Here is a 101,412-nt window from a genome sequence, read left to right as displayed (position 1 = left end):
TCTAAACCTCAACTTAGATCTCGTTTTTACCAGTTCCAGGAATATTCTTGGTCTAAACCTCAACTTAGATCTCGTTTTTACCAGTTCCAGGAATATTCTTGGTCTAAACCTCAACTTAGACCTCATTTTTACCATTTCCAGGAATATTATTGATCTAAACCTCAACTTAGACCTCATTTTTACCATTTCCAGGAATATTATTGATCTAAACCTCAACTTAGACCTCATTTTTACCAGTTCCAGGAATACTATTGATCTAAACCTCAACTCAGATCCTTTTTACCACTATCAGGAATAGTAATATTGCAATCCATAAATACAGATCTTCTTCGTCGTTTAATTAACCTGGCTATCTCTTTTGGGGTAATCTCACTTAATAATCCTCTCAAAACTTATCTAGCTCACCGACCGGAACAGCAAACTGCCTCTTTTTTCAGGTGATCGTTTCAAGAAGACAAGAAATGGAACTAATGTTAAAACAACTGACAATACGCCAACCGGCCAATAAATCGAGATAAGAAAGATCGAACCCAATAAACTGTTGTAAAAGTAGTGACAGAAGATCGCTGTAACGAATCCATACCTTTTGTACACAAAATAAAAGAATGGTCCGACAACAATCATAAACTCAAATATACGAATATGCCATGGGACCATATGATATCCCATATGTCCAATCCCCCATTAGAAAGAAGTCGCTATCACTGAGAAAATCACACCCCAGTGGTCAAACGCTGGTATTAAATACCGCCTGAAAATGGTCTCTTCACTAATTGATGCACAAATTCCTAAAGATAAAGCAAACACAGGTAAAGCCCATAGCGATGTATTTAAAAATATGGAGTAGTCCATAACGGGTGACGTCCATGCCCCAAACTGTGCCCTGATTCCATAAAAAATGGTTACTAAAACCGTTGAGACGAGCATCAGCAAAAATCCATTCCACACGGCAGGTTGAAGCTTGATCGCTATTTGGCTGAATGGCTGCACGTAGTCTGCTTTCTTCGCCGTTATCAGAAGGATGATAAACGTCGTATATGTTAATACACCTGTAAAGAGTAGACTAAACACGTCAACGGTACCCATTGCTAAGTAAAGTCCAAAAAACCATCCGACCCCAGCTAATAGAGAAATCAAAAAAGGACCTAAAAAGGTTTCTATTTCGTTTTTGTTCAGCCTTTTAATCAGTTGAACAGTTGCAACGATTGCAATAATGACTATCGTAACCATAAAGATAAGGATTAAGATCAGTTCCCAAACGTTAAATAATGATGTTGAGAGTTGAAAATCATCAACTTCACCATACTTATGAAATCCAATAATTGCATGATCGGTAAGAGTAATACTTAGCTTTTCCTCAATATCTCCGATCACTTCACCACGACTGTAAATCTGTTCTACCTCTCCAAAAAAGGTGTGCTCCTCATCTACTTTTTCAAAGCCAACTCCAAAAACCTTCTCAATAAATTCACTCACTTCTTGTTCACTATCAATCTCGTAGAAGATATTACTGGCACGAACCACTTCCGCTGTGAAAGGGTCGACTTCAAAATGATCCATTTCAACGAGCACAGAAATCGTATAGATCGGTATTTCACTCACCAAATTTTCAATTTCTTTAGGCGTCCATTTATGTTTTGCAATATATTGACCTATACTTTCATTGGCCCTTGTTTCATAGGTTGGTGTCTTGGATCTTATTTCCGTATTCAGGTCAAACTGTTTATTAAATTGCTCAATCGACTCGGTTATGTCTTCTTTAGTAACAGTTTGGAGCGGGTAAACGGGTTCTGTATTTACAGAATAATAGATGATCAGAAACATGACAGAAACGAACGATAACAGTACTAACGGTCTAAGCCTGTTCAATGACGTCACCTCTTCATATGTAGTTATTCATTTATATACGAACAGCAACTAACTTAGTTTCACTCTTCCATCTTTTCGAGAACACAGTCATTAAAAACCAATTTCTCCTCATTCGTTAAAATCGCTGATTAAACAAAAGCATTAATCATTGAAAAACAAAAAACACCCCTGCTTCTAACTAACTATTTAGAGAGAAGCAAGAGTGCACGTTCATCTTTTAATTTATTTTTCGTCTCGCAAAATCGACGAACCGAAATTTATCCGGTCTGTGACGGGACTCTGTATATTGAAATAAACTAGCATCATCTAAATACACAAAGTTTTTAACAACGACGATATTAACAAAACCGTCCAGATCAAGATAACGTCGATCTTCTTCGGTCGGCTCTTCAACCGTAATTTCTTTTTTTGCAAAGCTAATCGTTAGCCCTAGATCGTTTTCAATGTATTCATAAATCGAATTTTCACAAATTGACCTTGTAAGGTTAGGGACATATTTTTCTAATAAATAATCTTTGTCTAGTATGATCTTCTCTTTTGCGATTTCTCGGACACGAAGGACCTTCCAAACTTTATCTTCATCGGTCACCTTCAATTGTTCCTTTAGAAAAGAACCTGGCTTTAGTTCGGAAAACTCTTCTACGGTCGTACTTGCACGACCACCCATTTTTTTTGCCAGTTCCTTGAAACTAACAAGCCCTGAAATCGGAAAGTTGAACTTCTGGACATCCAGTACAATGGAACCTTTTCCTTGCACCTTTTGAATATACCCATGCTCAGAAAGTAACTTTAGTGCTTTACGAATCGTTTCCCGTGACGTCGCATATAGTTCAACTAGTTCGTTTTCTGAAGGAAGAAGACTATTGACTGGATAGTCTCCTTCTTCGATTTTTATTGATAGTTCTTCGTATATTTTCACGTACTTATTTTTCACAAATATCACCAATTACAATTGTATCACTTTTTAGTAAGGTGATAAACGACCGATTCGTAAGGGCGAATGTTTACGGCATTTGCTATGGAGGCAGAGTCATTATAATTTGAAATAAGTAATTCAGAATTAAATGAATCAACTTCAATGGATGACGGCAGTTCATACATCACTTCGTTTGCAGAGAAGTTATTGATTACAAGAAGCTTCTCATCATTAGAAGATCGAACATAAGCAAAGAGATTGTCATGGTCGCGATCTAACAACTCATAATCTCCATACGTAATAATGTTGTATTCTTTTCGTAATTGGATTAATTTTTGATAGTGATAAAAGATTGAATTTTCATCTTGAACCGCTTTTTCTGCATTGATTTCCTTATAGTTTCTTGCGACATCGATCCAAGGAGTCGCCGTCGTAAACCCTGCATTTTTTTCATCATTCCATTGAACTGGAGTTCTTGAGTTATCACGGGATTTCCGCTTAATGATTTCCATGATTTCATCTTCTGGCATACCTTTTTGCTTCATGATTTCATAATAGTTCAAAGTTTCAACATCACGATATTCCTTGATGTTTTCAAACTTAGGATCCGTCATTCCAAACTCTTCACCTTGGTAAATGTACGGTGTGCCTTGCATCATATGAATAGTAGTCGCCAGCATTTTCGCTGATTCATTATGATATTTTTCATCATTTCCATAACGAGTAACTACGCGGGGTTGATCATGATTACACCAAAACAGCGCATTCCAGCCGCCACCTTTATGCATTTCCACTTGCCATTTCGAGAGAATGTCCTTTAGCGCATGGAAATCCATATCACCAATTGCCCATTTTTCGCCGTTCGGATAATCGACTTTTAAATGATGAAAGTTGAATGTCATACTTAACTCATTACTGTCCGGGTTCGTATATTGAATACAGTGCTCAATTGTCGTCGAAGACATTTCACCAACGGTCATACTGTCATATTTCGAAAACACTTCGTTGTTCATTTCTTTCATAAATTCATGAACACGCGGTCCATCTGTGTAAAACTTACGACCGTCTCCTGGTGGTACAGATCCATCATCATTCGGAAAACGTTGATCTTTTGAAATTAAATTAATTACATCTAAGCGAAAACCGTCTACACCTTTTTCAAACCAGAAGTGCATCATGTCATAAACTTGTTTACGTACTTCTTCGTTTTCCCAGTTAAGATCAGCTTGGGTTACATCAAAAAGGTGTAAATAATATTGACCTGTCTGTTCATCTAACTTCCACGCGGAACCGCCAAATTTAGAAACCCAATTCGTTGGTTCTTTTCCTCCCACCGGATCTTTCCAAATATAAAAATCACGGTATAGATTATCCTTCGATTGCTGTGATTTTTTAAACCACTCATGTTCAGTCGACGTATGATTAACCACAATATCCATAATAATTTTAATGTCGCGGTTATGAGCTTCCGTTAACAATCGGTCAAAGTCTTCCATTGTTCCGTACTCTTCATGAATTGAGAAATAGTCACTAATATCATAGCCATTATCAATCTGTGGTGATTTGTAGATTGGCGTTAGCCAGACCACATCAATACCAAGTTTTTTTAAATAATCTAGTTTATCAATAATGCCTTGGATATCACCTACACCATTTCCAGTCGTATCATTAAAGCTTTTTGGGTAAATTTGATATACTGTTGATTTTCTCCACCATTCGTTCATTGCTGCACCATCCTCAACGTTGATTTTCTACTAAATAGACTCTAGCTTCATATGGTCTTAATTCGTTTTTATCTGTATCTTTATAATTACTGATTAGCAACTGGCCACCACTCACTTTATCAAGATCGACTGTCGCAGGTTCACCATAAAAGTTACAAATGACATATAACTCTTGATGACCTAGCGTTCGTTTGTAAGCAAAAACTGCAGGATGATCTTCAAGTAGCAAGTGATATGAGCCGTAAACAACAAGCTCATATTGCTTTCTTAGCTGAATTAATTTTCTATAAAAATGAAAGATTGAATTTGGATCTTCCATCGCTTGCTTGGCATTCACTTTTTTATAATTAGGATTTACTTGTATCCATGGTTCTCCTGAAGTAAAACCCGCGTTATCACTATCGTCCCACTGAACCGGGGTTCTCGCGTTGTCGCGACTTTTCGCATAAATACTAGCCATGATTTGCTCTTCCGTCTGACCTTGCGCTTTCGCTTCATCGTGAAAATTTAACGTTTCAATATCTCGGTAATCATTAATGGAGGAAAAGACAACATTCGTCATTCCAAATTCTTCTCCTTGATAGATATAAGGTGTCCCTTTCATCATATGTAGTAAGGTTGCCAGCATCGTTGCAGATTCACGGTGATATTGTTGATCATCCCCAAACCGAGAAACGGACCTAGGCTGATCGTGATTGTTAAAATATAAGCTGTTCCATCCACTGTGTTCGAGTTCCGTTTGCCATTTGGACAAGTTGGCCTTTAAATCTTTTAAGTTAAGTTCTTTTAAATCCCACTTGCCGTTTGCACCATTGTCGAGTCCCATATGCTCAAATTGGAAGACCATATTCAATTCATGTCGATCATCATCTGTATAAAGCTTAGCTAACTCGGGTGTTACTCCTGGCATTTCCCCGACCGTCATGATGTCATACTGCGAGAGCACTTCCTTATTCATTTCTTGTAAGTAGTCGTGAATTTTCGGACCGTTCCGATAGTATTTACTACCTGAAGCATATTTTTTACCTGGTTTTACTTCGTCATCCGGCAAACCTTCCACTTTACTAATAAAATTAATAACGTCCATTCGGAAGCCGTCAATTCCCTTTTCTAGCCACCACGTCATCATTTCATAAATCTCTTTTCGCACTACAGGATTTTCCCAGTTTAGATCAGGCTGCTTTTTAGAGAAAAGATGTAAAAAGTATTCATCCGTCTGTTCATCATATTCCCAAGCCGAACCACCAAAGTTGGAACCCCAGTTATTTGGTTCCTTCCCATCTTTTCCAGATCTCCATATATAATAATCTCGATACTTATTTGCTTTTGAAGACCTTGCTTCAACAAACCAACGATGCTCATCTGAGTTATGATTAACAACAAGGTCCATAATTAATTTCATGCCACGATTATGTACTTCTTCTAAAAGATGTTCCCAATCTTCCATCGTTCCAAATTCATCCATAATGTCTTGATAATCACTAATATCATACCCATTATCATCATTTGGTGACCGATATACAGGTGAGAGCCAAATCACATCAATGCCAAGTTCTTTTAAATAATCAAGCTTCGAAATCATTCCTTGAAGATCGCCTACTCCATCACCATTCGAATCCATAAAGCTTCGAGGATACACTTGATAAACAACACTTTCCTTCCACCACGCTTTTTTCATTGCTAACCTCCACCACCTTAACTTCTGCGCAAGCGCTAATCTTCATCTTTTCTGTCTAAAAAAATTGCTCATATGTTGAAAAATACCATTGGCTGCAGGTGTGGCAAACCAATGGTATTTTTTTGTATTTAGAGCATGTGAAACGAGGTTTTCCTCATTTTCTACCTACCCTATTACTGTAATTTTTTATATTTTGCAAACAGATACGTTAATGTAAATGGGATGATGATCGCAATTCCCATACCGATGAAGAAAGGTACCCATTTATCAGCAACTATGGAGAAAAATGCAGGCAGACCACCAACACCGATAGATGGAGCAATAACGTTACTTATCGTAATAAACATACCCGCTGTTGCGGCACCGATAATTGCGCAGATGAATGGATATCTAAATCGTAAGTTAACCCCAAACATCGCCGGTTCGGTAATACCTAAGTATGCTGATATGGACGATGATAATGATAACCCTTTTAATTTATCTTCTTTTGTTGCAAAGTACATCGCTAATGCTGCTGAACCTTGTGCGATATTAGAAAGAGCAACAATCGGCCATAAGAATGTTCCGCCAATGCTGCCGATTAACTGTAAATCAACAGCTAAGAACGTATGGTGCATACCTGTAATAACAAGTGGTGCGTAGATTGCCCCGTAGAGTAAACCACCAATGGCTGCAAAGTTACCAAAAGTCCAAACAAAAACATCTGTAATCCAGTTACCAATTGTAAAAGTAACAGGTCCAATCGCAACAAATGCAATAAAACCAGTAACAAGTAAGGCAACAGGTGCCACGACTAAAAGCTTGATTGTATCAGGTACCCGTTTGTTTAGCGCTAATTCCATTTTGGCCAACACATAGGATGCAACAAGTATCGGCAGTACCTGCCCTTGATAACCTAACTTCGCAATTTCTAATCCAAATAAGTTCCAGTACGGAATTTCACCAGCTTCTAAAGCTGCCCCGTATGCCCATGCATTCAATAAATCAGGGTGAACGAGCATTAACCCTAGAACAATACCGAGTAATGGATTACCACCGAATCGTTTTACAGCTGACCAACCAATCAAACCTGGGAGGAACACGAAGGCGGTATTTGCAATTAAGTTAATAATTCCAGCAAAATCAGCCCACTGTTCGTGAACATCTACAATTCCTTGGCCCGGATAAAAAATATCTGGAGCCGTTAAAACGTTATTTACCCCCATCAATAAACCAGCCGTAACGATAGCGGGTAGAATAGGAATAAAAATGTCGGCTAACGTTTTAATTGCACGTTGAAGCGGATTTAAGTTTTTCTCCGCTGCACTTTTCGTTTCATCCTTTGAAGCTTCTCCAATTCCCGTTATATTGACGAGCTCTTTATAGACTTTGTCTACAAGTCCTTGTCCAATAATAACTTGGAATTGGCCGTTTGTTGCAAACGAACCTTTTACCATATCAATATTACTTAACTTTTCTTGATCGACCTTACTTTCATCGTTTAACGCAAAACGTAACCGGGTTACACAATGACTGGCAGAAGCAATGTTTTCTTTTCCACCAATGGCTTCAATTATTTCTTCGACGGCTTGTCTGTTAACATCGGCCATAACCAACTCTCCTTTGAAATTGATATCGTTTTCATTTCATACTTAAAATGAGGATAGATCCTATTATTCCTACCATTTAATGTTTCACCGCAACAGTTTCTTATACTGTTTTGAGGTACTTTATGTAGTATGGATAAATCACCCAAAAATACGCTTTCATAAAACTTGTATATACAAGATAGCTACACTGAAATATTAACTTGTATATACAAATGTGTCAATTGTTTTTTAAGCTCTATATTAAATCCAGAAAAGTGCAGCAATTCCCCTTCCGACGCACCTTAAACGGACGTTGGTTGAACAATAAAAAAACTGCACCTCAACTGTCAGTGAATGACTAACAATTGAGGTGCAGTTTAAGAACAGCTGCGTTTTTATTTACTACTAGGAAGAGTAATCCTTTGTCTTTCGTCCTATCCTTCCAACACTATTTTTATTTCGCTGTAGATATCTTTTTATATTCTCCATCTTCGTCTGCGTTTTAACACTACCAAATTTGATCCCTTTACTTTTACATAAGGACGAACAAAATTTCGATACGTGACAGCTGCTAGAACATAAGTAATCGCAATAAAAGGAATTGGGAACACGAGCGCCTCTAATAAAACACGAGAAAATCCACCGTGGTCACTGTACGTTGAAACCGATCCATACAACGCCAATTGTGACGTGCTGTAAAACATAAGCATGACGAGGGCATTAATACAATGAAAGAAAAGTGAAAGCTTCCGTTCTTTCGTTTCCTTTTCAATATTCCATTGAAGTAGCAATACAAGAATCATGGATATTAAAGCAGCCGATACTGAAATTGTGTTAATTACACCGTTTGATAGTAACATTACTAATCCCTCTTTATTAAAGATTTTCCTGTTATTATGTGCAATTTTCAATTTCTATGAGTCATTTTACAAATAATTTTAGAAATTTTTTTCAAAGTCTTTTAAATAAACGTTTAATTAACTAGAATTATAAACGCCATTAACGCCGTTAAACCCGTGGCTACCCCCGCAATTTGAAGCCATACTCTAGTTGAAAAGGACCTGTCCCCTAAGTCTAAGCGTAACTCTTCAACAATATCTTCTCTTAAAACTTCAGCGTCTGGGTATTTCCAAGCTTTTTTTAAATGAACCTTCACCGTTGTAAAAACACTTTCTGATTCCGTCCATTCTACACTAATCATTAATTGGTTGTCTGGTAATGTAAATGTAATTTCACAGTAATCAATGGTATGCTCTTTTTCAGTGAAGCTGAATTGTTTAGCTTGTAAAACTTTCCGAATGACATCTGCTGTTCGATACCCAGTTGACTTATAAATCGTAATATAGCCAATGTTAGCCATTTTCATTAATAAAAACAAAAGTGAAACACCAATAACCACAATATACATGGTTAAAAGAAACTGATCATCCAGCCCTTCTTGTAGAGGAAAAACAAGTAACGTAGGCAAGATCGAGAGCCAAATTGAGAACTTTGATTGAACAAATACCCCGTTATTTTTATTCAAACTGATCGACTTTATAAATTCTCCAATTAATAGTAAGACTAATACTCCTAAATAGATATATATCGCTACCAATTAAACTCACTCCATGACCCAAAGTTATGAATTGGATAATTTTACTACCCTACTTTTATTTTATCAATTGCACAGAAATGGTAAAGAAATAAATTAATTATATTTCACAAATCACTAAGAGCCAAGCATTTGCTTGGCTCCGTGAACGGTATAAGGACCGATGGTTTCTATTTGGATATATTTTACAGTCTACTGAATTTGATAATGTTCTTTCAGCTGATCACGCAATGCTCTTTTGAGGAATTTACCAACTGAAGTCTTCGGAATTTCATCTAAGAAGACCACATCGTCTGGTAACCACCACTTGGCAAATTGTGGACGTAAGAAGTCCATAATATCATCTTTGGAAACTTTATCTTTGAATTGGTCATGAAGTACAACGCATGCTAACGGTCGCTCTTGCCATTCTTGGTGTGGGATCGCAATAACTGCTGCTTCAAATACGGCTTCATGCGCCATAATACCGTTTTCTAAATCTACAGAAGATATCCATTCTCCACCACTTTTAATTAAGTCCTTCGTGCGGTCAACGAGCTTGATGACCCCTTCTTCATCCATTGTTGCTACATCACCTGTATGCAGCCATCCGTCATAAAAGGCATCTTTAGTCCTTTCATCGTTGTAATACTCGCTGGCAATCCAAGGTCCACGAATGAGAAGTTCACCCATCTCTTCTCCATCCATTTTCACTTCACCGTCTTTACCGACGATTTTCACCTCAAGTCCTGGCACGACAAGACCTTGTTTTGCACGAATAGATAACTTTTCTTCTTCCGGTAAATCCGTTTCATAGCTTTTTAATCTTGAAACGGTTACGAGCGGGCTCGTTTCCGTCATTCCATAGGCATGTAAGAACGGAATTCCATACTTCACTTCAAACGCCTTAATCATAGAAGGAGGTGCTGCTGAACCACCGCATAGAACTGCTCTTAAGCTGCTCGTATCGTAATCACCTGTCTCAAGCTCCTTAAGGAGACCGAGCCAAATTGTTGGAACACCCGCGGTTACTGTTATCTTTTCACTCTCTATAAGCTCTGCTAGAACTTTCGGAGTAAACTGTGCACCTGGCATCACTTGAGTCGAACCTAGCCAAGTAGCGATAAAAGGCATTCCCCAAGCATTAGCGTGGAACATAGGAACGACAGCCATACAACGATCTGACTCTGACAGACCTCCTGTATCGACCATTCCTAGTGCCATACTGTGGAGAAAAATGCCACGATGACTATATACGACCCCTTTTGGATTTCCTGTTGTTGCTGATGTATAACAAATACCTGCTGGAGAATTTTCATCAATATCTTTCACAAACTCAAACTCTGGATCTCCCTCAGCTAATAATTCCTCATACGAATACACTGGAGATAAACTCGTTTCCGGTAATTCTCCATCAGTCATTACGACATATGCTTGAACGGTTTTAAAACTATCTTTCACACGTTCTACCAGTGGCAGGAGGTCACTATCGATGAGAAGTACTTTATCTTCAGCATGATTTACAATGTAAGAAATATGCTCTGGAGCTAAACGAATATTGATCGTATGTAATACTGCCCCTATTCCTGGAATGCCAAAGTACGCTTCTAAATGACGATTAGAGTTCCATGCAAATGTCCCCACTCGGTCACCTTGCTCTACACCTAGCTTTTGTAATGCACTTGACAATCGTCGTGTTCTTTGAGCAATTTCACGGTACGTATGTCGTTTGTTTCCAGCTGGTGTTCTCGTAACCACTTCTTTTTTCGGAAAATACTTTTCTGCTCTTTCCATCATAGAAGAAATGTTTAATGGTACATTCATCATAAAAAAACGCCTCCTAAATAACCTAAAATATTTATAATTCGGCTAAAGCCGTATTACACATATGAAAGAATAGTTTCTAAGATTAGGCTGCTTCTAGTAGCTTGTTTTCAAAACTAGTAATCACTAATAAACTAATGAAGTTGTAATCAGCAGGCTCATTTGTAAGCGCTTACTATTTATATAATAACTAGAGTAAAACTAAATGGTTTTACTTCTAGTTTTCACACTTTACATTTTTATGTTCGAGGGTTTAGTATGATTACATTTTTTGGTAAATTCCCTCTACCAATTGTGGACGCTCAGTACTCAGCCATAAATAAAGACTCGCATAGCTTGAGTACGGCTCCCATCCTGCAGCTAATTGTAATACTTGATCTTGCTTCGGTTTTGTTTCTAATTCATACAGTCGTTTTAATGCATTTTGAATTCCAATATCAGCAGCAGGTAATAGATTAGGACGTCCTAACCCAAATAATAAAAAGTTTTCGGCTGTCCACTTACCTATTCCACGAATTTTTACTAACTTCTCAATAATCTCTTCATCTTTTTCGAAACGAAGGGCGTCTAAATCTAAGTCACCGTTTGCTATTTTCTTAGATGTATCAATAACATACTCAGCTTTTCGTTGACTAAACTGTAACTGGCGCAGCTGTTCTACCTCTAGCTTGCTTACAACTGAGGGTTCAGGATAAAAAGGAACGCCACCCACTTCAAACCCAAACATTTTGACAAACCGAGAAGTAAGTTCATGGGCAAATGTCATATTTAACTGTTGATGAATAATCGTTTTCATTAAACAACTATATAAATCAAAATCACAGACGATAGGTGTACCATAAAATATATCAAATAAAGGTGCTAGTTTCGTATGTTTAAAATGATCGGTTATGTGTTGTAAATCGATATCCCATAAAAAAATCTGCTTTAATTTTTCAAGAACCTTCTCCTCATCTTTAACATCGCCGGTTATCGTAATTCTCGTTACTCCATTGTTCCTTTCAAAAGAAACAGACACGACTTTGTTTTCAGTATAAATCGGAACTTTAACTTCTTGATTTACAAGATCGACAACATGCAACGGGTCAGCAGATAACCTTTCTAACAAATGAGAGAAAGCATAAGGTGTATTTATTTCAATGATTGTTTTCAATTTATATGAGATGCTCCTTACTAGATTTTATACAGTGGTTTAATTATCTAAATTTTCACAAATATAAATATACGATATTTTTAGCTTATTTCCTGCCATTTACATAAAAATTTATAAATTTTTATACCTCATAATCTAACAAACTTCATCATGCAGCGACATAGGTAATACGCTATATGACTACTGAAGAAATATACTATTGGGTTTTAGCCCTTGAACTAGAAGATTTAGTCAAACCAGGCACTTCAGATTTGTAAATGCTGCCACCTTAATAAATATTTAAAATAGCGAACCTTCTTATAAAGAGGGTTCGTTTTTTCCGATGGATCGGTAACGCTTGAGTTGGTTTCTAACAGACTTCATAACTTCTGCTATATATGGTCTCTCTTATTTAATCACTGAAACGAAGATTAAAAACAATGCAATAATATGCTATCGATGTGGAAGATAGAATTCTCCGAATGAAGAACCGATGCAAACTTGTTATTGTTGTTAGCGAGGACGACTATTTATTTTAACGGACTGAGAGGCCCTTATATTCATGAAAACTACTCTTTTTACATAGAAAGCGGACTGAGAGGCCCTTATTTGCTTATTATCACTAAGAATTAACGTTAATATTAGTAATTAGAGGCTTCTGAGTCCTCTAAATAAAGAAAAAGGTCCTTTTGCATAGAAATAAGGTCCAGTGTGTCCGCTAATTTCTTCCCAGCATATAAGGTGTGGCACTATCGTTGGTGCTTGCTAGAAAAATAGAAAGAAAAAGCCCTTGCCATTGGGATTGCTGCTCTACATAAAAACTATAATTAGCACCTTATAAACAAACATATCAATAGATTGTAGCTGCCTATAGATATTCAAATAGAATGAACAAGAGCCAGAAGGCCAGTGAACGCCAAAGGAATAGCTCTCTTAAATCGGATGCACCTAACAAAAGCACGACGAAACCGCAATAAACCAAACCGAAGCTAGCTCCGCCTCTGCTCGAATAAAAAAGCTGACGTGAAGTCAGCTTCTATTGTGTGTTTCTTATTTCATAATTCGTTTAATTAGTTTTAATCCACCTTTAGCTTTATGATACCTCAATGGGATATCCATCTTAGTAGATTGATGTAATACCCCTTTATCATGTGAAAAAGCATCAAAGCTATATTTTCCATGGTAAGCGCCCATACCACTTGAACCTACTCCGCCAAATGGTAACTGCGACGTTCCGACATGGTAGATGACATCATTAATACAACCGCCGCCAAATGATAAATGAGTGACTATATTTTGCTCGGTCTTTTTGTTTTCTGTAAAAAGGTAAAGAGCCAATGGATTCGGACGTTTCCGTACCATCTCAATGACCTCTTGCTCCGTTTCATATTCAAACAAAGGTAAGATCGGTCCAAAGATTTCCTCCTCCATTACTTTGGAATCCCATGAGACATGATCCAGTATCGTCGGCTCGATAAAGCGCCGTTCTCTAATCGAATTTCCTCCAAAGAGAATCGTCCCATCTTGCATATACCCAGTTAGACGGTCGAAATGCCTTTCATTAACGACCATAGGAAAATCTGAATTCCGTGAAACATCTTCACCGAATTGGTCCTTAATTTGTTCGACCAGCTTCTTTAAAAAGGGTTCTTTTACACTTTTATGCACGAGTAAGTAATCTGGAGCTACACATGTCTGCCCGGCATTTGTAAATTTCCCCCACGCGATCCGTTTCGCTGCTATATCTAGTTTTGCATCTTCATGTATAATCGTAGGACTTTTCCCGCCTAATTCAAGCGTAATTGGTGTTAAATGCTTTGCTGCGGCTTCCATAACTACTCTTCCAACTGCAACACTACCTGTAAAGAAGATATGGTCAAAGTTAAGAGCCAGTAACGCTGTGCTCGTTTCTACGTCCCCTTCAACAACTGCTATATATTGTTCCTCAAACGTTTGCTGTAATAAGTGTGCCAGAACAGCAGATGTGTGCGGCGTTAATTCCGATGGTTTAATAACAGCACAACATCCTGCAGCGATTGCCCCGATTAACGGTGCTATTGTTAATTGTACAGGATAATTCCACGGTGAAATAATGAGCGAAACCCCATAGGGCTGAGGATAAATATAACTATCTGAACCGATATGGGTCATTGGCGTTTTTACCTTACGCGGCTTTGCCCAGCCTTTTACATGTTTAATCGTTTCCGATATTTCACTGTATAGGACGCCCATTTCAGTAAGGTACGCTTCAAAGTCTGATTTATTGAGATCCTTGCGAAGTGCTTCACTAAGCTTCTTTTCATTAAGTTTTAAAGCTTTTTTTAGCTTCTTAAGTTGTTTAATCCGAAAATTGACATCATGGGTTACACCACTATAAAAGTAATCTTTTTGCATTTGAAGAAGGTTTTTGTACGATTGGCTCATTTGCTAAACCCCCAATCCAATTTTTATCGATGACTTTATGTTATCATTTCTCAACCAAAGCTGCTTCTTTAACAGCTTGGGATACGCGATTATTTACGTCCGTAATCGGCTTTAATTTCGCCCCATAATTCTGTACGCCATTTGAGGATTGGGTTTTTGTACGTATTTGTTTTCAGCCATTTTTCAGCACGTTCAACTAGAGACCAGATGTACTCGGTGTCTTTATCACGCTTTAAGCTCGAGTTTACCTTTTTATCTCGTACCCACTTCATCGCTGTTTTCGAGTCAGAGTAAATCGGCGTTGTATCTTTTCCTTGTTGTTGTAACCACGCAAGTCCATGTACGATTGCTAAAAACTCACCCATATTGTTCGTACCTATATGTATTTCTGGATGTGAAAACAGAATTTCTCCTGTTTTGGTATGCACACCTTTATACTCAACAATACCAGGATTGCCTCTACAGCCCACATCGACAGATACGCTATCCCATACGACATCACCAACTGCTTCTTCTTTACCTTTGGCAGTGGACTTTTTAGCTGTTGACGTTTTCTTTGCCGGAGCCTTTCCATTTGAAAGCGCATCTTCCGCCTCTGCTTTGCTTTCAAACGACTTAAATCTAGCTCCTTGAAAACCTTTTACTTGCGCTTCGCATTCCGCCCAAGTATTGAATATTCCTGTTTTTCTCCCGCTCCATACTACATAATATTTCTTTTTTGCCAAGACATTCACTCCAGACTGAATTTATAATATTTCTATTGTTCTTATGATTTATGAACTTACTTTTACAGAAAACTTTCTTTGTACAACTACTAATCGATACAACAAGGCTATCGCACAACAACCAAGTCCTGTAATTAACCCGACCCAATATCCATATGGACCGAGTGGTGTAAAGTTAGCAGTGATATACCCCGTAGGAAGACCAATGATCCAAAAAGAGACTAAAGCCATGACAAACGGAATATTTACATCTTTGTACCCTCTCAAAGCACCTTGAATCGGGGTCGCTAGTGCATCTGAAATTTGGAAGAAAATTGCATACAATAGAAACTGCTTAATTAACAGTAACACCGTTGGATCATTCGAGTATAAACCAGCGACCGGTCCCCTTGTCACATATAAAATTAAAGAGGCCACAAGGGAGAATATGACGGCAAACCCTATTCCTAAATAGCTGTATTGCTTGGCATCTTGTAATCGCTTGGCCCCTACTTCATAACCGACGGCGATGGTTAAAGCAAATGCGACACTCATGGGGATCATATACAGCAGTGACGCGAAATTAATCGCGGCTTGGTGAGCAGCAATCGTTTCAGTATTAAACTGACTCATTAGTAATGTGACTGCAGCAAAGATACTCGTTTCAAAAAAGATCGTAAATCCAATCGGTAACCCTAGTAAAAGTAACTCTTTCCACGCAGAAAAGGAAACGCGGAAGAACGTTTTGAATATATTATATTCTGAAAAGGGACGAACTTTTATAACGAAAAAGAATGCGATCCCTAATATAAACCAATACGTGATTGAAGAGGCATATCCTGCTCCTACTCCACCTAATCTCGGAAAACCAAAATGACCAAAAATGAGAATATAGTTAAAGAACACATTAATCGGTAGAGCTAAAAGGGTAATAATCATCGTAACACGCGTTTGCCCGAGTGAGTCAAAAAAGCACCTCAGCACTGTATATAAAAATAACGGTAGAATACCAAATGATAAACCGATTAAATAATGCTTAGCAATTCTTCTTACCTCATCTGTCAAACTCATGGCGTTAAGAATTGGATTAAGAGCAATGACCCCTGCAACAATAATGACAATGACAATTGCAATTGATAAATAGGTCGCTTGGATAACAGAAAACGGGACCTTATCGTACTTCTCTGCTCCAATATCTTGCGCTAGGATGGGTGTTAAAGCCATTAATATCCCGACAAGCCCGGTAAATACCGGTAACCATATACTTGAACCGATCGCAACACCTGCCAGATCATCTGCTCCTGCTTGCCCTGACATCACGGTATCAAAAAAGTTCATCCCATAAAGACCTAACTGCGTAATTAGGATTGGGATAAGTATATACATTAACAGCCTTAGTTTTTCTTGCCATGTTTTTGTTTGTTTCATGATGTGACCAACTTTCTCTACTCGAACATTATGTACCTATACTATTACAACGAACTTATTCCTTAATGTCTAGCAATTACTACTTAATTATTTATATATTTCTTAATAAAAAAGGGTAGCAGGTACCATTAGCGCTTTAAAGCGCTGATGGTACCTGCTACCCTTTTCTCTATTTAGCCTTTTAATTGTTGCTCTTGAATTACATCCCTAACATGGTTAGCGATTTCTTTGACGTCCATATCTTTATACTGCTCAGCACAGATAGGCTCTGCAATTTTTAAATCAACAGTTCCGGGGCGGATCAGCTTTTTTTCTTCGAATAATTGATAGGAGCCGTTAATTGAAATTGGAACAATTGGAACACCAGATTGTAAAGCAAGCCTGAAACTCCCTGCTTTAAAGCGCCCCATTTCCTTTCCTTTACTTCTCGTACCTTCTGGAAAGATGACTAAAGAATGACCGTTTTGTAACAGCTTTGCTCCTTCCTCTATTGCTTGAAGTGACTGTTTGCGGTCTTTCCGTTGCATAAATACGCAATTGATGACTGTCATCCACTGTCCCACAATCGGAACTTTTTTTACTTCTTCCTTCGATATAAATCCTTTTGGCTTATCGATATAACCTAACAACAATGGAATATCAAAATCGCCTTGATGGTTTGAAACAAATAAGACAGCTCCTTGTTTCGGAACATTTTCTAATCCTTCTACGTTTACTTTCGCTCCTGCTAGCTTAACGAGCGAACGAGACCAACGCATAGGCATCGCACCTGACATTTGATCTCTTGCTTCGACTGGCATTGATTGATCCAGTCGCTTCATTTTCCACAACGTTGGTAAGCTATAAATTAAATAAAGGGCTAAGTAAATCACCCAGATGATCGTTCGTATCATGATGTACCCTCCACTCTATTCTTCCGAAAGTAATTATAGCAGAAAAATAGAGTAAGAGAGTGGTTTTCAAAAATTTGTAAAATTCTTTCTTAATCACTGGGAAGTAATTCTAGTTTTTTGCCTGTTTTTTGATAAGTTTCGGATTTATATTAGTTGAATGATACTTGCCATTAAATTCGGGCTATCTGCATAGGCAAAACTTTGGAGAAATGTAATGTATACGCTTTCAATAAATCCAAAAAGCTTGTACCACCAGCAGGATAGGTTGGGAATAACTCAAGTGCCTCATCTTCTGAAAAGTTTTGTATTAAATAATGTATAAACATCTGACTTTCCCAGTTCCCGCCTAAATCATAGGCCATATACTTTCCTAGAGTAATAGAATCTACTACTGTCCAAGGTTCCGGTTCATAACCCATGAAACGAAACTCTAGTGGTAATGTCCCTGCTTCTTTGGCTTCACCAATGAAGGCATTTACACCGTCTGCATAAGCTTTTAATGCCACAATGGCATCCTTTGTTAAATATTTGTAGCTTTGTACGATTTCTCTGGCTTTGAACGATTGTTTCCAACTAAGTCCCCCGTTTCTTTTTTAATTGTTAGCACAAATAACTATTTATTATTATATCGATATACATCAATAAATATCAGAAAATTCTATATTTAAACAAAAATAAAGGTGTTCTTTATTCTCTAGGTTACTAATTTACATTTTATGTCATTTTATTGCTCTAAAATGCCTTTTAGATCTAGCATTTACCATTATAAGTAAAGTTTTTATTCTAAATTGTCCTTTAGGTCACTATTATACTATTATATGGAAATTAACTAACGTAAATTGATTTTTACAACTTAATTCTCCCACTATAAGGAAATTATTTGTTCTAAACCATCGCTAAAGGTAGCAATCCACAACATTACAGAAAAATCCCTCCTCCAACAATAGGCTGAAAGTGCCCTTGTTGAAGGAGGGATCATTTATTTTGCATCCATTTAGATCTTCACGCAATCCTGCGTTTGAACAAAGTAGATATTCATTTCTCCTACTTGTTCCATTGTGATTTCTTCCCAAGCCTGTTTGTAAACATTAAGTTGCTTTGCGTAATAATCTTTTAACTTTTCAATATCTTCTTTTCTTGTAAATCGGTCCGTCTTATAGTCGACGATAATCCACTGATCATTTTCTTTAAAGATAAGATCGATGATCCCTGTTAATATCGTTTCTCCTGTTTCTTCTCGGTACAATGGATGTCCTTCTTGGACCATTACTGTAAATGGCATTTCTGCAAACCACTCATCGGATTTCTTGCACCGCTCCCAAATAGGTGACTGTAAAAATGCTTCAATCGCATCGTTTACATCTGAAGCACGTTCTACTGGAAAATCATATTTGCCTAGAAGCTCCTCAATGACTTCACTTCTAGTTTCACTTCCTTTTAAAATCGCTTCAAACGCTTCATGAATAACACTTCCCCAATCTTTACCACCGCCAGTTTCCCTAACAATGCCTAGTAAGGAATGATCGTCTTCTGTACGGTCCGTCGGTCGCTCCATCTCGTACGTCTTCTGTTTTAGCGGTTCGGCCCAGTTCAAGACTTGCTCACGGATGTGCTTCCACTCGTCTACGTTAACTACGTTTTTATCAGCTACTTCAGGTTTAACGATGTCTACAGGTACTAGAAACTCATCCAATTCAAGTCCCTCAAGCAGATCATTCCACGGATTATTTTTTTCATTGCCTTTATCCATACAACTGATGACAAGCATCTTCTCAGCTCGGGTCGCGGCCACATAAACGAGTCGCATTTCCTCAGCTTTTAAATACTCATATTCTTCTGCTTGTAGCCGTTGCCAGTTTGGCGGTTGTGCCATCATCTCATCTTTTTCATTGGTAAAACAAAAGTAGCCAATGGAACTTTCTTGCTCACGCTGGATATGACGGCCAATTTTATCTTTTTGATCCACAAACTTCTTCGGATGAACTAAGAATACGATTGGTGCCTCAAGCCCTTTTGATTTATGAACATTCATGACACGTACGGCATTTTCTTCATCCGGTAAGGTCATTTCTTCCATCGATTCGTCAATGATTAATTGCTCTAATCGTTCTACGATAGCGTAAAACTCAGCATGTCCGCTTGCTTCATAAGCTCTTAGTTTCTCTAGTACTTGGTAGGTACGTGTATAATCGCGTTTATTTTTTTCTAAGCTCATATATTTGGGCAGTAAACCTACATCCAACAAGATTTTCTCGATGGCCGCAGTCGGAATGTCTTGTCTGCGCCACATATAATATTGATTCAGCTTGTCGTATATTGATTTTAATAATGCTTGTTCTTCTTCAGCTAGTTGTTCAGGAATCGCTGTAAATAATGCGAGCCTCCCGCCATGAGTCGTGAAGTTATATAAAAGCTTGTCGCTTATACCAAACAGCGGGCCTCGTAATACAGCTGCAGCATAAAGAGAATTCGTCGGTTCCGCTAAAAGCTTGAACAGATAAAGTGTCGCACGAAGTTCTTCGTCTTCAGCTAAGCTGACCTCTCCGGTTGTCATCACAGGAATCCTATATTCTTCTAATTTTTTGGCATAATCATCAATCCCGCCGTTGTACCGGGTCAGGATCATAAAATCTCGTGGTTGTGCTTCACCATTCGTTAGCTTTTCACGAATATACTTTGCGATTCCGTCAGCATCAGCTTCAATCACTTCCGCTGTTTTTCTTGCATTAGGAACCGTCCATTTATAAATGCCCAATTTCTGTTCTTCTTCCTGATCATCTCTTTTTACGGAATTTAACGGTCTGTAAGCGGCTTGATAACTCGTTTCTTGTTCAGGTAAATGCTGAACAAACACTTCATTTAATGGTTCCGTAACAAGACTTGTCGTTCGGAAGTTCATGGTTAGGTTCAGTGCTTCCCCGCCCGTACTCGCAATCATCTCCTTTACGCGTTGATAAATATCAATATCCGCGCGCCGGAACCGATAAATTGACTGCTTTGGATCTCCAACTACAAAGAGAGAGCCTTGACGAGGAGTTAACTTCGTCCAATTCTTTTCTTCAATTTCTTCACCTGTTAGATATAACATGAGTTCGGCTTGGATTGGATCCGTATCTTGGAATTCATCAACGAGTAAGCACTTATATTTCTTTTGGAAATACCGACGAACCTCACTGTTTTCCTTTAATAGTTTCGCCGATTCAGAAAGCAAGTCTTGAAAGTTTAATGAAGATCGCTTCTTTTTTAAGTTTTGGTAGTACGCTAGTGCTGGCTTTAAAAATGGAATTAGCCGACTATGGCAAAATTCAAACCATCTTTCTAATACAGGCGCAACAGCCTCTGCAAGAATGATTTGTCGTTCATCTCTTATTTCTTTTGCTACATCATTATCCTTCCAACGATTTAAGGTGACCGTTGTTTTCTTTTGATAAGGCCTTAACATCGCCACTTTCGTCTTATCTTTCGTAATATCAAAATACTTTAATTCCCGCATCGTACGAAGAACTTTCTTTTGAAGCGAGTCATAACCTTTATCAGGCTCTCCATCTGGTAGATTCGTTTTTACATACTCTATGAATGCTTTTAGCTCAGAGAACACCTCACCTAAATCAGGTCTTTCTGTTTCTTCATAAAACCAGACCACATCAGCATACTCGCGTAGCTCATGTAAATTAGCTCGCAAAGAAGCGACATCAATGCCTAACTCGGACAGCTCATCCAATTGTTCTGGAGATTTTAAGCGAATGTCATTGATGTAACGTTCCCACGCTTCATCAGCGATCAACTTGTCTTCTTGTTCATCTAGCTCTTTAAAATCAAAATCAAGCCCTGCCTCTACTGGTCTTTCCCGTAACAGCCTAGCACAGAATGAGTGAACCGTTCCAAGGTAACATTGATCAAAGTCCGCTAATGCTCGTTCAATTCTTTCTTTCACAACAACATCCGTTATTTCTTTTCTTCTTTTCTCTAATTCGGTTTGAAATCGTTCCTTTAACTCGTCCGCCGCTTTTCGCGTAAACGTAATTGCAACAATTTCCCGAATTTCATAAGTTCCTGTTGTAACGAGATTGGCCATTCTTTGAACAAGGCTGAAGGTTTTTCCAGATCCTGCACCTGCTTCCACGAGAAAATTCGTGTTCAAGTGTTCCATAACCTTATCACGTTCAGCCTTATCCATTAATACAACATCAGTCATACGAGCGCACCTCCTTTAACCGTAAAGCTCCTGAAGCTGTTTCTTCTTCGTGTTTCTTCGCAAGCACCTCTTCTTCGTACGTGTGTCTTTGACAAACTATTTTATAATCACAAAATTTACAATCATCAGCTGCATCGGTGTAAGGAAAATGCCCTTTAGCAAGGAGGTCACATAAGTGCTCGACGATCGTTAAAAATTGCTGCCGTTCCTCATCGTTATGCTTTCGTACAATTCTCTCACCTTGCCCTTTCAGAGTCGGGAAAAGGTAGGTGCTTGAGCTGACTTGTGCATTTTGATGCGCAAAAAGCTTTTCAAACGCAAGTGCATACAGACTATGTTGAAGTTTACGCCCCCCGTTAAAATAGGCTTTTTCAGTATAGCCATAGGAACTTCCTGTTTTATAATCAATAATTGCATATAGTCCATTCTTTAAACGATCGACTCGGTCAATCTTCCCGCTTAATCGGATCGACTCCCCATTGGTGAGATCAATCGTTGCTGGGTCTTGCCCACTAATTCCAAAATTAAATTCAAAGAATAACGGATCGCCTTCACCACTTGCCTCTTCCTCCGCCTTCAAAAAGACCGCACATGACTCTAGAATTTCCTGGCGTTCTAATAAATAAATGATTTCACTTGGCGGCGGGTTGCTTTCTCGTTCGAAAGAGAGCACTTGATCAGCAATATCGATAATCAGATCTAGATGCTGTTCTACTTGCGGCTTTTCTTTTGCTTCTTTTAAACGTCCATAAAAACGCTCAAACACTTCATGCATTAAACTTCCTCTCGTCTGCGGGGTGAGCCAGCTATACATATCGAATTCTTCAATTTGGTCTTCTTCTACATATAAAATATGCTTTAAAAAGTATTTATACGGACAAGTCCCTAACATCTCTAACTTACTCGTTGTAATCGTAAGCTGGTCATTTTTTCTAGGATCAAGTTTGTCGTGATCATACTCTACTCGGCCATCGAATTCAGTAAACACTTCATTACGACGCGCCTCTCTAGCCAGTTCAGCTTGTTTCAAGTGTATAAATGATACTTCGTTAAAGACTTCTTTATCTAATTGGCTCTGATCCCATACTTGCTTGGCCCACCATTCACTTTCATGAATTACATTTGCTGTTTCTTTTTGGATAAAATGAACATCATCTTGAAGAGCAAGGGCAAGCTCTTCCCCAGTTACGCTAGGTTGTCTCGTTAATAACCGATAAGCTTGTAAAAAGATATGCGCTGGGGCAGATCGCCGATTTTCAACCGTATCCATAAACGGATAGCTCATTCGCACATGTCCTTTTGTCGTTAACAATAGCTGAACAAATAAATAAAAGTTTCGTTTGACAAATTCACGACCTAACGTCATCTCAGGATGAATCGCTTTTCTTTCTAGATCAAGAAGAATAGGGTCTTCTTTTTGTCGACCAGGAAACCTACCGTTATCTAAACCGACGATATACACATGAGGACGATCTAAATACAAACCAATCCGATGAGGCGAGATATGGAGATGGCCTGGCTTAGGCATAGATGCTCCCACAGTAAGCTTCATTAACCACTGTTCTGTATCATTTAGTGCCTCACCTAACGTCATGTCTCCATCCGCCAGATGTTCAACTTCTGTTATCGCTTCAATCAATTGATTTTTGGCAGATGTGTTTAGCGCATTGTTAGAGTTATCTTCAACTGAGATTAAATCTTTCAAGGCGATTAACCACTGTTTATATGAGATGGGACTCCACGTGCTGTCTCCCTCAAATCGTTCCATCCATGGGGTTAACCATCTTTCTAATTGTTTGTATCTCTCTAGCTTTTGAACAGCACGTGTATTGGAGGGATCTTCTTTTATTTTCAGTGCTAAATCGGTCATTTTTTCTTGAAGCTTCTGCAAATACCTTTCTTTTCCCCAATGAATGTCTGCCTCATGAAGAAGCTCAATGACTTTTTCTCCTGACAGTTCTATTTGGTTTAATGATATACAGCCTTCTCTAATTAATTTAGCCAGCATCTTAACGCTGTAGTTTTCACGCATCCACTGAAAAACACCTTTAAGAAGCTTTCCTGGTTTGGTCAAATTAACAGGAACGCCCTCAGCAAACGTGACACAATCCTCCAACTTTTGTTTTTGCACAAAGCGAAGAACACTTTCTACGTAAGGTCGTCCACTTGTATAGAAAATGACGGATTGATCGAAAGGTAGTTTCTTATTTTTCAACTCCCTAAATACACCATGTATTTCTTCATCTTCACTGATGGCTGCTTTTAAAACAAGATCCGGTTCACTAGATGCATTTTCAATTTGATATAAAAAACTAAATGGATGGTGCGATTCGATATTTCTGGTCGGCGGCAGCATCGTCGGCAGCGGCTCTACCCCAAAAACCGATGGGAAGTCTAGTGCGACAACCTCTTCGCCTTTCGTGTAATGCAGGAAAAACTCTTTCTCGATTCGATAATAAGCTTCATGAGGAAAAAAGATATATAGTGACTGTTTTTGGGGCACGACAGGTTGTTGCATGGCAAGCTCGAAGATATCAGCCGTATCCAGCAATCGTTTTTCTTGGCGTTTTTTTTCATACGCTTGAAAGAGCTTGTATAAATCTTCTCCCTTCTCTTGCTTTAGAAACGCTTGTTTTGGAAAATTTTGTACAGATACTCTCGCTTGTTTTAAATCTAATATCGCTTGGTACACAGCTTGACTAAATGCAGGAGTCAATTGGACAGAGTTAAAATAACTTAACTGTTTATTGTCTTTCAATTTTTGCAGTTCTGAAAAAATATACTGTTTGCCAATTTGGTATGGCATTTGTTTATAATCGGCTTTTTTCATAATAGGTTTAATCCACTCAAGGGCTAAGTCCATAAACGTTTTAACCTTCACATTAAGAACAGGTTGACCTGCTCTCGCTAAAGCGTGTATCACGAGTTGTCCATCACGGTGTGAAGGAACAACAAATATCTTCTCTGTTAACTTATTTTTTTTAACAATATCAATTAGTTGCCCAATAATAGGATGAGGATTCATAATAACCTCCTAGCTTTAGTAAATCACCCTTTAATTATACAGAAATCGCCAAAAAAAAGCGAATGTTAGTTCTCTTTTTGAGGTGGCTTTTGACACAAAATTTATTAATTTTTGTTACTACCGCCTCTATCCTGTTACGCTACAATAAAATTGACACCTTCTGTCCATTCGTCCAGAAACTCAATTTGCTACAGACGTCTCAATATGTCCACTCACAAACCGCGGCTACCTAGGAGATCACAACTGCTGTTCAATAGTTACGTTCTGTTGTTGATGACTTAATAAGGCTTTCCCACATAAAATAAAGCAATAAGATGAAAAGGGCTCCTGCGTAAGGGCCCTTTTTTTAGTTTCTCCTAGCTTTTTGCTCTACTGCTCTACCGCACACCATTCACGGCTTTTGGTTCACGCTTCCTCCTAATTTTTTCCTATTCTGCTCACGTTTCATCTCTTTTTGTTCACGCTTCCTCCTAATTTTTCCCTCTACCGCTCACGTTTCATCTCTTTTTGTTCACGCTTTCTCCTAATTTTTCCCTCTACCGCTCACGTTTCATCTCTTTTTGTTCACGCTTTCTCCTAATTTTTTCCTATCTCGCTCACGTTTCATCCCTTTTCGTTCACGCCTCCTCCTAATTTTTCCCTCTACCGCACAAAATTCATCCCTTTTCGTTTAAGCACCCTCCAAATTTCTCCACCAGCGCACGCCATTCCACTCTTTTAGTTATAAAAGCAAACAACATTTCACTTTTCGCTTAAAAACATTTACAATAGTTGGTAAGGAGTACGATGGCGAACAAAAAATCACTCCAGCGAAAGGAAGGTTATTTTATGACTCTACCTGCTTGCTTGCTCGGGAAAACCGTAAGTTTAAATAACAATTCCCACTATCTTATCAAGTATCAAGAACCTACAGACAAGGATAACCATGTCATTTTATTTGAAGAGGACCGCCCGAAAATTTATGCCCGTATATCCCATACAGGTGAATTTTTACAATCTTTTTTCCTAAATAAGACACATGATCCACATGCTGCACGCTGCCTTGAACAATGTAAACAAATTGAAGCTGCTAGAACGAATAGTCCACTTACTCAAGCTGATATTAAAGATGCTTTAAATGACGAAGAACATGCTAAATTCCATAATAAAAACTTAGAAAAACTTCTTTCGGATGAACATTTACAAGATATTAAAAATTGTTGGCCTTCTCGTTTATTATCTTCTCAATCGATGAACTACAAGACTTCTAACTCATTAATCCATTCCACACTAACAACAGCACTCTCTACTGCAAATCCAAAAAAATCCATTGATTTCTTACTTCTTCATCGTTATGACCGTTTTTTAATTCATCTTATAAAACAATTTGAAAAAACCCCCTCTTTAGTCACTGATATTTTAGCTTACTACTACAAGCATCAAGCGTATGATGAAGCAAGTACTTTTCTTACTCGATTAGCTAAAAAAGTGTCCCTAGAAAACGTCTCTTTTTTGAACTTTGTTTTAGATGAAAGTCGCAAATTAAATAAAATAAACAACCAATCACCTGTTTTCAAACAAGTGTTTTTAAACATCTATCAACGCGGAAAAAGAAAATACGGAAAAGATGTTACTTCCTGGCTCAGTTCCATAACCAATGAAAAGAGAAATCACTTAAAACAAGACATTCTTCAATTAATCAGAGATAAGAAGAACAAGGAAACTAGTTGATGTATAGCAAATACTATTTCACTTCACACATTATTCGAATAAAATGAGAAAATAAAAAAACACTATTAACGCTAGGAAATCAATTTAGTCCGTCCTAGCGTTTTTTACTCTCTACCTTATTTTTTTCTAGTCCAGTCATTTGTAAGGTTTCGTCTAGAACGGAACTTTAGCCACCCCTCTAAATGCTCATTGACCTGTCAGGAAAATCCTTCCTATAATATAAAACGTAATGATTACTATTTACAATAAAAGGGGGATCACATTACAGATGAACAGTTATTACGTAACTCAAAGGTGTTTGTTACTCTATTACTTATGGTCACTATCTTGATTATTGTTGGGTGTAGTTCAAACTCAACTTCAACTACAAACGAAGAAACGACTTCTAGCGAAGATATGTCCGAGGAGCTTCTATCTGAAAATGATGACGCTGATGAGGAAGAACATAACGAAGAAGAGGCAGAACAAAGTGATAAAGAAGAGAAAAACGGAACACGTATTGCCGTTAGCTATGATGCAGGTGTCATCATCTTGGACGGAAACTTTCAAATCATTGAAACTCTAGAAACAGACACAAGTGCTATGGGTCTTACAGCAGACAATCGCCACGTGTTTCTGAACAACCGTGAAGAAGGGGTATTAAAGCTTCTAGATTTAGGCGTATGGGCGGAGAGCCATGGCGATCATGGACATACATATGTAGAGACACCTGTTGTGTCAGACTATGAAATACATGGGGAAAAGCCAACACACATCGTTACTCATAGTGGAAAAACAGCCATCTTCTATGATGGTGATGGGCAAGTGGAGGTTTATCCTAACAAAAGTTTAAAAACAAATAAAAAGCCAGAGCCTATCTTTACCGCTCCTGGTATAGGACACCACGGTGTTGCAGTCCCATTATCAAATGGAAATTATGCTGTATCCTACACAGATGAAGAAGATCCACAGCCACTTCCAGAAGGAATCGTTATTTATGATGAAACAGGAGAAGAAGTGTCCCGCTATGCCTCTTGCCCTCGCCTTCACGGTGAAGCTTCCCAAGGATCTAAAGAAAAAGAAATCGTCGCCTTTGGTTGTGAAGGGCAAGTTCTCTTATACCTTCCTCATACAGATGAAGCAATAGAGATTTCACTACCTGATGAAGAGGCACGAGTGGGAACGATTAAGAGTCATAATGACAGCCGTTATTTCCTAGCAAATTACAGCAGTAAAGAAAAACCAGAGCTTGCAACAAATATTAGTGTCATTGATACAAGTGAAAAAACACTAAAAACCATTGATATCTCCACACCTTATATAAGCTCAATGGCAGTTAATGCGAATGGAACAGGATTTGTTTTAGGCATAAACGGAACCCTATATCAACTCGACTTAACGAGTGGAACGATTAAATCTGAACTTCAGGTTATTGATGCATTTGAATTAGCTGAGGGACATGGGCATGATCATGTGTACCCAAGTCTAACATTAGTCAATGATCAAGTCGTCATTACAGATCCTACTAATAACACACTTCTACATGTCCATGATGACCACGTGGATACAGTATTAACTCTAGACGTGCAACCAACAGGTATATTATCAGTCACTGCTTTTTAATATTAACGGTGATACTTATCAAAATTAAGTACAATAAGTATGAATAGATTTTATCTCTTTTCCAATAAAGCTAGTAGATATAGGTTGTAAATCTAGTTCTCTTGACCAAACTGAAAGTTGACCGATATGATGAATTTCGTGTGCAATTATATGGTGAAGTATTTCATCCACAGTGTATTTTTCTTCATCCCAAGAAACATTTATAACTTTTTCCTTTAAACCATCTAAATTTGTTTGTAAAAACTCAGCTATTTCCTTGCGTAATTCATCTGATAGAGATTTAACCTTGCTAAGCGAGTTATAGTCTTCAAACTGAAATATTACATCTTCCTTGCTCTGAATACCACGAACCCAGCTATATTCGACATCAATAATATGAAAAAAGGTATATAAGATACTTCCCACTCCACCTCTGCGTTCCTTTATCAACTCTTCAGTCGCTACTTGGTCGCACCAGTCAAACCACTCATCTCTTACTTTCCAGTTATATTCAAAGAATTTTAGCATATCAATAAGAACACCCCAATATGTATATTACTAGTAAGAACTAGCGCTGTTCCTTTCCTACCTATACTGTTAACTAAATCAGGGAAAGATTTAGAAAAAAGGATTAAAAATAAAGCCAATTAATTGAGGCTTTTATTAGAGAGCACAATGGTGGTGTCACATTAATCATTCGACCCTATCATTCTTTATCTTCTTTAAAGAATACCCATTTATCTTGTATTAACACTACAAGACCTTCATTATATAAAGCATATTGTGCACCTTCATTACCAAAGTTACTTTCTCCATGCTGTGCGGGTATTTCTGTGCTTTTTACCGATGATGTTATTACTCCCTTTTTCTCCTGATTATCAACTTCTAGTGGTATTTCTCTCCCTGTATCCATGTAGATCCTTTCATTTACCATAACCATCGGTCGTCTATCGGATAAACCTTCCTCTTTTTCGTTGTGGGAACAACCAAAAATACCTAACAAATAAAAGGTGCATAGAGTAAGAGCAAAAAACTTCTTCAAATTAACACTTCCCCCATTTCTATTTCACGTACGATATCCATTTTCTATCTACTCTTACTTACCTTTTATTGAAAAAAAGTTTTATGGAGCTAATTCAAGAAAGTAATTCGCAAAAGATAATAATTGATATAAACCTAATGAATTTACAGGTTAAATAGTTGAGTATAGTAACTGAAAGAAATAAAAATAACAAATACAACGAGTCCAGCTATTACCCTTTCTTTTAATGGTACTTTCTTAAAGTTTGCCACTGACTAATTCTCCCTTCATAACCCATTACACCTTATGATACATGTTTGCTTTTCACCAATAATTTTCGATTGGCTATAAATGAAATAAAGAAAGAAGCAATTATAGAACATGTGATGATAAAAGCTAAATTAAGAAATGCAAGTTCTGAGTAGTTACCAAATAGCAAAAGAAAAATAAATGGTATACCAAACCACTTTGATTTAAAGTGTCCAGCCCAGCCAATAGATTCAGTTCTATCTTTCTGCTTTTTTGAAAATAGTATGGGTGAAAATATAAGTATAAAGAGTCCTAACGTTAAGATAATGCCAAGAATATCGAATTTCAAAAACTCCACTCCCTTTCAGTAAGTTCTATAGCTAACCGTTAACGCTGTTCTACTTAGAAATTGTAAGTTCATCAACAATCTTTCCTGTGTTAAGGTCACGTAAATAAATCGTGCCACCTCTAATCGAGTCGACACTCTCGTAATACCAAAGGTAGAAACCTTCGAGGCCTAATTCTTCCACTTCGTCTTGCGGCAGCATCGCTAATGGCAATAGTCCTGCTGGTTCGTCCTCGACAATTACTTCATAACGGCCTCCATCTGGAATTAACCCGTAGATTATGTGACCAACATATCCTTGATACCCAGATAACTTATCGTAGGCATCGACATCACCTAAAGGACTGTACGTAATCATCGGCGGTTTCCAGCCAAGTAATCCTTTTTTTAAATGAGCTGCACCTAAATGCCTCCCTTCCTTAAATAAAAAGAATAAAGCTTCATTACCGATCTTGTAGGCAGGAATTAGGATTAGATTAGGATCGGTCGCAAATAACGCTTGTTGAGGTTCTGGATACGATTGCTGGTATTCATCATACATAAAACCACCAATGACAATCGCTATGACAAATAACCCTGTAATGAACATCATTTGTTTCTTATTCACGCTTACACCTCTCCTCGAGATTTTTTAATTACTAAGTTCTTTCATAACTAAACCATATATACGATTGCATTATTAATAAGTTTCGATTTTTTCTGAATTCTTTTCATACTCCTCTACCCGTTACACAATAACAGCGAACAAACTAAAAAGCCTGACCCATTTATTGTACTCTGGATCAGGCAGCTTTTGTTATTAATAGTATAGTTTTAGACGAATCAATTCCAAATATTGCCTAACGTTGTTTGAAAAAATTGGTCTAATGCTTCTGTAAAGTTTTGTTTATCTTCCTCTAGCGCTTTTATATAATCGCTCAGTTGAACTAATCGTTCAGCCACATATTCTTCTGTTGCAACCAATTCTTCTGTTTTTACTTCTTCAACTTTTTTTAATTTGTTCGCCAATAACCCATCTATTTCAGATCGCAGTGGACTTGGAGTTATTACTTTATCAATTAAATGTTGAAGCTCATTCGGCGGAATCGAATGATATTTCTCTATCCAACTGCAGGCTAGTATGGGTTTAACAACATTTAAGACGAGCTTAACGTTAGCGTTTGGGCTGTTAAACGCTCCTTTCGCATTACGTTTCGCCATATTAAGATAATGATACAAGCAGGTTTTAGCGGAAAACGTACTACGTGAAAGTAACCGCAGTTCATCTACAATTGCGTCCTTTTCATAATAGACAATGCTCGATTGTAACCACTCCAACAACGTTGGGTTGGACTTGTTCAATAAAACTAATGCTTTTCTTAGATCCCAACCGACCATATCTAGTTCCTTCGTTACGGGGATTTCCAATACCTCTCGCTTTTGCTCAATCGATAGATACCAGTTTATCGGATGAATATAGATAAAGCGAACATCGTAATCACTGTCTTCAGAAGCCGTTCCCCAAGCTCTACTGCCTGCTTCACACGCATAGATAATTTTTACATGATGTACAGCTTCCATTTCTAAAAGAATGTTTTTGATTTTTTCTTTCATTTAACCACCCGTTATTTTTGGTCTTCGATTTCCTCAACTAATAAGGAAAGCTCCTCCCACCGTTCCATCGCTTGTTCCAACTCTTCTTCAGTTTGTTTTTGTTCTTTCATTAATTCTTGAATTTTTCCAAAGTCACTGCCTGCAGCCACAATGTCCGTTTCAATTTGTTCGATTTTTAATTCCAGCTTTGAAATACGCTCCTCGATGGTATTCCACTCTTGTTGATCTTTATACGATAGCTTTTTTCGCTGTTCCTTCTTTTTCGGTTGTTCATTCGTTTCTTGCACTTTCGCTTTTCTTTCTTGAAGTTCTAGTTCTTTTTCCAGTCGCTTGTCTTCCATAAATTCCGAATACGATCCTTGATAACGGCTAATTGAACCATTCCCTTCAAAGACGAGCAAGTGATCAACTACACGATCTAAGAAGTAACGATCATGGGATACCGTTAAAACAACTCCTGGAAATTGATCTAAGTAATCCTCTAATACACTCAATGTCTGGGTATCAAGGTCATTCGTCGGCTCATCGAGAAATAAAACATTCGGCTCCTCCATCAGGACACGGAGTAAATAAAGGCGGCGGCGTTCGCCTCCAGATAATCTGCGTATATACGTCCATTGCATCGCACGAGGAAACAGAAACCGTTCTAACATTTGCTCAGCCGTAATAATTTGATTATCCGCCGTTCGAACGATTTCGGCACCTTCTTTAATGTAATCAATCACTCGCATATTCCCATCCAGTTCTTCATCATCTTGCGTATAATATGCGATTTTTACCGTTTCACCGACTTCAATTTCGCCTTCACTAGGTTTAATTCTACCCGCTAAAATATTTAATAATGTAGATTTCCCTGTTCCATTGGGCCCAATAATTCCTAACCTTTCACCTGGAACGATTAAATAATTTAGGTCCTGAAACAGCTTGTGGTCGTCGTAAGACTTTGAAATATCTTTTACTTCAATTACTTTTTTTCCAAGTCGGGTGGAGCCGATCGCAAAATCAACATCACCTCTTTGTGCAGGGCCTTTTTGATCTCTTAACTCCTCGGCTCGCTGGATCCTGGCTTTTTGTTTCGTCGTTCGTGCTTTAGCCCCTCGTTGTAACCAAGCTAACTCCCGTCGTAATAAGTTTTGACGTTTCGCTTCACTTTGTTCTGCGAGCGCTTCTCGTTCCGCTTTTTTCTCTAGGAACGTCTCGTAATTTCCTTCATACGTATAAAGCTGTCCTTGATCTAATTCATAAATACGATTAGTCACTCGATTAAGAAAATAACGATCGTGCGTTACCATGATGAGCGAGCCTTTATACTGAGCTAAATAGCCTTCTAACCATTCAATCGTTTCATTGTCTAAATGGTTTGTCGGCTCATCTAATATTAGTAAATCAGCAGGTTGAATTAACGCTTTCGCAATTGCTACACGTTTCTTTTGACCACCAGATAGATATTTTACTTTTTTCGTAAAATCAGTAATCCCCAGACGAGTCAGTACCGTTTTGGCAACAGTATTAGCCTCCCACGCCTCACACTCATCCATCTTCGCTTGAATTTTTAAAAGACGTTCTTGAAGTTGATTATTTTCTGGCTGATTTTGAAGTTCATGGAGGGCTTGCTCATATTCCCGCATCACTTTCATGATCAGCGAGTCACCGTAATAAATTTGTTCTAATGTTGTAAGATTGTCGTCTAAATCCGGTTGTTGCGGAAGATATTCAATCTGCAACTGGTTCGAATGGGTGAGCTTCCCCTCTTCCATCCCTTCTTCTTTGGAGAGTACCTTTAATAATGTCGATTTTCCCGTTCCGTTAACTCCAATTAGACCAATTCGTTCCCGTTCACCAATGGCAAAGGAAATATGGTCGAATAATACTTTTTCACCGAATGATTTATATAAATTTTCTACTGTAAAAATACTCATCTTCTCAATCCTTACGTTTCATATTGTTTCTTCTATTTTAAATGAAAAAAAGAAGATGTGCGAAAAAAGTGAAAGACACCTAATTATCGGTGATTTGTACTGGCCGCTGGCGGTAAAAACAAGGGACTGCTCTGGCTGCGTTTCACCGAACAAAACGAACTCGAGCAAATCAAAGCTGCAACTAATATGAAGAATGAAAGCGCCCGTAGTACGGCATATGGTGGACTAGAGCACCCCGATTGGATTTACAACTCTAGCTTGAAGAGGAGCTATTCGATTACTTGTATTATTTCGGGGACTGAGAGGACCTTATTTTAATAAAAACCACCGTATTAGGTGTTTGGCGGACTGAGAGGACCCTATTTGCTTAAATTTATTCGAAAATAACACGAAAAGCAGTAAATAAGAGCCTCTGAGTCCTTTAAATTAAAAAAAGAGCAGTTTTTACGGAAATAAGGGCCTGTGAGTCCGCTCATTTCGTGTGCCATCGTTAACAGGCGACAACCACTAGTCACCCGCACTGCTGCTAGATAGCGAAAATCGAAATACCTAGCTTAACAACGACAAGCACTAAGAGACCTGTTCTTTGGAACACATTTGGTTAAGGTACTTCATGGCCAAGGGATGACTCCCACACTTCAAACCATTGTTGTCTCGTTAGCTTGATGTCTAATGCCTCTATCGAACGGTCAATTCTCTCTAAATTCCCTGTTCCGATTATAGGTACGATGTTCGCTGGGTGTTGTAGCAGCCACGCTAACATGACTTGATCAATGGACACCGCATTTAGCTCATCTTTCAATTTGGTTATTGTTTCTCGAACTCGTACTGATTGGTCATCTTCTCCTGTGAAGACTCGGCCTCCCGCTAACGGTGACCACGCCATCGGTGACATTCTTCTTTCTAAGCATTGGTCAATTGCCCCATCAAGAAACGGCGTTGTATGTAAAACAGACAGTTCAATTTGATTGGTCACTAACGAAAACGGTAAATAGGAATCGAGCATCGTAACTTGAGACGGGGTAAAATTTGATACGCCAAATGCTCGCACTTTTCCCTCAGCCTTTAATTGGATGAAAGCTTCAGCTACTTCACTCGGATCCATATACGGATCTGGACGATGAATTAACAGCACGTCGATATAATCTGTAGCAAGATTGTTTAACGATCGATTGACCGACTTTATAATATGATCTTTACTCGTATCATAATGCTTAATGTAATGGTCTGGATGCTTATTTGATAAAAGCTTAATGCCACACTTTGTAACAATCTCTATTTTAGAGCGCAAACCAGGCTCAAGTTTTAAGACTTCGCCAAAACGCTCTTCACAAGTATAATCCCCATATATATCGGCATGATCGAACGTAGTTAATCCTTTTTCTATACAAGCATGAGTTAGATGAAGAAGCTCTTTTGTCGTTAAGTTCCAATCATTTAATCTCCAATGCCCATGAACGATTCTCGAGAAAGATAAATCCTCTCCCATTTTAATTCTATCCATTCTGTTCACTCCTCGTTAGTACAAATACCAATAATTTAATTTCCTGCCTTAGTATCTCACATCTACTCAACTTTTACATAAGATAATATTGAAATGTCTAACTGACTTCTGCTCCTTCTAGCCTATTCTAATAAAAGCTAGTAATCTCATTTTCCTATTTTTCCAGTTTACTAGTTTAATCATTAGAAAATTGGAAACAATATTACTGAAACAAAATTCTTGTTATTTATTAAAGGGAGGAATACCAAGATGAGTTTGTATGAGTATATTGAAACGATTAATGAAATGTTAGAAGAAGCCAAAAAGGAAACGAATGAAGAATCAACATAAATATTAGGAAATAAATAAAACAAAGAGTTCGAATTACACTTCGCGCTCTTTGTTTTTCTTCTGTTAATACACGGTTTGTATATATTTTTGACCTAATCTAGTTAAGCGGGTACCAAGTCTGCCTTTTCTTTTTTCAATATACCCTCGTTGCTCTAATTTATTTAACCTTAATCGGACTTGTTGTTCCGATAATGGTTGTACTTGCAGTTGAGTTTCCCTAGCTATTTTCTTACGGCTTACACTTTCTCCTTGTTGTTGCAGTTGATCAATTATTTTTAGTAGCGTTGTTAATTCTTGCTCATCCTCGTAGTGGAAATAAGGATCTACTGTTGGTTCATTTATAGGGGCAGAATATCTCTCTTCCTTGTTTATTTGGGGCGCCTTTTTTTGTTGGAAAAATCCCTCATCAGGAATGTCATGTAAACGAATAATATCGTCCTCACACACTGCTAGCATATAATCAATCGTATTTTTCAATTCTCTTACATTACCGTACCATTGATATTCTTTTAACTTATACAAAACTTGCGGCTCTACTTTCACATGAAATCTTCCACTTTGATTTATAAATTCTTGAACAAGCAAATCAATATCTTCTTTTCGTTTTCGCAACTCAGGTAAATGTAAGAAAAGTACTTTTAAGCGGTGATACAAGTCCTCTCTAAATTTGCCTTCTTCAATGAGTGCTAACAGATCTTTATTTGTAGCCGCAATAACACGGACGTCAATCGGAATAATTTTATTTCCGCCAATACGCAGCAATTCCTTTTCTTGAAGAACTCGTAATAATCTTGCTTGAACTTTCAGGCTGATATCTCCTATTTCATCTAAAAAAATGGTTCCACCATTTGCTTGTTCAAAAAGACCTTTTCTGCCTCCCTTTTTTGCTCCAGTAAAAGCCCCTTCTTCGTAACCAAACAATTCACTTTCTACTAAGTCTTCAGGAAGGGCACTAAAATTCACTGCTAAGAAGGGGCCTTTATTTCTGAGGGAAGCATTATGAATTGAGCTTGAAAACAACTCTTTGCCCGTTCCACTTTCTCCTTCAATTAAAATCGTCAAATCCGTCCGTGCAAGCTTATTTGCAACTTTTTTGACCTCTTGTAATTTAGGATGAAGTCCGATAATATCGTTAAATGAATATTTTGCATAATACCCCTTTTTTAACAATTCTTTTCGTAACTTCTTTTCAATTTCAACAGTTTCTTCAGCATCTTTAAAAGTAACAACAACAGTTTCCTCTGCTTCAATCGTAAACCGATGAACAATTACACTCCGATCTTCAATTGTAAAATAACGATCTTCTTCTTCCTGCTCATTTAATATGAACTGAACTAATTCTTTATGTGAAATAACATCTTGTATATCGCGATTGACGGCCTTTTTTACAGGCATACGTAAGAAACGTTCTAAAATTTCATTAAAAACAGTTATTTTACCATTACAATCGACGGCTAAAATACCATCATTTACTCCGTTTACCACTTTTTTAAGGTGTTCGGTCCTAATAGTCGCTTCCTGACTTAAACTGCCTAACTTTTTACTTAATTGAGTAATCGTTTTTATGTACTTTCCAGAGACTTGTTCTTGTCTCGCTTCAAGAAGTCCTAGACGATTTAAAATCGTAATTAACGTCGTAATATCAATTAGACGCGGTCCAATATTAATAACCTCTTCAACAAAAGAAGGGACCAGGTCTAATTCACCAGGTGTAATCGCAAACTTTACCGGTTCTTTCTGTTTTTTCCCTGGATAAAATGGAATGAAATCCAAGTGGTCAATTCCTAATTTTTCAAATGAAGAGATAGCTTCATTCACAGTCTCTAGATAATCATTTACATATAGCACCTTTTCACCTTTTGGTATTGAGTAAATCTTCTCTATATTTTGAAAATTTACAATGCGATGGGCGACAAGAACTGAGCAGTTTGCTCCAATATAAGGCTTTGCTTCTTCTTCTATAAGGTATGAAGATAAAATTACGAGCTGATTATGAACCGTGATTACTTCGTTCGTATCGACTGCATAGCTTCTCACTCGGATAAAATCTCCAAGAATCTCGTTCAATTGATCCGCTAATGTCTTTCTTGTTTCTTCTGAACCAGCTAACAGCGTGATTTCTTTTGTTTCAATGGCCATTCTCTCACCTCTCTCTTTTTATGAAAGGCTTACATGTTACTTAAACTACTAGTTCAAGTTTGCATTATACAAAGAAACACTGAACCATTTAAGGGGCAGCGTTTCTTTGTTTCTACTATTACTTTATTATAATAATATTTTGAATAATAATGAACGTTTATCTCGTAGTCTAAAAGAATGATATTTTTCAATCTATTTCGTGCAACACATATAAACTCCCTTAAATACTATTACTTTAGTATCTTTTTTACTCAAAAGTTCCTTTTACAAGTAAGTCTCGATCCCACAACATCTTCTGCCCTAATGCCATAACCGAATTTATTTCATAACTTTCCTCATCCAACAATACTAGATCTGCATCTCGGCCAACCTCAATGTATCCTTTTTGCGTTAGCTTTAGAATATCAGCTGGATTAGAAGTAATTACTTTTATCGCATCTTCCACTTTCACTCTTTCATTTATAATCGCATCCCTAACTTCTTGATAAAGAGAGGTTACCTTCCCAATTTGCAGGCCAATCAGCAGGCCGTCGTCATCGAACTCTGGGAGGCTCGCTTGACCATCTGAAGTAAAGGTAATCCTTTCAACTGGTACACCTGCACTTAACATCTCTTTTAAACCTGTACTGCACTTTACTTCTCCTTGTTCAAAAAACTGTGGAACACTAGAAGTCGTTAAATCGACATAGCCCCCATGAATAGCATATGCAATCCCTGCTTCAAACAGTTGCCGGTTTCGATTAATATGAGTAGGTAAAAACTGACGAATTGGAATATCTTTATTTTCAACAATTTCCTGCAGTAAAGATAGTTTAGAAGAACTATCGCCTATATGCACATTTACAATACCGGCTTTACCAGATAACATGCCACCTACACGAGCAGCTGCTGCAATTTTAGCTAACTCTTCACACGTTGGCTGTGAAGAACGGTGGTCTGAAATTGCAATTTCTCCTACTCCTATGACTTCTTCTATTAAAATAAGGTCATCCTCAATTTTCCCTGTTAATGTTTTGACAGGGACCTGATAGGATCCAGTGTGCACATAACAAGTAATCCCTTCTTCTTTTAACGCTTTTGCCTTTGCTATCAGACTTGTCATCGTTCTAGTTGTTCCATCTGTTCCGATAACACCAACAACTGTCGTAATCCCACCTAACAGTGCATCGGACAACTGTAATTCTGGTGTTCTCGTCCGGTAACTTCCTTCGCCGCCTCCACCGATAATATGAACATGATGATCTATAAAGCCAGGGACCATTACTTTTCCATTACCGTCTAAAACCTCAACAGAAGGAAAACACTCAACTGCGATCTCATCTTCAATTGCTCCAATTTTACGATCTACAATTAAGACATCCTTTTTTCCAAGATACTCTGGGTTGTAAACCTCAGCGTTCTTAATCAATTTAATCATTATTTTATCCACCTTTTATCCAATACTCTTCTAATAGACTTTACTCTGAGACTTTTTCCCAATCTGTATTTTCACCACCTACTTTTTTCCACGTTTCGGGAGGTAGAGTATTTCCGTTCATATCCTTCAAGTTTTGGATGGTAATCTTGTAACCAATTGGTATATCTTCTGTTGCTCTAACTTCAATTTCCAAGCTTTCGGGTAAGTAATCAGGTGACCAAGATACGTGAGTAAGCCCCTCTAGATCAATCGTTTCTTTCTTAACTGATACCGGGTCAATCGGTCCTGTAAATTGAATAAAGAACGTATCGTTATACGAATAAGTTTTCACACTTTCAATAGAAACAGGCTGTGGTTCTACTAGAGTATCTTGAGGGGTTAAATCAAGGATCATATTCATAATTGTTGGTTTCTTGTAGGCTTTTAAATCCCTTGTTGTAAAACTTTCATCACTTGTGTAGTTCTTAGTAAGCTCATCTCTTGACCACGTTAGATTATAGTTTGGCTGGTGATTGATTTCTGTAACAAACTCTTCTTGTAAACTATTCGCAAAAGCAATAAGTGACTTTGTCGTCTCATAATTTCCACCGAACAAATTTTGACTATTATACGAGTCACTCTCAGCTGAATCTACAACACTTTTATCTAAAGCTGGAATAACTTCCTTTGTACTAAAGTTATACTGGTCACCGGAAGTTAAATAGTGTAAGCGAACTCCTGTCGTTTCAAATCCCGGCTTAACACCTGGACCATTTACAGCAGCTTCTGAGCGGTCTAATATAAATACACCATTTAACCCAACAACTTCACCAACAGTTCCTCTCATTTGTAGACCTGTTCCTTCATCTAACCCGATCCCCAATGTATGACCAGTATCTCTCATACCTACTAAAAGGCGTCCTAATCGTCCGCGCGCATCAAAATGAGTATCAAACAGAATATCTTCTGCTAGGCCAATGCCAGGCATAAATAAGTTGTTTCCAGAGGTTGTCGGGTTTAAAAAACCTGTTAACGGAACATCATTTAACGTTTTTTCTTCTGTTTGATTAATTGTAAGAGAAGTCAAGCTGTCTCCTACACCAAACATCGGTTGACTCATTACATGAGCACCTGCACTTGTCCCTGCTACGACACCGCCATTTTCATACACATATTTAATTGCTTCTAATAAAGGTGATGGGGAATCATTGTCATTTAGCAAAGATCTCGCATGTTTTACTTGATCTCCACCTTGCAACATAACAGCATGACTGCTTTTTACTAAGTTAACAAAATAAGGGTCATGGGCAATAAACTCGTACGTATCAATCGCCAGTGGAATATAAACAGGCTCAAACCCCCAATTCTCAAAATCTTTCTTTAATGAATTATAAGGCGGGTCATCTAAATGAAAGTGATCATATGCCACATCGACAGAGTCTCTTGAACTATTAAAAATAGCAATTCTAGGCCTATCTACTGAAGCCGCTGATCTAATCGCTTCAAAGTAAGCGCTCACACTACTTGTTGAGCCACCAGCTGGAATTAATGTTCCTTTTCCATCACCAATGGTACTTAATGGCTTGGGCATTGGGTTAGTATTTATCATTTGAAATGACTTGGCTATACCAAAGTTTTGCGCTTCGCCAACGGCCAATACATAAGCGTAATATAGTCCAGTACCTAGTGATTTTCCATCAATTGTGAGTTGGTTCTCCCTAAAGTTAACCGCACTGCTACCAACCTCGTCTCTTGATTCAAGCTTGCCTCTTCCCTGATCAACCAACTCTTTTAAATGAGCTTTAGTTTTCCCTTCAAGTTTCGGTTCGACTAAGCGTGTTAATCCATCTTCTGAATAAAAAATAAAGTAATGTGTTACTCGATTGTCTTGTGGATGATCGAATGTTACCGCATAGTTCTCAATCTCTGTACCTTCCCCGCTAACTTGGACATTCACAGGAAATGGCATGATTTCAATTTTTCGATCTGCTTCTGACATTCCTAAAACCCCATTTGCTCCTAAAGTTGCTGCATACGCGACATACTCACCTACTTCTAGCGGCTTTCCCGTCATAATATCGAGTTGGCCTTCTCGAAACGTATTTCCGACTCCGTCTGCATAACTTAAATTACTAATTTTATAGATTTTATTTTTATGTTCACTACTTGTGTTCGAAGTTAAATAAGCTTCAATCTCAGCAGCCGATAAATGACGAACATAATTCCAAACATCCATATAGGCTTCTTTCGAATAGAACAGTAAGTAAGCTTCTACACCGTCCATGTTTCGTGCCGGGAAAAAACCTAATTGATAATGATGAATGGATGAACCTTCACCTGTTTGTATCAGTTTAACGTCCTGTAATTCATATTCGTTCTCTTTTTGAACAACAACCGTATACGTTTGTTCTATTCCATGTGTAGTTGCTACATCAATAGTAATGATGTTCTGATGGTTAGGTACTTCTAGTTGAACAATTTTATTCGCATTAGCTTTTCTGCCATTTATAGAAACTTTGGCATTTTTAGCTGTCGCTTCTATAATTAAGTCGACCTTGTTTCCATCACTGACAGTGGTTTTGTAGTTTAATATATCCTTTGAAAAAGGGGGATCGAGTTCCGCTCCTTGTATGGATAGGGATTGAAGTGAAGATTGATGTACATGATCAGGCATAGAACTCTTTTTCTCTTTTTCGTTCGCTAGAAAACTAGAAGGTGCAAACAGACTTAACACCGCTAGTAGTACCAACAATTTAGCCGATATATTGGTAAACGCTTTTCTCATCTTTACTTTCCTCCAATTGTAAGCCTTCATTTTCATACAAATGACAAGCAACACGATGTCCACCTTCTATTTCCTTTAATTCGGGCCGTTGTTCATGACAAAGATCCATCACTTTTGGACACCTGCCAACAAAGGCACATCCTAACGGTGGATCTACAGGAGACGGGACATCGCCTTGTAAAATAATTCGCTCTTTCTTTTCACGCGGGTTAGAAATAGGAATGGCTGATAATAAAGTCTCTGTATATGGATGCAGCGGGTTGTCGTAAATTTTATCAGTTTCCCCGATTTCTACAATTCTTCCTAAATACATAACAGCCACTCGGTTACATAGATGCCGAACCACACTTAGGTCATGGGAAATGAAAAGATAGGTTAATTTAAACTCTTCTTGTAAATCTTTTAATAAATTCAAAATTTGTGCCTGGATTGAAACATCCAATGCTGCAACAGGTTCATCTGCGATAATCATCTTCGGCTTTAATATTAAGGCCCGGGCTATTCCAATTCTTTGGCGTTGACCACCCGAAAACTCATGTGCATAGCGGTTGATAAAAGCCTTGTTCAACCCGCATACTTCCATGATCTCTTCTATCATTTTTTTTCTTTTATTTCGATCTTTTATCCCATGGGCTTTTAACGGTTCAGCTAAAATATTTTCTACTGTTAATCTAGGGTTTAAAGAAGCATAAGGATCCTGAAAGACCATCTGAAGCTCTTTTCGCTTTCTTCGCATCTCTTTAACGGATAAATCATTCAAATCACAGTTATCAAACATTATGCTTCCAGCTGTCGGCTTTACCAACTGAGTAATTCCTCTTCCAGTGGTCGATTTACCACAGCCCGATTCTCCTACTAGGCCAAGCGTTTCACCTTCACGAACGGAAAACGATACCTGATCCACAGCTTTGACATAGGTTGTTGTTTTCTTTATTAACCCTTTTTTTATAGGGAAATAAATTTTGAGATCTTTAACGTCAAGTAATGTGGATGTCATACTTCAACACTCCTATCTTGGTAAAGAAAACATCGACATGAATGTCCTTCTTTTAGCTGTAGTAATTGGGGGTCGTGTTCCCTGCAATAATCCATTACTTTGTCACAACGGTCTGCAAAGCGACAGCCTGTTATAATTGTTCCTGCTGGCGGTACTTGACCAGCAATCGAATAGAGTCGGTCTCGTTTCTCATGAATGTTTGGTATGGAACCAAGCAAACCTATAGTATAAGGATGCTTAGGATCATTGAATATCGTATCTACATCTGCTTGCTCTACAATTTCACCTGCATACATAACAATTACTCGCTCACACATTTCCGCGACAACACCTAAATCATGTGTAATGAACATAATAGACGTGTTTGTTTTTTCTTTTAACCCTCGCATTAAATCAAGGATTTGTGCTTGAATCGTCACATCCAATGCAGTTGTCGGTTCATCAGCAATTAGTAGCTGCGGCTCACATGCAAGTCCCATTGCAATCATGACCCTTTGTCTCATACCACCAGACAGTTGATAAGGATAGCTGTCATATATTTGTTCAGCTCTTGGGATCCCGACTAACTTCAGCATACTAATCGAATGCTCTTTCGCTTCTCTTTTTGAGATTTCCCGATGCAACAGGAGCACTTCATCTAATTGTTTCCCAATCGTAAAAACGGGGTTAAGCGATGTCATCGGTTCTTGAAAAATCATTGAAATGTCATTTCCACGAATCCGCCTCATGTCTCGTTCTTTTAATTTCAATAAGTCTTTTCCGTTATACTTTATTTCCCCACCTGCAATTTTTCCTGGTGGGGAAGGAATTAACCTCATGATCGATAGAGAAGTTACACTTTTCCCACAACCAGACTCTCCTACTACACCAAGCGTTTCACCTTCGTTAATATGAAAGGAAATACCGTTGACTACCGTTAATTCCTTACCGTCACTTTTAAAAATTACTTTTAATTCATTAACTTCTAACACTTTCTTAGTCATGTTGTCGTCATCCTCCTATTCTTTTAACTTCGGGTCAAGGGCATCTCGCAATCCATCTCCTAAAATATTAAAACTTAACACTGTAATCACAATAGCCAGCCCTGGAAAAAAGGTAGGATGAAACAGGTTTCCACTATTGTCTTTGGCTGCACTTAACATGGATCCCCATTCAGGTGCTGTAATGTCTCCTCCTAAACCGAGAAAGCTCAATGCCGCTCCTATTAATATCGCTACACCCACCCTCATCGTTAAAAAAACCATAACGACAGATAATGTACCCGGGAAGATATGTCTTAAGATAATAATTCGATCTTTTACACCAATTGATTTAGCTGCTTCAACATACGTCATTTCTTTAAGTGCTAAAGTACTTCCGCGAACTATTCGTATAAATATTGGAATGGTAAAAATAGCTACAGCAAATATGATATTTACTAACCCAGCTCCAAGGAACGCGATAACTGCAATAGCAAGAAGGATCCCTGGAAAAGCAAGTAATATATCCGTAAACCTAGTAATAAAACTATCAAACCTTCCGCCATAATAGCCTGCAATCAGTCCTAATGCTGTCCCAACAAAAGCACCAATAGCCACTGAAACAAACCCAATTAATAACGTTTCTTTTGTTCCGATAATAACACGGCTGAAAATATCACGGTTTTGATGGTCAGTACCAAAGTAATGTAGTTGCGATGGCGGTTGATGCTTATAGATATCGACTAAGTTTACTGCAGAAACAGTTGGAACAATGGATACGAGGACCGGGTTTACTTCTGCCACATTTGTTGGCAAGTGGACGACTGTAGAGGCATTTTCAGCTGATACTTTAACAAGTCCATCTCCTTCTCCCCTGACCGTTACAATACCTTCATTCGTTACTGATGCGATATCGCTTGTTAAAGAGACAATAGATAATCCTCCAGCTTCCATCGTTTCTTGTCCTCCTGAAACGAACCCGCTGCTTACAGATGCTTGTTCCTCCTCAACAAAGCTTTCTGCTAAAAAGGAACGAATTGATTTAATTCCCTTAATTTCCTCTCCATTTGATAAAATAGCAGTTAATTCTATTTCGTAGCGATCACCAGACTCTAAAATTCGGGTTGGTTGCTCCGCCTCTAACCTGATAATTTTAACTTCTTCATCATTAACGTCCTCTCCCGAAACATTCACTTGGATGATGGCTGATACATTTTCACTTTCAAGAATGGCATTAGTCGCGCCGCCTGTATTTGCACTGACGATGACTCCGTCACCAACTCTTCTAACAGAAGCAACTCTACGATTCTCACTTTCTACCTGTAACGTTTCAAACTTATCACTGTCTACTACAGTCCCGTCACTTAAAATGCCTTGAAGGCTGACTCGCTCACTCGTCAATTGATCGCTGTCTATTCCTCTTTCTTCGTATTGCATCGTAACTGGTCGATACGGATCGTAAGGAGCCAGCCAGTTTCCAAAGAGGCCAATGAAAACAATAATGGTTACTATGATAGAGGCAATGACTGCGAGGCGTTGTTTTAAAAACTTAGTTACAAAATTTTTGAAAGGAGAGTACGTCGAATATATTCTTTTGCTCATAGATCAATCTCCTTTTTCTTTTATTCGTATCGAATTTGTGGATTTAAAAATCCATAGCTGATATCTACTAACAAATTAACGACTAAAAACTGCATGGAAAACAATAAAATTAGAGCTTGAATAACTGGATAATCTCTCGAAAGTATGGCATCAATTAAATAGGAACCCAAACCAGGCCAAGCAAAAACTTGTTCCACAACAACCGCCCCACCGATTAAGAAACCGAATTGTAATCCTGTCATCGTAACAACGGGGATAAGGGCATTTCTAAGTACGTGACTCAAAATAACAACAGACTCTTTTTGTCCTTTTGCCCGTGCCGTTCTGACATAGTCTTCTCTCATTACCTCTAATACGCTTGAACGAGTAAAACGAACAATAGTCGCCGCAACCCCAAATCCGAGAGTAATCGACGGGAGAATAATATGCTGAAACGTGCCGCTACCACTTGTCGGAAACCAGCCAAGCTGAACAGCAAAGATTTGCATCACCATTAGGCCAAACCAAAATTCAGGTACACTTAACGCACTTATGGTTGAAACCATCCCTAATCGATCCCACACTGAATTTCTTTTTGTTGCCGAAATAATCCCAACAAATACCCCGATCATAATGGCCCAGAACATCGCCAATATCGTTAAGACAAATGTATATCCAAATCGTCTTATGATTTCTGAAGAGACATCTGTTTTCGTACGATACGAGGTGCCAAAATCAGCATGTACTACCATGTTATACATATACTTCCCATACTGAACGTATAAAGGATCATTGAAGCCTTCTCTCTCACGCAAGGACTCATAAGCCTGTTGATCAATCTCTGCTCCGTACATAATACGGATTGGATCACCCGGAGTAAGGTGAACAAATAGGAACGCGATTATCGTTATGATAAATAAAATAGGTATCATGCCAACTATTCTTCTAATAATATAATTTGCCAATACTTTTCACCTCTTCAATCTAAAGGCGAACCTTTGAGTTTTGAGAGTGACTCATAAAATTCTTGGCCCTTCTCCTTCACAATTAAACTACAGTTGCGGTTGAGGCAGCCGATATTACCTTATGAGTCACGCTCTTAGTAAAAAAAGTCTAAGTAACTGTTACTATTACTCCTTATCTGCTTGGTTTAAATGAACAGCTCCTGACGGTAATACGTAAATGCCTGTAACATTTTTACCCTTTGCAATAATCGTATCTGGGATGTGCAAGAATACCCACGGTGCATCTTCATAAATCTTCTTTTGTAAATCAGCATAAACACTTAACGCTTTTTCTTGATCCGGTGTACGTAAAGCCTCATCAAATAATTGATCTAATTCCTCATTAATATAAAAACCAGAGTTATTAAAGTTCGGCGGGACTCGATCGGATGCAAAGTTAGGGCGTAACCCATAGTCAGCTTCACCAGTTCCAGGCGACCAGCGTCCAATCCAAAGATCTGTATTCTCACCAGCATCCAGCATGTCAAACAATGTTCCGCTTTCATATGCTTGAACTTCAACATCTATTCCAATCTCACTCAGTTGAATGGCTACATACTCTGCAACAGAAACGAACTCAGTTGTATTTCTTGTCCAAAGAGTTGCCTTAAAGCCATCCTCTATACCTGCTTCAGCCATTAACTCTCTTGCCAAATCTTTGTCGTGCTCATAAATGCTTTGACCCGAATATCCGTAAACTGCTGGTGCAATAGCGGAAGCAGCGATTTGACCATAACCATCAAGGATTTGTGCAATCAAAGCATCTTTATCCACTGCATGGTTCATCGCTTGACGCACTTTTAAATCTTGATATTTATCTTCCTTAAAGTTCATACCAATATAAAACACATCTGTAGAAGAGCCTACATATAAATCAATATCAGCATCGTTTTCAAGCTCTGCTGCATTAAGAGTCGGTATTGGATAAATTAAGTCGACTTCACCTGTTTTTAACATATTGACTCGTGTACTTGCCTCTACGACAGGTCTGAAAGTGATGCTTTCCACTCTAGCCGCTTCACTGCTATTCCAATACTCTTCAAATTTACGAACAACAACGTGTTCACTATCTCTCCATTCATCAAAAATAAACGGTCCGGTTCCCACAGGATTACGGTCTAAGTTGTAATTTTCGTCTTCTTTCTTCTTAGCGATTTCTTCGATTGATTTAAACGAAGCTGAAGCATGCGCCATGTATGATGCCATGGCTGAGTTCGGTTCATCTGATTTAATCGTCACACTGAACTCATCATTTACCACTACTTCACTAATAAATGAGAAAAATGATGCACGTGCTAAACCATTATCACGATCGCGGACAAAGTCTAGATTTTCTTTTACTACTTCCGCATTAAAAGCAGTACCATCGTGGAACGCTACACCTTCTTGGAGGGTGAATGTAATCTCTGTTGCGTCATCGTTATAGGTGTAATCTCTAGCTAACACAGGAACTAACTCCATATATTCATTAAACCTTAGTAAGCCTTCGAACATCGTACTTTGGACTGTTGCTGAGTTACCATCTGTCGTATTAAAAGGATCTAACGATGTCGGTTCTGCCTCTATACCAATTGTCAGCTCTTTTCCTTCAGCTGCCTCCTCTGTTATACTCTCTTCAGTTTGGTCATCCGTTTCAACACTTTCCTCCGTCGTTGGGTTGGAGCTGCATGCTACTGCACTGGCTAACAGCATAAATAATAATAAGCAAAACAATAGCCATTTACTTTTTTCAACCACTTACTATCTCCCCTTTTTCACTTAAATTTTCTTTCACTATTTTTAATGCAATGATCGTGCCAAATTAATTGCGCATTTAAAATATTCTGAAAAATAGTGTGGGTTTTATGCTTAATCGTACTCGTATCGGTTGCTGCTAGCTTTATAGATATGTATATAAAATTATAATCACTTCTCTAATGGTTCTTTTAGGTTCAATATGGTTTGTTGAATAGTAACCATAAGAACCCGAGTATCCTTTAGGTTTAATTGGAAGTTCTATATTAAAGAAAAAAGGCTGCCACCTATGTGACAGCCTTCTTAAAGTTATTCTCCTTCTATTCGCTCCGCTACTCGAACTTCTCCAAATATCTCCTGGGCTAATTCGCTTTGATAATGAATTTGGATAAGTCCTTTGCCTTTTGCAAATACATACTTTTCATCACCGTCTTTTATTTCGACTTCAATCGCTTCCCACTCTTGATCATTCCAAGTTACCGTTGTCGTGTTGGGCGGAATGTCGGATGTAAAAAACAGTTCATTGAAATTCGAGTCTTGTGCTTTCATCCATTCAAAAGCAGCCTGCTCTCCCTCTTCTTGAACCTTTGTTTGCAATTCTTCATAAATTTCATACTGTTCCTCAGAAAATTGGTGAGTAACGATGACCTTTTGTTGCTCGTGATCGACTTTTAATAACCTAAAATGCCCTAGCGCATGTGCTTGGTGTCCCGAAACAAAAGCGAGATCCTCATCTTTATAAAGAACATTCATTCCTAGTCCTAAACCTGTCCCCGGACCATCCGTTTCAAAACTCGAAAGAACGTCATACTCTTCAATAATATCTTTAAACGTTAGCTCATCTGCTTCAGCAGCCGGCTCTTCTTTTTCAGCCGGTTCTTCCTCAACGACCTCACCATTTGGTTCTTCAATCGGCTCTTCTTCAGCCGGCAATTCTTCCCGAGGTTCCTCTGCATTACCGCACGCTGCAAAGAAAAAGATCATACTTACACTAAGCAGTATTTTTATCCAGTTCATGTTACCTCTCCTTCCTTTCATACTACCGGTATTGCCTAAATCTATAAAAGAAAAACATCTTTAATACTTAAAATGAGATGGTGCTCGCAGCAGTAATGTTGATCCTATTTTATTACAAATGGTAACGTAGTGCATCAAAGTCAATAATACAACTCCTGTGTTCATTCCAATGATGATACCTTGCATTTGCAGCTGCTCCATTGAACCGAGGAAATACATTAAAGCAAATGAAATAATCGTTGCCCAAACCGCATGAAGAAACGCATCCTTTACCAGTCCAAGACCAATTAAATACGCTTGCATCGGCATAACGAAATAGTGAAATAAAAAGTAAAGACATAATAGCTGCAGGTATCCCGCTGCTCGAGACGACTCAAAGAACAAGGTCGTTAGCGGCTCAGCGTACACATAGAAAATAGTGACTGCTACGAGTCCATAAAAGAAAGTAAATAGCATTACTTTCTGTAATAGTGTTTGTAGTTTGATAAAGTCTCGTTTGGCATAGGCTTCAGAAACCGTCGGAATGAGAACGATTAGCAAGGAATGCGCAATAAATGCAGGAAAGAAACCGATTGTAAAGGCCACACCTGCTAATTTACCATATTGGGCCATTGCTACTGCCTCAGTTAACCCTGAATTAAGTAAAGCTGCTTTGATTAAAAAAGGTTTTATAGCAAATGTTACCGCATGAAAAATTCGAACACCTGTCGTTGGAATAGAAACGGCTAGCAATTGCTGCCGTACGGTCTTTCCACTTATCTTTTCACTAGGTTCCTTTTTCAAAGAATTTAACTGTAGAAAATAGGCGGTTATTAAATATAAAAATACAATTAACTCACTGCCAATTAACGTACATATCGCAATGAGGATCGCTAATTCATGTTCAAAATTAAACCACTGGAAAAGGATCACTAGTAATATCAGTTGAGCTGCGCGTCGTAAAAAGTTAGATAATGCGATCTTCCCCATTCGATGTGAGCCCATAAAGTATCCTCTAGCTACTGAGGATAGTGAGATGATTGGGATTAATAAAATAATCAGCCAGCGAATCATCGGATGATAACGATCGAACACAGGAATAAACGGTAGAACAACTGTAACGAGCAGGACAAAAATAATTGTGAATAACAACGTAAACCTTAGTGTATGTTGCAACATGTTGAGATGATATTTTTTATCTTGCTCCGCAATAAACTTAGAAATGGATATTGGCAGTTCTATACTGGCGAGAACAACAATTAAAATAATCGTTGGGAGAATGGACATATAACGCCCTAGCGCTTCATCCCCTAATTCTCGAGCCAATACCATGTTAATAACAAACTCAAGGCACTCACTCAAAAATGCCGCAATAACTAATAGAAGTGCACCTTTAAAAAATGTTTTCATGAGACTCTCCTTATCTATACATGCTTCTATATAGATATGAGACAAGTCTAAATAATATCTTATTCTATTTATAATTTTATCTTTTATATAAAAACTCTTATAAATACATAGACAAAACTTATACATATATTGTATATTTATAGCACAAGAACTAGTACGAAAAACCTAGAAAGGTTGGGATGGTATGTTATTTCAATTAAAAAAGAAAGAAGAATATCAACCAAAACTTGAGCTTCCAACGGGGGATTCTTTTAAACTATCCGATAAACAAAAAGAATTACGCCTTCAGTACATGACATTTTATAAAGACCATGCTCTCTTATTAAAGGAATTACAGCCAGTCGTCTTACAACTCTCGGATCAACTTTTGAATAAAACATTGGACCACGTTCTTCAATTTCCAATGCTTGAAAAAATAGCAACGACCCATTCTTCACGTGAACGATTGTTTGAGGTGTTTCATTTTTACTTAAGATCCATTTTTTCTGGAGAAATAAACGACCAATACATATTACAACGTGAAAGAATCGGCGGTGCTCATAATAAAGGAGAGCTTCCTATTGGGTGGTTTTTAGCTACTTACCAACTTTTTCAAACCTTGCTGATCCCCCAACTCGTCAAGCATCTCGAACATGAACCGGAAAAACTAGGCAGGGCTATTATAGCTGTCACACATGCCATTAATTTTGACTCTCAAATGATTGTTGACACATATATTCAAAGCCGTATCAATGAAATCGAATCTCTCAATCGCGCAAACTACCAGCTTCAAGAGGAATTAACAGCTATTAGCCAAGAATTAGCCGCGACTATTGAGCAAACTGAAGCAACAACGACGGAAACGGCTGAAAAAGCTGTGAGGATTGGGAACGACACTGAAAGTACCGTTAAAAGCAGTCAAAACCTTAAAAACTTAATGACAAAAAGTGAACATGATATGGTTGAGATGGAGAATTCCTTTTCTACTTTAATGACAGAAGTGAATATCTCGTTAGAAAAAATTGAGGATATGAAATCGATCTCAAATCAAATTAACACGATGACCGCTGAAATTGAAAAGATTGCCGATCAAACCAATTTACTCGCTTTAAATGCCTCTATTGAAGCAGCACGTGCAGGGGAACATGGGAAAGGCTTTTCTGTTGTAGCAACCGAAGTGCGCAAACTAGCCGAATCTTCCAAACAACTTAGCAATGACATTATTTCACTTGTAAAAGATAGTAATGAAAACATCACTAGTTTAACGAATACAATGAACCTCATGACGCAATCTACTAAAACATCAAATATCAGTTTAAAAACCGTAAAAAACGGCTTAACTACAGTTGGGATGGAAATGGACCAATACTCGACAATGTTTCAAAACAACAAAAAAGATATTGATGAAATCATTGCCGCGATTCAGGAAATTAATACAGCAACGAGAAGCCTCACCTACTTATCAACGTCGTTAACCGAAAAGGCTGAAAACCTAAATACACATTAATAGATTTGTAAAGAAAAAACAGGCTTACCGCCTGTTTTTTCTACTCTCTCTTTATAACTGGTCAATCGCCTTTTTAACGGTTGAAATCAGGAAATCAAGATCCTTTTCTTCAATAGTGAGTGGAGGCGAAATGGATATCACATTATTATACCCCGCTACCGTTGCCCCGTTTTTCGCTAAAATTAATCCTTCATTTTTACAAGCACTTAAAATTTGGTTTACTAGTTTTACATTAAGAGGCTCTTTCGTCTCTTTGCAGGTTACTAGCTCGATACCCATTAATAGACCTTTTCCTCGAACATCACCAACATTCGGGTGGTCAGCTATTGCATTCCTAAGCTTTGTCAGCGTTTGCTCTCCCACTTGCTTGGAGCGCTCAAACAGGTTTTCTTTTTCCATTATTTCTAGGTTTTTAAGAGCAACTGCGCAAGAAGCAGGACTCCCGCCAAACGTATTCACATGACGAAAATAATCATATTCCTCTGAACCTTTAAACGCTTCATAGATTTCCCGCTTCACCGCTGTTGCTGCTAATGGTAAATATCCACTTGTAATCCCTTTGGCCATCGTTATGATGTCAGGTTTGACTCCATAATTCATAAAACCGAATGGCTTACCCGTTCTTCCAAAGCCACAAATTACTTCATCGACCATTAACAGAGCGCCATGTTCTTCACAAACTTCTTTAACCCCTGTCATATATCCATCGGGTGGAATTAAAATACCGCCGCCTGTAATAATCGGCTCCATAATCACAGCAGCAATCGTTTCACTTAGCTCCCAAGTCATGACTTGTTCTATAGCTTGAACCGACTTTAATTCTCTTGGTGTGGCAGAAGAATCTTCCGGCGAGCGGTACGAGTCTGGCGGCGGGACATGGATAAAGCCCGAAGCTAACGGTTCATACTTATATTTACGTTGAGCCTGCCCTGTTGCAGCTAAAGTCGCAATCGTATTTCCATGGTACGAACGATATCGAGAAATGATCTTATGTCGATGATGGTCTCCTTTTTGTGCATGATACTGTCTCGCAATTTTAAAAGCCGTTTCATTCGCTTCAGATCCGCTGTTCGAAAAGAAGAAAACATAATCATCTTCTAACATATTATTAAGCTTTTCAGCTAATTCAATCGCAGGCAAATGACTTTGTGTTAACGGATAATACGCTAACTTTTTCAACTGGTCATGGGCTGCATCGGCAAACTCCGTTCTCCCGTACCCCGCATTAACACACCATAATCCGGCCATCGCATCTAAGTACCTTTTTCCATCTGTATCTGTTATCCAAGCCCCACTTGCTTCCTGAACAACCATTGTAGCCTCAGGGTTATACGGCTTCATTGCATGCCAGACATACTTCTCATCCTTAGCTAACACTCTGTCCATCTCAGTCATGTAAACGTCGCCTCCTCAATTTTTCATGTCGTTTGAGGGTGTTGCCGTTTGGTTTACAAACATGCTTTTTCTAACGTTTATTTGAAACTACCCTTATTAGAAGCTATGTAACATAAACTAATTGATGACTGGATAAAGGAAAATGTTCCGTAATAGCGATTTAAGATAAGCTCTTATCTGCAACGTTCCATTCGGCCTTGATTCTGATACGCTAATTATTGAATCGTGCAGGCTAGCAATTTAGCGGACTGAGAGGACCTTATTCTAGGGTAAATCACCTAATTTTAATATCTTGCGGACTGAGTGGCCTTTATTTGCTTAAAACCATTCAAAAACATCACAAACAGTAATAAATAAGGGCTTCTGAGTCCTGTAACTAAATAGAATAGATGGTTTCTTCTTAAATAAAGGCCTGTGTGTCCGCTAAACCAAGTTCAAAACGAAAATAAATCCATACGATGCTACAAAATTACAGATGGACACCAAAATAATTAAGAACGAAACGAATCGCCTAGTACCACAATTTCTGTCAGCTTTTCATACGTAATTTCACTCGTGTCATTCACATGCCAATCGGCTGCTTTTACCGCTGCATGAGTACCTACCCCAATTGAAAACATCGGTGTTTGTTTAATCGCCTTAATTCCAGCTTCACTATCTTCAATCGCAATACAATTCTCGTATGAAACATGCAAGGCATCGGCTGCTTTTAAGAAAATTTCCGGATCAGGTTTCATCTTTTGGACATCGCGAATATCCACGATGTGCTCAAAAAAATGGCTGATTTCTAAATGGTTTAACACGGTTTTTGCGTTAGAGCTAGCAGAAGCGATGGCTAGCTTTATGTCATTTTGTTTTAATTGTTCCAGAAAGTTGGCCATCCCCGGTAAGATGTCTTTACGTGTAATGCGTCCAATCAGTTGTTGATAGTATTCATTCTTCCGGTTCCCTAGTTCTTCTTTCTGCTCTGAAGTAAATGAAGAGTCGCTATTTTTAACAAGTGCTTCAATCAACGAAGCTCGACTCATTCCTTGCATTTTTTGATTAAGCACTCTATCAAAAGGAATATCCAACTCGTCGGCTACTCGTTTTGTTGCTAAGTAGTGGTATTCAACTGTATCAGCCAATACTCCGTCTAAGTCAAAAATTACTGCATAATAAGTTTGCTTCATAAAAACTCCCTCTCTAACAAAAATAAAATAAATCGATTATACTAAACAATACATTAAATCGAGTCAAACTTAAATTGGAGGAGTGGAACAAGTGGAAAAAGTAATTGACCATATTGGTATAGCTGTAAGAGATTTAGATAAAAGTCTTTCATTTTACAAGAACATATTAGGCGGGACACTAATAGACAGGTATAGAAGTGATGCCAAAGGTGTTGAGAGTGAAATTGCCATTTTGGATATTAATGGTGATAAAGTCGAGTTATTAGCTCCAACGAATAATACGACTTCACCTATTACCCGGTTTATTAAACAAAAAGGCAAAGGTGTTCATCATATCGCATACCGAGTAAATAACCTTGATGAAGCTTTAATAGAATTGAAACAACAAGGAATTCGAACGCTAGAAGATACATTAAGGATCAATAAACATGGACGAAGATTAATTTACTTAAACCCTGCTGATACAGAAGGAACCATCGTAGAATATTGTGATTATCCAGGTAATCTTGAACAACCTTTATAAAATAAACGAAGTACCGTGCCCAAATACATGCACGGTACTTCGTTTATTTTATCCTTTTATCTTTTCAATAAATACTACCTTCAAGTAGTTCCCTTCTGGAAACTCTTTTAATGTCTTAAAATCACTTGGCAGCGAATACTCTTCCAAGTACTTAAACTTTCCATTCATTTCCTTAAATGCTTTCTCGATCATACTTTTAAACTTACCCATTCCAAACGAACTGCAATTAGTAGAAGCTACAATGACGCCATTATCTTCTGTAATTGCAATCGTTTCTTTCAATAAATTCGTATAATCTTTTGCCGCACTAAACGTATGTTTCTTGGACCTTGCAAAACTAGGCGGATCTAAAACGACCATATCAAACTTTAAATTTTTCTTTCCCGCATATTTAAAATAATGGAAAACATCTTCCACAATAATATCCTGTGCTTCATAATCAATATCGTTAATACTAAACTGTTCAATCGTCTTACTCAAACTACGATTAGCTAGATCGACACTCGTCGTTTTCTTAGCCCCACCAAGAGCGGCGAAAACGGAAAAGGCACCGGTATAGGAAAAGGTATTTAAGACCGTTTTTCCTTTCGCATACTTGTCCCGAATGGCTTTTCTCACTTCACGCTGGTCTAAAAACACTCCCACCATTGCTCCTTCATTTAAGTAGATCGCAAAGCGTACGCCATTTTCTTTCACAAAAATAGGGAATTGACCTTGTTCACCTGTAACAAAATCATCTTCCTCAATGTATTTTCCAGCTGTTGCAAATCGCTTTTTTTGATAAATCGCCTTAAACTCTACAACCGTTTGAAGGGCTCGAATAATTTCATCCTTAAATTCATAAATCCCTTGATTGTACCAATGAATTAAGTAATAACCGTCAAAGTACTCAATCGTTAAACCACCGATGCCATCACCTTCGCCATTGAACACTCGGAATGCTGTCGTTTCTGGGTCATTGAATAAGTGATTTCGATGTTTAAATGCTCCAGAGAGTTTAGCTTCAAAAAATGTTTGATCGAAGGTTTCATTCTGTTCTTTTGAAAGGACCCAGCCAAACCCTTTGTTCTGTTTTCCGTAATAGCCTTTAGCAATAAAATGACTTTTTTCATCGACTAGTTGGACAATTGTTCCTTCAACTGTAACGTCTCTCAAGTTACTAACGGCTTCTTTCGATAGCAACGGATACCCGTTTCTATACTCATTAACAAACTTTTGTTTTATTTTTAACTTCGCTTCTTTGCTCATCGTTTCATCCTTTGATTTAATGGTCTTATTTCAATTCTAACACCGCAACACTTTCAACATGCATCGTATGAGGGAACATGTCGACAGGTTGAACTTCTTTCGTTTGATAACCGCCGTCTTCAAGTACTCGTAAATCGCGGGCTAATGTTGCTGGATTACAGCTAACATACACTACTCGCTTCGGTTTCATCTGAATAATGGTATTCAGTAACGCTTCGTCACAGCCTTTTCGCGGTGGATCTACGACGATGACATCTGCACGAATACCTTGGGCGTGCCACCACGGGATAACTTTTTCTGCTTCACCGACGGCAAAGTCGACATTATCTATGTTGTTTAATTCTGCATTTCGCTTCGCATCATCAATGGCTTGAGGTACAATCTCTACACCGTAGACGTGCTTCGCTTTTTGTGCTAAAAATAACGAAATCGTCCCAATTCCACAATACGCATCAATTACCGTATCCTCACTTGACAAGTGTGCATATTCTAACGCTTTATCATATAACACTTTTGTTTGCTCAGGATTGACTTGATAAAACGATCTTGCAGAAATCGCAAATTTCACTTCACCAATATAATCATAAATATACTCTTCACCCCAAAGAATATCGGTTTGATCACCAAAAATCACATTGGTCCTCTTACTATTTATGTTATGTACGATCGATTTCACTTCTGGAAGTCGCTCTCGTATATCTGAAATGAGCTGCTCTTTATGAGGTAAATCAATGGTTCTTGTAACAAGGACAACCATGACTTCTTTCGTGACTAACCCGTATCTGGCTACAACATGACGTAATACACCTTTATGCTTTTCTTCATCATATCCTTTAATATGAAGCTTATTTGCAATGTCTTTCACGGTTTGAACGACTTTATCATTTGCTTCTTGTTGAATTAAACACTCGTCCATGTCTATGATATGGTGGGTCCTTTCTTGATAAAATCCAGCAACCAGCCCACCCTCTCTTGTCGCCACGGGAACTTGAGCCTTGTTGCGATACCTCCATGGGTCTTCCATACCTAATGTGGGGTGCACTGGAATATCTGAAATCTTACCTATTCTCTCAAGTACATCTTGTACCATCTTTTGCTTTTGTCTCAGTTGGGCGTCATAGCTTAAATGCTGCAATTGACAGCCACCACACTGATGATAGACAGGACAAGGTGGTTCCGCTCGGTGCTCACTCGTTTCTAGTCGTTCCATTAATCGGCCAAATCCGTATCCTTTGTTAACTTTTGTTACTTTTACAACTCCACGTTCACCGGGAAGAGCTTTAGGTACAAAAAGGGTATAGCCATCAATTTTGGCAACGGCTGCTCCTTCATGGGTTAAATCTTCAAATACTACTTCATATTGTTGGTTTTTTTGAACTGGTATATTATTTTTACTCATTATCTCTCTTCCTTTACGTCCGAAATATGCTCCCATGATTGTAGCATAACTAAATGTATATAAAAAACTTTGACTTACTTATAAACTTTTAGCGCTCCCAACAGTATTCCCTTAACGCTGTTATTGGAGACAAACAAAAAAGAGCATCGTAATGCTCTTTTTGTTGGTTTATTTTTTTGGAGGACACAGGATTTGAAAATGTTGATACAGATTGACAAATTCGCCTGGTAACATCCCGCCATATTCACCGTCAAGGTTTAACTGCATGTCTCCTTCAACATAAACCTTAATCCGGTTAGCTTGTGTATAGATAACTTTTGGGTGGTTCATGTGCTCACCGCGCATCGCGAGACCACCGATTCGAATAAATTCAGGGAATGATGTTTTTTTAACGATAATTAAATCAAATAACCCGTCTTGGATTGAGGCATCAGGCGCTAGTTTTTCAAACCCGCCGACTGAATTGGTATTAGACACTAAAAACATCATGATTTCGCCTTCAAATAGCTTTCCGTCATATTCAATTCTTACAGAAGTCGGTGAAATGGACGGTAACTTTTCTAATCCTTTTATATAATAAGCGAGTTGTCCCATTAACGTTTTTAATTTACTAGGCACTTCATACGTTAATTCTGTTAGTGTTCCGCCTGCTGCTATGTTAATAAAGTATTGACTGCCTACTTTGCCAACATCGATCGGTTGCTGGTGCTCCCCGCACAACACATCACAAGCTTCTACGATATCTCTTGGGATATGAAGGGCTCTTGCAAAATCATTCGTCGTACCACCAGGTATTAACCCAAGCAATGGACGTTGTTCTAATTCTGCTAACCCATTGACCACTTCAAAGATTGTCCCATCTCCTCCAGCAGCAATAACTAAATCAAAGCCTCTTTCACCTGCTGACCTAGCCGCCTTAATTGCACAACCTTCCCCTGTCGTTGCATGGGCAGAAGCTTCATAGCCAGCCTTTTCAAGTCGCTCTAATACATACGGCAAACTTTTACGCATTTGCTCTCTTCCGGACGTCGGATTATATATAATTCGGGCTCGTTTCATACTATCTCCCACTTTTATGAAGTAATATCCATCTTATTACAATCTACTAACTTGTATGATAAGGGATACATGCTTCTTACACAAGTGATATCACACAACTTTTTCTGACATCCCTTTTAATGCATCTTTTTACTTTTCGTCTTGCTCGTACACAAGCTCCCCATCTACAAACGTCTTCCATGCGTAGCTATTTTCTCTTAGCGGATGCGCATCCCAAATCACGATGTCAGCATCTTTTCCCACTTCGAGTGTACCTGTACGATCTTCAATACCTAATACGGAAGCTGCATGTTCTGTTACTGATTTTAATGCCGTCAGTTCTGACAAACCTTCTTTTACAGCAATGCTTACAGAGGTTTGCAAGTACTGGATCGGAATAACAGGGTGATCTGTCGTCATGGCAAATGGAATATTCGCCTCTTCTAAAGCTTTATATGTCTGCCAGCCTTTATCTCTTAACTCTACTTTACTACGGCTTGAAATCGTAGGGCCGACTGTAAACTTCGCACCACTTTCCGCTAACAAGTGGGTAATTTGATGTCCTTCTGTTGTATGTTCGACACTTAAATCCAAATCAAACTCTTTGGCAATTCGAATTACTGTCATAATATCATCGGCACGGTGCGCATGAGCACGAACAGGAATTTTCTTTTCAAGAGCTAGTTGTAAAGCCTCTAATTCAAAATCAAACACATTCTCCCCGTTTTTCTTCTTTTCCATATAGTGCTTCGCTTTAGAAAATTGTTCACGAAGGATAGCCGCAACAGCCATTCTAGTTTTAGGTGCTCTTCCATGATTACCGTGAGCTCCTTTAGGGTTTTCACCAAGGGCAATTTTTAATCCTGACGGCTGACGGACAACCATCTCATCAACTGATTTTCCAAGTCTAATTTTAATACAGACTGTTAAACCGCCAATGACATTTGCACTCCCCGGTAATACTTGAGCTGTTGTAACTCCTGATGCTACCGCATCATGGAACCCTTGGTCATACGGATAAATTCCATCCATCGCACGTAAATGCGGCGTTACAGCTGAAGTTGTTTCGTTATAATCTTGCCCTTCCCAACGTACACCTTCTTCATCAATTCCTAAGTGGGTATGTGCATCAATAAATCCAGGCGTCACGTATCTTCCTTTTGCATCAATGACTTCTGCTTCTGCTGGAATCTCTACATCTTCTTCTTTCCCAACACTAATTAGTTTTCCGTCTTTAAATAAAAGTGTCCCTTTTGTGATTTCATTTTCACCTAAAATATGTGCATTAATAATTGCCTTCATGTGCAACAACTCCTTAATAAAATGCATGCTTGGTTACGCCTATTGTTTATAAATGTTAAATCTAATATGTAGCAGCTCCTCTGGTAGGCGGCTTCGACTTCTGCAAAAAAATAAAAAATCGATACCTATATCTTATTACGGGTACCGAAATATTTCAAAGACAAACTATTTTATTTTTTAAAATTAATTTCAAAATTTACTAACTTGTATAGGTTGTTGCTTCATCCTCTCTCTTACTTCGAAAGAGATTTCTTAAGAAAAAGCCGACGACAGCAATCGCAAAAACAACAACCGAAACCAGGTATAGATTGTGCTGTTGTAGGTTTTCAATCCCAGTAACAAGGATAAATCGTCCAAACGCAAAGTAAAGAGAACACCATATGAAACAACTAGTATATGAAACTACCGCAAATGTTACGAATGATAATTTCCGAGTTCCGCATAAAAACGGAATCGCATGTCGTAATCCAGCAAAAAAGCCACAGAAAACCAGTGCATAGGTGCCATGATCATCAATCATTTTCTTGCCTTTTCTTATAACACTTCTGTTTTTCAATTTGTTTAGAAGAGGGGCGCCAGCAAACCGACCCAATAAAAATGTCGTTGTCGTGGCAGCAATAATACCAAAGTAAGCTGCGGCAAAAGCTGGAATAGCTTCTAAATAACCGTGAGATAACCACCCGATACTTATTACAATGACTTCATTAGGAACAGGAAAAATAAACATTCCTAGCCAAAGCCACAGAAATAAGCCCCCATAACCAAATTCATATAAAATTGAAACCACCATTTCCCATTCCATCTTTGCACCCTCTCCCTATTTGTTCGGAAAAAGATATGCTGAATTTCTTTCGCGTTAGTACCAATTTTCATCATTATAGAAAATAAACCAATTAATGTGCACTTTAAATTATCCTGCAAAATTTTAGCGCTTTAACAAAATTTCGATTTGCTTATAACTATGCAACTCTACTACATATTACCAAACGTTTTAAAAACACATAAAGAAATAAAAACCAAGAAAAACTATGGTAAACGGAAGGAGCGTGTACATATGGAGAAAGCGACTAAGGTATTCTGGATATCTGTTGTAATTGCAATTGTATTCGTACTTTGGGGTGTCCTATTACCAAATCAGTTAACTAGTGTTATGGATGTTACATTAGGCTTCTTTTTACAAAACTTTGGTTGGTTCTACCAACTAGCGGCTACTTTCTTTCTTATCTTTGCTTTGTTTCTCATTTTCAGTCGCTACGGTAAAATAAAACTCGGGAAAGATGAGGATAAACCAGAGTTCAGTCGACCGACTTGGTTTGCGATGTTGTTTAGCGCTGGGATGGGTATTGGTCTCCTTTTTTTCGGTGTCTCTGAGCCAATTTCGCACTTTGCTAACCCTCCTTTAGGCGAGGCTGGGACGAGTGCGGCAGCTACTCAGGCTTTAAGGTATACATATCTCCACTGGGGATTTCATGCGTGGGCAATTTACGCTACGATTGCGTTAGGACTGGCTTATTTTAAATTCAGAAAAGGTTATCCTGGATTAATTAGTGCTACGTTATATCCGATATTAGGAGAGAAAACAAAAGGACCGATTGGCGGAGTGATTGATGTCGTTGCGGTCTTTGCTACCATCTTTGGGGTTGCTGCTTCCCTCGGTCTAGGTGCAGCTCAAATTAATGGAGGACTGAGCTACGTTACCGGTATTCCTAATACATTTAGTATTCAACTGGTAATTATAGCAATCATCACAGTGCTGTTCCTCATTTCAGCCGGCACTGGAATTAAAAGAGGGATTAAATATTTGAGCAATACAAATATGATATTAGCCGTACTTTTATTTTTCGGTGTACTTTTCCTTGGTCCTACTGTGTTCTTGTTAGAGCTTTTTACTACAACTTTAGGTTCTTATATTCAAAATTTACCTGCGATGGGATTACGATTGGCCCCTTTTAATGCGGATAATGCGGCTTGGATACAAGGATGGACGATTTTTTATTGGGCGTGGTGGATTGCATGGGCTCCGTTTGTCGGGACATTTATTGCACGTGTTTCGAGAGGGCGTACCGTTAGAGAGTTCGTAGTGGCTGTTTTATTTATTCCAACGATTGTCTGTGCTTTATGGTTTGCCGTTTTTGGCGGTACCGGTATTCATCTTGAATACAATTTAGGTATTCCAATCTCCGAGCAAACTCTTGAAACAGCTTTATTTCTAGTTTTTCAACAGCTGCCGCTAAGTGCCTTGTTGATTATTATTACCCTGTTTTTAATTACCGTTTTCTTTATTACATCCGCTGATTCAGCTACATTTGTACTTGGTATGCAAACGACAAATGGAAGTTTAGAGCCGCCCAATATTATTAAATATGTGTGGGGGATCCTATTAGCAGCCTCAGCTTCCATCTTAATGTATACTGGTGGATTAGCAGGCTTACAAACGGCGATTATCGTTAGTGCGTTTCCTTTAACGTTTGTTCTAATTGCGATGGCCTTCTCAATGGTTAAATCTTTAAATGCTGAAATGGGTCCTAAAAAACTAAAAGAACGGAAGAAAGAAACTGTAATGAAAGAACGACCCAATCCAACATAAAACTAATTTAGAAAAGTGCTACCGCCCGTTTAGTAAAGTCTCGATGGACGATGCGCTAGACACCTTCGAATATTAATATATAAAAAACGGTCTCTAATAGTGTTGGAAGTATTACTCCTAAACACTATCGAGACCGTTTTTGTATGAAAAAACTGCAATTTTGTAAATTACTCTGACTTATTTGTTCGTTGCTTTTTTTTACGGGCTCATAAGGTCCTTATTTTAACGGAAATCACCTTTTTAGGTCACTTGTGGACTCCAGAGGCCTTATTTGCTTAAAACCGTTAAAAAAACGTAACAATTAGTACTAAATAACGACCTCTTAATGCCCTATTACTAAGAAATTCACCGTTGTGGACAAAATAAGGGCCTGTGTGTTCCCTATTTGCATATTCATCATACCAAGCTTAACGTTTGCCAATCTCCTCAGTAATTAGCTTGTTAACCATTGGCGGGTTAGCTTTCCCTTTTGTTTCTTTCATCACTTGACCGACTAAGAAACCAATCGCTTTTTGTTTTCCTGCTTTAAAATCATCTACAGATTGTTGATTATTATCAAGAATAGCTACAACGATGCTGCGCAATTCTCCTTCATCTGAAATTTGCACGAGTCCTTTTTCTTTTACGATCGTTTCTGGATCGCCGCCATTTTCGATCATTTCTTTAAAGACTGTTTTAGCAATCTTCGATGAAATCGTTCCTTTTTCAATCAAAGAGATCATTTTTGTAAGGCTTTCAGGTGTTAATGGTACCTCACCAATTTCTTTGTTATTTGAATTTAAGTACGCTGACACATCACCCATTAACCAGTTAGCCACTTGTTTTGCATCGCCGCCTTGAGCTAATGTCTTTTCAAAGAAATCTGACATCGCCTTTGAAGCCGTCAATACTTGCGCGTCATAATCTGAAAGGTTTAGCTCAGCTATATAACGAGCTTGGCGCTCATGAGGAAGCTCTGGGATTTGGCTTTGGACACGCTCTTTCCACTCCTCATCAATAAAAATAGAGACGAGATCTGGATCCGGGAAGTAACGGTAGTCATCTGATCCTTCTTTTACACGCATTAAGATCGTTTCTTTCTTACCATCATCCCAACGACGAGTTTCTTGATGAATCACGTTTCCTTCCAACAGTTCTCTTTCTTGACGAACTTCCTCATACGCTAAGCCCTTCTGAACGTTAGCAAATGAGTTTAAATTCTTAAGCTCTGTTTTTGTACCGAATTCTTTTTGTCCAACTGGACGAAGAGAAATGTTAGCATCACAACGTAATGATCCTTCTTCCATTTTACAGTCAGAGACTTCCGTGTATTCAAGGATTGCTTTTAATTTTTCCAAGTAAGCATAGGCTTCTTCCGGTGTCCGGATATCAGGTTCAGATACAATTTCAATTAACGGCGTTCCTACACGATTAAAGTCAACTAACGAGTAGTCACCGTACTCTGAGTGTGTAAGTTTTCCTGCGTCCTCTTCAAGGTGAATCCGTGTGATCCCAATCGTTTTCTTCTCACCGTTCACCTCAATTTCAATCGATCCGTGTTCCCCGATTGGTTTATCAAACTGAGAAATTTGATACGCTTTTGGACTGTCTGGGTAGAAATAATTTTTTCGATCGAACGTTGTTTCTTCTGCGATTTCACAATTTAACGCAATCGACGCTCGCATTGCATATTCAACAGCTTGCTTATTTAAAACTGGCAGTACTCCTGGATGTCCTAAACAAATTGGACATGTGTGTGTATTCGGCGGGGCACCAAACTCAGTCGAACAGCCACAAAAGATTTTTGAATTTGTCTTTAACTCGACGTGGACTTCTAATCCAATTACCGTTTCGAATTTCATTTGTTTATCCCCCCTTAAAGTTCCGGTTTCGCTTTATGATGTTCTGTTGCTTGCTCAAATGCATGAGCTACGCGGTAAACGGTATTCTCATCAAAATGCTTACCGATAATTTGTAATCCGATTGGCATTCCATTTTCCCCTAAACCGCATGGAACTGAAATAGCTGGAACACCTGCTAAGTTCACTGGGATCGTTAAAATATCGTTCGCATACATAGTTAATGGATCATTGATCTTCTCACCAATTTTAAATGCCGTTGTCGGTGCTGTTGGCCCAATAATCACATCATAGTTTTCAAAAACATCTTCAAAGTCTTTTTTAATTAAAGTACGAACTTTTTGAGCTTTCTTATAGTAAGCATCGTAGTAGCCAGAACTTAATGCATACGTCCCAAGCATAATTCGGCGCTTCACTTCATCACCGAAACCTTTACTTCGTGTTTCTTTATACATTTCAATTAAGTTTGCAGCGTTATCTGAACGTACACCATAGCGCACACCGTCAAAACGAGCTAAATTAGCAGAAGCCTCAGAAGAAGCTAGTAAATAGTACGTGGCAACTGCATATTTAGAATGAGGCAGGGAAACTTCTTCCCATGTAGCACCCATTCCTTCAAGCACTTTTAGTGACTCTAAAATACGGTTTTTCACATCTTCGTTAACACCTTCAGCCAAATACTCTTTTGGTACAGCAATTCTTAATCCCTTTACTTCACCTGTCAGCGCTGAAAGGTAGTCCGATGTTTCTACATTCGCTGAAGTAGAATCCATTTTGTCGTAGCCTGCAAGCACTTGAAGAACTAAAGCATTATCTTCAACCGAACGAGTAATCGGCCCAATTTGATCTAAAGAAGATGCAAAAGCAACGAGTCCAAAACGCGAAACACGTCCATACGTTGGTTTGAGTCCAACTACTCCACAATAGGATGCAGGTTGGCGAATCGATCCTCCAGTATCTGAACCTAATGAGAACACAACTTCTCCAGCTGCTACAGATGCTGCAGAACCTCCACTAGAACCACCAGGAACATAATCAGTATTCCATGGATTTTTTGTATTAAAAAATCCAGAGTTTTCCGTAGAAGACCCCATTGCAAATTCATCCATATTCAACTTACCGATCGTTACAGACTGAGCACCTTGCAAATGTTCAATTACAGTTGCATTATGCATAGGCTCGAAATTAGCTAATAATTTACTTGAACAAGTGGTCGTTAACCCTCTTGTGACGATATTGTCCTTGATACCGGCTGGAATCCCAAAAAGGAGACCTCTTTTATCATTTGAACTGAGTGCCTCATCTAATGTTTTTGCATAATTTCTTGCTTTTTCCTCGTCTAACGTAATAAATGCCTTAACTTTCTCATCAACAGCTTGAATTCTGTCGTAAGATGCATTTACGAGTTCTGAAACAGATACTTCTTTATTATGTAAACGATTATGTATTTCTGAAATACTTCCTTCTAATAACGACATTTATACCCCTCCTCTACTCAAGGATCGACGGAACTTTAACTTGTCCATCCTGCTCATCTGGTGCGTTCTTTAATACCTCTTCCCTCGGTAACGATTCTCTTACCTCATCTTCACGCATTACATTTCTCACATCTAATACATGCGTTGTCGCTTCAATGCCATCCGTATCTAACTCATTTAGCTGCTCAGCAAATGAGATGATTGCATCTAGTTGTTTTGTAAACATCTCAGCTTCTTCTTCTGTAACAGATAAGCGTGCCAAGTTCGCGACATGCTTCACCTCGTCCTTTGTGATACGTGCCATCCTTCCACCTCCAAAAATCGTTCATTTTCACAATAAATAGATCATACCAAATTACGTAGTAATAGGCAATAAACCCCATTATAACAACACTTGACAAATTATCGAAATATTACAGAAAGTATTAGGTTCTCCAATTTTCACTCATTCAAGTCTTTAATCTCAAGAAATCTATTAAAAAACCTTGAGGATAGTAGATTTATCCTCAAGGTTTGCCTGATTGATTAACCTTTAAAAAATTCTAAAACGAGTCAGTATGCCAGAGCTTCTGTTATAATCTTGCTCGCTCAAACTCTTCTTGAATCTTTTGGTTAGGTACCTTGCCTAGTAAACTAACGATTACAATCGCAATGACAGCAAAGATAAACCCTGGAACGATTTCATAGAGCCCAAACGGAATAATCGCTTCTGATTGCGGCAGCGGCGTTCCATCCGGACCATTTGGAGGTGTTGATAAGAGATCCCATACTACAACCGTAATTCCCCCCGTAAGCATACCAGCAAGAGCTCCATTGCGTGTCATCCTTTTCCAGAATAAAGAGAAAATGATCAGTGGTCCGAATGCTGCACCAAACCCTGCCCAAGCATAACCGACTAAATTTAATACTGAATTATTTGGATTGTAGGCGAGAATGATGGCGATCACCGCAATGGCAACAACACCTAATCTCCCAACCCAAACGAGCTCTTTTTCTGAAGCACTTTTTCGTATCATGCCTTTATAAAAATCTTCAGCTAAAGCACTTGACGAAACAAGCAACTGCGAATCAATTGTACTCATAATCGCAGCTAGTATAGCAGCAAGAAGGAAGCCTGCTACCCAAGGATCGAATAAAACTTGAGTAAACAAGATAAATACCGTCTCATGAGCCCCAGCTGAAATGGCTGCTTCTGGTCCGTTCACTGAAAAGTAGGCAATCCCAACAAAACCTGTAAAAATAGCTCCAAATAATGCGAGAACCATCCACGTCATCCCTATAAAGCGTGCTTTGGGAATTTCCTTTACTGATTTTACAGCCATGAACCTCGTTATGATATGAGGTTGACCAAAGTAACCTAATCCCCACGCTAATAATGAAATAACTCCTAAAATAGTAGCCCCTTGGAACGCATCTAAATAGGCAGGATCAATTTCACCGACAGCATTTAGCGTTGATTGCCAACCACCTAATTTAGATACAGCAACAACCGGAACAATTATTAATGCAAGAAACATCAAAATCCCTTGAAAGAAATCTGTCCAACTAACCGCTAAAAAGCCACCTAAAAAGGTGTAAGAAATGATAACAATCGCACCAATCCAAAGTGCTTGAGTATAAGTCATTCCAAAAGAAGCTTCAAACAACAACGCGCCCCCCACAAGTCCTGCTGATGTATAAAAGGCAAAAAACAGCAGAATAACTAGGGCTGACACCACTCGAAGGATCTTTGATTTGTCGTGAAACCGATTTTCGAAGAAGTCTGGTAGAGTAATAGAATCATTTGCGACTTCTGTATACTTTCTTAAACGAGCAGCAATATACTGCCAGTTTAGATACGCACCAATTGCAAGGCCTACCGCTATCCAAATTTCACCCATTCCACCGATATAAAGAGCACCTGGTAAACCTAAAAGCAACCAACTACTCATATCCGAAGCACCCGCACTTAATGCAGCAACACTTCCATTAAGCCTGCGACCGCCTAAGACGTAGTCAGATAGATTGTTAGTTAAACGATAAGCAACAATTCCTATAGCCAACATTCCAACAAGATAAATTATAAACGTAAATAACGTTGCAACCTCCAAAGTTATTCTCTCCTTTCTTTAATCAAACTTACTAATGAAAAAACAATTAATAAAAGCATGGGAACCCATAGTAAAACAGATGTAGCCAACGTTAGTTGATGTTCCATTCCTACACCCCCTTTATGCAAAATCTATGCACCTAACTTCCTGACAATGTTCAAAATATTTTCAATTGACTTTTAAACAGATCCATTATAATTGAATGAGGTTGAATGAGGACGCTTCTAATACTTTAACATATTAAAGATGTACGAACATTTAAATGATTATTACACCTAAAAGTGAATGAATATTGATACAGCAATAAATTTCAAAAATATGGTTTATAGCACACTATATATAGTAACTATTCATTTAATTGAATAATAATTCTGTGCCGTTTTGTTTGATGAGGAAGAGCTGAAAATGAGAAAAGGCGACCTTTCAGTCGCCAAGAAGTTTCAGTTATTTACTTTGCTATACACCAGGCGCAGAGATGATCGTCACGATCCAAAAGCTGAGCACAGCAACGATGATACTATTAAACATTAGGAACATGATTAAAAAACTAAATGGCAGCTGGTTTTAGAGTTCTACAACATCACTCCGATACATCCAATTGGACAGCCGGACTTATTTCCATGTGAGGATAGTTAATTCGTTCATCAAACTCTACCCAATCGAGATTTGCCATCAGCAGCAGGTAGCGTTTACCGCTGGCAGGATCACTAATGATAATATGGTCACGGCCAGCCGTTTCCACACGACCTTGGTAAACCATTGCATTCCATCTATTGTTCCCTTGGTAAGTAAAGTAGAATGTACCAACCTTGCCTTTGTTAAAGCGCAGGATATTTTCAATAAATGATTCTTCCACCCTGCCTGTCGGCAGCATCTGTCCAGTTCCCATCGGAACAACAGGCACATTATATGCAGGTCCAGAATGCATACCCATCGGGAAGCCAGTTGGTTGTTGTATAGCAGGTGCTTGCATCATAGTAGACGGATAAAAACCAGGGGAAAAGCTCATTGGATTATAACTAGAGTTTCCGCAAGTCATGATAAGTTCATCTCCTTTTTATTAATCATCGATAAAACTCAGGGCAGTAGCCCGGTATACCGACATAAAAACAATGATTCTTGTGTGCAAAATCGAACTGCGTCATGGGCGATCTTGGCATCGTTGGGGTACAAGGGTCACGAAATGCTTGCCCTGGACTCGGATTAAAAAACCACAAGTTCATTCGGGCTCGAGGATTCCTATGACCATTCAATATATTCCTGGCCCTCTGCAGGTCCTCCTCTGTGGGACGCTGTGTATACAAGGCTCCATTTAAAACAGGTTCAAAGTGAGGTATTCCAGTTCCTGGTATCTCATGATAGATAGCATGTCTGATATTGCGTAAATTTCTGAAGTCAGGTTCACAGTCTGCCTCAACCCGATTGGCCACAACCGTTCCTACCATATCCATCCCTTCGACGCCTTCACCAATCGCTTCGGCCAGCATGAGCCTCGCTAACGCGTTCACGTCATTTTCAGTATGATTTATTCGCCTGCCCATTTTCTCACTCCCTTCATCTTATACAGTAACTTATTGCCTAAAGCACGTTTTCGTAGCTTGCCTATCCGCCCAAACTTTGAAAATAGCATTATAAAAAGTAAAGAGTTTTCCTTTCCTAGATTTTCGACACACAAAAAAAGTGGATTGTGAATTAGAAAACTACATTTACAAAGGAGTAACAGAGTTAATCGCCTAATTTTATACAATAAAATCATACAAAAAAAACGCAGTGGTTTTATTCACCCTCTGCGTTTTTGGTGTTTTATTAACTTTTTCTTCAACTAACGCTCTTTTGCTTAAGAACTTAAACTGCGTTATCTGTAAATATGGATAAAAGGATCTTCATTCGGATTGCGAACAATAAGAGCCTCATGTCCAGATACAGATGTAATATATACTTGTATTTTTAGGTTACTTGGAAAACGTTGTGCAATTCGATCGGCTGAAAATTGTGTAAGTGCAATGATTTCAGCCTTCCCTTGGAAACGAATCGGAATTTCTATCGTCAGTTCTGTAAGCTGTTCATCTTTATAAAACCCTTTACCTACGACACCGACATAGTTATCAAAGAAATCATTGATTTCTTCTTTAAACTTTAAGAAACGTTCCGCATCATTTCGCTGCTCATTGTTTGCACGAGTAGAAGGATAAAAATAGTACTTATGATTAATTGCTTGCCATCTGTCAACTTGACGTTGCGGCTCAGCAATACCCTTCATGATGAAATTTCCGGGAACAATTGCTTCTCGTCTTTCTTCTTGAAACAATGCGACGATAATTGGAACATTTTCTAAGGCCCCTTCTTCACGATTAGGAGAGCGCAAACGAGCAACAATTTCTTCAGCCATTCGCTTTCCTTCAGCCTCCATTTTATTTTGATCAATATCAACTTCGTATCGATAAATTCTTCCTTGATCATCAAAAATACGATAGTTATAAACCGTATTCATAGACAGGCCAATGACCACTCCACCTAACTCCAGCTGTCCGTTTGAATTTTCTACCAAATAATTATGTTCTAATATGTGCGATAAATAACGAGGTTGGTTTTCTTCTTGATCTCTTAGCGTATCCCCTGATCCGAGAGGCGGATTTAAACCTAAAGGATTATCGTCTTCATGATTTCGCATTAACCAATTATTAAGTTCATCACGAGAGATAAACTGGCCTTCCCTAAAGAAATACTTTTCTGGATCAAATCTTTCGTTAGCCAGCCCCATTAAACCTAACTCTAGCTGTTCGATATCAAGACGATTGTATACGACAGCATTACTAAAGCCTCTACTTTCACCATGCGTATAAGACCCATCATATAGAACACTCCGATAGTAGTTTTCAGGTGTATATACTTCCGGGCTCAATTCAACAATTTGGTCTTCCCCTTGTTCTTCCTCTTCTATTAACTGTTCCTCTGGCTGTAAAAAAGGAAAACAACCTGACAAAAAGATGACGCTGCAAAGAGCAAAGGGTATCGCTCGTTTAATCATCTTCATCACTCCTACTCCGTAGTAAACCTCCTCTTAAACAAACGTTTATTTAAGAGGAGGGTTATTCATCTAACCAAACTAGTTAGTCGTTTCTTGGATAAATTGTTCTTCACTCCATACCGTAATCCCTAACTGTTGAGCTTTTTCTAATTTAGAGCCTGCATCTTCACCAGCAATTACTAGATCGGTTTTTTTACTGACACTTCCAGTTACTTTTCCACCTAGAGCTTCGACTTTTTCTTTTGCTTCATCCCTTGTTAACTGAGCTAATTTCCCTGTAAGTACAATCGTTTTACCTAAAAACGGACTTTCCTGAACGTCTTCAGCAGACGGAAGCTTCGGCCCTTTATATGTCATACTCACACCTAGTTCTTTTAGCTCATTGATTAATTCGATTACTTCTTCCTGCTGAAAGTAGTTCACTATTGAATTGGCCATTTTTTCACCAATTTCGTTTACTGCTTTCAATGTTTCGTAATCAGCTTCTTGAAGTGCTTCGATCGTCTCAAAGTGCATCGCTAACGTTTTCGCCGCTTTTGCACCAACAAAACGGATTCCTAGACCAAATAGTAATTTTTCAAGTGAGTTTTCTTTTGTAGCTTCGATGGCACTGAGTAAGTTATCAACCGATTTCTCACCCATTCTTTCGAGTTGCAGCAATCGCGCTCTCTCTAGCTTATAAATATCAGCAACATCTTCTACAAGCCCTTCAACGAAAAGTTGTGCTATGACTCGTTCACCTAATCCGTCGATATTCATTGCGTTACGAGAAACGAAATGAGTTAACCCTTCACGGATTTGCGCCGGACACTTTGGATTAATACAGCGTAATGCTACTTCACCCTCAAGGCGGACGAGTTCACTTTCACATTCAGGACAATGTGTCGGCATATGAAAATTTTTCTCTTCTCCTGTCCGTAATTCAAGAAGTACATTCACAACCTCTGGGATGATGTCACCTGCTTTTTTTACGACAACGGAATCACCGATTTTAATATCTTTTTCACGAATTAGGTCTTCATTGTGCAATGAAGCTCTCTTCACAGTAGTACCAGCAACTGTAACAGGTTCTAGCAGAGCTGTTGGAGTAACTACTCCTGTCCGCCCGACATTCAAGTCGATCCCAATTAACTTTGTAACCACTTCTTCAGCTGGGAACTTATAAGCAATCGCCCAACGTGGACTTTTTGCTGTAAATCCAAGTGTTTTCTGTTGGTCAAGCTCATCCACCTTAATTACAATACCATCAATTTCATATGGCAAGTTTGGCCTTTTCTCCACCCAGCTTTGAACATAGTCAATGACTTCATCGATGGTTTTACAATGGCGGCTTTCTTGATTAATCTTTAATCCTAAATCTTGTAAATAATTCAATGCTTGATGATGGGAAGTAATCTGATCGTTTTCAATTCGACCGAGTGAATATAAAAAGATATCAAGATTACGTTTTGCCGCTATTTTTGGGTCTAATTGACGAAGCGAACCAGCAGCGGCATTTCTAGGGTTGGCGAACTTTTCTTCTCCAGCGGCCTCTTTTGCTTCGTTTAATTTTTCAAATGAACGTTTCGGCATAAATGCTTCGCCGCGAACTTCTAAAGTCACTTCTTCCTTTAGTCGCAATGGGATCGAACGGATCGTTTTTAAGTTTTGGGTAATGTCTTCGCCGACAGATCCATCTCCGCGAGTAGCCCCGCGGGTAAACTTTCCTTGTTCATACTTGAGCGAAACCGCCAGGCCATCTATTTTTAATTCGCAGCTATATGTCGGTTCAGCACCGTTTAACCCTTGTTTCACACGACGATCAAAATCGCGTAAATCCTCTTCATTAAATGCATTTCCTAAGCTTAACATAGGAACATCATGTTGTACCTTATCAAAAAATGGCAGTGGTTCTCCTCCAACACGAACGGTAGGAGAATCATCTGTTAAAAACTCTGGATGTTGTTCCTCTAAAGAGATAAGCTCTTGCATTAGTTGGTCATACTCCGCGTCAGAAACGATTGGCTTGTCCAATACATAGTAGTGATGACCATATTCATTTAGAAGCTCTCTTAATTGGTCGATCCGAGATTTCGCTTCATGCTTTTCCATGTAATCGTCCTTTCATTACACCTTTTTGATTGGGGCAAATTTGGCAACTAATCGTTTAACACCTACTGGTTTTGGAAAGGCAATATCAAGTTCGATATGTTCACCTTCGCCTTTTGTACTGACTACGGTACCAATTCCCCACTTCCCGTGCTCCGCTTTATCACCTACAGACCACTGGAAGCCTTCTCCACCTGATGAGGAAGCGACCGGTCGAGTAGATGCAACATTTCGTTTAGGAGCACTAAATGAGCTTGGTCGTGATGTTTTTGCCCAGACCGGTTCAGGTTTTGCCGGTTCTTCTAGACATGACTCTGGGATTTCTTTTAAGAAACGAGAAGGAGCATTGGTACTTGTTCGTCCAAATAACGTACGGCTTCTTGCATTCGTTAAAAATAATTGCTGCTCCGCTCGAGTAATCCCTACATATGCTAAGCGGCGTTCTTCTTCCATTTCTTCTTCTTCAAAGAGAGATCGGCTATGAGGGAAAACGCCTTCTTCCATTCCAATAATAAACACAATCGGGAATTCTAATCCCTTTGCCGAGTGCATCGTCATTAACGTGACCACTTCGGTTGGTTTTTCAGTATCTTCATCAAGTTTGTCAATATCAGCAACAAGAGCAAGATCGGTTAAAAAGGCAATTAACGATTTGTCGTCACTACTTTTTTCAAACTCAACTGTTACCGATAAAAACTCATCAATATTTTCTAAACGACTTTGTGCTTCTAATGTTTTTTCATTTTTTAACATGTCTCGATAGCCTGATTTCTCAATCACTTCTTCTACTAATTCAGTAACAGATAAGTACTCTTGCATATTAATCCAGTTGTTCATCTGTTGTGAGAAATCTTCGAGCTTACCGACAACTCTCGCACTTAGGCCGACTTGTTCAATTTCTTGTAATACTTTAAACATGGAGATGCCTTGGTCCGCTCCATATTCTAGTATACGGTCAACTGTTGCAGCTCCTATTCCCCGCTTAGGGACGTTGATAATACGTTGTAAACTAATATCATCATCAGGATTGGCAATTAGACGTAAGTAGGCCAACACATCTTTGATTTCTTTACGATCATAGAATTTCGTTCCACCAACGATGTTATATTCAATGTTTGATTTAACGAGTAATTCCTCCATTACACGCGATTGTGCATTCGTACGGTAAAGGATTGCTATATCAGAATTACTATGGCCATTTCGTGTTACTTCTTTTATTTTCCCAATAACGTAGTATGCTTCATCTTGCTCCGTATCGGCTTCATAGCGGACAATTTTACATCCTTCGTCATTTTCAGTCCAAAGCCTTTTCGGTTTTCTCTTTGAGTTGTTTTCAATCACTTTGTTTGCTGCTTCTAGAATGGTTTTGGTTGATCGGTAATTTTGCTCTAACAGTATAACCGTCGCTGTTGGATAATCTTGTTCAAATGAAAGAATGTTTGCAATATCGGCTCCACGCCAGCGATAAATCGACTGATCCGAGTCCCCAACAACACAAATGTTTTTATACTTTTCTGCGAGCATATTAACTAATACATATTGTGCTTTGTTTGTATCTTGATACTCATCGACGTGAATATATTGAAACTTTCTTTGATAAAACTCTAGTACTTCAGGCACTAACTTAAATAATCGAATCGTCGTCATAATTAAATCATCAAAATCTAATGATTGGTTTTTCTTTAGTTGTTTTTCATATTCTACATATACTTCTGCAGCTGTTTGGTCATATAAACTGCTTGCCGTTTTTGAGAATTCTTCTGCCCGTTTTAATTCATTTTTAGCTGAGCTGATCGTGCCTAGAATACTTCTCGGCTCAAACTTTTTCGGATCGATATTTTTCGTTTTTAATATTTGTTTTATAACAGACAGTTGATCGGATCCATCTAAGATTGTGAAGTTTCTACTAAAACCAATTCGATCAATATCTCTTCTTAAAATACGAACGCACATCGAGTGGAAGGTTGAGATCCAAATGTTCTCTGCTGTTCCTCCTACAATTTGCGCTACACGATCTTTCATTTCACGGGCTGCTTTATTTGTAAATGTAATCGCTAGAATATTATACGGGGCTACTCCTTTTTCTCGAATAATATAAGCAATTCGATGAGTTAATACTCTCGTTTTTCCACTTCCAGCACCAGCCATTAATAATAAAGGACCGTCTGTGTGCTGGACAGCTTTCCTTTGTTCTGGGTTTAATCCTGCTAACAACTTTTCCATTAACTTACTTTGCACTTTCCCACCACCAAACATATGTTCTTATTCTATATTTTACTGTACTCTTTGTTTAACAACAACTCTATTTTTTTACGGCTTGAACCGTAGTAAGTGCAGCTTTTATATTATCATAGATGATATTTCCTACGATGACCGTATCAGCAAACTGTGCCATTTCTTCAGCTTGATTTGCATTGGTTATGCCCCCGCCGTAAAATACACGGGTATCTTTCACCACATCTTTTACCGCCTCTACAACTGATACATCTCCGTACGTTCCACTATATTCAATATAAAATATAGGTAAATGGTACATATGCTCTGCCATTCGAGCATACGCAACAACATCTTCTTCTTGCAAATTAGTATCTGAATTCGTAAGTTGGGCAACTTTTGCATCTGAATTAAGAATACAGTACCCTTCCATCACAATCTCATCCCAATTCATAATTGGACCATACTCTTTTACAGCTTGATGATGAAGTTTCGTGATCCACTGCGTATCATTACTGTTTAAAACGGTTGGAATAAAATAATGGTCAAATCCTGGTGTCAATGATTCTAGATTTGAAACTTCTAACGCACAAGGTACAGAATACCGGCGAATTCTCGCTAATAAACTTAGGGTATTATCAAGGGTTACTCCATCTGTTCCTCCTACAATAATCCCATCTGTCCCAGACTCACAAATTGCCTCTAAATCTTCATCGCTGATATCTTTATTCGGATCTAATTTAAAGGCATGCTTCCATTCTTTATATTCAAGCATGACTATTTCCTCCATCATCGAAACATTTATCTCACTGAATGATTATATCAAAAATCAGACAGCAATCTAAGGGGACACTCTTGAAAAAAATATTGGTACATTTTTGGACCAAAAACTAACATTTTAAAATCGAGGTTGGTATACTATACAAAATGATTAGGGTGCGAACCATAAGGAGGTTTTTAATTGGATATTGGCAATAACATCTATGATTATATTCACAGCGCATCAAAAGCTAAAAAAGCTGATCTTGTAATTACGAATGGAAAAATAATTGATGTGTTTAACGGGGAAATCATCGAAGAAGACGTTGCGATTACAAATGGAAAAATCGTTGGAATTGGCTCATATGAAGGTAACTCAACATTTGATGCTCAGGGCGGTTATATTTGTCCTGCTTTTACCGATGGTCATGTCCATATCGAATCGTCCATGCTTACCCCGCAGCAGCTAGAAAAAGTGCTTGTTCCACATGGGGTGACTACATTGATTGCCGATCCTCATGAAATTGCAAATGTTGCAGGAACAGAAGGTATTCAATATTTAATTGATAGCAGCCGGGAGTCTCTGTTAGATATTTATTTTATGATACCATCTTGTGTACCAGCTACTTCTTTTGAAAATGCCGGTGCTGTCCTTGAAGCAGAAGATATTGCTCCTTTTTATAACGACCAAAATGTGTTAGGGCTTGCCGAAGTGATGGATTTTCCTGCAGTTTTAAATGGCAGTGAGAAAATGGTGAACAAGCTAATTTCTGCGGCGGACCACGGCAAATTAATCGATGGCCACGCAGCTGGTTTAGATCAATATGGAATTAATACATATCGAGCCGCAGGCATTCAAACGGATCACGAAGCTGTGAATGTAGAAGAAGCTAAAATTCGATTGCAGCGCGGAATGTATTTAATGATTAGAGAAGGATCCGTTGCTAAAGATTTAAAAGCGCTGCTTCCGGTTGTAACAGAACGGAACTCAAGGCGCTGCTTATTCGTAACCGATGATAAACATTTAGATGACCTTTTAGATGAAGGAAGCATAGATCACAATGTTCGCTTAGCGATAGCCGAGGGCTTAGATCCGATACAAGCGATTTCAATGGCAACCATTAATGCTGCAGAATGTTTCCAACTACAAAACAAAGGAGCAGTTGCGCCGGGTTTTGATGCTGACTTGCTCATTCTTTCCGATCTAAATCAGGTTGTCATTGAGGACGTGTTTTTAAAAGGCGAGCACATCGTTAAGAAAAGAGAACTTATAGAAAGTGCTACGAGTCATAAGGAAATAGCAATACCTCCTTCTCTAATAAAAAGTGTCAACTTAAAGCCTGTTACGAAAGAGGATTTGAATATCTCACTGAGTCGGAAAACGGCGAACATCATTGAAGTCATTCCTAATTCTCTAATTACGAATCATATTAGTGAAGAAGTGGATATTGCAGATGGCTTATTTATTCCTTCTATAGAAAAGGACCAGCTGAAATTGGCGGTTATTGAGCGGCATCATGCAACAGGAAACATTGGACTCGGAATCGTTAAAGGCATGCGGTTTAAGGAAGGTGCCATTGCAACGACGATCGCTCATGACTCACATAATATAATTGTTTGTGGCACGAATGATGACGACATGATAGAAGCAATTTCTAAAATCAAAGAAATGCAGGGAGGAATAGCGATCGTTAAAAATGGTAAGTCAGTTAGCACCCTGCCATTACCGATTTGCGGATTATTAACGGAACAGCACTACGAGGAGACTTTAAAACAAATCAATTCGTTAAATACCGCACTGACTGAAGTAGGATTTTTAGGTAGCTTTAATCCCTTTTTAACTTTGTCATTCTTAGCCTTACCCGTAATCCCCGACTTGAAACTAACCGATACAGGTCTTTTCCAAGTCAAACAATTCAAGCATATAACTATTTAAGCAAAAAGAGGTGCCAGGCACCTTTAACACTTTGCAGTGTTGAAGGTGCCTGGCACCGTTTTAATCTTTTATTCTTTTTCTTCGTCTTCTTTGGTTTCGCCGTGAACTCGGTCTAACGTCATTTTATAGCCGTCGTTACCATAGTTAAGACAACGTTTTACTCTTGAAATCGTAGCGGTACTTGCGCCTGTTTCTGTCTCAATTTTATGATACGTGTTACCTAATTGAAGCATACGTGCTACTTCTAGACGTTGTGCTAACGATTGGATCTCATTTATTGTACATAAGTCATCAAAAAACTGATAACATTCCTCTAAATCATTTAGCGATAAGATTGCATTAAATAGTTGGTCTAATTCTTTCCCTCGTAACTTATTAATTTGCAATGATTTCACCTCTTCCTATTCTTCAATAATTACTCGCTGTTCAATCTTTTCTGGAATAATATTAATCCACGTCTGACCTGGTACAAACTTCACCAGCTCACCATTTTTCTCAGGCAGAATTTTGCCGTTTTTATTCACCCAATCTACTTCTATTGCTACACCTTTTTGTAACAACAGTCCTTTTCCACCTGATGTTAAATCGATTTTACGTCGACCTTGTTCATCTATAACTTCATGCTTGGTTTCCACTACAAAGATGTTATGGATCGCAAGTGGTTCTGCCGTATCATAATCTACAGCATGATAAGATCCATTATACCGTGAAAATGTATTTTTCGCTTCATCATACTTATAAGTTACATCATAAAGCTTGTGATAGTCGATCGTTACGCTTTCAGCAGTGCTTCCTTCAAGTTCAACATCATCATTTTCATAGAAGGCTAGCGGTGCCGGTTCACCCATTAGATGATACCCTTTCGCTTCTAATCCCTTCACAATATTATCATACGTAATATATGAATTGTGAGGCGCTTTTCGATCAGATGAACGTTTAAACAGAGCTCCGTCATTATTGCCTTCCATCCCATTTAGGTAATCTGTCTCATTTTGGATAAGCAGCCTTTCTTTTGCGTCCGGACTCCATCCATGACTTACGAAAAACGCATCATAGCCCTTTGCTAAGTCAATGTGGTACCCTCGCGCACTTCGCACTGGTCCAACGTTTTCTGGCTGCATACTATGATAGATTGCGACAAGACGAGTGATTTCATATTCTGAAAGAACTTCATATACAACATCTGCCTCTAACAAACCTGACTGAGGTCTCGCTTGACGATGATTATTGATCGTTACAGCATATGGTCGATGGTCGATTGCTGCATCAGTTGGAACACCTGTTAGAGGAAAGATTGTCTCATACTCAACAACCTCTTCTTGCGACTCCTCCTGTTTAACAGGATCAATATCTTCTTGAACCGTTTCTTTATCCTTTTTGCACCCTGTCATGCTTATTGATATAGCTAACACGGCTGTTAATAAAAGTTTCGATGATTTCTTCAATGATTACACGACCTTTGACCCATTATAATAATGTTCTTTAATAGTTTAACGCATAATTGAAGGAAAGAGTACTTTTTTATTATAAACGTCATAAATTCCATGTTGCGTTACCCGAATGTACGGTAAATGTGTAGATGAGAAAAATAATAAACTATAAATAGGATCCTCGTAAGCATAACCGCGCTTCTTTAATTCTCGGACAAGTTCCTTTTCTTGCTCAACTACTTCTTCCATTGATTGATCGGACATAATTCCCATTAACCTTAAAGGAATATTACAAATGACTTCACCATCTTCAACAAGGACAATACCTCCTCCTTGTTGTTTCAATTGTTCAAAGGCAAACATCATATCTGTTTTATTTTTACCGATTACTACAATATCACCTGTATTCGAAAAGGAACTCGCAAAACCAGAAACTTTATTACCAAATCCTTTTATAATCGTATTGATTCGCCATTTTCCTTTTCGGTCGAGCAGAACAAAAAAGCTCTCACAGTGTTCCTTTGATAAGTTTTCACCAGTACCTTCAACTGAAATTTGAAATGGCTTCAAAATAACAGAGTTCACTAATTCAATACCCATCGGCATCGAAAAATGAAGATCCTCTTCTGTAATGTCCCAATCTAACTGCAGTGGCCCCATCTCGTACTTATTCCATGGAAAAACGTCATCACTTTCAACGATCTCGTTATCACGAACAACCCATTGACCTTTTGCCATTACTGAAGTCGGTATAGGGTTGTCTTTTTCTGATAAAAAGTTAAGGTGTGCAATACGTCCTGGCGCAATCATTCCAATTTTGTAGTCTAAATTATAGTATTTAGCCACATTGTAAGAAGCCATATTGTAAGCTTCGACTAGAGGAACACCGCTTTCGATTGCAATTTGAATCATATGATCAATGACTCCTTGTTCATAAAAGGTTGGAGTTGAACCATCCGTAGTTAGTAAGCAGTTCGTAAAATCATCTACACCCAATTCTAACATTTCTTTTAACAATCTTGGTAAATCAGGGCGAATGGAGGAGTGCCTTAAAGATGTCGTGTACCCCAGGTTTAACCTCATCACCGCATCCTCACCAGTCATCGCTTCGTGATCTGAAGTCACCCCTAATAGTGCCATTTGAGTAAGCGTTCGTTCAGAAGCTCCTGGAAAATGACCCTCAATGGGTTTTCGCAAGCGCCTTGTCTCTTGCATCCAATGAAGAATGGAGTCATCCCCGGCTAACACTTTTGGCCAAGACGTCAGTTCTCCACCTTGAACAACAAGATGGTGTTCGAGCCATGCTTTCATTCTCGAATTAGAAAAACACTCTTCCTCCCCGTCTAATTCGGTCTGTGCGTCGTAACGACACCACCAGTACATCGAGGTCGGCAGCCTATCTAACTCTTCGATTAGCGTAAGCGCTTTCTTTTTTTCAAGATGTAAAAAGAACATAAGGTTATCATTAATCAATGTTGTCGTCCCTCGAGTCGATGCATATTTAGCAAAGCTCTGGGGATTATATAACTGAAAAGGATGAGCATGCGGTTCAATATACCCTGGTACGATATATTGGTCGCTGCAATCAATAATTGAAGTTCCTTTAAATTGTTCAGGCATTTGGTTGCCCACATAGACAATTCGATCTTCGTAAATCCATATATGGGCCTTAAGCCATTTCTTTCTTACACTATTAAGATAAGTTGCATTTTTTAATACAACAGTAGGGGCTAACTCTCCACGAATGACCGCTAGTTGTTGTCTTAAAAGTTTCTTTGTCCAACGATAGATACGTTCAGCCATTTTAACTTCACCCATTTCTACTTGAGCTAATTTATATTATCGTACCATATTTTCACCGTTTAACACATTAAAGATATGCAATTTATTTGAAATTTTACAAAATAATCTGTCAGAAAGGTGTTGTCAGTGAATTGAAACCAAATATTGGGATGATTAATGCATTTGTTCGAATAACTTGCGGCTTTACTATTCTTGCTTGGGCTACAGCAAAGCTAGTTAAAAAACCATATAGAAGTATGCCATTGTTTGTAGCTATGATGGGTGCAATGAAGGTAGCAGAAGGAATTACTCGTTTTTGTCCTTTAACATACATGTTTGAAGAACAAGTCGTACAAATTAAAAAACAAAACAATGAACAACAAACGAATATTGACAGTGAAAAGCTGCAAGAAACGGTTGATACTTTATAAGGGTCGTTTATTACTGTATGAGATAGCGAACTAAATCATGATAAGAAAAGCGCAAGGTGCCTGCTTATCGGCGACAAGCGCTGGAGGGCCAGCAATAAGTGTCTTGCCCCCTTTAGACACGCTTGATGGATCGAAGCGACCTCGAGCCGATGGCACCTGGAGCTAGACACGAAAAGCACAAGCGACCGGTTAGCGACGTACGGACTGGACTGAACCGTAGGAGATAAAGGAAACACGACGATAGCCAAGTAAGTCGATGTTGACTTATCGTACGGAGGTGAGGGATGTCTCGCTAGGCGCTGGGGGCTTGCGCTAGACATCTTACGCTAAAACTAATGATAGATTTTCCTTTTTAGCGGACTCTCAGGCCGTTATTTTAAAGAATTTCTCTACTTTTGGAGTTTAGCGGACTGAGAGGACGCTATTTGCTTGGAATCCTTTATAAACATCTCAAGAATTAGTAAATAACGGCCCCTGAGTCCGTTATCTTAGCATACTTTTTATAGAAATAACGGCCTTGGTGTCCGCTAATTTTTTGTAAGGGAACAATTTCTCAACTTTTGAGTTATTTCTGCTGATGTTCACGATCGTAACATCTCGTATTTCAACCTTCCAGTTGCTGAAAAGGCGTTGAAATTACGGTTGAGCCTAAATTCAACGTATTTTAACTATATCATGTCGTTAACATAGCTATTATAAAAAAGAGGCTAACTCAACAATATTGAGTAAAGCCTCTTATTATAAAGGAGATGAAATCCCATGGAATTTGCTATTGATTCTTTATTTGTTTACGCATCAATCATTGGTTCAATTGTTGCCATTATTTATTTGTTTATGAGGAAAAAGCGCGCCCGATAGCTTTGTTTCCAATGTCTTTACGATAAAACAAGCCAGCACTTTTTACGTTAGTAATCTCTTCGTACACTTTTTCTTGAGCCGCTTGCAAGCTGTTGTCTTTACGAGCAACCAGTAAGACTCGTCCACCATTTGTTACAAACTGATTATTTTCTAATTTCGTTCCAGCATGGAAAACAAGCGTTTGCGGATCTAGTGCTTGGAATCCGTCAATTGCTGCACCTTTTTCATAAGCTAATGGATATCCTTTTGAAGCCATTACAACACCGACAACTGCTTCATCGGACCATTCTAATTCCACTTTTTCGCCAGCTAGAAGTCCATTAATAACATCCACCATATCCGTCACTAAGCGAGGTAAAACAACCTGGGTTTCAGGGTCTCCAAAACGGGCATTAAACTCAATCACTTTAGGTCCTTGATCTGTCATCATTAAACCAGCATATAGAATTCCAGTAAAGCTGCGCCCTTCTGAAATCATTGCGTCAGCCATTGGTTGTAACACCTTTTCGACTGCTTCTTGAACGGAAGCTTCGTTAAATTGCGGTACTGGTGAATACGCGCCCATACCACCTGTATTCGGCCCTTCATCATTGTCATAAGCACGCTTATGATCTTGAGCTCCAACCATCGGAAGGACAACATCACCATGAACGAAGGCCATTAATGAAAGCTCTTCTCCTGCTAAGTACTCCTCGATTACTACTTTCGCACTTGCTTTTCCAAATTGATTATTTTCAAGCATTTCGTAAAGAGCGTTTGTCGCTTCTTCAATCGTCATTGCCACGACAACCCCTTTACCCGCTGCCAATCCATCGGCTTTAATGACTATAGGTGCTCCCTTTTCTTCTACGTATGCTTTTGCTTCTCCATAGGAAGTGAATGTCTCATAATAACCTGTTGGGATTTTGTATTTATGCATGATCTCTTTAGCAAACGATTTACTTCCCTCGATTAAAGCCGCTTCTTTTTCCGGGCCAAAGATCTTTAAGCCCGCTTCTTTAAAGCGATTGACAATCCCATCTAATAGCGGTGCTTCTGGTCCGACAATCGTTAAATCAATTTGCTCTTTTTTAGCAAATTCAATCAGTTGTTCGTGGTCATTTTCAGGTATTTCAACAATGGTAGCAACATCTTTCATTCCTGCATTTCCTGGTGCAACAAATACTTGAGTTACTTTCTGGCTTTGTGCGACCTTCCAAGCCATTGTATGTTCGCGTCCACCACTACCTACGATTAATACTTTCATGAAACATTCCCTCCGTCTGATTAGTGTTTAAAATGACGAACCCCTGTAAATACCATAGCGATCCCTAACTCATCAGCCTTCGCAATTGAATCCTCATCACGAATGGATCCACCTGGTTGGATAATGGCCGTAATTCCAGCTTTTCCTGCTTCTTCTACTGTATCACTCATTGGGAAGAACGCATCAGAACCCAATACTGCACCTGTAGCTTGTTGTCCTGCTTGCTCAATCGCAATTTTAGCAGCACCAACACGGTTCATCTGACCTGCACCTACACCGATTGTCATTTCGTTTTTAGCTAATACGATTGCGTTCGATTTAACGTGCTTTACAACTTTCCAAGCTAATTTCAGTGCTTTCCACTCTTCTTCCGTCGGCTCGCGCTTCGTTGCTACACTAATATTAGCTTCGTCTAATCCGAATGTATCTTCTTCTTGAACGAGTGCACCACCGTGGATCGTCGTCAGTCGAAGCTCCGCTTTATTCGCTTTTTCAATCGGTAACGTTAATAATCTTAAATTCTTCTTCGTTGTTAAAATTTCTAAAGCTTCCTCAGTAAATGACGGTGCAATAATAATTTCTAAGAAAATTTCTTTCATTTTTAAAGCCGTTTCGCGATCTACTTCGCGGTTAGCTGCAATGATACCGCCGAAGATGGAAACTGGATCTGCTTCATATGCTTTGTCATACGCTTGCTCAATCGTTTCTCCAACACCAACACCACAAGGGTTCATATGTTTAATCGCAACAACAGCCGGCTCATCGAACTCTTTTACGATAGCTACTGCCGCATCCGCATCATTGATGTTGTTATAAGATAATTCTTTACCGTGAAGCTGTTCTGCTTGTGCAATAGATGTCGTCGGTCCTAATGGCTTACGATAAAACGCTGCTTTTTGGTGAGGATTCTCCCCGTAGCGAAGATCTTGTTTCTTTTCAAACGTCACAGTTAATGACTCTGGGTTTTCTTCATTTACTTCGTTCGTTAAGTATTCAGCAATGACTGCATCGTAAGCTGCTGTATGGCGGAAGACTTTTGCAGCTAATTTCTTGCGTGTATCTTCTTCTACTTTACTGTCTGCTTTTAGTTGAGCGATAACTGTTTCATAATCTGCTGGGTCCACCACAACGGTTACATGTGCATGGTTTTTCGCAGCAGCACGCAACATACTCGGACCGCCAATGTCTATGTTTTCAATTGCATCAGCAAACGTAACGTCTGGCTTAGCAATCGTTTGTTGGAATGGATATAAGTTAACAACAACTAGATCGATTGGTGTGATGTTATGTTCTTGAAGCTGCGAAAGATGATCTTCACTTTCACGCATGGCTAAAAGACCGCCGTGAATATTAGGATGTAATGTTTTAACACGCCCATCTAAAATCTCTGGAAACCCTGTCACTTCAGAAATTCCGATGACATTCACACCAGCTTCTTCTAGCGCTTTTCTCGTTCCACCTGTTGAAACAACCTCCACACCTAACTCCACTAACTGTTGAACGAAAGGAACGATTCCTTCTTTATTTGATACACTAACCAATGCACGTTTCACTGCCATCTTAGTGTCCTCCTTATATCGATAAAAGTTCTTTTAAAGTTTTATAATACAGGCGATGCTCTACCTGTTGGATTTTCGTCGTTAATGTTTCTCTTGTTTCATTTTCGTCTATAGTAACCGCTTCTTGAGCGATAATTTGTCCCGTGTCCATCCCTTGATCGACATAATGGATTGTAACACCTGTTACTTTTACACCTGCAAGAAGGGCTTGTCCAATTGCATCTTTCCCAGGAAAAGACGGTAATAATGAAGGATGTATATTAACAATTTTTCCTTCATAAGCACTCAACAACGTTGTACCAACTAAGCGCATATATCCCGCCAGAACAACAAACTCGACATCTCTTTTTTGTAATTCATCAATAATTTCTTGTTCAAACTCTTCTTTACTGCAATAGGCCTTCGGGTTAAAAACAAACGTATCAATTCCGTGAGTTTTTGCCCTTTCAATCGCCTTAGCTTCTGATTTATCACAAACGAGAAGAGCGATGTGAGCACTTAGCTCCCCTCGCTCAATCTCATTAATTATCGCTTGAAAGTTAGAACCGCTTCCAGAAGCGAAAACAGCTATTTTTTTCATTACTCGAGTCCTCCAATAGAAACTCCCGCTTCTTTAGTTACTCGTCCAATAATGTAGGCTTTTTCACCAGATTCATTTAACTTTTGAAGAACTGGGTGCATCTCACTTTCTGAGACAACGACTGCCATCCCAATCCCCATGTTAAACGTAGAGAACATGTCCTTACTTGTGATTTCACCTTTTTCTTGTATTAACTCAAAAATTGGGTGGATCGGCCATGAACCGAAATCAATATGGACACCTACACCGTCTGGCAGCATTCTCGGTAGGTTTTCATAGAATCCACCGCCCGTAATATGCGCTAGACCTTTAATGTTATAGTTTGCCATCACTTCAAGTAGTGGTTTCACGTATATTCTCGTAGGTTGTAATAACTCTTCCCCTAATGTTCGTCCTAAACTGGGAACCTCTTCTTGTAATGATAATTGTGCTTGTTCTAGTAAAACTTTACGTACTAGAGAGAAGCCATTGGAATGAAGTCCATTAGAAGCGAGCCCGATGATCACATCGCCTTCTTCAATCTCATTACCCGTAATGAGTTTTGACTTTTCACCGATACCAACAGCAAATCCAGCTAAATCATACTCCTCTTCAGAATACATTCCAGGCATTTCTGCTGTTTCTCCACCGACGATTGCACAGCCAGCTTGTTCACACCCATCTGCTATTCCTTTAACGATCGCTTCAATTCGTTCGGGAACGGCTTTCCCACAAGCGATGTAATCTAGGAAATATAGTGGTTCAGCTCCTTGAACGACGATATCATTAACACACATCGCAACGGCATCAATTCCTATTGTATCGTGTTTATCCATCATAAATGCGAGCATAAGTTTTGTACCTACACCATCTGTTCCTGAAACGAGCACAGGCTCTTTAAAGTTAAATTGAGAAAGGTCAAACATTCCACCGAAAGACCCTAAGCCACCTAAAACTTCAGGGCGTTTCGTTCTAGCTACATGCTTTTTCATCCGTTCTACGGCTTCATAGCCCGCTTCTATATCGACTCCAGCTTTTTTATATGCTTCAGACATCGTTTTTCCTCCTGTCCACGTACTTACTCTAGCACTTATCGTGTGGGTGCATCGTATGTGGATATATTTCTGTTGGATAACTTCCTGTAAAACATGCTACGCATTGTCCGCAATTGGTATCTTCATTGGATCTACCAATTCCCTCAAGCATTCCTTCCACGCTTAAAAACTCTAAGCTGTCTGCTCCCATCATTTCTCTCATTTCTTCAATACTATGACTAGCAGCTATTAATTCTTCTTTTGTAGATGTATCTATACCGTAAAAACAAGGGTTTGTAATCGGTGGTGAACTAATACGAACATGAACTTCAGTTGCCCCTGCTTCTCTTAACATTCTAACAATTCGACGACTAGTTGTACCACGTACAATCGAATCATCAATCATCACAACACGCTTACCTTCGACTACACCACGAACAGCAGAAAGCTTCATCTTTACACCCTGTTCACGTAATTCTTGTGAAGGCTGAATAAATGTACGTCCAACGTATCGATTTTTGATTAATCCTAGTTCGTATGGAATCCCTGTTTGCTCCGCATAGCCTATGGCTGCTGAAATACTCGAGTCAGGAACACCTGTCACAACATCTGCTTCAATCGGTGCTTGCATGGCAAGTTGCTTTCCTAAGTTTTTACGCGCTTTATGAACATTAATTTCATCGACATTACTATCCGGGCGAGCAAAATAAATATACTCCATACTACAAATCGCTCTTCCTGAGGATTGTGCAAATACTTCTGTTCTTAACCCTTCATCGTCAATGACGATAATTTCCCCTGGCTTTACTTCTCGTTCAAACTTTGCTCCAACTACATCAAATGCACAAGTTTCAGATGCTACAACATATGCATCACCCAATTTCCCTAAAGAAAGTGGTCTTAATCCATTCGGGTCTAAAGCAACCATCAATTTATTTTCCGTTAACACGACAAAAGCATAGGCTCCTTTAATCATCGTTAACGAGTTCATCATTTTATCTTCTAGACGAGGATACGTACTTCTTTTAATCAGATGAGCTAACACTTCCGTATCTGAAGTCGATTGAAAAATACTTCCCATGCTTTCGAGTTGGTGCTTTAATTGATTGGCGTTTACTAGATTTCCATTGTGTGCAATAGCTAGACTACTCGTCTGAGAGCGGAAGAGAAGCGGCTGAACATTAGCGATGCCGCCTCCTCCTGCTGTTGCATAACGAACGTGCCCAATGGCTGCTTTACCATAAAGAGTTTCAAAGTCTTTAGATGCAAACACTTCATTAACAAGACCTAAACCTTTATGAGCCGTTAAGTTTTCTCCATCTGTAACGACAATCCCAGCACCTTCTTGACCGCGGTGTTGCAGGCTGTGCAAACCGTAGTACGTGATTTGAGCCGCATCTTTATGTCCCCAGACAGCAAATACCCCACACTCTTCATTTAAGCCTTTGATTTCAGCAAGCATGGAATAGCTCCTTTCCAAGCAGTAGCAAGTTCTTCTTGGGTTGCAGTAAACAGTACATCGTTATTTGACGCAATTGTTAATACTTTATCGTTTGTTACTTCACCGATTACTTTAGCATCAACGATTTGTTCAAACTGTGCTTGATGTTCTTTTTTCACTGTAACGATAAAACGAGATTGAGACTCAGCAAAAAGTTCTGTTACGACATCTTCACCAACACTCACAGAAGCTCCAACTTCTCCGTCGATCATACTTTCAGCCACCGCTACTCCTAATCCACCTTCTGCAATATCATGAGCAGATTGAACAAGTCCAGCGCGGATGGCTTCTAGTAATTGTTGTTGACGTTTCTTTTCTTCTTCAAGGTCAATTGTAGGTGCCTTACCAGAAATGCGGCCTTCTACTAACTTTTGAAGTTCACTTCCGCCGAATTCCTTCTTCGTTTCACCTAGAAGATAAATCACATCTCCAGCTTCCTTGAAGTTTTGTGTAGTAATATATTCTGTTTTTTCTATTAATCCGACCATTCCAATTGTAGGTGTTGGGTAAACAGCCTCTCCACTTCTTTCGTTGTATAGAGAAACGTTACCACCGATAACTGGGACTCCAAATGCGCGACAAGCTTCGCTCATTCCGTCTGTAGACTTTTCTAATTGCCAGAAGATTTCTGGACGTTCCGGGTTACCGTAGTTTAGGCAATCTGTAATTCCTAGCGGCTCAGCACCCGAACATACGATATTACGTGCAGCCTCAGCAATCGCAATTTTACCGCCGACTTCTGGATCTAGATATAAATAGCGAGAGTTACAATCTGTTGTCATCGCTAATGCTTTTTCCGTTCCACGAATACGAACAACCGCAGCATCAGAACCAGGTGAAACGACAGTATTCGTTTGAACCATGTAATCATATTGATCGTAAACCCACTCTTTACTTGCAATTGTAGGTTGTGAAAGTAAGTTAATTAATGTTTCTTTTGCATCTGTAACTTCAGGAGCCGCGTTTTCTTGTGCTTGAAATTCGCTGTAGTAAGCAGGCTCTTTAGAAGGTTTGTGGTAAACAGGTGCATCTTCAGCAAGTGCATCTACTGGTACATCAGCAACGACTTCACCTTTGTGTAAAAGACGTAACTTTTTATCATCTGTTACATAACCAATTTCGCGGCACATTAAGCCCCATTTTTCAACGATCTCACGAATTTCAGCTTCTCTGCCTTTTTTAACAACGATTAGCATACGTTCCTGAGATTCAGATAACATCATTTCATAAGCTGACATATTTTTTTCACGCTGTGGAACTTCATCTAAGTTCATTACAATACCTGAACCTGCTTTACTTGCCATCTCTGCAGAGGATGATGTAAGACCAGCAGCTCCCATGTCTTGAATTCCAACTAATGCGTCTGATTGGATGATTTCTAGACTTGCTTCAAGTAATAGTTTTTCCATAAATGGGTCACCAACTTGAACGGCAGGACGTTTTTCTTCTGACGCTTCGCTCAGCTCTTCTGAAGCAAAAGTTGCCCCGTGAATACCATCACGGCCTGTAGAAGCACCAACGTACATGACTGTGTTTCCTACACCTTTTGCTTGTCCTTTTTTAATATCTTTATGATCAATTAAACCGACACACATCGCGTTTACAAGCGGGTTTCCTTCATAACAAGGGTCAAATTGAACTTCCCCACCAACAGTTGGAACACCGACACAGTTTCCATAACCAGCAATTCCTGCAACCACTTCTTCAAATAAATATTTTACTTTTGGTGAAGTCAGTTCACCAAAACGTAATGAGTTTAAGATCGAAATTGGACGAGCACCCATTGAGAATACATCGCGCAGGATTCCACCTACACCTGTTGCAGCTCCTTGGTATGGCTCAATGGCAGATGGGTGATTGTGACTTTCAATTTTGAAAACAACTGCCTGCTCATCACCGATATCAATAATTCCAGCACCTTCACCAGGTCCTTGAAGTACCTTTTCACCAGTAACCGGGAATTTTTTCAATAGAACTTTTGAGTTTTTATAACTACAATGCTCAGACCACATAACGGAGAATAAGCCGATTTCTGTATAGTTAGGTAAGCGTCCTAAAATGGACTCAACCATACCAAATTCTTCGTCTGTTAATCCCATTTCTGCATATACTTTTTGTTCTTTGATCATTTCAGGTGTTGGTTCACGATGTAGCGACATGGGTTTCCCTCCAGTTTCGCAAAATTGATTTAAATAATTTTAATCCGTCTTCACTGCCAAGAAGAGGCTCTACCGCACGTTCTGGGTGTGGCATCATCCCAAGTACATTTCCTTGTTCATTCATAATTCCAGCGATTTGCTCTAAAGAACCGTTAACGTTTGTACGGTAACTAAACACAATTTGTTTGTTTTCTTTTAAGCTAGCAAGTGTTTCCTCATCACAATAGTAGTTCCCTTCACCATGAGCGACAGGAATAGAAACCACTTGGCCTTGTTCATATTCTGAAGTAAACATTGTTTCGTTGTTCTCAACAACTAAATCTACTGGTCGGCAAATGAATTTTAAGTTTTCGTTACGCTTCATTGCCCCTGGTAATAATCCTGCTTCTAATAGGACTTGAAACCCGTTACAAACACCAAGTACAGGTTTTCCAGCTTCAGCCGCTTTAATGACAGACTCCATGACGTTGGCAAAACGTGCAATTGCGCCTGAACGTAAATAGTCACCGTACGAAAAGCCACCAGGTAATAAAATTCCGTCAAATTGATCTAAGTCTGTTTCTGCATGCCATACGTATTCAACTTCCTCACCAAGCGCATCTGCGATAGCGTGGTACATATCTGCATCACAGTTCGAGCCTGGAAAGACAATAACTGCAAATTTCATAGAGATTAAGCCTCCTCTACTTCAAAACGGTAATCTTCAATTACTGTGTTCGCTAAAAGCTTTTCACACATTTCTTTTACTCTTGCATCAATGTCTTGTTCACTTTTTTCAATTAATAATTCCATATATTTACCGATACGAACATCTTCTACTTCGTTATATGTTAATGCATGTAAAGATCCTTTAACTGCAGTTCCTTGTGGGTCTAAAACACTTTCCTTTAATGTGACGAATACTTTTACTTTGTACATGATGATCCTCCTAAACGGTTTAAAATTTCTTGATATCCATCTTGCAAATTACCTAAGTTACGACGGTAAACGTCTTTATCAAATTTTTGGTTTGTATCTTTATCCCAAAGTCGGCATGTATCAGGTGAAACTTCATCTGCGAGAAGCAGCTCACCATCATTGGTCATCCCAAATTCTAGTTTGAAATCTACTAAACGTACATTAATCGTTGCAAACACTTCTTTAAGAACTTCATTGACTTGTAAACCTTTTTCACGCATGATCTCTAGCTGTTCTGGTGTTGCGATCTTTAACACTTGAATGTGATCTTCTGTAACGAGTGGATCTCCTAAATCGTCATCTTTATAGTAAAATTCAACGATCGGTGTATCCAGTACCGTTCCTTCATCCATACCTAATCGCTTTGCCAGGCTTCCTGCCATAATATTTCGAACGACCACTTCAAGTGGAACAATCGTTACTCTTTTTACAAGCTGTTCTGTTTCTGAAAGTCTTTTTACCCAATGATTTTCAATACCTTTTTCTCTTAATCTCTCAAAGATTATAGAAGTAATCTCATTATTTAAGCGACCTTTACCAATGATCGTGTCCTTCTTCTCACCATTAAAGGCTGTGGCTTCATCTTTGTACTCAATCCACAAAATATCTTGCTCATTTGTCTCATATATCCTTTTCGCTTTACCTTCGTATAACATGCCTCTTTTTTCCACGTGAAGCCCTCCAAATTGTAGTTAAGAAAGTTGAATGATAAGGGGAGAATAACCTCCCCCATCCATATTAAACTAATCCTAAACGATCAAAAATCGTATCGACATGCTTTAAGTGATGATTGTAGTCAAAACAATCGTTAATTTCTTCTGGTGAAAGCAGTGAGGTAATTCTTTCTTCTTGTTCTACTAACTCACGGAACTGAATACCTTTTTCCCAAGCTTCCATCGCTTTTGGTTGTACTAAGTCATAAGCTTCTTCACGAACCATACCTTTGTCAATTAACGAAAGAAGGACGCGTTGAGAATAGATAAGTCCATATGTTCTTTCCATGTTACGCTTCATGTTTTCCGGGAAAACCGTTAAGTTCTTTACGATGTTTCCAAAGCGATTTAGCATGTAGTTTAGAGCGATGGTTGCATCCGGTAAGATCACGCGCTCTGCTGAAGAGTGTGAAATGTCGCGTTCATGCCATAATGGAACATTTTCATAAGATGTCACCATAAAGCCGCGAATTAATCGTGCTAGCCCTGTCATGTTTTCAGATCCAATTGGGTTACGCTTATGCGGCATCGCAGAAGATCCTTTTTGACCTTTTGCAAAAGCTTCTTCTACTTCACGCGTTTCACTTTTTTGTAACCCACGGATTTCTACGGCAAATTTCTCAATTGATGTCGCAATTAGAGCTAGTGTAGCCATATACTCTGCATGACGGTCACGTTGAAGTGTTTGAGTTGAAATCGGTGCCGCTTGAAGACCTAATTTTTCACATACAGACTGTTCTACAGCTGGATCAATATTGGCATACGTACCAACCGCACCAGAAATTTTACCGAAGCGGACACCTTCTGCCGCTAATTTAAAACGCTCTAAGTTACGCTTCATTTCTTCATGCCAAAGTGCTAACTTTAATCCAAATGTAGTTGGTTCCGCATGTACACCGTGAGTACGGCCCATCATAACCGTTGTTTTATGTTCAATCGCTTTATTTCTTAAGATCTCAATAAAGTTCGTTAAGTCTTTTTCAAGGATTTCGTTCGCTTGCTTTAATAAGTAAGAAAGGGCTGTGTCCACTACGTCTGTTGAAGTTAATCCGTAATGAACCCATTTTCTTTCTTCACCTAATGTTTCTGAAACGGCACGTGTAAAGGCAACTACATCGTGGCGTGTTTCTTCTTCTATTTCAAGAATACGATTAACATCAAAGCCTGCATTCTCTCTAATTTTTTGAACATCTTCTTTTGGAATGATGCCTAACTCTGCCCATGCTTCACAAGCAACGATCTCTACCTCTAACCATGCTTGATAACGGTTCTGTTCTGTCCAGATTGAACCCATTTCAGGTCTTGTATAACGTTCGATCATTTCATTGCCTCCATCATCTGTTAAGAATTATATTACGATGCCATTCTAGCATAATTACCAAATTTCAAGTGCGTTTATTTTTTCAATTGCTTCCTCTGTTGAATTAGCTAAAACGTTAATATGACCCATTTTTCGACCTTTTTTCGCTTCTGCTTTTCCATATAGATGAAGCTTCATATCTTGGAACTGATCAATCTTTTGCAGTACTTGTGGAAGATGTTCACCAAGAATATTCACCATCACGACTGGCTTTAGTAATGTTGTATTACCAAGCGGCCAATTACATACAGCGCGAATATGTTGTTCGAACTGAGAGGTCTCACAAGCATTCATCGTAAAATGACCTGAATTATGAGGTCTCGGTGCTAACTCATTAATATAGAGTTCACCTTCACTCGTATAAAACATTTCTACAGCAAGTGTACCAACCATTTGTAATCCACTAGCTAAGCGGATAGCCATCTCTTTGGCTTGTCCTTGAATTCTTGCCTCAATTCTTGCTGGAACAATCGTTTGGTGCAAAATATTATTTACATGTATATTTTCAGCAACTGGAAACGTTTCAACTTGTCCGGAAACATTTCTTGATACAATGACTGATAATTCTTTTTCAAAAGTAATCCATTTCTCTAGTACAAGTTCACCGCTTGCTTTTAACGTTTCATAAGCCTCTTGTACTTGGCTTTCTGTTTTTATAACAAATTGACCTTTGCCATCATAACCGCCTCGACATGTTTTTAATACAGCTGGCAATCCTAGCTCTTGTACGGCCTGTTCTAAATCGATTAATTCATTAACTGAAACATACGGTGCTACCGGTAAACCTAATTCTTGTATCGCTTTCTTTTCGGTTAGACGGTGTTGTGTTGTTTCTAGGAGCTTGTATCCTTGTGGTAAGTATAAGTTTTCATCAAGATACCTTGCTGTTTGACTATCAATGTTTTCGAATTCATACGTAAGCACATCACATTTTGCAGCGAGCTCCTGAGCTCCTTTTAAATCATTGTAGTTCGCAACGACTTCTACATCAGCTATTTGCCCGCATGGTGAATTTTTTTGAGGTTCTAATACAGCAATTTGGTATCCCATTTCTCTAGCAGAAAGAGCCATCATCCTTCCGAGCTGTCCACCGCCTAGGATCCCAATCGTTTTGCCCGGCTCAATCAATTGGTTACTCATAGTTGATCACTGCTTTCTAATACTTGCTTTTTGGTAGCTTCTCTTCGGTTTTCAAGCTTCACACTTACTTCTTCGTCATAAGCCCCGATGAACTGGGCTGCGAGTAATCCCGCATTTGTTGCCCCTGCTTTTCCAATCGCAACCGTTGCGACTGGAACTCCACCTGGCATTTGGACAATTGATAGGAGAGAGTCAAGTCCATTTAATGCTTTTGACTGAACAGGTACACCGATGACAGGCAGGATCGTTTTTGCTGCTACCATACCAGGTAAATGAGCAGCGCCGCCAGCCCCAGCAATAATTACCTTTAAGCCTTTTTCTTTTGCTGTTTCAGCGTATTCAAACATTAAGTCCGGAGTTCGATGTGCTGATACGACTTGCTTTTCATAGGCTATCCCTAACTCATCTAATACATCACAAGCATGTTTCATCGTTTCCCAATCTGAAATACTACCCATTATGATTCCGACCATAGGTTTCACTCTAAGTCCCTCCATCATGACCTTATATTTTCTCTTTTTTTCCATAAAAATAAGCCTATACTAGGGTTTCTACTTAGAGAGAAAGTAAACCACAGTAAGGCTTAGATAAAAGTTACCTGGAAGCCCCTCGATAACTTAGGGCCTTAAAAGCTACTTTCCCTCATAGTCTGACAATTTACGGTCGTCAGGTAGAAACTTTTGAGCCTTATTCTCAAATTTATATGAGGTACGTTCATATTCAATTTATATATTTATCTTAGCAGTATGTCAGATTACTTGTCAACCGAAAATCGAACGATGTTTTTATTTATAAAAATAATGTTCGTGTTTTACTTAGTTTTTTACAAATATCGTTGAAAAGCGACTACTCTTCTTCCTTTAGAGTACCTTCAAAAACAATTTTTTGACGTACTGGAACGACTTCTGTTTTTCCGTTCTTAGATATTTCTTGGAAAACCGGCTCTTCCATTCGTCGTGTCGGACGATAACCTTCCTTGTCCATTCGTTCTAGACATTGCGTGATTGATTCTTCTTCTCCTACTTCAAAACGTAACTTTTTTCGCTTTTTGCTCATTATTACCTCCTAATTCCTTTAACCCAGAACCCTCCATAAAAGGTTTTCGGTTCATGAGAAATGATAAACGCTTTAGGATCTAAGGCCTTAATGGTTTTATACAGATGCTCTTCTGACTTACGTGAAGTAAGAATTTCCATCATTAGCCGCTCGCCTTCTCGCCCATAAGCTACCCAGTTTGTAACCCCGTACCCTTTATCTCGCAGGGCATTTGGAATATCTGGTTCGTATTCTTTCGTTATCACATTTACGGTAATGTATCCTAATGCTAACTTTTCCTCAACTTTCATTCCTATAAGTACACCTATAGCATACCCGACTGCATACGCAATTAAATTTTCGATACGATTTAGGTTCTCTAACACAAGGCCAAGCCCCACTATATAGATGATGACTTCAATAATACTGACCGATGCAGCAAAATACCTCTGGCCTTTTAATGTAAAGATCATACGGATCGTAAATAGGGTTACATACACAATATTAATCACTAAAATAATGATAATCATCATGAGCCAATTATCAAGTAACCAGCTAATCATATTACACACTCCTCTTCCATTACTTCCTTCATCATGTTAGAACTGTTCAAAAAGACGCTTTAAATTTTGTTAGTATAACAAAAAAAATATCCAAAAGATAGACAATTCTACCTTTTGAATATTTTTCCTAAATAATGACTTTTGAAACCTATGGTAAGTTTATTTATGTCCTTGATTATTCTTTTTCTATCGTTGGAAAAAAGCGCAGCCTTTTCTCAAACTTTTGTTCGTAATCTGTAGCGTCCTGAAGAGCACCTTCCTCCTGCCGAATTCGTACCGATAACACTAAGGCATTAGCAATCGTAAACAAAATAGCTGTAGCATACGCTTGAAAGATTAACGGCAACATTAAAATCTCTAGCGATACAATCACATAGTTAGGATGTCTCATAAATCGATAGGGACCCTTAGCGACCACATTGGCCCCCGGGAGAATAATGATTTTTGTATTCCAAAAGCGTCCTAATGACGAGAGACTCCAAACCCTTATTGATTGGGCGACGATAAAAAAGACAAAGGGAATCCACCACCAACTAGCTGGTGTTTTTTGTAAAAAAGTAACTTCTGAAATGAAACTGATAAAAAAGAACACGTGAACAAGAACAATATATTTATATTGGGCTTGTCCAACTTCATAGGCACCCCTACTTCGCATCCACTTTTCATTAGACTTAGCAATGAGTAACTCAACTAGTCTTTGTATGATTACAATAGAAAGAATAATAAAGAATAACACATCGACGGCCTCCTAATCACTCCATTTTAGTAATAGTAGTTCTGAACAGAAGCCTGGACCTAAAGCACCTAAAAGTCCCCATTCCCCTGTATCATGATCTAATTTCATTATTTCTTTTAAAACGTATAAGACTGTGGGTGAAGACATATTTCCATTCGCTTGCAGCACCTCTCTCGAATATCTCGTAAATTCAGAACCCATTCCTAAAGCATCTTCATAGGCTTCAAGGACTTTCTTTCCACCGGGATGAGCAACAAAATAGGAGATTTCCTTCAACGTCAGTTCATTTTGATCCAAAAATTCCTTAATCACCGGTTGTAACCAATTTCGAATGATGTTTGGAATATCCCTTGAAAAAACAACATATAACCCTTCATCTTTTATATCCCATCCCATCACATCTTCAGATTGAGGCATTAAACAGGAATGTGTTCCGCTAATAGTTGGCACTTTTTGATGTGAGTATCGTTGGATTTCTACTTGATCTCCACAAACTAAAGCACAAGCAACGCCATCTGCGAAAAGAGACGTTCCAATTAAATTACTTTTCGTACGGTCATTTCTTTGAAACGTTAAGCTGCATAACTCAATACATAGTACAAGCACTTTCGCTTCTGGATACGCACGACAGTACTCATAAGCTCTACTCAACCCTGCCGCTCCACCAGCACACCCTAACCCCCATATAGGAATTCTTTTCGTATTGGGAGAAAAGGGGAGAACATTCATAATTCTGGCATCAATACTAGGTGTGGCCATTCCTGTACTAGAAATAAATATGATCGCATCAACTTCTGAATAATTAATATTTGTATGTAAAAAATCCCGGTTTGATAAGCAGGCTGTTATGGACTCAGCCCCATACTGAACCGCACGATCAATATATAAGTTATTTTTTTCCTCTAGTGTGTGATCTTCTTTAAACCATGTTAGAGGAACAGAAAAGTTTCGCTTTTCGATTTGCCCATTTTGAAAGGCTTTTAGCAATCGCTCAATATCTTGAAAATCAGTTTCGAACAACTCTTTAGCAAACTCAGTTGTGACATCTTGTGTTAACGTATGAGGCGGATTAACAGTACTAACAGATAATATGGATGGCATTTATTACACCAACTCTCTATTTTTTTCCAATGATTACTTTACTTCATAATATTTACCAATCCTTTAGAAATCATGCACCCCATATTTAAAAACCATCTATACCTTTGTATAGATGGCTTAAAGAACCAATGCTTTATAGTATTGTTGTACTAATTTTTCTTTTTTCTTCCCGTAAAAAGTAATGTAGCTGAAGATCCCACTAATAGGGCGATCAATGCAGTAAGGATCAAACTCCACATACTTACATCTCCTGAGCCGCTTCGACTCTCAACATTTTCAGTATTCATTAAAAACGTAGAAGTTCGACTCGTCTTCGTATATTCTTCATCTTCTAATACTCCACTGTCGTCTGTCCTAACATTTGCTTTAATTAACCACTCACCGCGTGAAGAAAGCTCAAGTTCAAAGTGACCGTCTGCATCACTTACACCTTCCAGCACTTCTCCTTCTGGTCCATAGGCGCTAATGGCAGCATCAGCAACACCTTCCCCTTCTAATACCACTTGCCCTTGAAAATTGCCAGTAGTAAAGCTACTAAGACTATGTGTTGGGATAACTTCTAATGCTAAGTCTGTTGGGTGACCAGACGTTTCACTGCCGTTACCTTTAATAAACGTCGTTTTTGCCATCTGTAAACTTAATTGCGTTTCCCCGCCATCAGGAGTGTACGTACTGGGTTGTCGTTCTGCCCAAAACACATATTCTCCATCTTCAGTTGGTTGAAAATAAGCTCTTGCTTGCACTCCTATCTTTTCTAATGGTAGCGAGTCAACAGTACCATCTGGATAACGAACTTGTAATTTATAATTCTCATAATTGCCTGCGTCTATAAAGTCTCTAATATGACCCCAAAGAATATCTACCCTTAGTTCACCTGTTTCCTGATCCTCCTTTATTTGTATGAAGAGCTCATGGGCCAAACCTTTAGGAATAAAAGTAAATAACATGAAGACAGCTAATAAAGTGATGAACACCTTTTTTTTCAATTTAATTCCCCCTATAGTCTCAAATGTTTTCGGTAGACAAATACCGAACAAATAAACAATAATATAGAAACCCCAAGCAACGCCCTCAGTCCAACAGGTACAGCTAAAAATACATTTGTCTCCCCATCTTTTACCCACGATGCGCGATGACCAATACCGTCATCTGCAATAATTTGATACACTTCAATCGTTGCGTCATAAGAATATGTACCTTCGTCATTTACCTGACCTTCAAATATTAAATCGCCGGACTTGCCGTAAGCAAAAATTACAGCACTACCAGCTGATGTCCCATCGTCATAACGAACGGTAATATGTCCTTCCTTCTCACTTTCGACAATCATACGATGTGCCTTCACCGACTGTTGTTCTAATACGAACCAGAAAACCGGCAGTAAAGCCAATAAAATAATGATTGCCTTCACTTTATCCCCTCCAATGGTTTCGAAGCTCAAGTAATTTATATTAAAGTGTTCCTTTTTATATACCGTCCATATATACAAAAAAGATTGTGAGCCCTAATTCATCTTGAATATAAAAAACGTAAATAAGAACGAAAAAAATCCCTGTGGAAATTCATTCGTTCTTATTCGTTATTCCTTTGACTAGAACGCTCTGCATCTTCACTAGTAATCCATTCCCTTGTTAGCACCACCGCTTGTATAGTAGCACCTAACGCTTGAATCCAGTTACCAATTGCAGATAACTGTAAACCTAATCGGTCTAACCCACGAATTTCTTTTACGCCCCCAATGGATTCTATTGCAGCTCCAATCGACTGCAGATAGAGACCGACAACAATCTCTATATTCTCTTCTACGGTAGCAGAAATAGCTGGTCCTAAAGATTGTAATGAATCCCCTAGCACCTCCAAACGCTGATACTCGATGTTCTCCTCACTAATTTGCAATGCAACAGCTAAAGAACTTGTTGCCGCACCGCCTGCTTCGATCCAATCACCCGTCCTACCTATCGGATCTTCTTCAACAACGGCCTGCAATGCATTTCCAACAGCCTGCAATCCTTCACCAATGACAATTTTTCTAAGATTTACGTCTCGTTCCTCTTGTAATTGTAACGTATAACCGATTGCTGAAAGAAACTGGCCGATTGCATCTAGCCAACTCCCAGATACCGCCACATGTTGTTGCGTCATTCTACATTTCCCCTTACGTTTAGGGTACGTTACATACTATGTTTGTAGATAGACTTTGTTTATGGCTTCTATCTAATTTAAAGAAATTACAACCATAAGAATTTTAAAACTCTATTTTCTTGGGTATTCACCGTGTCCGCTGTTGATGGCTGACCATAAATTATATATAAAAGGTCATAGTAAGCTATTAAAGCTGTTTTCGTAACCTAGTTGCTATAGACGTTCACTTAAGCTTGATGACAGGATATTACTTAGTTTACAGGACACCACCATAAAGCAACTAACTTTAATTGAAAGCCCTATCTTAAGACATACATTTGAAGTCCAATCTTAAGCATTCAGGAGGTTATTATGTTTCCTTTTTTTCCGAATAAACGCTTTCCATTCTTCGAAGAGTCTCAAAATTCTTCTGGAAATCAACCTGCAGGACCTATTATAAACCAAAATCAATTGTTCCCCTTTCATCAAGGGTCTCAAAATCAACAAGGCTTTAATCCATTTGATTACGATAACCACGAATTTGAGGAAGAAAATCCATTCTCCCATCACTTTATGTACCCTTTACCCGCTATACCGAAAGAACAAAAACAAGCGACGAAAGAAAACACAAGTGATAATGATAACAATAAAGAAATAACACCACCTATTTCAAAACAGCTTGAAGCGATGGTTTTAGACGAAGATGGCGTCGTAGATATTGACAAAGTCGAAAAAGGCTACAAAAAATTTATGGAATACGCTGTTAAAGTAAGCCCGGCTATGAAAAACTTTAATGACTTTTTAAAGTAGTAAGCTAGAAATCTGATAATATCCGCCATCACTCTGATTATATCGGCGAAAATTGAAGATATATCGGCGGACCGGCAATTATGGTTTAGAGCACAAAGAGCACAACCCATCGGTTGTGCTCTTTGCTGGTGACGTCCCTCTAAATCTTTCTTTTCTACGGGAAGTTTTCCATGACGTTTCATGTATTATAATGTTCTTCTATTGTTTCACGGACTGAAAAGCCCTTATTATACAAAAATCGTCGTTTTAAAGACTTATGAGGACTGAGAGGCTCTTATTTACATAGAAGCATGTGATATTCACGAAATTTTCATGCAATAAGGGCCTGTGAGTCCTCTAAATGGACCAAAAGGGCATTTTGTTCACAAATAAGGGCTTCTGAGTCCTCTTAATACATAAAGGAGTACCTACTCAGCTCTTTGAAAAGAAATATTAAATAATGATAAACAAAGTGAATCTAAAAAAGCACAACCCATTTGGATTGTGCTTTATGCCTAGCGACGTCCTACTCTCACAGGGGGAAACCCCC

82 protein-coding genes and 1 riboswitch are annotated in these 101,412 nt (G+C 38.7%); of the genes, 9 read left to right on the top strand and 73 right to left on the bottom strand.

The genetic code is table 11. The features are described 5' to 3' along the window. Positions 1–396: 396 nt before the first annotated feature. From AC2VNP_RS15070 to AC2VNP_RS14990, 17 genes are all read right to left on the bottom strand, one after another. Positions 397–669 (bottom strand): hypothetical protein, encoded by a 273-nt coding sequence (locus AC2VNP_RS15070; RefSeq protein ID WP_486918113.1) that lies wholly within the window; start codon positions 667–669, stop codon positions 397–399. A 15-nt stretch (positions 670–684) separates the two neighbouring features. Beyond that, positions 685–1,869 (bottom strand): hypothetical protein, encoded by a 1,185-nt coding sequence (locus tag AC2VNP_RS15065; RefSeq protein ID WP_486918112.1) that lies wholly within the window; start codon positions 1,867–1,869, stop codon positions 685–687. 217 nt (positions 1,870–2,086) lie between these two features. Continuing rightward, positions 2,087–2,803 (bottom strand): trehalose operon repressor, encoded by a 717-nt coding sequence (gene treR, locus AC2VNP_RS15060; protein WP_486918111.1) that lies wholly within the window; start codon positions 2,801–2,803, stop codon positions 2,087–2,089. A gap of 23 nt (positions 2,804–2,826) precedes the next feature. Beyond that, complete coding sequence (gene treC / locus AC2VNP_RS15055) at positions 2,827–4,509, bottom strand: alpha,alpha-phosphotrehalase (protein ID WP_486918110.1); 1,683 nt, start codon at positions 4,507–4,509, stop codon at positions 2,827–2,829. Positions 4,510–4,522: 13 nt separating this feature from the next. Beyond that, a complete protein-coding gene (locus AC2VNP_RS15050; protein ID WP_486918109.1) occupies positions 4,523–6,187 on the bottom strand; it encodes a glycoside hydrolase family 13 protein in 1,665 nt (554 codons plus the stop codon). Positions 6,188–6,360: 173 nt separating this feature from the next. Next, a complete protein-coding gene (gene treP, locus AC2VNP_RS15045) occupies positions 6,361–7,776 on the bottom strand; it encodes a PTS system trehalose-specific EIIBC component (protein WP_486918108.1) in 1,416 nt (471 codons plus the stop codon). 455 nt (positions 7,777–8,231) lie between these two features. Beyond that, complete coding sequence (locus AC2VNP_RS15040) at positions 8,232–8,615, bottom strand: hypothetical protein (RefSeq protein WP_486918107.1); 384 nt, start codon at positions 8,613–8,615, stop codon at positions 8,232–8,234. 113 nt (positions 8,616–8,728) lie between these two features. Next, entirely contained in the window at positions 8,729–9,352 is a 624-nt protein-coding gene (locus AC2VNP_RS15035) for a hypothetical protein (RefSeq protein ID WP_486918106.1), read from the bottom strand. 189 nt (positions 9,353–9,541) lie between these two features. Further along, the gene (locus AC2VNP_RS15030) at positions 9,542–11,155 is read right to left on the bottom strand and encodes a long-chain fatty acid--CoA ligase (RefSeq protein WP_486918105.1); all 1,614 of its coding nucleotides are present in this window, start codon (positions 11,153–11,155) and stop codon (positions 9,542–9,544) included. A gap of 259 nt (positions 11,156–11,414) precedes the next feature. Next, entirely contained in the window at positions 11,415–12,305 is an 891-nt protein-coding gene (locus AC2VNP_RS15025; protein WP_486918104.1) for a DNA-3-methyladenine glycosylase family protein, read from the bottom strand. Positions 12,306–13,334: 1,029 nt separating this feature from the next. After that, positions 13,335–14,708, bottom strand: a complete 1,374-nt coding sequence (locus AC2VNP_RS15020) for an aldehyde dehydrogenase (RefSeq protein WP_486918103.1) — start codon at positions 14,706–14,708, stop codon at positions 13,335–13,337. Positions 14,709–14,797: 89 nt separating this feature from the next. After that, complete coding sequence (rnhA, locus tag AC2VNP_RS15015; RefSeq protein ID WP_486918102.1) at positions 14,798–15,433, bottom strand: ribonuclease H; 636 nt, start codon at positions 15,431–15,433, stop codon at positions 14,798–14,800. Positions 15,434–15,481: 48 nt separating this feature from the next. Beyond that, a complete protein-coding gene (locus AC2VNP_RS15010) occupies positions 15,482–16,840 on the bottom strand; it encodes an MATE family efflux transporter (protein WP_486918101.1) in 1,359 nt (452 codons plus the stop codon). A 173-nt stretch (positions 16,841–17,013) separates the two neighbouring features. Continuing rightward, complete coding sequence (locus AC2VNP_RS15005; RefSeq protein WP_486918100.1) at positions 17,014–17,733, bottom strand: lysophospholipid acyltransferase family protein; 720 nt, start codon at positions 17,731–17,733, stop codon at positions 17,014–17,016. Between the two features lie 170 nt (positions 17,734–17,903). Further along, entirely contained in the window at positions 17,904–18,278 is a 375-nt protein-coding gene (locus tag AC2VNP_RS15000; protein ID WP_486918118.1) for a penicillin acylase family protein, read from the bottom strand. 449 nt (positions 18,279–18,727) lie between these two features. After that, positions 18,728–21,928: a UvrD-helicase domain-containing protein gene (locus AC2VNP_RS14995; RefSeq protein ID WP_486918099.1), complete on the bottom strand. Its 3,201-nt coding sequence runs from the start codon at positions 21,926–21,928 to the stop codon at positions 18,728–18,730. Next, positions 21,921–24,953, bottom strand: a complete 3,033-nt coding sequence (locus AC2VNP_RS14990) for a PD-(D/E)XK nuclease family protein (RefSeq protein WP_486918098.1) — start codon at positions 24,951–24,953, stop codon at positions 21,921–21,923. The genes AC2VNP_RS14995 and AC2VNP_RS14990 overlap by 8 nt, the downstream gene beginning before the upstream one ends. Positions 24,954–25,739: 786 nt before the next feature. Here AC2VNP_RS14990 and AC2VNP_RS14985 point away from each other — a divergent pair. After that, positions 25,740–26,663, top strand: coding sequence for a hypothetical protein (locus AC2VNP_RS14985; protein ID WP_486918097.1), 924 nt, complete (start codon positions 25,740–25,742; stop codon positions 26,661–26,663). A 315-nt stretch (positions 26,664–26,978) separates the two neighbouring features. Continuing rightward, positions 26,979–28,265, top strand: coding sequence for a hypothetical protein (locus AC2VNP_RS14980; RefSeq protein WP_486918096.1), 1,287 nt, complete (start codon positions 26,979–26,981; stop codon positions 28,263–28,265). Between the two features lie 24 nt (positions 28,266–28,289). On the opposite strand, the gene AC2VNP_RS14975 is transcribed toward AC2VNP_RS14980, so the two are convergent. The 17 genes from AC2VNP_RS14975 to AC2VNP_RS14895 form a co-directional block, all read right to left on the bottom strand. Continuing rightward, positions 28,290–28,772 (bottom strand): DinB family protein, encoded by a 483-nt coding sequence (locus AC2VNP_RS14975; RefSeq protein ID WP_486918095.1) that lies wholly within the window; start codon positions 28,770–28,772, stop codon positions 28,290–28,292. 178 nt (positions 28,773–28,950) lie between these two features. Beyond that, positions 28,951–29,286 carry a hypothetical protein gene (locus AC2VNP_RS14970; protein WP_486918094.1) on the bottom strand — a complete coding sequence of 112 codons (336 nt, stop codon included), beginning with the start codon at positions 29,284–29,286 and terminating at the stop codon, positions 28,951–28,953. Positions 29,287–29,569: 283 nt separating this feature from the next. Then, positions 29,570–29,863 carry a hypothetical protein gene (locus AC2VNP_RS14965; RefSeq protein ID WP_486918093.1) on the bottom strand — a complete coding sequence of 98 codons (294 nt, stop codon included), beginning with the start codon at positions 29,861–29,863 and terminating at the stop codon, positions 29,570–29,572. 49 nt (positions 29,864–29,912) lie between these two features. Then, the gene (locus tag AC2VNP_RS14960; protein ID WP_486918092.1) at positions 29,913–30,467 is read right to left on the bottom strand and encodes a hypothetical protein; all 555 of its coding nucleotides are present in this window, start codon (positions 30,465–30,467) and stop codon (positions 29,913–29,915) included. A 215-nt stretch (positions 30,468–30,682) separates the two neighbouring features. Continuing rightward, the gene (locus AC2VNP_RS14955; protein ID WP_486918091.1) at positions 30,683–31,453 is read right to left on the bottom strand and encodes a nucleotidyltransferase domain-containing protein; all 771 of its coding nucleotides are present in this window, start codon (positions 31,451–31,453) and stop codon (positions 30,683–30,685) included. Positions 31,454–31,464: 11 nt separating this feature from the next. Beyond that, positions 31,465–33,372 (bottom strand): ABC-F family ATP-binding cassette domain-containing protein, encoded by a 1,908-nt coding sequence (locus tag AC2VNP_RS14950; protein WP_486918090.1) that lies wholly within the window; start codon positions 33,370–33,372, stop codon positions 31,465–31,467. A gap of 601 nt (positions 33,373–33,973) precedes the next feature. Further along, complete coding sequence (locus AC2VNP_RS14945; protein WP_486918089.1) at positions 33,974–34,876, bottom strand: aldo/keto reductase; 903 nt, start codon at positions 34,874–34,876, stop codon at positions 33,974–33,976. A 393-nt stretch (positions 34,877–35,269) separates the two neighbouring features. Further along, positions 35,270–37,345, bottom strand: a complete 2,076-nt coding sequence (locus tag AC2VNP_RS14940) for a sigma 54-interacting transcriptional regulator (protein WP_486918088.1) — start codon at positions 37,343–37,345, stop codon at positions 35,270–35,272. A 247-nt stretch (positions 37,346–37,592) separates the two neighbouring features. Next, on the bottom strand, positions 37,593–38,762 hold the full coding sequence (gene iadA, locus AC2VNP_RS14935; protein ID WP_486918087.1) for a beta-aspartyl-peptidase: 1,170 nt from the start codon (positions 38,760–38,762) through the stop codon (positions 37,593–37,595). Positions 38,763–38,802: 40 nt separating this feature from the next. Beyond that, complete coding sequence (locus AC2VNP_RS14930) at positions 38,803–41,526, bottom strand: cyanophycinase (RefSeq protein WP_486918086.1); 2,724 nt, start codon at positions 41,524–41,526, stop codon at positions 38,803–38,805. Further along, entirely contained in the window at positions 41,495–42,523 is a 1,029-nt protein-coding gene (locus AC2VNP_RS14925) for an ABC transporter ATP-binding protein (protein ID WP_486918085.1), read from the bottom strand. Before AC2VNP_RS14925 ends, AC2VNP_RS14930 begins: the two co-directional genes overlap by 32 nt. Further along, entirely contained in the window at positions 42,520–43,506 is a 987-nt protein-coding gene (locus tag AC2VNP_RS14920; RefSeq protein WP_486918084.1) for an ABC transporter ATP-binding protein, read from the bottom strand. Before AC2VNP_RS14920 ends, AC2VNP_RS14925 begins: the two co-directional genes overlap by 4 nt. Before the next feature lie 15 nt (positions 43,507–43,521). Beyond that, entirely contained in the window at positions 43,522–45,084 is a 1,563-nt protein-coding gene (locus tag AC2VNP_RS14915) for an ABC transporter permease subunit (protein ID WP_486918083.1), read from the bottom strand. Between the two features lie 20 nt (positions 45,085–45,104). Further along, positions 45,105–46,028 (bottom strand): nickel ABC transporter permease, encoded by a 924-nt coding sequence (gene nikB / locus AC2VNP_RS14910; protein WP_486918082.1) that lies wholly within the window; start codon positions 46,026–46,028, stop codon positions 45,105–45,107. Between the two features lie 165 nt (positions 46,029–46,193). Next, positions 46,194–47,804 carry a glutathione ABC transporter substrate-binding protein gene (locus AC2VNP_RS14905; protein WP_486918081.1) on the bottom strand — a complete coding sequence of 537 codons (1,611 nt, stop codon included), beginning with the start codon at positions 47,802–47,804 and terminating at the stop codon, positions 46,194–46,196. A 306-nt stretch (positions 47,805–48,110) separates the two neighbouring features. Beyond that, positions 48,111–48,818: a hypothetical protein gene (locus tag AC2VNP_RS14900; protein ID WP_486918080.1), complete on the bottom strand. Its 708-nt coding sequence runs from the start codon at positions 48,816–48,818 to the stop codon at positions 48,111–48,113. Positions 48,819–48,878: 60 nt separating this feature from the next. Continuing rightward, positions 48,879–50,207: a polysaccharide biosynthesis protein gene (locus tag AC2VNP_RS14895; RefSeq protein ID WP_486918079.1), complete on the bottom strand. Its 1,329-nt coding sequence runs from the start codon at positions 50,205–50,207 to the stop codon at positions 48,879–48,881. A gap of 184 nt (positions 50,208–50,391) precedes the next feature. On the opposite strand from AC2VNP_RS14895, the gene AC2VNP_RS14890 reads away from it, so the two are divergent. Beyond that, entirely contained in the window at positions 50,392–51,693 is a 1,302-nt protein-coding gene (locus AC2VNP_RS14890) for a methyl-accepting chemotaxis protein (protein WP_486918078.1), read from the top strand. Positions 51,694–51,744: 51 nt separating this feature from the next. Here the strand turns inward: AC2VNP_RS14890 and AC2VNP_RS14885 are convergent, their stop codons facing one another. Continuing rightward, positions 51,745–53,088 (bottom strand): aminotransferase, encoded by a 1,344-nt coding sequence (locus AC2VNP_RS14885; RefSeq protein WP_486918077.1) that lies wholly within the window; start codon positions 53,086–53,088, stop codon positions 51,745–51,747. A 491-nt stretch (positions 53,089–53,579) separates the two neighbouring features. Further along, on the bottom strand, positions 53,580–54,260 hold the full coding sequence (pgmB, locus tag AC2VNP_RS14880) for a beta-phosphoglucomutase (protein ID WP_486918076.1): 681 nt from the start codon (positions 54,258–54,260) through the stop codon (positions 53,580–53,582). Positions 54,261–54,351: 91 nt separating this feature from the next. Here pgmB and AC2VNP_RS14875 point away from each other — a divergent pair, with 91 nt between their 5' ends. Then, positions 54,352–54,783: a VOC family protein gene (locus AC2VNP_RS14875; protein WP_486918075.1), complete on the top strand. Its 432-nt coding sequence runs from the start codon at positions 54,352–54,354 to the stop codon at positions 54,781–54,783. 48 nt (positions 54,784–54,831) lie between these two features. Here the strand turns inward: AC2VNP_RS14875 and AC2VNP_RS14870 are convergent, their stop codons facing one another. The 5 genes from AC2VNP_RS14870 to AC2VNP_RS14850 all read right to left on the bottom strand — a co-directional run bounded on the left by AC2VNP_RS14870 (position 54,832) and on the right by AC2VNP_RS14850 (position 60,572). Beyond that, positions 54,832–56,031, bottom strand: a complete 1,200-nt coding sequence (locus AC2VNP_RS14870; protein ID WP_486918074.1) for a class I SAM-dependent rRNA methyltransferase — start codon at positions 56,029–56,031, stop codon at positions 54,832–54,834. Between the two features lie 25 nt (positions 56,032–56,056). After that, positions 56,057–57,430, bottom strand: coding sequence for a 23S rRNA (uracil(1939)-C(5))-methyltransferase RlmD (rlmD, locus tag AC2VNP_RS14865; RefSeq protein ID WP_486918073.1), 1,374 nt, complete (start codon positions 57,428–57,430; stop codon positions 56,057–56,059). A 168-nt stretch (positions 57,431–57,598) separates the two neighbouring features. Next, positions 57,599–58,489 carry a diacylglycerol kinase gene (locus AC2VNP_RS14860; RefSeq protein ID WP_486918072.1) on the bottom strand — a complete coding sequence of 297 codons (891 nt, stop codon included), beginning with the start codon at positions 58,487–58,489 and terminating at the stop codon, positions 57,599–57,601. A gap of 129 nt (positions 58,490–58,618) precedes the next feature. Then, on the bottom strand, positions 58,619–59,770 hold the full coding sequence (locus tag AC2VNP_RS14855) for an amidohydrolase (RefSeq protein ID WP_486918071.1): 1,152 nt from the start codon (positions 59,768–59,770) through the stop codon (positions 58,619–58,621). A gap of 199 nt (positions 59,771–59,969) precedes the next feature. Beyond that, a complete protein-coding gene (locus tag AC2VNP_RS14850; protein ID WP_486918070.1) occupies positions 59,970–60,572 on the bottom strand; it encodes a DedA family protein in 603 nt (200 codons plus the stop codon). A 252-nt stretch (positions 60,573–60,824) separates the two neighbouring features. Here AC2VNP_RS14850 and AC2VNP_RS14845 point away from each other — a divergent pair, with 252 nt between their 5' ends. Continuing rightward, positions 60,825–62,357, top strand: a complete 1,533-nt coding sequence (locus AC2VNP_RS14845) for a glycine betaine uptake BCCT transporter (RefSeq protein WP_486918069.1) — start codon at positions 60,825–60,827, stop codon at positions 62,355–62,357. A 407-nt stretch (positions 62,358–62,764) separates the two neighbouring features. Here the strand turns inward: AC2VNP_RS14845 and gatB are convergent, their stop codons facing one another. From gatB to pcrB, 10 genes are all read right to left on the bottom strand, one after another. After that, positions 62,765–64,198 carry an Asp-tRNA(Asn)/Glu-tRNA(Gln) amidotransferase subunit GatB gene (gatB, locus tag AC2VNP_RS14840; protein WP_486918068.1) on the bottom strand — a complete coding sequence of 478 codons (1,434 nt, stop codon included), beginning with the start codon at positions 64,196–64,198 and terminating at the stop codon, positions 62,765–62,767. Positions 64,199–64,212: 14 nt separating this feature from the next. Then, positions 64,213–65,673, bottom strand: coding sequence for an Asp-tRNA(Asn)/Glu-tRNA(Gln) amidotransferase subunit GatA (gene gatA, locus AC2VNP_RS14835; RefSeq protein ID WP_486918067.1), 1,461 nt, complete (start codon positions 65,671–65,673; stop codon positions 64,213–64,215). 13 nt (positions 65,674–65,686) lie between these two features. Next, positions 65,687–65,977 (bottom strand): Asp-tRNA(Asn)/Glu-tRNA(Gln) amidotransferase subunit GatC, encoded by a 291-nt coding sequence (gene gatC / locus AC2VNP_RS14830; protein WP_275119816.1) that lies wholly within the window; start codon positions 65,975–65,977, stop codon positions 65,687–65,689. A 268-nt stretch (positions 65,978–66,245) separates the two neighbouring features. Then, positions 66,246–67,763 carry a sodium/proline symporter PutP gene (putP, locus tag AC2VNP_RS14825; RefSeq protein ID WP_486918066.1) on the bottom strand — a complete coding sequence of 506 codons (1,518 nt, stop codon included), beginning with the start codon at positions 67,761–67,763 and terminating at the stop codon, positions 66,246–66,248. 580 nt (positions 67,764–68,343) lie between these two features. Beyond that, positions 68,344–68,802 carry a spore coat protein GerQ gene (gene gerQ / locus AC2VNP_RS14820; protein WP_486918065.1) on the bottom strand — a complete coding sequence of 153 codons (459 nt, stop codon included), beginning with the start codon at positions 68,800–68,802 and terminating at the stop codon, positions 68,344–68,346. Positions 68,803–68,827: 25 nt separating this feature from the next. Then, positions 68,828–69,250 carry a cell wall hydrolase gene (locus AC2VNP_RS14815; RefSeq protein WP_486918117.1) on the bottom strand — a complete coding sequence of 141 codons (423 nt, stop codon included), beginning with the start codon at positions 69,248–69,250 and terminating at the stop codon, positions 68,828–68,830. Between the two features lie 368 nt (positions 69,251–69,618). Then, positions 69,619–70,791, bottom strand: coding sequence for a CamS family sex pheromone protein (locus AC2VNP_RS14810; RefSeq protein WP_486918064.1), 1,173 nt, complete (start codon positions 70,789–70,791; stop codon positions 69,619–69,621). 78 nt (positions 70,792–70,869) lie between these two features. Continuing rightward, complete coding sequence (gene ligA / locus AC2VNP_RS14805) at positions 70,870–72,882, bottom strand: NAD-dependent DNA ligase LigA (protein WP_486918063.1); 2,013 nt, start codon at positions 72,880–72,882, stop codon at positions 70,870–70,872. 15 nt (positions 72,883–72,897) lie between these two features. After that, positions 72,898–75,102: a DNA helicase PcrA gene (gene pcrA / locus AC2VNP_RS14800; protein WP_486918116.1), complete on the bottom strand. Its 2,205-nt coding sequence runs from the start codon at positions 75,100–75,102 to the stop codon at positions 72,898–72,900. 79 nt (positions 75,103–75,181) lie between these two features. Then, complete coding sequence (pcrB, locus tag AC2VNP_RS14795) at positions 75,182–75,868, bottom strand: heptaprenylglyceryl phosphate synthase (protein ID WP_486918062.1); 687 nt, start codon at positions 75,866–75,868, stop codon at positions 75,182–75,184. A 192-nt stretch (positions 75,869–76,060) separates the two neighbouring features. Between pcrB and ade the strand changes: the two genes are divergently transcribed. Further along, on the top strand, positions 76,061–77,788 hold the full coding sequence (ade, locus tag AC2VNP_RS14790; RefSeq protein ID WP_486918115.1) for an adenine deaminase: 1,728 nt from the start codon (positions 76,061–76,063) through the stop codon (positions 77,786–77,788). Positions 77,789–77,856: 68 nt separating this feature from the next. On the opposite strand, the gene AC2VNP_RS14785 is transcribed toward ade, so the two are convergent. From AC2VNP_RS14785 to AC2VNP_RS14775, 3 genes are read right to left on the bottom strand one after another with little or no spacing between them, the layout of a single operon-like run. Further along, a complete protein-coding gene (locus AC2VNP_RS14785; protein ID WP_486918061.1) occupies positions 77,857–78,174 on the bottom strand; it encodes a YerC/YecD family TrpR-related protein in 318 nt (105 codons plus the stop codon). Positions 78,175–78,189: 15 nt separating this feature from the next. After that, the gene (locus AC2VNP_RS14780; protein ID WP_486918060.1) at positions 78,190–79,233 is read right to left on the bottom strand and encodes a DUF3048 domain-containing protein; all 1,044 of its coding nucleotides are present in this window, start codon (positions 79,231–79,233) and stop codon (positions 78,190–78,192) included. A 45-nt stretch (positions 79,234–79,278) separates the two neighbouring features. Continuing rightward, positions 79,279–81,021 (bottom strand): adenine deaminase C-terminal domain-containing protein, encoded by a 1,743-nt coding sequence (locus AC2VNP_RS14775; RefSeq protein WP_486918059.1) that lies wholly within the window; start codon positions 81,019–81,021, stop codon positions 79,279–79,281. Positions 81,022–81,152: 131 nt separating this feature from the next. Here AC2VNP_RS14775 and AC2VNP_RS14770 point away from each other — a divergent pair, with 131 nt between their 5' ends. Further along, on the top strand, positions 81,153–81,431 hold the full coding sequence (locus AC2VNP_RS14770) for a YgaP family membrane protein (RefSeq protein ID WP_486918058.1): 279 nt from the start codon (positions 81,153–81,155) through the stop codon (positions 81,429–81,431). Positions 81,432–82,190: 759 nt separating this feature from the next. Further along, positions 82,191–82,289: an EYxxD motif small membrane protein gene (locus AC2VNP_RS14765; protein WP_373323188.1), complete on the top strand. Its 99-nt coding sequence runs from the start codon at positions 82,191–82,193 to the stop codon at positions 82,287–82,289. Here AC2VNP_RS14765 and purD read toward each other — a convergent pair. The 19 genes from purD to AC2VNP_RS14670 form a co-directional block, all read right to left on the bottom strand. Beyond that, entirely contained in the window at positions 82,264–83,535 is a 1,272-nt protein-coding gene (purD, locus tag AC2VNP_RS14760; protein WP_486918057.1) for a phosphoribosylamine--glycine ligase, read from the bottom strand. The genes AC2VNP_RS14765 and purD overlap by 26 nt on opposite strands. A 20-nt stretch (positions 83,536–83,555) precedes the next feature. Next, on the bottom strand, positions 83,556–85,094 hold the full coding sequence (gene purH / locus AC2VNP_RS14755) for a bifunctional phosphoribosylaminoimidazolecarboxamide formyltransferase/IMP cyclohydrolase (RefSeq protein ID WP_486918056.1): 1,539 nt from the start codon (positions 85,092–85,094) through the stop codon (positions 83,556–83,558). A gap of 13 nt (positions 85,095–85,107) precedes the next feature. Further along, the gene (gene purN, locus AC2VNP_RS14750) at positions 85,108–85,674 is read right to left on the bottom strand and encodes a phosphoribosylglycinamide formyltransferase (protein WP_486918055.1); all 567 of its coding nucleotides are present in this window, start codon (positions 85,672–85,674) and stop codon (positions 85,108–85,110) included. Beyond that, positions 85,674–86,708, bottom strand: coding sequence for a phosphoribosylformylglycinamidine cyclo-ligase (purM, locus tag AC2VNP_RS14745; RefSeq protein WP_486918054.1), 1,035 nt, complete (start codon positions 86,706–86,708; stop codon positions 85,674–85,676). The genes purN and purM overlap by 1 nt, the downstream gene beginning before the upstream one ends. Before the next feature lie 28 nt (positions 86,709–86,736). Then, the gene (gene purF, locus AC2VNP_RS14740; RefSeq protein ID WP_486918053.1) at positions 86,737–88,149 is read right to left on the bottom strand and encodes an amidophosphoribosyltransferase; all 1,413 of its coding nucleotides are present in this window, start codon (positions 88,147–88,149) and stop codon (positions 86,737–86,739) included. Next, positions 88,125–90,347, bottom strand: coding sequence for a phosphoribosylformylglycinamidine synthase subunit PurL (gene purL, locus AC2VNP_RS14735; RefSeq protein WP_486918052.1), 2,223 nt, complete (start codon positions 90,345–90,347; stop codon positions 88,125–88,127). Before purL ends, purF begins: the two co-directional genes overlap by 25 nt. Beyond that, the gene (gene purQ, locus AC2VNP_RS14730; RefSeq protein WP_486918051.1) at positions 90,331–91,014 is read right to left on the bottom strand and encodes a phosphoribosylformylglycinamidine synthase subunit PurQ; all 684 of its coding nucleotides are present in this window, start codon (positions 91,012–91,014) and stop codon (positions 90,331–90,333) included. Before purQ ends, purL begins: the two co-directional genes overlap by 17 nt. 5 nt (positions 91,015–91,019) lie before the next feature. Next, on the bottom strand, positions 91,020–91,265 hold the full coding sequence (gene purS / locus AC2VNP_RS14725) for a phosphoribosylformylglycinamidine synthase subunit PurS (protein WP_216830196.1): 246 nt from the start codon (positions 91,263–91,265) through the stop codon (positions 91,020–91,022). Next, a complete protein-coding gene (purC, locus tag AC2VNP_RS14720; protein WP_486918114.1) occupies positions 91,253–91,960 on the bottom strand; it encodes a phosphoribosylaminoimidazolesuccinocarboxamide synthase in 708 nt (235 codons plus the stop codon). Before purC ends, purS begins: the two co-directional genes overlap by 13 nt. Positions 91,961–92,042: 82 nt before the next feature. After that, positions 92,043–93,338 carry an adenylosuccinate lyase gene (gene purB / locus AC2VNP_RS14715; protein ID WP_275119797.1) on the bottom strand — a complete coding sequence of 432 codons (1,296 nt, stop codon included), beginning with the start codon at positions 93,336–93,338 and terminating at the stop codon, positions 92,043–92,045. Between the two features lie 54 nt (positions 93,339–93,392). After that, entirely contained in the window at positions 93,393–94,517 is a 1,125-nt protein-coding gene (gene purK / locus AC2VNP_RS14710) for a 5-(carboxyamino)imidazole ribonucleotide synthase (RefSeq protein ID WP_486918050.1), read from the bottom strand. Continuing rightward, positions 94,514–94,999, bottom strand: coding sequence for a 5-(carboxyamino)imidazole ribonucleotide mutase (gene purE, locus AC2VNP_RS14705; protein WP_275119795.1), 486 nt, complete (start codon positions 94,997–94,999; stop codon positions 94,514–94,516). Before purE ends, purK begins: the two co-directional genes overlap by 4 nt. Positions 95,000–95,142: 143 nt before the next feature. After that, a riboswitch (purine riboswitch) is annotated at positions 95,143–95,244 on the bottom strand. Between the two features lie 119 nt (positions 95,245–95,363). Beyond that, a complete protein-coding gene (locus AC2VNP_RS14700; RefSeq protein WP_486918049.1) occupies positions 95,364–95,573 on the bottom strand; it encodes an NETI motif-containing protein in 210 nt (69 codons plus the stop codon). A 2-nt stretch (positions 95,574–95,575) separates the two neighbouring features. After that, positions 95,576–96,115 (bottom strand): DUF2179 domain-containing protein, encoded by a 540-nt coding sequence (locus AC2VNP_RS14695; protein ID WP_275119793.1) that lies wholly within the window; start codon positions 96,113–96,115, stop codon positions 95,576–95,578. Positions 96,116–96,290: 175 nt separating this feature from the next. Then, positions 96,291–96,851 (bottom strand): isoprenylcysteine carboxyl methyltransferase family protein, encoded by a 561-nt coding sequence (locus tag AC2VNP_RS14690; protein WP_486918048.1) that lies wholly within the window; start codon positions 96,849–96,851, stop codon positions 96,291–96,293. Between the two features lie 12 nt (positions 96,852–96,863). After that, positions 96,864–97,952: a type III polyketide synthase gene (locus AC2VNP_RS14685; RefSeq protein WP_486918047.1), complete on the bottom strand. Its 1,089-nt coding sequence runs from the start codon at positions 97,950–97,952 to the stop codon at positions 96,864–96,866. A 149-nt stretch (positions 97,953–98,101) separates the two neighbouring features. Next, positions 98,102–98,938: a DUF4198 domain-containing protein gene (locus tag AC2VNP_RS14680; RefSeq protein ID WP_486918046.1), complete on the bottom strand. Its 837-nt coding sequence runs from the start codon at positions 98,936–98,938 to the stop codon at positions 98,102–98,104. An 11-nt stretch (positions 98,939–98,949) separates the two neighbouring features. Beyond that, positions 98,950–99,363 carry a hypothetical protein gene (locus tag AC2VNP_RS14675; RefSeq protein ID WP_486918045.1) on the bottom strand — a complete coding sequence of 138 codons (414 nt, stop codon included), beginning with the start codon at positions 99,361–99,363 and terminating at the stop codon, positions 98,950–98,952. Positions 99,364–99,524: 161 nt separating this feature from the next. Beyond that, positions 99,525–100,094, bottom strand: a complete 570-nt coding sequence (locus AC2VNP_RS14670; protein WP_486918044.1) for a DUF6944 family repetitive protein — start codon at positions 100,092–100,094, stop codon at positions 99,525–99,527. Positions 100,095–100,445: 351 nt separating this feature from the next. On the opposite strand from AC2VNP_RS14670, the gene AC2VNP_RS14665 reads away from it, so the two are divergent. After that, the gene (locus AC2VNP_RS14665) at positions 100,446–100,883 is read left to right on the top strand and encodes a hypothetical protein (RefSeq protein ID WP_486918043.1); all 438 of its coding nucleotides are present in this window, start codon (positions 100,446–100,448) and stop codon (positions 100,881–100,883) included. Positions 100,884–101,412: the final 529 nt, after the last annotated feature.

Source organism: Alkalihalobacterium sp. TH-98 (genome assembly GCF_057473385.1).
Note: the sequence above shows the minus strand (reverse complement) of the source record. Positions and strands in the feature narration are given on the sequence as shown.

Bases quoted from the DNA above. Each gene is read 5' to 3' on its own strand.
- gatC (WP_275119816.1), bottom strand. From the start codon at position 65,977: ATGGCACGTATCACAAAGGACGAGGTGAAGCATGTCGCGAACTTGGCA.
- AC2VNP_RS14695 (WP_275119793.1), bottom strand. From the start codon at position 96,115: ATGATTAGCTGGTTACTTGATAATTGGCTCATGATGATTATCATTATT.
- AC2VNP_RS14700 (WP_486918049.1), bottom strand. From the start codon at position 95,573: ATGAGCAAAAAGCGAAAAAAGTTACGTTTTGAAGTAGGAGAAGAAGAA.
- AC2VNP_RS14900 (WP_486918080.1), bottom strand. From the start codon at position 48,818: ATGAACTGGATAAAAATACTGCTTAGTGTAAGTATGATCTTTTTCTTT.
- purD (WP_486918057.1), bottom strand. From the start codon at position 83,535: ATGAAAGTATTAATCGTAGGTAGTGGTGGACGCGAACATACAATGGCT.
- gerQ (WP_486918065.1), bottom strand. From the start codon at position 68,802: ATGACTTGCGGAAACTCTAGTTATAATCCAATGAGCTTTTCCCCTGGT.
- AC2VNP_RS15005 (WP_486918100.1), bottom strand. From the start codon at position 17,733: ATGATACGAACGATCATCTGGGTGATTTACTTAGCCCTTTATTTAATT.
- AC2VNP_RS14980 (WP_486918096.1), top strand. From the start codon at position 26,979: ATGGTCACTATCTTGATTATTGTTGGGTGTAGTTCAAACTCAACTTCA.
- purF (WP_486918053.1), bottom strand. From the start codon at position 88,149: ATGCTTGCTGAAATCAAAGGCTTAAATGAAGAGTGTGGGGTATTTGCT.
- AC2VNP_RS14940 (WP_486918088.1), bottom strand. From the start codon at position 37,345: ATGGCCATTGAAACAAAAGAAATCACGCTGTTAGCTGGTTCAGAAGAA.
- AC2VNP_RS14930 (WP_486918086.1), bottom strand. From the start codon at position 41,526: ATGAGAAAAGCGTTTACCAATATATCGGCTAAATTGTTGGTACTACTA.
- purL (WP_486918052.1), bottom strand. From the start codon at position 90,347: ATGTCGCTACATCGTGAACCAACACCTGAAATGATCAAAGAACAAAAA.
- AC2VNP_RS15030 (WP_486918105.1), bottom strand. From the start codon at position 11,155: ATGATGAATGTACCATTAAACATTTCTTCTATGATGGAAAGAGCAGAA.
- AC2VNP_RS14945 (WP_486918089.1), bottom strand. From the start codon at position 34,876: ATGGATAGAATTAAAATGGGAGAGGATTTATCTTTCTCGAGAATCGTT.
- treP (WP_486918108.1), bottom strand. From the start codon at position 7,776: ATGGCCGATGTTAACAGACAAGCCGTCGAAGAAATAATTGAAGCCATT.
- iadA (WP_486918087.1), bottom strand. From the start codon at position 38,762: ATGATTAAATTGATTAAGAACGCTGAGGTTTACAACCCAGAGTATCTT.
- AC2VNP_RS14890 (WP_486918078.1), top strand. From the start codon at position 50,392: ATGTTATTTCAATTAAAAAAGAAAGAAGAATATCAACCAAAACTTGAG.
- pgmB (WP_486918076.1), bottom strand. From the start codon at position 54,260: ATGAAGCAAACTTATTATGCAGTAATTTTTGACTTAGACGGAGTATTG.
- AC2VNP_RS15040 (WP_486918107.1), bottom strand. From the start codon at position 8,615: ATGTTACTATCAAACGGTGTAATTAACACAATTTCAGTATCGGCTGCT.
- purN (WP_486918055.1), bottom strand. From the start codon at position 85,674: ATGAAAAAAATAGCTGTTTTCGCTTCTGGAAGCGGTTCTAACTTTCAA.
- AC2VNP_RS14985 (WP_486918097.1), top strand. From the start codon at position 25,740: ATGGCGAACAAAAAATCACTCCAGCGAAAGGAAGGTTATTTTATGACT.
- treC (WP_486918110.1), bottom strand. From the start codon at position 4,509: ATGAACGAATGGTGGAGAAAATCAACAGTATATCAAATTTACCCAAAA.
- purH (WP_486918056.1), bottom strand. From the start codon at position 85,094: ATGGCAGTGAAACGTGCATTGGTTAGTGTATCAAATAAAGAAGGAATC.
- AC2VNP_RS14855 (WP_486918071.1), bottom strand. From the start codon at position 59,770: ATGAAGGCAATTATTAATGCACATATTTTAGGTGAAAATGAAATCACA.
- pcrA (WP_486918116.1), bottom strand. From the start codon at position 75,102: ATGGAAAAGTTGTTAGCAGGATTAAACCCAGAACAAAGGAAAGCTGTC.
- purC (WP_486918114.1), bottom strand. From the start codon at position 91,960: ATGTTATACGAAGGTAAAGCGAAAAGGATATATGAGACAAATGAGCAA.
- AC2VNP_RS14975 (WP_486918095.1), bottom strand. From the start codon at position 28,772: ATGCTAAAATTCTTTGAATATAACTGGAAAGTAAGAGATGAGTGGTTT.
- AC2VNP_RS14685 (WP_486918047.1), bottom strand. From the start codon at position 97,952: ATGCCATCCATATTATCTGTTAGTACTGTTAATCCGCCTCATACGTTA.
- AC2VNP_RS14850 (WP_486918070.1), bottom strand. From the start codon at position 60,572: ATGGAATGGGAAATGGTGGTTTCAATTTTATATGAATTTGGTTATGGG.
- AC2VNP_RS14895 (WP_486918079.1), bottom strand. From the start codon at position 50,207: ATGAAAACATTTTTTAAAGGTGCACTTCTATTAGTTATTGCGGCATTT.
- AC2VNP_RS14885 (WP_486918077.1), bottom strand. From the start codon at position 53,088: ATGACTGAGATGGACAGAGTGTTAGCTAAGGATGAGAAGTATGTCTGG.
- gatA (WP_486918067.1), bottom strand. From the start codon at position 65,673: ATGTCGTTATTAGAAGGAAGTATTTCAGAAATACATAATCGTTTACAT.
- AC2VNP_RS14950 (WP_486918090.1), bottom strand. From the start codon at position 33,372: ATGAGTATTTTTACAGTAGAAAATTTATATAAATCATTCGGTGAAAAA.
- AC2VNP_RS14915 (WP_486918083.1), bottom strand. From the start codon at position 45,084: ATGAGCAAAAGAATATATTCGACGTACTCTCCTTTCAAAAATTTTGTA.
- gatB (WP_486918068.1), bottom strand. From the start codon at position 64,198: ATGAAATTCGAAACGGTAATTGGATTAGAAGTCCACGTCGAGTTAAAG.
- AC2VNP_RS14665 (WP_486918043.1), top strand. From the start codon at position 100,446: ATGTTTCCTTTTTTTCCGAATAAACGCTTTCCATTCTTCGAAGAGTCT.
- purQ (WP_486918051.1), bottom strand. From the start codon at position 91,014: ATGAAATTTGCAGTTATTGTCTTTCCAGGCTCGAACTGTGATGCAGAT.
- purB (WP_275119797.1), bottom strand. From the start codon at position 93,338: ATGATCGAACGTTATACAAGACCTGAAATGGGTTCAATCTGGACAGAA.
- AC2VNP_RS14955 (WP_486918091.1), bottom strand. From the start codon at position 31,453: ATGAAAGAAAAAATCAAAAACATTCTTTTAGAAATGGAAGCTGTACAT.
- AC2VNP_RS14765 (WP_373323188.1), top strand. From the start codon at position 82,191: ATGGAATTTGCTATTGATTCTTTATTTGTTTACGCATCAATCATTGGT.
- AC2VNP_RS14920 (WP_486918084.1), bottom strand. From the start codon at position 43,506: ATGACTAAGAAAGTGTTAGAAGTTAATGAATTAAAAGTAATTTTTAAA.
- purM (WP_486918054.1), bottom strand. From the start codon at position 86,708: ATGTCTGAAGCATATAAAAAAGCTGGAGTCGATATAGAAGCGGGCTAT.
- AC2VNP_RS15010 (WP_486918101.1), bottom strand. From the start codon at position 16,840: ATGAAACAAACAAAAACATGGCAAGAAAAACTAAGGCTGTTAATGTAT.
- AC2VNP_RS14810 (WP_486918064.1), bottom strand. From the start codon at position 70,791: ATGATTAAACGAGCGATACCCTTTGCTCTTTGCAGCGTCATCTTTTTG.
- AC2VNP_RS15070 (WP_486918113.1), bottom strand. From the start codon at position 669: ATGGGATATCATATGGTCCCATGGCATATTCGTATATTTGAGTTTATG.
- AC2VNP_RS14860 (WP_486918072.1), bottom strand. From the start codon at position 58,489: ATGAAACGAGCCCGAATTATATATAATCCGACGTCCGGAAGAGAGCAA.
- pcrB (WP_486918062.1), bottom strand. From the start codon at position 75,868: ATGCTTGAATATAAAGAATGGAAGCATGCCTTTAAATTAGATCCGAAT.
- AC2VNP_RS14670 (WP_486918044.1), bottom strand. From the start codon at position 100,094: ATGACGCAACAACATGTGGCGGTATCTGGGAGTTGGCTAGATGCAATC.
- AC2VNP_RS14845 (WP_486918069.1), top strand. From the start codon at position 60,825: ATGGAGAAAGCGACTAAGGTATTCTGGATATCTGTTGTAATTGCAATT.
- AC2VNP_RS15020 (WP_486918103.1), bottom strand. From the start codon at position 14,708: ATGAGCCAATCGTACAAAAACCTTCTTCAAATGCAAAAAGATTACTTT.
- purS (WP_216830196.1), bottom strand. From the start codon at position 91,265: ATGTACAAAGTAAAAGTATTCGTCACATTAAAGGAAAGTGTTTTAGAC.
- AC2VNP_RS14990 (WP_486918098.1), bottom strand. From the start codon at position 24,953: ATGAATCCTCATCCTATTATTGGGCAACTAATTGATATTGTTAAAAAA.
- AC2VNP_RS15050 (WP_486918109.1), bottom strand. From the start codon at position 6,187: ATGAAAAAAGCGTGGTGGAAGGAAAGTGTTGTTTATCAAGTGTATCCT.
- rlmD (WP_486918073.1), bottom strand. From the start codon at position 57,430: ATGAGTAAAAATAATATACCAGTTCAAAAAAACCAACAATATGAAGTA.
- purK (WP_486918050.1), bottom strand. From the start codon at position 94,517: ATGAGTAACCAATTGATTGAGCCGGGCAAAACGATTGGGATCCTAGGC.
- AC2VNP_RS14775 (WP_486918059.1), bottom strand. From the start codon at position 81,021: ATGGCTGAACGTATCTATCGTTGGACAAAGAAACTTTTAAGACAACAA.
- AC2VNP_RS14925 (WP_486918085.1), bottom strand. From the start codon at position 42,523: ATGACATCCACATTACTTGACGTTAAAGATCTCAAAATTTATTTCCCT.
- AC2VNP_RS14870 (WP_486918074.1), bottom strand. From the start codon at position 56,031: ATGAGCAAAGAAGCGAAGTTAAAAATAAAACAAAAGTTTGTTAATGAG.
- AC2VNP_RS14815 (WP_486918117.1), bottom strand. From the start codon at position 69,250: ATGCTGGCCGAAGCGATTGGTGAAGGCGTCGAAGGGATGGATATGGTA.
- AC2VNP_RS14995 (WP_486918099.1), bottom strand. From the start codon at position 21,928: ATGACTGATGTTGTATTAATGGATAAGGCTGAACGTGATAAGGTTATG.
- ligA (WP_486918063.1), bottom strand. From the start codon at position 72,882: ATGGAAAAGCATGAAGCGAAATCTCGGATCGACCAATTAAGAGAGCTT.